At 65.3% G+C, this 98,123-nt stretch carries 99 protein-coding genes; 39 read left to right on the plus strand and 60 right to left on the minus strand.

The annotated features are described in order from the left end of the window. Positions 1-310, plus strand: a 310-nt coding sequence (locus tag ATE71_RS22720; RefSeq protein ID WP_201022948.1) for a ferredoxin, incomplete at its 5' end; no start/stop codon positions are given. A gap of 26 nt (positions 311-336) precedes the next feature. Then, on the plus strand, positions 337-930 hold the full coding sequence (locus ATE71_RS12365) for a DUF2199 domain-containing protein (RefSeq protein ID WP_058803612.1): 594 nt from the start codon (positions 337-339) through the stop codon (positions 928-930). Positions 931-1,181: 251 nt separating this feature from the next. Here ATE71_RS12365 and ATE71_RS22175 read toward each other — a convergent pair whose 3' ends face one another. Next, complete coding sequence (locus ATE71_RS22175) at positions 1,182-1,745, minus strand: hypothetical protein (RefSeq protein WP_152998762.1); 564 nt, start codon at positions 1,743-1,745, stop codon at positions 1,182-1,184. Positions 1,746-1,957: 212 nt separating this feature from the next. On the opposite strand from ATE71_RS22175, the gene ATE71_RS12380 reads away from it, so the two are divergent. The 5 genes from ATE71_RS12380 to ATE71_RS12400 all read left to right on the plus strand — a co-directional run bounded on the left by ATE71_RS12380 (position 1,958) and on the right by ATE71_RS12400 (position 5,136). Continuing rightward, positions 1,958-2,320, plus strand: a complete 363-nt coding sequence (locus ATE71_RS12380; RefSeq protein ID WP_058803615.1) for a hypothetical protein — start codon at positions 1,958-1,960, stop codon at positions 2,318-2,320. A 183-nt stretch (positions 2,321-2,503) separates the two neighbouring features. Continuing rightward, positions 2,504-3,004: a 2'-5' RNA ligase family protein gene (locus tag ATE71_RS12385; RefSeq protein WP_058803616.1), complete on the plus strand. Its 501-nt coding sequence runs from the start codon at positions 2,504-2,506 to the stop codon at positions 3,002-3,004. Positions 3,005-3,084: 80 nt separating this feature from the next. After that, positions 3,085-3,342: a hypothetical protein gene (locus ATE71_RS12390; RefSeq protein ID WP_058803617.1), complete on the plus strand. Its 258-nt coding sequence runs from the start codon at positions 3,085-3,087 to the stop codon at positions 3,340-3,342. A 129-nt stretch (positions 3,343-3,471) separates the two neighbouring features. After that, on the plus strand, positions 3,472-4,164 hold the full coding sequence (locus tag ATE71_RS12395; protein ID WP_058803618.1) for an SDR family NAD(P)-dependent oxidoreductase: 693 nt from the start codon (positions 3,472-3,474) through the stop codon (positions 4,162-4,164). Then, a complete protein-coding gene (locus tag ATE71_RS12400; protein ID WP_058803619.1) occupies positions 4,165-5,136 on the plus strand; it encodes a 50S ribosomal protein L11 methyltransferase in 972 nt (323 codons plus the stop codon). Between the two features lie 3 nt (positions 5,137-5,139). Here ATE71_RS12400 and phhA read toward each other — a convergent pair whose 3' ends face one another. From phhA to ATE71_RS12425, 5 genes are read right to left on the minus strand one after another with little or no spacing between them, the layout of a single operon-like run. Beyond that, positions 5,140-6,009, minus strand: coding sequence for a phenylalanine 4-monooxygenase (phhA, locus tag ATE71_RS12405; RefSeq protein WP_058803620.1), 870 nt, complete (start codon positions 6,007-6,009; stop codon positions 5,140-5,142). A gap of 39 nt (positions 6,010-6,048) precedes the next feature. After that, complete coding sequence (locus ATE71_RS12410; RefSeq protein ID WP_058803692.1) at positions 6,049-6,669, minus strand: molybdenum ABC transporter ATP-binding protein; 621 nt, start codon at positions 6,667-6,669, stop codon at positions 6,049-6,051. Continuing rightward, positions 6,659-7,354: a molybdate ABC transporter permease subunit gene (gene modB / locus ATE71_RS12415; protein ID WP_201022949.1), complete on the minus strand. Its 696-nt coding sequence runs from the start codon at positions 7,352-7,354 to the stop codon at positions 6,659-6,661. The genes ATE71_RS12410 and modB overlap by 11 nt, the downstream gene beginning before the upstream one ends. After that, a complete protein-coding gene (gene modA / locus ATE71_RS12420) occupies positions 7,354-8,118 on the minus strand; it encodes a molybdate ABC transporter substrate-binding protein (RefSeq protein ID WP_058803622.1) in 765 nt (254 codons plus the stop codon). Before modA ends, modB begins: the two co-directional genes overlap by 1 nt. Positions 8,119-8,137: 19 nt before the next feature. Continuing rightward, complete coding sequence (locus ATE71_RS12425; RefSeq protein WP_082665190.1) at positions 8,138-8,788, minus strand: Crp/Fnr family transcriptional regulator; 651 nt, start codon at positions 8,786-8,788, stop codon at positions 8,138-8,140. A gap of 68 nt (positions 8,789-8,856) precedes the next feature. Between ATE71_RS12425 and ATE71_RS12430 the strand changes: the two genes are divergently transcribed. Beyond that, a complete protein-coding gene (locus ATE71_RS12430) occupies positions 8,857-9,735 on the plus strand; it encodes a sterol desaturase family protein (protein ID WP_058803624.1) in 879 nt (292 codons plus the stop codon). On the opposite strand, the gene ATE71_RS12435 is transcribed toward ATE71_RS12430, so the two are convergent. From ATE71_RS12435 to ATE71_RS12480, 10 genes are all read right to left on the minus strand, one after another. Further along, complete coding sequence (locus ATE71_RS12435) at positions 9,732-11,084, minus strand: PepSY-associated TM helix domain-containing protein (RefSeq protein WP_058803625.1); 1,353 nt, start codon at positions 11,082-11,084, stop codon at positions 9,732-9,734. The two genes, ATE71_RS12430 and ATE71_RS12435, sit on opposite strands and share 4 nt — an antisense overlap. 15 nt (positions 11,085-11,099) lie before the next feature. Continuing rightward, complete coding sequence (locus ATE71_RS12440; RefSeq protein ID WP_058803626.1) at positions 11,100-13,124, minus strand: TonB-dependent receptor family protein; 2,025 nt, start codon at positions 13,122-13,124, stop codon at positions 11,100-11,102. A 69-nt stretch (positions 13,125-13,193) separates the two neighbouring features. Next, positions 13,194-13,586 carry a hypothetical protein gene (locus ATE71_RS12445; protein WP_152998763.1) on the minus strand — a complete coding sequence of 131 codons (393 nt, stop codon included), beginning with the start codon at positions 13,584-13,586 and terminating at the stop codon, positions 13,194-13,196. Between the two features lie 64 nt (positions 13,587-13,650). Then, the gene (locus ATE71_RS12450; protein WP_235588002.1) at positions 13,651-14,868 is read right to left on the minus strand and encodes a sterol desaturase family protein; all 1,218 of its coding nucleotides are present in this window, start codon (positions 14,866-14,868) and stop codon (positions 13,651-13,653) included. Between the two features lie 145 nt (positions 14,869-15,013). Next, positions 15,014-17,158: an NAD-dependent DNA ligase LigA gene (gene ligA, locus ATE71_RS12455; RefSeq protein ID WP_058803628.1), complete on the minus strand. Its 2,145-nt coding sequence runs from the start codon at positions 17,156-17,158 to the stop codon at positions 15,014-15,016. Continuing rightward, positions 17,155-17,550: a putative quinol monooxygenase gene (locus tag ATE71_RS12460; protein WP_058803629.1), complete on the minus strand. Its 396-nt coding sequence runs from the start codon at positions 17,548-17,550 to the stop codon at positions 17,155-17,157. The genes ligA and ATE71_RS12460 overlap by 4 nt, the downstream gene beginning before the upstream one ends. Continuing rightward, positions 17,547-18,233: a GNAT family N-acetyltransferase gene (locus tag ATE71_RS12465; RefSeq protein WP_235588003.1), complete on the minus strand. Its 687-nt coding sequence runs from the start codon at positions 18,231-18,233 to the stop codon at positions 17,547-17,549. Before ATE71_RS12465 ends, ATE71_RS12460 begins: the two co-directional genes overlap by 4 nt. Further along, a complete protein-coding gene (gene recN, locus ATE71_RS12470) occupies positions 18,230-19,900 on the minus strand; it encodes a DNA repair protein RecN (protein ID WP_058803631.1) in 1,671 nt (556 codons plus the stop codon). Before recN ends, ATE71_RS12465 begins: the two co-directional genes overlap by 4 nt. Positions 19,901-19,944: 44 nt before the next feature. After that, a complete protein-coding gene (locus ATE71_RS12475) occupies positions 19,945-20,736 on the minus strand; it encodes an outer membrane protein assembly factor BamD (protein ID WP_058803632.1) in 792 nt (263 codons plus the stop codon). Between the two features lie 61 nt (positions 20,737-20,797). Then, positions 20,798-21,550 carry a peptidylprolyl isomerase gene (locus ATE71_RS12480; RefSeq protein WP_235588004.1) on the minus strand — a complete coding sequence of 251 codons (753 nt, stop codon included), beginning with the start codon at positions 21,548-21,550 and terminating at the stop codon, positions 20,798-20,800. An 87-nt stretch (positions 21,551-21,637) separates the two neighbouring features. Between ATE71_RS12480 and ATE71_RS12485 the strand changes: the two genes are divergently transcribed. From ATE71_RS12485 to ATE71_RS12495, 3 genes are read left to right on the plus strand one after another with little or no spacing between them, the layout of a single operon-like run. Then, positions 21,638-22,327: a hypothetical protein gene (locus ATE71_RS12485; protein ID WP_152998764.1), complete on the plus strand. Its 690-nt coding sequence runs from the start codon at positions 21,638-21,640 to the stop codon at positions 22,325-22,327. A gap of 48 nt (positions 22,328-22,375) precedes the next feature. Next, positions 22,376-22,771: an ArsR/SmtB family transcription factor gene (locus ATE71_RS12490; protein WP_058803634.1), complete on the plus strand. Its 396-nt coding sequence runs from the start codon at positions 22,376-22,378 to the stop codon at positions 22,769-22,771. Continuing rightward, positions 22,755-23,288, plus strand: a complete 534-nt coding sequence (locus ATE71_RS12495; RefSeq protein WP_058803695.1) for an SRPBCC family protein — start codon at positions 22,755-22,757, stop codon at positions 23,286-23,288. The genes ATE71_RS12490 and ATE71_RS12495 overlap by 17 nt, the downstream gene beginning before the upstream one ends. Before the next feature lie 238 nt (positions 23,289-23,526). On the opposite strand, the gene pnp is transcribed toward ATE71_RS12495, so the two are convergent. The 7 genes from pnp to ATE71_RS12530 form a co-directional block, all read right to left on the minus strand. Continuing rightward, on the minus strand, positions 23,527-25,827 hold the full coding sequence (pnp, locus tag ATE71_RS12500; RefSeq protein ID WP_058803635.1) for a polyribonucleotide nucleotidyltransferase: 2,301 nt from the start codon (positions 25,825-25,827) through the stop codon (positions 23,527-23,529). Between the two features lie 194 nt (positions 25,828-26,021). Continuing rightward, positions 26,022-26,291, minus strand: coding sequence for a 30S ribosomal protein S15 (gene rpsO / locus ATE71_RS12505; RefSeq protein WP_037554459.1), 270 nt, complete (start codon positions 26,289-26,291; stop codon positions 26,022-26,024). Between the two features lie 25 nt (positions 26,292-26,316). Then, positions 26,317-27,273 (minus strand): tRNA pseudouridine(55) synthase TruB, encoded by a 957-nt coding sequence (truB, locus tag ATE71_RS12510; protein ID WP_058803636.1) that lies wholly within the window; start codon positions 27,271-27,273, stop codon positions 26,317-26,319. A gap of 33 nt (positions 27,274-27,306) precedes the next feature. Next, the gene (locus tag ATE71_RS12515) at positions 27,307-27,708 is read right to left on the minus strand and encodes a DUF6491 family protein (RefSeq protein WP_235588005.1); all 402 of its coding nucleotides are present in this window, start codon (positions 27,706-27,708) and stop codon (positions 27,307-27,309) included. Between the two features lie 70 nt (positions 27,709-27,778). Next, positions 27,779-28,327 carry a GNAT family N-acetyltransferase gene (locus ATE71_RS12520; protein WP_058803637.1) on the minus strand — a complete coding sequence of 183 codons (549 nt, stop codon included), beginning with the start codon at positions 28,325-28,327 and terminating at the stop codon, positions 27,779-27,781. After that, the gene (locus tag ATE71_RS12525; RefSeq protein WP_058803638.1) at positions 28,327-29,604 is read right to left on the minus strand and encodes a M20/M25/M40 family metallo-hydrolase; all 1,278 of its coding nucleotides are present in this window, start codon (positions 29,602-29,604) and stop codon (positions 28,327-28,329) included. The genes ATE71_RS12520 and ATE71_RS12525 overlap by 1 nt, the downstream gene beginning before the upstream one ends. 47 nt (positions 29,605-29,651) lie before the next feature. Next, a complete protein-coding gene (locus ATE71_RS12530) occupies positions 29,652-30,254 on the minus strand; it encodes a thymidine kinase (RefSeq protein WP_058803639.1) in 603 nt (200 codons plus the stop codon). A gap of 124 nt (positions 30,255-30,378) precedes the next feature. Between ATE71_RS12530 and ATE71_RS12535 the strand changes: the two genes are divergently transcribed. Next, positions 30,379-31,803 carry a WS/DGAT/MGAT family O-acyltransferase gene (locus ATE71_RS12535; protein WP_058803640.1) on the plus strand — a complete coding sequence of 475 codons (1,425 nt, stop codon included), beginning with the start codon at positions 30,379-30,381 and terminating at the stop codon, positions 31,801-31,803. Between the two features lie 20 nt (positions 31,804-31,823). Here ATE71_RS12535 and rbfA read toward each other — a convergent pair whose 3' ends face one another. The 6 genes from rbfA to rimP are packed head-to-tail and all read right to left on the minus strand — an operon-like array spanning position 31,824 to position 38,324. Next, positions 31,824-32,231 (minus strand): 30S ribosome-binding factor RbfA, encoded by a 408-nt coding sequence (gene rbfA, locus ATE71_RS12540; RefSeq protein WP_058803641.1) that lies wholly within the window; start codon positions 32,229-32,231, stop codon positions 31,824-31,826. Then, positions 32,228-32,782 carry a DUF1697 domain-containing protein gene (locus ATE71_RS12545; RefSeq protein ID WP_058803642.1) on the minus strand — a complete coding sequence of 185 codons (555 nt, stop codon included), beginning with the start codon at positions 32,780-32,782 and terminating at the stop codon, positions 32,228-32,230. The genes rbfA and ATE71_RS12545 overlap by 4 nt, the downstream gene beginning before the upstream one ends. Positions 32,783-32,817: 35 nt before the next feature. Further along, positions 32,818-35,358, minus strand: a complete 2,541-nt coding sequence (gene infB / locus ATE71_RS12550; protein ID WP_058803643.1) for a translation initiation factor IF-2 — start codon at positions 35,356-35,358, stop codon at positions 32,818-32,820. Between the two features lie 17 nt (positions 35,359-35,375). Further along, a complete protein-coding gene (locus tag ATE71_RS12555) occupies positions 35,376-36,146 on the minus strand; it encodes a DUF448 domain-containing protein (protein WP_082665193.1) in 771 nt (256 codons plus the stop codon). Then, on the minus strand, positions 36,127-37,779 hold the full coding sequence (gene nusA / locus ATE71_RS12560) for a transcription termination factor NusA (protein ID WP_058803644.1): 1,653 nt from the start codon (positions 37,777-37,779) through the stop codon (positions 36,127-36,129). Before nusA ends, ATE71_RS12555 begins: the two co-directional genes overlap by 20 nt. Beyond that, positions 37,779-38,324: a ribosome maturation protein RimP gene (rimP, locus tag ATE71_RS12565; RefSeq protein ID WP_058803698.1), complete on the minus strand. Its 546-nt coding sequence runs from the start codon at positions 38,322-38,324 to the stop codon at positions 37,779-37,781. The genes nusA and rimP overlap by 1 nt, the downstream gene beginning before the upstream one ends. 258 nt (positions 38,325-38,582) lie before the next feature. Here rimP and ATE71_RS12570 point away from each other — a divergent pair, with 258 nt between their 5' ends. Continuing rightward, positions 38,583-39,710: a cell wall hydrolase gene (locus ATE71_RS12570; protein ID WP_058803645.1), complete on the plus strand. Its 1,128-nt coding sequence runs from the start codon at positions 38,583-38,585 to the stop codon at positions 39,708-39,710. A gap of 43 nt (positions 39,711-39,753) precedes the next feature. Then, entirely contained in the window at positions 39,754-40,140 is a 387-nt protein-coding gene (locus ATE71_RS12575; protein WP_058803646.1) for a VOC family protein, read from the plus strand. 58 nt (positions 40,141-40,198) lie between these two features. On the opposite strand, the gene ATE71_RS12580 is transcribed toward ATE71_RS12575, so the two are convergent. The 5 genes from ATE71_RS12580 to ATE71_RS12600 form a co-directional block, all read right to left on the minus strand. Beyond that, on the minus strand, positions 40,199-41,788 hold the full coding sequence (locus ATE71_RS12580; protein ID WP_235588009.1) for an ATP-binding protein: 1,590 nt from the start codon (positions 41,786-41,788) through the stop codon (positions 40,199-40,201). A 193-nt stretch (positions 41,789-41,981) separates the two neighbouring features. Then, a complete protein-coding gene (locus ATE71_RS12585) occupies positions 41,982-42,755 on the minus strand; it encodes a TIGR02186 family protein (protein WP_201022951.1) in 774 nt (257 codons plus the stop codon). Continuing rightward, positions 42,752-43,660: a sulfite exporter TauE/SafE family protein gene (locus ATE71_RS12590; protein WP_058803647.1), complete on the minus strand. Its 909-nt coding sequence runs from the start codon at positions 43,658-43,660 to the stop codon at positions 42,752-42,754. Before ATE71_RS12590 ends, ATE71_RS12585 begins: the two co-directional genes overlap by 4 nt. 103 nt (positions 43,661-43,763) lie before the next feature. After that, positions 43,764-44,933, minus strand: coding sequence for a hypothetical protein (locus ATE71_RS12595; RefSeq protein WP_152998765.1), 1,170 nt, complete (start codon positions 44,931-44,933; stop codon positions 43,764-43,766). Continuing rightward, a complete protein-coding gene (locus ATE71_RS12600) occupies positions 44,930-46,354 on the minus strand; it encodes a glycosyl transferase family protein (protein WP_058803649.1) in 1,425 nt (474 codons plus the stop codon). The genes ATE71_RS12595 and ATE71_RS12600 overlap by 4 nt, the downstream gene beginning before the upstream one ends. Positions 46,355-46,489: 135 nt before the next feature. On the opposite strand from ATE71_RS12600, the gene nhaA reads away from it, so the two are divergent. The 4 genes from nhaA (at position 46,490) to ATE71_RS12620 (ending at position 51,299) form a co-directional block, all read left to right on the plus strand. After that, complete coding sequence (nhaA, locus tag ATE71_RS12605; RefSeq protein ID WP_058803650.1) at positions 46,490-47,785, plus strand: Na+/H+ antiporter NhaA; 1,296 nt, start codon at positions 46,490-46,492, stop codon at positions 47,783-47,785. After that, positions 47,785-49,266, plus strand: coding sequence for a hypothetical protein (locus tag ATE71_RS12610; protein WP_058803651.1), 1,482 nt, complete (start codon positions 47,785-47,787; stop codon positions 49,264-49,266). Before nhaA ends, ATE71_RS12610 begins: the two co-directional genes overlap by 1 nt. Before the next feature lie 141 nt (positions 49,267-49,407). Beyond that, entirely contained in the window at positions 49,408-50,175 is a 768-nt protein-coding gene (locus tag ATE71_RS12615; RefSeq protein ID WP_058803652.1) for a tryptophan 2,3-dioxygenase family protein, read from the plus strand. After that, positions 50,172-51,299, plus strand: coding sequence for an aminotransferase class V-fold PLP-dependent enzyme (locus ATE71_RS12620; protein ID WP_058803653.1), 1,128 nt, complete (start codon positions 50,172-50,174; stop codon positions 51,297-51,299). Before ATE71_RS12615 ends, ATE71_RS12620 begins: the two co-directional genes overlap by 4 nt. A 93-nt stretch (positions 51,300-51,392) precedes the next feature. Here ATE71_RS12620 and ATE71_RS12625 read toward each other — a convergent pair whose 3' ends face one another. Together ATE71_RS12625 and ATE71_RS12630 are read right to left on the minus strand one after the other, a co-directional pair. Then, on the minus strand, positions 51,393-52,400 hold the full coding sequence (locus tag ATE71_RS12625; protein ID WP_058803654.1) for a zinc-dependent alcohol dehydrogenase family protein: 1,008 nt from the start codon (positions 52,398-52,400) through the stop codon (positions 51,393-51,395). Beyond that, positions 52,400-54,139, minus strand: coding sequence for an N-acyl-D-amino-acid deacylase family protein (locus ATE71_RS12630; protein WP_058803655.1), 1,740 nt, complete (start codon positions 54,137-54,139; stop codon positions 52,400-52,402). Before ATE71_RS12630 ends, ATE71_RS12625 begins: the two co-directional genes overlap by 1 nt. Positions 54,140-54,262: 123 nt before the next feature. Here ATE71_RS12630 and ATE71_RS12635 point away from each other — a divergent pair, with 123 nt between their 5' ends. After that, positions 54,263-55,012 carry a class I SAM-dependent methyltransferase gene (locus ATE71_RS12635; RefSeq protein WP_058803656.1) on the plus strand — a complete coding sequence of 250 codons (750 nt, stop codon included), beginning with the start codon at positions 54,263-54,265 and terminating at the stop codon, positions 55,010-55,012. Between the two features lie 83 nt (positions 55,013-55,095). On the opposite strand, the gene ATE71_RS12640 is transcribed toward ATE71_RS12635, so the two are convergent. The 4 genes from ATE71_RS12640 to ATE71_RS12655 are packed head-to-tail and all read right to left on the minus strand — an operon-like array spanning position 55,096 to position 59,763. Then, the gene (locus ATE71_RS12640; RefSeq protein ID WP_058803657.1) at positions 55,096-56,364 is read right to left on the minus strand and encodes an SAM-dependent methyltransferase; all 1,269 of its coding nucleotides are present in this window, start codon (positions 56,362-56,364) and stop codon (positions 55,096-55,098) included. A gap of 40 nt (positions 56,365-56,404) precedes the next feature. Next, positions 56,405-57,184 carry a molybdopterin-binding protein gene (locus ATE71_RS12645; RefSeq protein WP_058803658.1) on the minus strand — a complete coding sequence of 260 codons (780 nt, stop codon included), beginning with the start codon at positions 57,182-57,184 and terminating at the stop codon, positions 56,405-56,407. After that, a complete protein-coding gene (locus ATE71_RS12650; RefSeq protein WP_058803659.1) occupies positions 57,181-58,029 on the minus strand; it encodes a cytochrome b/b6 domain-containing protein in 849 nt (282 codons plus the stop codon). Before ATE71_RS12650 ends, ATE71_RS12645 begins: the two co-directional genes overlap by 4 nt. A 30-nt stretch (positions 58,030-58,059) precedes the next feature. After that, complete coding sequence (locus ATE71_RS12655; protein WP_058803660.1) at positions 58,060-59,763, minus strand: class I adenylate-forming enzyme family protein; 1,704 nt, start codon at positions 59,761-59,763, stop codon at positions 58,060-58,062. 77 nt (positions 59,764-59,840) lie between these two features. Between ATE71_RS12655 and lgt the strand changes: the two genes are divergently transcribed. From lgt to ATE71_RS12685, 6 genes are all read left to right on the plus strand, one after another. Next, positions 59,841-60,716 carry a prolipoprotein diacylglyceryl transferase gene (gene lgt, locus ATE71_RS12660; protein WP_058803661.1) on the plus strand — a complete coding sequence of 292 codons (876 nt, stop codon included), beginning with the start codon at positions 59,841-59,843 and terminating at the stop codon, positions 60,714-60,716. Next, positions 60,709-61,773 (plus strand): class I SAM-dependent methyltransferase, encoded by a 1,065-nt coding sequence (locus tag ATE71_RS12665; RefSeq protein WP_058803662.1) that lies wholly within the window; start codon positions 60,709-60,711, stop codon positions 61,771-61,773. Before lgt ends, ATE71_RS12665 begins: the two co-directional genes overlap by 8 nt. Beyond that, on the plus strand, positions 61,770-62,288 hold the full coding sequence (locus tag ATE71_RS12670) for a GNAT family N-acetyltransferase (RefSeq protein WP_058803663.1): 519 nt from the start codon (positions 61,770-61,772) through the stop codon (positions 62,286-62,288). The genes ATE71_RS12665 and ATE71_RS12670 overlap by 4 nt, the downstream gene beginning before the upstream one ends. Further along, complete coding sequence (gene pgeF / locus ATE71_RS12675; protein WP_058803664.1) at positions 62,285-63,052, plus strand: peptidoglycan editing factor PgeF; 768 nt, start codon at positions 62,285-62,287, stop codon at positions 63,050-63,052. Before ATE71_RS12670 ends, pgeF begins: the two co-directional genes overlap by 4 nt. Before the next feature lie 8 nt (positions 63,053-63,060). Next, the gene (locus tag ATE71_RS12680; protein WP_058803665.1) at positions 63,061-64,467 is read left to right on the plus strand and encodes an SLC13 family permease; all 1,407 of its coding nucleotides are present in this window, start codon (positions 63,061-63,063) and stop codon (positions 64,465-64,467) included. Between the two features lie 69 nt (positions 64,468-64,536). Further along, entirely contained in the window at positions 64,537-65,829 is a 1,293-nt protein-coding gene (locus ATE71_RS12685) for a cystathionine gamma-synthase family protein (protein WP_058803666.1), read from the plus strand. 173 nt (positions 65,830-66,002) lie between these two features. Here the strand turns inward: ATE71_RS12685 and ATE71_RS12690 are convergent, their stop codons facing one another. Further along, positions 66,003-66,722: an HAD family hydrolase gene (locus ATE71_RS12690; protein ID WP_082665191.1), complete on the minus strand. Its 720-nt coding sequence runs from the start codon at positions 66,720-66,722 to the stop codon at positions 66,003-66,005. Positions 66,723-66,825: 103 nt separating this feature from the next. Here ATE71_RS12690 and ATE71_RS12695 point away from each other — a divergent pair, with 103 nt between their 5' ends. From ATE71_RS12695 to ATE71_RS12720, 6 genes are all read left to right on the plus strand, one after another. Beyond that, on the plus strand, positions 66,826-67,932 hold the full coding sequence (locus ATE71_RS12695; RefSeq protein WP_058803667.1) for an ABC transporter permease: 1,107 nt from the start codon (positions 66,826-66,828) through the stop codon (positions 67,930-67,932). Beyond that, entirely contained in the window at positions 67,932-68,798 is an 867-nt protein-coding gene (locus ATE71_RS12700) for an ABC transporter ATP-binding protein (RefSeq protein ID WP_058803668.1), read from the plus strand. The genes ATE71_RS12695 and ATE71_RS12700 overlap by 1 nt, the downstream gene beginning before the upstream one ends. Continuing rightward, entirely contained in the window at positions 68,798-69,739 is a 942-nt protein-coding gene (locus ATE71_RS12705; protein ID WP_058803669.1) for an MlaD family protein, read from the plus strand. Before ATE71_RS12700 ends, ATE71_RS12705 begins: the two co-directional genes overlap by 1 nt. Before the next feature lie 11 nt (positions 69,740-69,750). Further along, positions 69,751-70,350 (plus strand): ABC-type transport auxiliary lipoprotein family protein, encoded by a 600-nt coding sequence (locus ATE71_RS12710; RefSeq protein WP_058803702.1) that lies wholly within the window; start codon positions 69,751-69,753, stop codon positions 70,348-70,350. Between the two features lie 102 nt (positions 70,351-70,452). Next, the gene (locus ATE71_RS12715) at positions 70,453-71,367 is read left to right on the plus strand and encodes an alpha/beta fold hydrolase (protein ID WP_235588007.1); all 915 of its coding nucleotides are present in this window, start codon (positions 70,453-70,455) and stop codon (positions 71,365-71,367) included. A gap of 120 nt (positions 71,368-71,487) precedes the next feature. Beyond that, on the plus strand, positions 71,488-71,808 hold the full coding sequence (locus tag ATE71_RS12720; protein ID WP_058803670.1) for a DMT family transporter: 321 nt from the start codon (positions 71,488-71,490) through the stop codon (positions 71,806-71,808). An 83-nt stretch (positions 71,809-71,891) separates the two neighbouring features. On the opposite strand, the gene ATE71_RS12725 is transcribed toward ATE71_RS12720, so the two are convergent. The 3 genes from ATE71_RS12725 to ATE71_RS12735 are packed head-to-tail and all read right to left on the minus strand — an operon-like array spanning position 71,892 to position 73,521. Then, positions 71,892-72,329, minus strand: coding sequence for a hypothetical protein (locus ATE71_RS12725; protein ID WP_058803704.1), 438 nt, complete (start codon positions 72,327-72,329; stop codon positions 71,892-71,894). A 23-nt stretch (positions 72,330-72,352) separates the two neighbouring features. After that, a complete protein-coding gene (locus ATE71_RS12730) occupies positions 72,353-72,961 on the minus strand; it encodes a TetR/AcrR family transcriptional regulator (protein ID WP_058803671.1) in 609 nt (202 codons plus the stop codon). Positions 72,962-72,966: 5 nt separating this feature from the next. Next, positions 72,967-73,521 carry a DUF4287 domain-containing protein gene (locus ATE71_RS12735; RefSeq protein ID WP_058803672.1) on the minus strand — a complete coding sequence of 185 codons (555 nt, stop codon included), beginning with the start codon at positions 73,519-73,521 and terminating at the stop codon, positions 72,967-72,969. 97 nt (positions 73,522-73,618) lie between these two features. On the opposite strand from ATE71_RS12735, the gene ATE71_RS12740 reads away from it, so the two are divergent. After that, a complete protein-coding gene (locus tag ATE71_RS12740; protein ID WP_058803705.1) occupies positions 73,619-74,305 on the plus strand; it encodes an NRDE family protein in 687 nt (228 codons plus the stop codon). A gap of 106 nt (positions 74,306-74,411) precedes the next feature. Here the strand turns inward: ATE71_RS12740 and infC are convergent, their stop codons facing one another. Beyond that, positions 74,412-74,948, minus strand: coding sequence for a translation initiation factor IF-3 (gene infC, locus ATE71_RS12745; RefSeq protein ID WP_058803673.1), 537 nt, complete (start codon positions 74,946-74,948; stop codon positions 74,412-74,414). 170 nt (positions 74,949-75,118) lie between these two features. Further along, entirely contained in the window at positions 75,119-76,255 is a 1,137-nt protein-coding gene (locus ATE71_RS12750; protein ID WP_152998770.1) for a penicillin-binding protein activator, read from the minus strand. Between the two features lie 61 nt (positions 76,256-76,316). Between ATE71_RS12750 and rsmI the strand changes: the two genes are divergently transcribed. From rsmI to ATE71_RS12775, 5 genes are all read left to right on the plus strand, one after another. Continuing rightward, entirely contained in the window at positions 76,317-77,177 is an 861-nt protein-coding gene (rsmI, locus tag ATE71_RS12755) for a 16S rRNA (cytidine(1402)-2'-O)-methyltransferase (protein WP_058803674.1), read from the plus strand. Next, positions 77,174-77,524: a YraN family protein gene (locus ATE71_RS12760; protein ID WP_058803675.1), complete on the plus strand. Its 351-nt coding sequence runs from the start codon at positions 77,174-77,176 to the stop codon at positions 77,522-77,524. Before rsmI ends, ATE71_RS12760 begins: the two co-directional genes overlap by 4 nt. A gap of 10 nt (positions 77,525-77,534) precedes the next feature. Then, the gene (gshB, locus tag ATE71_RS12765) at positions 77,535-78,485 is read left to right on the plus strand and encodes a glutathione synthase (protein WP_058803676.1); all 951 of its coding nucleotides are present in this window, start codon (positions 77,535-77,537) and stop codon (positions 78,483-78,485) included. Positions 78,486-78,508: 23 nt separating this feature from the next. Further along, positions 78,509-79,117: a DedA family protein gene (locus tag ATE71_RS12770; protein ID WP_058803677.1), complete on the plus strand. Its 609-nt coding sequence runs from the start codon at positions 78,509-78,511 to the stop codon at positions 79,115-79,117. Positions 79,118-79,193: 76 nt separating this feature from the next. Beyond that, positions 79,194-79,583, plus strand: coding sequence for a hypothetical protein (locus tag ATE71_RS12775; protein WP_058803678.1), 390 nt, complete (start codon positions 79,194-79,196; stop codon positions 79,581-79,583). A 47-nt stretch (positions 79,584-79,630) separates the two neighbouring features. Here ATE71_RS12775 and pepN read toward each other — a convergent pair whose 3' ends face one another. Further along, entirely contained in the window at positions 79,631-82,222 is a 2,592-nt protein-coding gene (gene pepN / locus ATE71_RS12780) for an aminopeptidase N (protein ID WP_058803679.1), read from the minus strand. A 46-nt stretch (positions 82,223-82,268) separates the two neighbouring features. Here pepN and ATE71_RS12785 point away from each other — a divergent pair, with 46 nt between their 5' ends. Beyond that, on the plus strand, positions 82,269-83,060 hold the full coding sequence (locus tag ATE71_RS12785; RefSeq protein WP_058803680.1) for an NAD(P)-dependent oxidoreductase: 792 nt from the start codon (positions 82,269-82,271) through the stop codon (positions 83,058-83,060). Here the strand turns inward: ATE71_RS12785 and ATE71_RS12790 are convergent. The 5 genes from ATE71_RS12790 to ATE71_RS12810 all read right to left on the minus strand — a co-directional run bounded on the left by ATE71_RS12790 (position 83,057) and on the right by ATE71_RS12810 (position 89,998). After that, positions 83,057-84,322 carry a DUF445 domain-containing protein gene (locus ATE71_RS12790; RefSeq protein ID WP_058803681.1) on the minus strand — a complete coding sequence of 422 codons (1,266 nt, stop codon included), beginning with the start codon at positions 84,320-84,322 and terminating at the stop codon, positions 83,057-83,059. The genes ATE71_RS12785 and ATE71_RS12790 overlap by 4 nt on opposite strands. A gap of 69 nt (positions 84,323-84,391) precedes the next feature. Then, positions 84,392-87,808 carry an efflux RND transporter permease subunit gene (locus ATE71_RS12795; RefSeq protein WP_058803682.1) on the minus strand — a complete coding sequence of 1,139 codons (3,417 nt, stop codon included), beginning with the start codon at positions 87,806-87,808 and terminating at the stop codon, positions 84,392-84,394. 47 nt (positions 87,809-87,855) lie between these two features. Then, entirely contained in the window at positions 87,856-89,049 is a 1,194-nt protein-coding gene (locus ATE71_RS12800; protein WP_058803683.1) for an efflux RND transporter periplasmic adaptor subunit, read from the minus strand. A gap of 294 nt (positions 89,050-89,343) precedes the next feature. Next, positions 89,344-89,613 (minus strand): GlsB/YeaQ/YmgE family stress response membrane protein, encoded by a 270-nt coding sequence (locus ATE71_RS12805; RefSeq protein ID WP_058803684.1) that lies wholly within the window; start codon positions 89,611-89,613, stop codon positions 89,344-89,346. A gap of 121 nt (positions 89,614-89,734) precedes the next feature. After that, positions 89,735-89,998 carry a GlsB/YeaQ/YmgE family stress response membrane protein gene (locus tag ATE71_RS12810; protein ID WP_063132299.1) on the minus strand — a complete coding sequence of 88 codons (264 nt, stop codon included), beginning with the start codon at positions 89,996-89,998 and terminating at the stop codon, positions 89,735-89,737. Between the two features lie 231 nt (positions 89,999-90,229). On the opposite strand from ATE71_RS12810, the gene ATE71_RS22180 reads away from it, so the two are divergent. Further along, entirely contained in the window at positions 90,230-90,736 is a 507-nt protein-coding gene (locus ATE71_RS22180) for a hypothetical protein (protein ID WP_152998766.1), read from the plus strand. Positions 90,737-90,956: 220 nt separating this feature from the next. Here ATE71_RS22180 and nadA read toward each other — a convergent pair whose 3' ends face one another. From nadA to ATE71_RS12850, 8 genes are all read right to left on the minus strand, one after another. Further along, positions 90,957-91,946, minus strand: a complete 990-nt coding sequence (nadA, locus tag ATE71_RS12815; RefSeq protein ID WP_058803686.1) for a quinolinate synthase NadA — start codon at positions 91,944-91,946, stop codon at positions 90,957-90,959. A gap of 69 nt (positions 91,947-92,015) precedes the next feature. After that, positions 92,016-92,729: a hypothetical protein gene (locus ATE71_RS12820; protein WP_058803687.1), complete on the minus strand. Its 714-nt coding sequence runs from the start codon at positions 92,727-92,729 to the stop codon at positions 92,016-92,018. Positions 92,730-92,792: 63 nt separating this feature from the next. After that, positions 92,793-93,407 (minus strand): DUF4230 domain-containing protein, encoded by a 615-nt coding sequence (locus ATE71_RS12825; protein WP_058803688.1) that lies wholly within the window; start codon positions 93,405-93,407, stop codon positions 92,793-92,795. Further along, positions 93,404-94,324 carry an MBL fold metallo-hydrolase gene (locus tag ATE71_RS12830; RefSeq protein ID WP_058803707.1) on the minus strand — a complete coding sequence of 307 codons (921 nt, stop codon included), beginning with the start codon at positions 94,322-94,324 and terminating at the stop codon, positions 93,404-93,406. The genes ATE71_RS12825 and ATE71_RS12830 overlap by 4 nt, the downstream gene beginning before the upstream one ends. Before the next feature lie 163 nt (positions 94,325-94,487). After that, positions 94,488-96,149 (minus strand): M56 family metallopeptidase, encoded by a 1,662-nt coding sequence (locus ATE71_RS12835; RefSeq protein ID WP_058803689.1) that lies wholly within the window; start codon positions 96,147-96,149, stop codon positions 94,488-94,490. Beyond that, positions 96,146-96,514, minus strand: a complete 369-nt coding sequence (locus ATE71_RS12840; RefSeq protein ID WP_058803690.1) for a BlaI/MecI/CopY family transcriptional regulator — start codon at positions 96,512-96,514, stop codon at positions 96,146-96,148. The genes ATE71_RS12835 and ATE71_RS12840 overlap by 4 nt, the downstream gene beginning before the upstream one ends. 422 nt (positions 96,515-96,936) lie before the next feature. Next, positions 96,937-97,776, minus strand: a complete 840-nt coding sequence (locus ATE71_RS12845) for a hypothetical protein (protein ID WP_058803691.1) — start codon at positions 97,774-97,776, stop codon at positions 96,937-96,939. A gap of 92 nt (positions 97,777-97,868) precedes the next feature. After that, the coding region (locus ATE71_RS12850; RefSeq protein ID WP_152998767.1) for a S8 family serine peptidase at positions 97,869-98,123 on the minus strand (255 nt) is incomplete at its 5' end.

Consider the following 98,123-nt stretch of genomic DNA (forward strand, 5'->3'; position numbering starts at 1 on the left):
CCCACACCCCGCGAATGTCCCCGGCCCCTTCTATGTCGAGGACGGCTGCTGCATCAGTTGCGGCGTCTGGGAAGACGTCGCCCCCGACCTGCTCGCATGGTTGGAGAACGAAGATGTTCCGCATTGCTACGTCCAGCGCCAGCCCGAAACCGACGCGGAGTTCGAACAGATGATGGAAGCGATGCAGGTCGGCGAAGTTGACTGCATCCGCGTCCACGCCTGCAAGCCCGACTGGATCGAGCGCTTGCGCAAAGAGGGTTTGGGTGATCAGATCGATCCCGAAAGCGGGCCGCTGCCAAGGCGGGTGTAATGCGGCGCCATTCGGAGACAGAATAGATGGCCGGACGCGGTCTTTTCGGAAAACTCTTCGGACGGCGCCAGCCGTCCGCGCTTGAAATTCTGCAATCTGCCCAATGGAAATGCGCGAACTGCGATGCCGACCATGAGGGCATGTTCGACATCGGCTCGCGAGCACCCGACCATTGGGGCAAGGCTGAAGAACTCGAACCCAATAGCGCGCTACGCCTCGATGGCGATTTCCTGTCCGAAGATTTCTGCGTGATCGGCGGCGAGCATTTCTTCGTCCGCTGCGTCTTCGACATCCCCGTCCACGGAATGGCCGAAAAATTCGGCTACGGCGTCTGGTCGACCCTCTCGCGCGAGAATTTCGACCGCTACGTCGATGGCTTCGACGATGGCAAATACAGCGACATGGGGCCGTGGTGGGGCTGGTTCGGAAACAGCCTCAAGGGCTTTCCCGAGACGATCAACCAGGGCTGCCGGGTCCATCCGCAATTGGGACGGCAGCGGCCGGTGATCAGCCTTGACGATGGGGATCACGAATTGGCGATCGCCCAGCATGACGGGATCAGCCCGGAGCGTCTTCTCGAACTCTATGCCGAATATGGTCACGCGCCCGGCGGAGGCTGATTACGGGGATCGGGCGTTGTTGCACCTGTCACCGTAACTACACCGTAATCTCGAAAACGACGAGGAAATCGACCAAGAGTTAGCTCTCTTGGTCGTCGCGATTACTCTCTCTCCAAGAACCGATTTGAATGGAAGGCAGCTTGTAATTGGCGCTGTCTTTGGGACAGCGGAGGGCCCAGATCAGGCTCTTCGAGGCAAGAGTCAGAAATGCTAGAGCGAAGATGACTTGGGCGACGTCGTTCATCGCTATCTCAGAAAGGAACATCATCATCGAGATCATCACTGGAGCCCTTGCCACTCCACGACTTCACCCTGTTCCAATTAGGAAGTTGATCTTTGGGAAGTTCGCCTGCTGCAACACCTTTGAACTTATCCCAATTTTCGCGGAGGCGGTCCCGAATTAGCGACGACGGGTTGGTCTCCCACGACCATTCACCAGAACTGTTATATCTGCCTTTCCACACATAGCCGTTCTCTTTGACCAGTTTCCAAATCAGTTGTTCGTCGTGTGCAAGAAGTGCTGGCGCAATCAGGGCGAGCGCCACCAGCCTGTCAGCTTCGTCCACCTCCCAAAGCTCGCTCGACTTCTCGCTTATGGTGACGTGGCGAGAATTATCGAAATCTTCAAATTCGAGCACTTCAGGAAGTTCAACGTTTTTCAGCGCCTCGGCGACCGCCCACTCGACGAAACTGCTCTTCGTGCGACGCTGGGCACGCGAAGCGAGCTCGCACAGATAATTGAGCTTCGGATCGAAGCGCACGGTTACTGTCTCCGTGCGATTGAGTTTTGCGCCGCCAGCCCGTGCCAATGTCACTTCTCCGAATCGCGGGGACTTACCGCCTCTGCATTCTCTATCACCGCACGTGTTGCTTTACAATACACGTGATGCAATCCCACACGGAAATTTTAAGTTGCGATTTCGGTAGCAGTTTGACCCCAAATCCCGCCACATATCACAGGCATTCGGCCTCACCCCCACACCATGCTACACTCCCATCCATGCGCGCCCGGAACCCCCTCTACGTCATGACCAAGCCGCCGCCGGAGGTGCAGGCGCAGATCGCCGCGCTGCCGCGCAACGACCCCGGACGCGGACCCGACCTCCTCCATGTCACGCTCATCTCGCTCTACGACCTCCACTATGCGCCGCCCGAATGGCTGCCCGCGACCATCGCCGCGCTCGATACCTTCGTCGCGGCGCCCTTTCCGCTCCGCTTCGACCGGATCGAGAACCGCAAGGCGGTGACGCTGCGCACGCGCGGGCCGCTCGCCGGGGCGCGGGCGTTCCGGGAGGCGCCCGGACGACGGCGCGGCTTTTCAGCCCTGACCTCCCACCCGCGAAAAAACGCTTTCCTACATTGCTCCGCCATGCTTCAAACTGGCGGATGAGCAGCATCCTTTCCTTCGCGCCGCGCCGACCGCCCCGACCGGCCGGGCAGGGGATCGCCACTGGGCTGACCTTTCCTGACCTTTGGATGCGCAGGGCCGGCGGTCTCGGCCCGCCCCCGGTCGTCATCGCCCCGCCTCCATGCTAGATTCCCGCCCATGCGCGCCCGGAACCCCCTCTACGTTATGGCCAAGCCGCCGCCGGAGGTGCAGGCGCAGATTGCCGCGCTGCCGCGCAACGATCCATCACGCGGCCCCGACCTCCTCCATGTCACGCTCATCTCGCTCTACGACCTGCACCATGTGCCGCCCGAGTGGCTGCCCGCGACGATCGCCGCGCTGGACAGCTTTGCCGCACCGCCCTTTCCGCTCCGCTTCGACCGGATCGAGAACCGCAAGGCGGTGACGCTGCGCACCCGCGAGCCGCTGGCCGAGGCGCGGGCGTTCCAGAAGGCGCTGGTGAACCATCTGCTGCGCGAGAAAGCGCCGATCATGGACGGCACCACCCCCGAACCGCACATCACGATCAATTATCGCGGCGACCGGCTGGGTTCGCAGACATTGAACGCGCCAAAATTGCCGCCGATCGGCTGGACGGTCGATGAGATCATCCTCACCGAAAGCATCGTCGGCAAGACCACGCATGTCGAACATGGCCGCTGGTCGCTGCGCGCGGACGCCGCCTGACCGTCAGCCCCATCCTATTTCGCACACCCCACCCCCAAAACCCCTTTCCTAAAAAAAACCCGTCCGGTTCATCCTGCTGGATGAAGCACGACAAGACCCTCACCGCCCTTCGCGCCCGCGCGCAAAATGCGAACAAGGCGCGCAATCCCGCTCGCATCACCAAGGCGCGCCGGGCCCCGCCCGACGACACGCGCCCGCTCGGCTCGGCGAACGACTTCGTCCCCGGCTCCCCGCGCGAACGCCGCGACGGCTGGACCCCCGAAAAGCAGGTCGAATTCATCGATGCGCTCGGCGAATGCGGCTGCGTGACCGCGTGCGAGCGCGTCGGCCTTTTGTGACCTTCCGGCCCCGGCGGCGCGTGCAGCAGTCGCCCCACCCCCGCACGATGCTCCGCTCGCGCCCATGTGTGCCGCCTCCCCGCCCTCAGCCCGCTTGGCAAGCCCGGCGCCGCTGCCTAAGGCGGGGGCATGAGCACGCATATCCTGATCACCGGCGCCAGCCGCGGCATCGGCGCCGCGATCGCCGCAGCGCTGGCGGGCGGCGGCGCGCGCGTCGTCGCGCTGTCGAGCGCCGACGGCGACCTTGCCGACCCCGCCGCCCCCGACCGGCTGTGGCAATCGAGCCTCGACCGGCTGGACGGGCGCATCGACGTGCTGGTGAACAATGCCGGGGTGTTCGAGGCGAACCCGCTCGATGGCGCCGACGCCGACTGGCTCGCGAGCTGGAACCGCACGATGCAGGTCAATCTGACTGCGAGCGCGCAGCTCTGCCGCCACGCGGTACGCCACTGGCAGGCGCGCGGATCGGGCGGGCGCATCGTCAATATCGCGAGCCGCGCGGCCTATCGCGGCGACAGCCCCGCGCACTGGCATTATGCGGCATCGAAAGCGGGCATGGTCGCGATGACCAAGACGATCGCGCGCGCCTATGCAAAGGACGGCATCCTCGCCTTTGCCATCTGCCCCGGCTTCACGATGACGGGCATGGCCGACGACTATCTGGAAAGCCGCGGCGGCGACAAATTGCTCGCCGACATTCCGCTGGGGCGCGTCGCGATGCCGGACGAGGTCGGCGAAATGGCGCGCTGGTGCGCGATGCAGGCGCCCGCGTCGATGACCGGCGCGGTGCTCGACGTCAACGGCGCGAGCTATGTGCGCTAGATGAGCTGGATCGTCTCGCTCCCCTGCACCCGCGCCGAGGCCGAGGCGCTGTCGGGCGAAATCCCCGAACTCGACGCGCTGCCCGAAGCCCCCGTCGTCGTGACGCGCGAGATCGACGAGGATGCGGGGCGCTGGCAGCTTGACGCCTATCTCGACGATCGGCCCGGCGCGGCGCTCCTCGCGCTCCTCCAGTCGTTCGTGCCGAGCGCCAAAGGGGTGAAACCCACCGTCGAGCGATTGCCCGAGGAGGATTGGGTCACGCTGTCGCAGCAGGGGCTCGAACCCGTGCGCGCGGGGCGCTTTTTCGTCCATACAAGCAGCCACGCCGACCGCGTGCCGGCGGGCACCACCGCCTTCCTGATCGACGCGAGCCAGGCGTTCGGGACCGGCGGCCACGACACCACCGCGGGCTGCCTCGCCATGCTCGACCGGCTGGCGCGGCGGGGCGCCGCCCCGCGCAACATCGCCGACATCGGCACCGGCACCGGGCTGCTCGCCTTTGCCGGACTTGCGCTGTGGCCGCGCGCGCGGATAATCGCGTCGGATATCGACCCCGCGAGCATTTTCGTGACGCGCGATAATGCCGCGATCAACGGCGTGCCGCTGGGCCGAGGCGGCGGGCGGCTGGCGCTCGCGGTCGCGCCGGGCACCGACCATCCCGCGATCCGCCACCGCGCGCCCTATGACCTTGTCATCGCGAATATCCTCGCGGGGCCGCTGATCACGCTCGCGCCCGATATCGCCGCCGTGACCGCCCCGGGCGGCCACGCGATCCTTGCCGGGCTGATCGCGCGCCAGATGGAGCCGGTCCTCGCCGCCTACCGAGCGCAGGGCTTCCGCCTCGCCGCGCGCGGCGGCAGCGCCGAATGGCCGTGCCTGCTGCTCGTCAAGCGCCGTCGTTACGGCTGGCGCCGCAAGGAACGCGCCTTCCACCGCTCGGACCCGGCGGACGCCAGTTTCGGGAGTTGGTAGGGGTCAGGCCTTCGCCGTCGCATAGTCCTGCGTGCCGCGGGTCATCACCGCGTCGCTCGGCAGGATATCGGCGATCGGGATCGGCGGCAGCGCGGCGTTCGCGGCATAGAGCGGCGCGAAGTCGGTGTTCACGGTCACGTCGAGCAGCTGATCGAGGCTGTCGATCACGAAATAATTCTGCTGGAAATCGTCGATCCGGTAGTCGGTCCTCATCACCCGCGCGAGGTCGAAGCCGATGCGGTTCGGACTGTCGCTGTCGAGCGCGAAGACGCTTTCGGCGTAGGAGGACACGATGCCCGCGCCATAGATGCGCAAAGCTCCGTCCTCGCGGATCAGGCCGAATTCAACCGTATACCAATATAGCCGCGCGAGCTGTTTCAGCGCATCGAACTTCAGGCTGCGCAGACCCCCTTCGCCATAAGCGACCATATAATCGGCGAACACCGGGTCGGCGAGCATCGGGACATGGCCGAAGACGTCGTGAAAAACGTCGGGTTCCTGCAGATAGTCAAGCTGGTCGGGCGTGCGGATGAAATTGCCTGCGGGAAAACGCCGGTTCGCAAGATGGTCGAAAAACACGTCGTCGGGCACCAGCCCCGGCACCGCGACGACCTGCCACCCCGTCGCCGCCATCAGCCGCGCGTTGAGTTCGCGGTAATCGGGGATCCCCGGCTTTTCGAGCTTGAGCACGTCGATGCCGCGCAAAAAGGCCTCGGCCGCGCGGCCGGGCAGCATCGCCGACTGGCGGGCGAACAGGCGGTCCCACATCGCATGCTCGTCGGCGGTAAAGGCGTCCCAATTTTGCGGAATCGTCCAGTCGGCCGCGGCGCCCGGCGGCGGCGTTTCGTGGACGTGGGTAAACTGGCTTTCCATGGGCAGGCTTCTATCACAAATATGGTTTCAAGTGAAACTTTATTCGCCGATCGCGACGACCGACGTAGCGAGCCGGTCGACCTCGGCGCGGTCGTGGCTGACATAGAGAATGGGGAGTTTGAGGTCGTCGCGAATCCGCTCGATCACCGCCATGATGTCGCCGCGCCGCGCGGCGTCGAGCGACGCGAGCGGTTCGTCCATCAGCAGGATGTCGGGACCGGCGAGCAGCGCGCGGCCGATCGCGACACGCTGCGCCTCGCCGCCCGACAGGCTCTGCGGCCAGCGGCCCAGCAGATGGTCGATGCCGAGGAAGCCCACCGCCTCATCGAGCGTCATCCAGCGGTTCGCCGTCGGCGCAAGCTCGTGACCATAGGTCAGGTTCGCGCGCACGCGCTTGTGCGGAAACAGCCGCCCGTCCTGGAAGACATAGCCGATGCGCCGCGCCTCGGGCGGCAGGTCGGTCGCGGCGTCGAATAAAGTGCGGTCGCCGATACGGATGTGGCCGCGGTCGGGGCGCAGCAGCCCCGCGACCATGTCCAATATGCTCGTCTTGCCCGCGCCCGACGGGCCGAACAGCGCGGTCAGTCCCGGTCCGGCGGTGAAACGCGCCGCGATCATCCGATCGCCGCGCCGCTTTTCGACGTCGATCTCAATCGTCATGCGCGCGCCGTCCCACATGGCTTCGCCGCACCAGCCATTCGGACGCGAGCAGCGCGCCGAGCGACAAAGCGACCGACAGCAGCGCGAGGCGCGTGACCATCGCCTCGCCGCCCGGCACCTGGAGCGCCGAATAGATGGCGAGCGGCAATGTGCGCGTTTCGCCCGGAATGTTCGAGACGAAGGTGATCGTCGCGCCGAACTCGCCGATCGACCGCGCGAAGCCAAGCACGAGCGCGGCGAGGATGCCGGGAAGCGCAAGCGGCAGGCTGATCGTGCGAAAGGCGTGCCAGCGCCCAGCGCCGAGCGTGCGCGCCGCTCCCTCGAGCCGACGGTCGATCCCCTCGATCGACAGCCGCATCGCGCGCACCATCAGCGGCAGCGCCATGATCGCCGCGGCGAGCGCCGCGCCGGTCCAGCGGAACATCAATGTCACCCCGAACCAGCGTTCGAGCCAGCCGCCGATCGGCCCCAACGGACCAAAAGCGATGAGCAGCAGCCAGCCGGTGACGACGGGCGGCAGTACGAGCGGCAGGTGGACGAGCGCATCGACGAGCATCCGGCCGGGAAAACGATAACGCGCAAGCGCCCATGCGATGACGAAGGCAAGTGGCAGCGTCGCGAGCACCGCCAACCCGCCGACCTTGAGCGACAGCGCGACGATCCCCCATTCCTCCGCTGACAGCATCAGGTCGCCGAAAAGCCGTGGCGCGCAAAGATCGCGCGGCCCTGTTTGGACAAGAGGAAGGCGCGGAAGGCCGCAGCGTCTTTATGCCGCGAGGCCTTCAGCACCGCGACCGGATAGCGAATCGGCGGATGGCTTGCCGAGGGAAAGATGCCGACAATCCGCACCGCCTTCGACGCGCGCGCATCGGTTGCATATACGATGCCAAGCGGCGCAGCGCCGCGTTCGACGAGAGCCAGCGCGGCGCGGACGTTTTCGGCGGGCGCAACCCTTGCCGCAACGCCGCTCCAGACACCAAGATGCGTCAACGCGGCCTTCGCATAGCGGCCCGCGGGCACCGCGTCGGGGTCCGCCATCGCAAGGCGGCCGCCACCCAGTGCTTTGGCGAGCGGAAAGCCCGGCGCCGGAGTCAGCCGAATCCGGCTCCGTAGCGGCGCGATGAGCACGAGGCGGTTGCCGAGCAACCTCGTGCGTGTCCCCGCGCGCAGCAGCCCGGCTTTGGCGACGGTGTCCATCCACGGCTCGTCGGCCGAGAGGAAGAGGTCGGCGGGAGCGCCCGCGATCACCTGCCGCGCGAGCGCCGACGATGCGGCGAAGGATAGCACGGGCCGGGGGTGTCCCTTCGCGGCCCAGATGTTTGCCGCTTCGCTGAGCGATTCCTGGAGGCTTGCGGCGGCGAGCACGACTGGCCCGCGCTCCTGTGCGATGGCGGCGGGCGCCAGCAACCATGCAAGCAACAGCACGAACAGGGAGAGGAAGCGGGCCATCGGCACCGCTATAACGCCCTCATCCACCCGGCGAAAGCGGCGCGCACAGCCGGATGCGCCCGTAGCCACAGGCAAGCGCGCCGCGCGCTTCGAGCGTGCGTAGCGCGGCACCGAGCGTCACGCGCGACACACCGAGCAGGTCGGCGAGCTGCTGCTGCGTCGCGGCGACCGTGCAGCCGTCAGGGGCGTCGACGGCCATCGCGGCGAGCAGGCGCCACAGCCGCTCGGCGGTCGGCAGCCGCCGCTCGGCATCAATGATGTCGAGCGACACAGCGAGCTGGCGCCCGAGGCTGCGTAGCAGCAGCTCGGCCCAGCCGACATCCTCCTGCATCAGCCGGCGGAGCAGCGGCCGGTCGATCGCAATCAGCCGCGCAGGCCCGCTCGCGATTGCATCGACCTGACGCTCCATACCGGTGAAGAAGGCAAGCTCGCCGAAAATGTCGCCGGGCCCGAGCACCGCGAAGGCGGTGAAGGCGCCGTCCTCGGCGTAGCGGCCGACGAGCACATGCCCCTCGATCACCGCCCAGAAGGCGTCGCCGGGGTCGCCCTGATGCTGGATGAACTGGCCGTCGGCAAAGCGGCGCGGGTCGCGCGCCGCGAGCAGGCGGTCGCGATCGGGCCCTGCAAGCCGCGTCCGCTCGGCGAGCGCCAATTGATAAGATCTTTGCATTTCTGTCGCCGCTTTTGCGCCACGATGCGCGCAATAACAAGCGGCAAGGCCGCAACGGGAGATTGAGGATGCACCTGACCACCGCCCAGTCGAGCGCGATCGTCGCGGCGATCTATCTTGGGTTCTGCCTGATCGAGCTGATCCGCACGCGGCTGTTCACCAAGGACGAACAATCACGCCACGACGGGATCATCGAAATCGTCAGCACCTTCATGTTGCTGATCGTCACCCAACCGGCGATCCTGCTGGTCGTCGGCGCACTCGGTCACCGTTTCTTTCCGCACTATGAAGGCGCGCTCGCGAACGCGCCCTTCCTCGCGGCGCTCGTGCTCTTCCTCGTCTTCGAGGATATGATGCAATATTGGTGGCACCGCGCGAGCCACAGCTTTGCCTGGCTCTACAACCTCCACCGCGCGCACCACAACGCCCGCTACATGAGCGTGCGGCTCGTTTACCGGAACAACATCATTTATTATGCGATGATGCCGAGCATCTGGTTCGCGGGCGTGCTGGTTTATCTCGGGCTCGGCTGGTTCTATGCCGGATATCTGGTGGTCAAGATGGCGGTGATCATCGGCGCGCACAGCGATGTCGCGTGGGATGCGCCGCTCTACCGGATCAAGGCGCTGTCGCCGATCATGTGGGTGGTCGAACGGACGATCAGCACCCCCGCGACGCACCACGCGCACCACGGGCGTCACGCCGACGATCCGGCGGTGAACTATAAGGGCAATTTCGGGAATCTGCTGTTCTTCTGGGATGTCTTGTTCGGCACCGCAAAGATCACGCGCCACTATCCGGCAAGCTATGGCGTCGAGAACCTGCCGCCCGCGACGCTGGGACAGCAGCTCCTGTGGCCAATCTTCCCTGAAAACAAGGACATGGGCGCCCGCATCCCCGGCGCCGTGCCGACGGCGTCGGCGCCGGGACCAGCGGCAACGGCCTAGGCCGCGACGCCAAGCCAGCGCGCCGCGCGCGGCAGGCGGGGGAGCAAGAGCCGGTCGACGATCCATAGCAAGATCAGCGACGCCGCCAGCAACGGGAGCAGCGCCGCGAGCAACAGGATGATCGCCGCGACCCCCTTCAGCTTCGCGGGGTCGCGCGGCAGCGGCGGCGCGCCGAGCGCGTCCTCGGGTTTGCGCCGCCGCCACATCAGGAAACCCGACACCGCAAGAGTGATCAGCATCAACGCGGTGAGCACTCCGATCAGCTGGCTGACGATCCCGAACAACGCCCCTTCGTGCCAGGCGATGCCGATCCCGACGATGCGGTCGATGACATGCTTGTCGGCAAAGCCGCTGCGCGACACCTCGATCCCGGTGACGACGTCGTAACTTACCTTGCGCACCAACGGCCGGTTCTGCGTCTGCGTGGTCAGCGTCCAGGTATCGCCATTGGGGGGACCGAACATGTTCGGCGCCCCCGGCGGCTGGATGATCACCGGCGCAGGCAAATTCTCGTTGCGCGCACGCAGGACGATGCGATCGAGCGGCACCCGCGGCGCATCGCCGACCGCGACCGGCGCGGGCATCGCCTTGGCCATCGCAGCATGATCGTGCGCAGCGTGATGGTCGGCATGACCGCCGCTTTTCCAGTCCTGCGCGCCCTGCACCCAGCCCATCTCGGCGCGCACGGCGCGGAAGCCCTGCGCCCAGACGTCGGTCCACGGCAGCGCGGTCAGCAGCAGCACCAGCGCCAGCCCCGACACCCAGAAACCGGTCACCGCGTGCAGGTCGCGCAGCGCGGTACGCCCGCCCTTCCCAAGCCGCGGCCAGACGACCCCCGCCATCCCGCGCCCGCGCGGCCACCACAGGTACAGCCCGGTCAGGATCATCACGATCGCCCAGCTCGCTGCCAGTTCGACGATGATCCCGCCGGGCTTGCCGATCAACAGGCTGCCGTGGATCTTGGCCAGCCACGCCGAAATCCGATCGTCGGGATTGGCGGAACCGATCACCTCGCCCCGCGGCGACACCGCGACATCGCGCATCGTCCCGTTCGTCAGTCCGACATGGACAACCGCCGCGTCGCCGGGCGCCTGCGGCACGCGGTAATAATGAAAGTTCGCGCCCGGAAAGGCGGTCAGCGCTGCCTGTACCTGCGCATCGGGATCGACCCGCTCGGCCGCCGGCAGCCCGCGCCAGACGCGCTCCTGCCACCGGTCGAGCTGCGGCTTGAACAGATAGGCCGCCCCCGTCACCGACAGCATCAGGATGAAGGGGATGACGAACAGCCCGGCGTAGAAATGCCAGCGCCAGATCGTGCGATAGAGCGGAATCCGGTTGATGTCGGTCATCCCCTGTCCTCCTTTTTAGAAGCGCGCGCGAATGCCCGCGGACACCGCGCGGCGCTCGACCGGATAATAGATCGCCGAAGCGGCCGGCGTCACATTCGACGGCGCGGTGACATTGATCGCCGCGCTAATGTCGCCGATCGCTTTCTTGCCGGTGATGTTGCGGACGTCGACAAAAGCGTCGATCCCCTCGGCGATCCGCGCCCCGCCCGTCACGCCCAGCAGCGCATAGCCCGGCGTCTGCACCAGGTTGCGATAATCGGCGTAAGGGCCATCGGGCACCCACTCGACGTTCGGCGCGACATGCAGCGCGTCACTGCCTATCCGCGCTTCGGCGCGATACACATGCTTCGGCACCACCGGCAGGCGGTTGTTCCCGTAGTCGGCGTCATTCCGGAACCGGAAATCGCTGTAGGTATAGACCTGCCGCAGGCGCAGCCAGTCGGTCGGGGCAATTTCCAGCGCCGCCTCGACCCCCTGATGCAGCGTGCGGTCGGCGTTGAAGGTCGCCGCCGGGATGCTGACATTGGTGGTGAACTGCAGCAATTCGCCCTTCAGCGTCGAGCGATAGAGCGCCAGATCCCAGCTCACGATCCCCGTCTTGCCGCGCGTCCCGACCTCGGCCGTCCAAGCGCGCTGCGGGCGGATCGTCGACACCACCTGGCTGACCGGCGGGGTGCCGATGTTCTGGAACACTTCGCCAAAGCCCGGAAATTCGGCCGAGCGGCTGTAATTGGCAAAGAATTGCACCGTCTCGCTCGGTTCGAACAGGACGCCGAACTTGGGCGAAAAGGCGTCGAAATCGATCCGCCCGTCGCGCGAGGTCGAGAGATTGACCCGCCGCTTGCGGAAGCCGTCGGCATAGACGCCGCCCGCGATCAGCGTCAGCTGCTCCACGGGGCGCACCCGCACTTCGCCATAGATATTGGCGGTGCGCGCGGTCTGGTCGGCATCGAACACCAGCGCGCCGCGGCGCCCAGCGATATTCACATATTGCCGCGCATCGGTGCTGCCGCGGCGCAGCTCGCCGCCCAGCGTGACCTCGACCGGCCCGCTCGCATAATCGGCGCGGAAAAAGCCGCCGAGGTCAAGCGAGTCCTGATCGATCACCTGAAAAATCGGGTGATAGAGCGACTTCGCGTTGACGAAGCCACCGACGTCGAGCTTGAACGCGCCCCAGTCGAACGTCGTGCGGTTCTGCAGCCGCAACGACACAATGTCGCGCGCCTGATCGCCCGCCACCGCCGCCGCACTCGACGCGCGCGGGGCGGTCAGCGCCTGACTATAGGTCAGCGCGCCGGGGATTTCCTGCTTGATGTCGTTATAGCTTGCATAAAAGCGCGTCGACACGGTGTCGCTCAGCTTCAGCCCGACATTGCCGTGAAAGCGAAAGCTGCGCCGGTTGACATGGTCGCGGTCGCCGCTCGATGTGTCGGCGCTGACCGCCGCCCACGCATCGACGCGCTCGCCTGCAACCCCCGCCGACACCAGCCCACGATAGCTGTCGAAACTGCCAACGTCGCCGCGCAGGTAGAAGCCCTCGGCGGTGCGCCCGGTCGGCGTCACGCCATTGACCGCGCCGCCCAAGGTCCCCGACCCGAAACGCAAGGCATTGGCGCCGCGATAAACCTCGAGATGGTCGAAGAAGATCGGTTCGAGTTCCTGGAAATCGCCATTGTCGTCGGCAAGATTAATCGGCACGCCGTCCTGCAACAGCGTGAGGCCGCGCATGTGAAAACCGCGCGACAGCCCCGACCCGCGGATCGAAATGCGCACCTCCTGACCGTAGCGCGGCTGGAGATAGACCCCCGGCGAGAAGGCAAGCGTGTCGCGCAAGGACACGATCGATTTGTCGGCATAATCTCGATGGCCGACGACGTCGGTGCCGCCGGCAGTCTTTGCGGCGCGCTCTTCGGCTTCGTTCGTGAGCTGCGGCGCGGTGACGATAATCGTCGAGTCGGCCTCTTCGGCATGGACAGGAGCGGTCGAAAGGCAAGTGACGAGCGCCAGCAAGGGGGCGCTGCGATAGGCGAATTTGATCATTGATATTGCTTCCCTGGAAACAGGCATGGCGCCGCGCCGCGCGGAGCGCGGGCGGCAGTTCAGGCTGGATCAGGCGAAGCGAGGTGGACCGGTACTCGGCGGGAGTGGCGATGCGATCCCGGGCGCGAAGCCGAGCGAAGGCAAGTCGACAAGCGAGGGCTGAACAGGCAGCGGGGCTGCTGCAAGCACGGGCAATTCAGGGACGATCGGCGCGTTGGCCAGCGCACCCCACGGACAATGCTGCTGCACGTCTCCCGCGTCGTGGCTGCCTGCTTTCTCAAGCGGGATCGTCATCGTTCCGCCGGGGTTCGCCGGGTCCGAACAGATTCGGACGGTGATCGACCCGCCCGCGTCGCTCTCGATCATCCAGCCCGGCGCGACGAGCACCCGCGCGGCAAGCGCGAGGAGCAGCGGCAGGAGCAGCAGGATGCCGGGACGGCGAAAGGCGGCGAGGAGACCCACGCGCCGCGCCTTATGGCGCGCGCGGACGTCTGGCAAGCGAACAGATTGCACCGCTCCCCGCAACCTATTCGGCCGGCGTCTCGTCGGTCTTCTTACCCGTGCGCGTCCAGGGATAGAGGAACTGGCCCCAATAGTTTCTGGGCACATCCTCGGGGATGCCGTAATTTTCGGGCCAGCGGTCCTTGGGCAGGTGGAAGGTGCCGAACAATTTGTCGATCCACGGGAAGTGGATCGCGAAATTAACGTCGAACGCTTCGCGCTCGAGCCCGTGGTGCCAATGGTGGAAACGCGGGGTCGCGATCCAGTGGCCGAGCCGGTTGAAATTGCCGCCGATATTGGCATGGAGCAGCGACGACCAGACATAGACGAAGCCGATATAAGCCTGCATCACCGACGGGCTGAACCCCAATGTGAAGAGCGGCAGCGAGGTAATCGCACGCAGCAGGATGATCTCGACGAAATGCATCCGCGAGCCCGCGAGCCAGTCCATCGACTTGGCGCTGTGGTGCACCGCGTGGAAGCCCCAGAGAAAGGGGTAGCGATGGAAGCTGCGGTGGAAGAAATATTGCGCCAGGTCCGACGCGACGAGCACGATTGCGAACTGGACGATCCACGGCAGCGAGGCGACAGCTGCACGAAAAGCCTCCCAATCGTTCGTATTTTCGTTGATGATCGTCGAGGGCGCGAGCGCGAGGAAGCCCAGCACCTGCACGAACATCGTGCTAACCAGATAATAGAAGAGATCTTCGCGCCATTCGGTGCGGAACAATCGCTGCGTGCGACGATGCGGAAAGGCGCGCTCCAATGGCGCGAACATGAAGCCGGTGACGAGCAGGTTTACGACGAAGAAATCGAGCCCGAAGAAAATGCCCCAGTCGCGCGTCTCCTGCGGCTGGACGTTCGCCCCGCCGACGAGAATTGCGGCAAGCCCGATCATCAGCGCTGTCAGCCCGAGCACCTTGCGCGGACGCAGCAGCAGGCTGAGCAAGGAGAGGCCGTAGCTGATCAATAGCGTCGCGTGAACGACGCCGCGAAAGCCGCCCCAATCCTTGACAACCTCAAGCTCGGGGGTCGCAAACCAGTCGGGAAAGCGCAGCGCGATGACCATGAAAAAGCCCGCGATCGCGAAGAGCAGCCCGAAAAATCCCGAAAGCCAGCCGCTACCGAACCGCCGTACCTCGGTATGCGATTCAAGGTCGCGCATCAGATTCTGGAGATAGTCACGCTTTGCCATGTCGTCCCCCCACAGCATTTCGGCCGCGCGGTCTGTGACGGCGCGCACGGTGCTTATAACTCCTCCCTGTGGCGAAGCCATGGGGAGGTGGCAGCGCGAAGCGCTGACGGAGGGGCCGTTGCGCAACGCCGCCGCCCCTCCACCATCCTTCGGATGGTCCCCCTCCCCATCGCTTTGCGACAGGGAGGATCAATCATCCCGCCGCCGCGACAATCTCCGCCCACCCGGCTTCGTCGATCACGCGGATGCCGAGCGCACTGGCCTGCTTGAGCTTGGACCCCGCTCCGGGTCCTGCGACCACCAGGTCGGTCTTGGCGCTGACGCTGCCCGCGGCCTTGGCGCCGAGCGCCTCGGCCTGCGCCTTCGCTTCGTCGCGGCTCATCGTCTCCAACTTGCCCGTGAAGACCACGGTCATGCCCGACACCTCGCTTTCTCGCGTCTCGACGACATAGAGCGACGGCGACACTTCGGACAGGAGGTCATCCCACAGGGCCCGGTTATGCGGTTCGTGGAAGAAATCGGCGAGCGCCTCGCCGACCGCGATGCCGATCCCGTCGGCGCGGACTTCGAGGATCGCCTTGAACGCCTCGACGCGGCGCGCCGTATATTTGCCGTCCGATTCGCTTTCGGCGCGCGGATTTTCGTCCAAATAGGCGTGGATCTCAGCTGCCTTTTCGGGAAGGCGCCGGATGTCGCTCAGCCCCTTGAGCAAATCGCGCGCGGTCACCGCGCCGACGTGGCGGATGCCGAGCCCAAATAGTAAGCGCGCGGCATCGGGTTCACGCTTCGCCTCGATCGCGGCGAAGAGATTGTCGACCGACTTTTCTTTCCACCCCTCGCGCTCGAGCAACTCGGTGCGGTGGCTTTTTAGCCGGAAAATGTCCGCCGGGCCCTTGTCGAGCCAGCCGAGTTCCAGAAACTCCGCGATGCTCTTTTCGCCCAATCCTTCGATATCGAGCGCACTGCGGCTGACGAAGTGCCGCAGGCGCTCGAACTTCTGCGCGTTGCAGATGAGACCGCCCGTGCAGCGCACATCGACCTCGCCCTCCTCGGCGACCGCCTCGCTGCCGCACACGGGGCAATGGTCGGGGAAAACGAACGCAGCGCGATCCTCGTCGCGGGACAAATTCTCGACCACCTGCGGGATGACATCGCCCGCGCGCTGGACGACAACGCGGTCGCCGGGACGCACGCCGAGACGGCCGATCTCGTCGCGGTTGTGAAGCGTGACGTTCGACACGACGACGCCGCCGACGGTGACGGGGGTGAGCCGTCCGACGGGGGTCAGCTTGCCGGTGCGGCCGACCTGAATATCGATCGCTTCCAACGTCGTCTGGGCGCGTTCGGCGGGAAATTTATGGGCGATGGCCCAGCGCGGCGCCTTGGCGACGAAGCCGAGTCGCGCCTGCCAGTCGAGCCGATCGACCTTGTAGACGACGCCGTCGATATCATAATCCATCTCGGCGCGGCGGCGCTCGATTTCGGCATAATGGGCGAGGATGTCGGCGACGCTGTCGTAGCGCTGCAGCAGCGGCGACACCGGAACACCCCAGCCCTCAATGGCTTTCATCACCTCATATTGGGTGTCGGCGGGCAGCGCGCTTACCTCGCCCCAGCCGTGCGCGAGGAAGCGCAGCGGGCGTGACGCGGTGACGCTTGCGTCCTTTTGGCGCAGCGAGCCTGCGGCGGCATTACGCGGATTGGCGAACTGGCGCGCCTTTTCGGGGTCCTCCGCCTCGGCGAGCAGGCGCGCGTTCAATGCGGTGAAATCCGCCTTGGCCATGTAGACCTCGCCGCGGATCTCGAACACGTCGGGGGTGCTGCCCTTCAGCTCCTCGGGGATATCGGCGATGTGGCGGGCGTTGGCGGTGACATCCTCACCGACGCTGCCGTCGCCGCGCGTCGCGGCCTGCACCAGCTTGCCCTTTTCATACCGCAGCGAGCAGGAGAGGCCGTCGATCTTGTCCTCGGCGGTCATCTTGACAACGTCATCGGCGCCGAGGTTGAGGAAGCGCCGGACCCGCGCTGCGAATTCTTCGACATCCTCGGCCGCGAAGGCGTTGTCGAGGCTCATCATGCGCACCGCATGCCTCACCTTCGCGAGCGGAGACGCCTCGACCGCAGCGCCGACGAGGCGGTTCGGGCTGTCGGCGCGGATCAGATGGGGGAAAGCCATCTCGATCGCATTGTTGCGGCGGACGAGCGCGTCGTAATCAGCGTCCGAAATCTCAGGCGAATCCTCGGCGTGATAGAGCTTATTATGGTGGGCGATCTGCTTCGCCAGCCGCATCAATTCATTGGCGGCCTCGGCCTCGGACAGCGATTCGATTTCGGTCATGCACCGGCCTTTGCCACCGGCCTGAATTCGGCGCGAGTACCAAATCCTGCAATAAGCGGGCGCCCCTTGGCGATCGCCGCCTGCACCGCCGGCAGCTTGATCGAGGCCGCGTGCGCCTCCTTGCTGTCCCACAGCTCGACGATCCAGATCGCGTCGGGGTTCGCGCTGTCCTCGCCGATCAAATAGGAGATATTGCCCGGCATCTGCCCGGTGCCTTCGGATAGGATCGCGATCAGTTCGGCGCGCTGTCCCGGCCGCGCCATCATCTGACCGAGCAGGCCATATTGCGAATCCGTTTCTTCCATCCTCGCCTCCAGGGCCCGTAGTTTGGTCGCGGGGAACAGCGCCCCCGCCATCGCTAGCATCGCGACCAGATGCTCGCGCCGGTTCATTTCGCGATCGCCAGCACATGGACTTCGCGCCGGATGCAAAAGCCGAGCGATTCATACAGGCTGATCGCGCCCGCATTGTCGGCATAGCTGTGCAGGAAGGGCGTCTCGCCGCGCGCGACCATTTCGCGCATCACGTGGCCGATCAAGGTACGCGCAAGGCCGCGGCCGCGGCAATCCTCCCATGTCGCGACGCCGCTGACCTCGGCCATGCCGGGAACGAGGATACGCTGCCCCGCCATCGCAAGCAGCCGCCCCTGTTCCCGGATCCCGAAGAAAGGCCCGTAACGATGCGTCTTCGGTCCCCATGGTCCGGGCTTCGCATGATCAGCGAGCACGGCCATTTCGGCGGCGTCCGCTTCGCCGAGTGCAACTATTTCCGGTTCGCCTGCGCGCGGCGCAGGCGGCCGCCGGTCAGCGACCATCTGCACCAGTACTGCGCGCTTCACTTCGCGCGTGCCTCGGGGCAGCGGCCAACACTCGCCCTCGACGATCCAGAGCTCTCCGTTGCCGGGCACCAGCGCGGCCAGCGCCGCCTGCGCTTCGGCGCCGGCATCTACGGCGGCGCCAAAAACGCCGTAATCGCGGTCGATCCGCACCGCGCATGCGTCGCCTTGCGCGAGATGCGCCTGCCGGCCGGTGAGCATGCTCCAGACGGGACGGTCGAGGGGATGAGCAGGCGTCAAGCCGCAACCTCCAGCAACCGTTCGGCCTGCGCGCGTGCTTCGTCGGTGACCTCGGCGCCCGACAACATGCGCGCGATTTCCTCGCGGCGGCCGGCATCATCGAGCGCACGGACGCTGGTCCGCGTTACGGTGCCCTCGCTCGATTTCGCGATGATGAAATGGAAGGCGCCTTTGGCGGCGACTTGCGGGCTGTGCGTCACCGCGAGCAATTGCTTGCCCGCGCCCGCAAGCCGCGCCAGCCGGTCGCCGATCGCGCTCGCCACCGCGCCGCCGACGCCGCGGTCGATTTCGTCGAAGATGATCGTGTCGGCGCCGCCCTCTTCGGCGAGCGCGACCTTCAGCGCGAGGATGAAGCGCGACAATTCCCCTCCCGAGGCGATCTTGGCGAGCGGCGCAAAGGGCGCGCCGGGATTGGTCGAGATGAGGAATTCGACGCGGTCCATGCCCTCCGGCCCCCAGCGATCGGCGGGCAGCCGTTCGACGAGCGTCTGGAAGCGCGCGGCGTCGAGTTTCAGCGGTACAAGCTCGCCCGCGACCGCCGTGTCGAGCCGAGTCGCCGCCTTGCTGCGTTGATCGGAGAGCGCGGTCGCGGCGTGGGTGTAGGCGGCCGCCATTTCGGCCACCGCGGCTTCGAGCTTCGCGAGCCCCGCGCTGCCGCCCTCGATCGCGTCGAGCCGCGCGGCGAGCGTGCCGGTGAGTTCGGCGAGTTCGTCGGGCTGACACCCGTGCTTGCGCGCCATCGCGCGTAGCTCGAACAGCCGCGTCTCGGTCGCCTCGAGCCGTTCGGGGTCATATTCCATTGCGCGCGCGGCTTCATGGAGCTTCGTCTCGGCCTCGTCGGCCTCGATGATCGCGCGGTCGAGCCCCGCGAGCGCCTCGGCGAGCAACGGATGATCGCCCGCGAGCCGGTCGAGCCGCCGCGCCGCGGCGCGAAGTTGCGCCGGTCCGCTGTCGCTGCCGTCGAACGCTTCCATGATCGCGCCCATATCGCCGGCCAGCCGTTCGCCCTTCTGCATCGCGGCGCGCGCTTCGGCGAGTTCGGCTTCCTCACCCGGCTGGGGAGCAAGCGCCTGCAGTTCGGCGACGCAATGTTCGAGCCATTCGCGGTCGCGCTCGGCCTCCGAAATCGCGGCGCGCGCGGCGGCGAGCTTGTCCTCCGCCGCGCGCCACGCCGCATGGGCGGCCGCCACGGCGCCGGTGTCGGCGCGGGCATAGGCGTCGAGAAGCGCGCGGTGCCCCGCGGGCGCGAGCAGGCCGCGGTCGTCGTGCTGGCCGTGTATCTCGACCAGATGGCCGCCGACCTCGCGCAGCAGCGCCGCCGAACAGGGTTGGTCGTTCAGGAAGGCGCGGCTGCCGCCGTCGACCTTGAGCGTCCGGCGGATCAACAGCGGTTCGCCCACCTCCAGCGCAATGTCATTGTCCGCGAGCAGCGCCGCCAGCCGTGTGCCGGACGCCGGCGCGGCGAAACTGGCGGTCACTTGCGCCTTGTCGCTACCCTGACGTACCAGCGCGCTGTCGGCGCGCATGCCGAGCGCGAGCCCCAGCGCGTCGAGCAGGATCGATTTGCCTGCCCCGGTCTCGCCCGTCAGCACCCCCAACCCGGCCTCGAAATCGAGGTCCAGCCGTTCGATCAGGACAATGTTGGCGATGGAAAGCGCCGTCAGCATGCCCTGCCCTTACCGCAGAACAAAGACAGAATCTATGCGCAGTATCAAGCGCTGGGGGCGTACCTCTGCATCAGCTTGTACGCGCGCTCATACCATTCGTTGCCGGGATAGTTGGCGCCGAGCACGGCCGCCGATTTCTTGGCTTCGGCCGGAATACCGAGCGCGAGATAGGATTCGGTCAGGCGATACAGCGCTTCGGGTGCGTGGCTCGTCGTCTGATATTTGTCGACGACTTCACGGAAGCGGATCGACGCGGCGAGCCAGTTCGAGCTGCGCTGGTAAAAGCGGCCGATTTCCATTTCCTTGCCCGCGAGATGGTCGCGCACCAGATCGATCTTCAGCCGCGCGTCGGCAGCATAGCGGCTTTCGGGATAGCGGCGGATCACTTCGCCGAGCGCGTTCGACGCCTGCTGGGTGATTTTCTGGTCGCGGGTGACGTCGCTGATCTGCTCATAATAGCTGAGGCCGATCAGATAATAGGCGTAGGGCGCGTCCTTGTTGCCCGGGTGGATCGCAAGGAAGCGCTGCGCGGCCTCGATCGCCGGCGTATATTCGCGGTCCATATAATAGCTGAACGAGCTCATCAGCTGCGCGCGGCGGGCCCAGGGCGAATAGGGATGCTGGCGCTCGACCTCGTCGAACAGCGCCGCAGCCAGGCCATATTGCTTGCGGTCGAGCCGGTCTTGCGCCGCGCGATACAGCGTGTTGACGTCGCGCGCGACGTACCGCGTATCCTTCTTGACCCCGCCGCCGCCGGCACAGGCCGCCAGGGGCGTGATCATCAGTGCGGCGGCGAGCAGGCGCATGGTCGCGCGCGAAGGGTCAAAGCGAGTCATGCGCGCGGTATAGCCACAGCGCAGATGAACGCAAAATAAATGATGGGGGCTCGGCGCAGCTTTACGGCGTTTTGACGACGCAGCCTTGCAGCACATTCGCCGGCGCCGGCACGCGGCGCGCGGTCTTGATCGTCACTTGCGGCTCGAGCATCTGGCCGGCCATCACGCCTTCGCCCGCGGTGGGCGAAATCGGCGCATTGAAGATCGCCTCGGCGACGTCAGCGCCCGCCACGACTTCGCCGAACACCGCGAAGCCGGCGCCGTCGCCGCCGGGGGCATCGCTGTCGAAACCCTTGATATCCGACAAGAGCAGGAAGAAATCGGTCGTCGCGTCGCCGGGGTTGAGCCGGGCCATCGACAGCGCGCCCTTGCAGTTGGTAAGGCCCGTCGTCTTCGTCGGTTCGTGCGCGATCGGCGGGAAATTCTTGCGCGCATCGCCGCGATTGCCTGCCTGAATCAACTGGTTCGCCGGCCCCCAGCTTTTTGTCGAACGATAGAATTTGAACCCGTCCATCCGTTTCGTATCGACATAGCGCAGGAAATTGGCGCTGGTAACAGGCGCACGCTTGTCCTCGATCCGCAGCGTGATGGTGCCAAGATCGGTGACGAGAGCGACATAAGGCCGCGTATCGGCCTCGACCGCCGGCAGGACGGGAGCGGGCACCGGCGGAACGGGCGGCGGCAATTGCGTGGCCTGCGGCGGCGCGGCGGTGGCCTGCGCAGCAAGGGCAAGCATGGGGGCGAACGCGGAGAAGATCGTCAGCATGGCCGATACATAAACGACAAAGCGCAGCGCTGGCGACTCCGATTCCACCGTATCGGCTGTTTGACGGCAAGCTCAGATTGGAAAATGCGGCGCGTCCCGGTAGGCACGGGCGGGACCGGAAGCGAAGAGGAAAATATGACCGAGACGCCGAACCGCGACACCGCGCCCGACACCGCATCCACGTCCGCCACGTCCCCCGCCGAGGTCGGATCGCGTCTCCTGCGTTATCTGCCGTTGATCACCACCCTGCATTTCCTGATCGGGTTGCCAGCGCTCATCGCCTCGCTCGCGCTGGCATATTTCGCCTTCGTCCAGGCCGATGCGACGCAAAAGATGCAGACCGGAGGGGTCATGCCTTTCGTCACCTTCGGTACGAGCAACGGGGACGAACAGGGCAATCGCGACATTGCGCTGACGCTGACGAACAATGGCGTCGGCCCCGCGATCCTCGGCCCCATCGAAATCCGTTATGAAGGCAAGCCGATAACCACTCCGGTCGACTTGCTGAGGACATGCTGCACGGAAAACGACGCGCGCCCGTTGCGCTTTTCGACGTCGCCTTCGACCGGCATCGCCGTGCGGCCCGGCGAAACCATCGAATTCGTCAGTTTTCCCTATACGCCCGCCTCCGACAAAGTCTGGCAGACGTTCAACAGGGAACGGTGGAAGCTCGAGGTCCGGGCCTGCTACTGTTCGATCTTCAACGACTGCTGGGTGACCAAGGGCATGCAGGGACTGCCCAAGGCCGTGAACACATGCCCCGCCGACTGGACGCTTTACCGAGAGGATGCGGGGAACCGGATTGGCGGGATCGGCGCCCCATAATTCAACCAATCGGTTGACAATAAAAATTGAGACATCATATTTAACTTTATGGTTGAATATGATTCGCACACCCTTGATACGATCTTCCACGCGCTCGGCGATACGACGCGCCGCGCGATGCTCGGCGAACTTGCCAGCGGCGAACGCAGCGTGGGCGAACTCGCCGAACCCTTCGCCATGTCGCTCGCTGCGGCGTCGAAACATATCAAGGTACTCGAAGCCGCCGGGCTCGTCCGCCGCGACATTCGCGGCCGGACGCATATGTGCAGCCTTGATCCCGCGCCACTGATGCGCGCCGACCAGTGGATCGGCATCTATCGCCGCTTCTGGGCCGGTCGCCTCGACCTGCTCGAAAAAATCCTGTGCGCCGAAAAAGCGGCGCCCGCTTCCCCCAGAAACCCCTCCCCGGGAAAGAAGGAGAATGACGATGACGACGATGCTTGATCAGGACCGCTACGGCGTACTCACCGAACCCGCGACGCTGACAATCGCCCGCTTGCTGCCCGGCCCGGTCGAACGGGTGTGGACCTATCTGACCGATGGCGACCTGCGGCGTCAGTGGCTTGCTGCGGGCGCGATGGAAGAAAAGGCCGGCGCGCCGGTCGAACTTGTGTGGCGCAACGACGAACTCACCGACCCGCCGGGCGAGCGGCCTGACGGCTTCGGCAACGAACACCGGATGCTGTGCGAGGTCGTTGCGATCGACGCGCCGCGCCTGTTGTCGATCAGCTGGGGAAGCACCGGCGGGGTGACCTTCACGCTCGACGAACGGGGCGACGAAGTGCTGCTGACGATCGTCCACGAGCGCATCGAGGACCCCGAAGTGCGGCTCAATGTCAGCGCCGGCTGGCACGCACATCTCGACGTCCTCGAAGCGCGGATGTGCGGGACGAACGCAGCGCCGCACTGGGACAATTGGACCCGGTTGCGCACCGAATATGCCGAGCGGCTGTTCGGCTGATTTGCCGGCGACAATGAAAGTAGGGCGCTGTCCTGCGACCGACAGAGATGTGCACCCGGGCGAAAGCTGGGGCCCGGAATTCTCAGATCCACCTTGCGTTTTGCCGCGCTGAGCCCCGGCTTTTGCCGGGTTTCTCGAGATGGCAGCTCATCACCCCAAAGCCGTCATTCCATCGCAGCAAAAAAGGGGCCGCCTTTCGGCGACCCCTTCTCTTTTCCGATAGCGGTAGCGGAAGGACTTAGTCCTTCAGGAAGTCGGGCACATGGCCCTGATCTTCCGGGCCGTCTTCGCTGCGTTCGCGGCGCGGGCCGCGATCGCCGCCGCCATCGCGACGCGGGCCACGATCGCGGCCGCCGCGACCACGGTCGCCGCCGTCACGGCGCGGACCACGATCGCCGCGCGGTTCGCGGGGTTCGCGCGCCGGGCGGGTGTCTTCGAGTTCTTCGCCGGTTTCCTGGTCGACGACGCGCATCGACAGGCGAACCTTGCCGCGCGGGTCAATCTCAAGGACCTTGACCTTGACTTCCTGGCCTTCGCTCAGAACGTCGGCGACCTTTTCGACGCGCTCGTTCTTGATTTCGCTGACGTGGACCAGGCCGTCCTTGCCGCCCATGAAATTCACGAAAGCACCGAAATCGACGAGGTTGACGACCTTGCCGTCATAGATCTTGCCGACTTCGGCCTCCTCGACGATGCCGCTGATCCACTTGCGCGCGGCCTCGATCTGGTCGAGGTCGCTCGACGAAATCTTGATCAGACCTTCGTCGTCGATGTCGACCTTGGCGCCGGTGGTCGCGACGATCTCGCGGATCACCTTGCCGCCGGTGCCGATGACGTCGCGAATCTTCGCCTTGTCGATCTGCATCGTTTCGATGCGAGGCGCGTGCGCCGACAATTCGCTGCGGGTTTCGCCGAGCGCCTTGTTCATCTCGCCAAGGATGTGCGCGCGGCCTTCCTTGGCTTGGTTAAGCGCGGCTTCGAAGATCTCGCGCGTGATGCCCGCAATCTTGATGTCCATCTGCATCGTGGTGATGCCTTCGGACGTGCCCGCAACCTTGAAATCCATGTCGCCGAGGTGATCTTCGTCGCCGAGGATGTCCGACAGGATCGCATAATCCTTGCCTTCGAGGATGAGGCCCATCGCGATGCCCGAGACGGGGCGCTTGATCGGCACGCCGGCGTCCATCATCGCGAGCGACCCGCCGCAGACCGACGCCATCGACGACGAGCCGTTCGACTCGGTGATGTCGCTGGTCAGGCGGATCGTGTAGGGGAATTCGTCCTTGGTCGGCAGCACGGGGTGCAGCGCGCGCCAGGCGAGCTTGCCATGACCGACTTCGCGGCGGCCCGGCGCGCCGAAGCGGCCCACTTCACCGACCGAATAGGGCGGGAAGTTATAGTGCAGCATGAAGTGCTGGTACGACAGGCCGTTGAGGCCGTCGATCATCTGCTCCGCATCCTTGGTGCCGAGCGTCGCCGTGGCGATCGTCTGGGTTTCGCCGCGAGTGAACAGCGCCGAGCCGTGCGCGCGGGGCAGGAAGTGCGTTTCGGCGACGATCGGACGGATCTGCGTCGTCGTGCGACCGTCGATGCGCTTGCCGTCCTTGAGGATGGCGGTGCGGACGATTTCGGCTTCCAGCTTCTTGGTCAGCTTGATGCCGGCCATGACATCCTGCGGCGACAGGCCGTCCTCGGTGAACTGAGCCTTCGCCTTCGCACGCGCTTCATTGAGCGCGTTCGAGCGGGCCGACTTGTCGGTCAGCTTGTAGGCGGCGGCGATATCCTTGCCGATCAGCTTCTTCAGCTTGTCCTTGATCGCGGCATTGTCGTCGCCGGCGGCAACTTCCCACGGATCCTTGGCAGCCTGTTCGGCGAGCTTGACGATCGCCTTGACGACTTCCTTACACGCGTCGTGCGCGAACAGGACGGCGCCGAGCATGACCTCTTCCGACAGCTCGTTCGCTTCGGATTCGACCATCATCACCGCGTCGTAAGTGGCGGCGACGACGAGGTCGAGGTCGCCTTCGGCAACCTGTTCGTCGGTCGGGTTCAGGATATATTCGCCGTTCAGATAACCGACGCGCGCGGCGCCGATCGGACCCATGAAGGGCACGCCCGAAATGGTGAGCGCGGCCGATGCGGCGACCATCGCGAGGATGTCGGGCTCGTTGTGGCCGTCATAGCTCAGCACCTGGGCGATCGCGTTGATTTCGTTATAGAAACCTTCGGGGAACAGCGGACGGATCGGGCGGTCGATCAGGCGGCTGACGAGCGTTTCCTTTTCGGTCGCGCCGCGTTCGCGCTTGAAGAAGCCGCCCGGGATGCGGCCGGCGGCCGAATATTTTTCCTGATAGTGGACGGTGAGCGGAAAGAAGTCCTGCCCGTCCTTCACCGACTTCGCGGCGGTCACGGCGCACAGAACGACCGTTTCGCCCAGCGTCGCCATCACGGCGCCATCGGCCTGGCGGGCAACCTTACCCGTTTCGAGCGTCAGCGTTTCACCGCCCCACTCGATCGATACTTTTTTCACGTCAAACATGTGGTTTCCTTCGCCCGCCGGGCCCTATGCCGGGCGGGGCCTCTGATTCCGGGCAGTCCGGCCCGGGGCGGTGTAGGGCGTCTGTCTGCCCTATGGCGGTCCCGCCGGATGCGGGAACGGCCCTGCGGCCCGGCGCGAGATTGCGCGGGACCAATATGACAGCGGCCCCGGAAGTCCGGGGCCGCCAGAAACTCTTACTTGCGAAGACCCAGCTTCGCGATCAGCGCCGAATAGCGGGCCTCGTCCTTCTTCTTGAGATAGTCGAGGAGGCTGCGGCGCTTGTTGACCATCATAAGCAGGCCGCGGCGGCTGTGGTTGTCCTTGTGGTGCGCCTTGAAATGCTCGGTCAGCGTGTTGATGCGGTCGGTCAGGATCGCAACCTGGACTTCCGGCGAACCGGTATCGCCCTTTTCGCGGGCATTGTCCTTGATGACTTCGGCTTTGCGCTCGGCGGTAATCGACATAGTTCTTTTCCTCGAACATCCTTGTTTACAGATTGAAGCCCCGGACGACCTTCAGCGTTCCCGCCAAAGCCTCGATCAGGGCAACGGGACGCATGTCGCTGTCCCTTCCCCAATAGAGCCCGTCTTCGGTGCACCCCCCGGTCCAGACGCGACCCTGACGGATCGCCCCTGCCGCTTCCGGGGAAAGGTTCAGAGCCGGGATGTCGACCAGCCCTGCCTCAAGCGGCAGAATAATTTCTGATTGGGCGGCCCCTTGGCCGAACGCATTCAATTTGTCCAGCGAAATCGCCTGTAACAGGTCGAACGGCCCGGCTTTGCTGCGGCGCAGCATAGTGACGTGCCCGACAGTGCCGACCGCGCGCGCGATATCGCGCGCGAGGCTGCGGACATAGGTGCCCTTCGAAACGTACGCGGTGAGCGTGATGGATTCCAGTGCCCCCTCGCCCCGATCGTCACCCCGGACTTGATCCGAGGACCATTCGTCATCCGCTGCGGTGGATGCCGGATCAAGTCCGGCGTGACGAAGGGAATGTACCGTCACCGGCCGCGCCTTCATCTCGACCGCCTCGCCCTTGCGCGCGCGGTCGTAAGCGCGCTGTCCGTCGATCTTGATCGCCGAATAGGCCGGCGGCACCTGCTCGATCGGGCCGGTGAAGCGCGGCAGCACTGCCTCGATTTCCGCTAGCGTCGGTCGCATATCGCTCGTCGCAACCACCTCGCCCTCGGCATCGAGCCCGGCGGTTTCGGTTCCGAAGGCGATGGTGAAGTCGTAGGTCTTCGACGCATCGAGCATCCGCCCGCACAGCTTCGTCGCTTCGCCAAGCGCGATCGGCAACACCCCCGACGCCAGCGGATCGAGCGTCCCGCCGTGGCCGACCTTAACCTTGCCCAGCCCCGCCTCGCGGCACACGCGCTTGACCGCGCCGACCGCCTGTGTCGAGCCGAGACCGACGGGCTTGTCCAATATGATCCAGCCGTTCATTGCAGCGCCGCTAGGGCGCCGCCATGCCGTTTGTCAATTTTGCGCGGCCTCTTCGGCTTTGCGCGCGGCGTCGCGCTCTTCTTTCGACGGCGGCGGCGCGGAGGTGACGAACGAGCTCAGCGGACAGCTGTCACCCCGGACGATGATCGACGCCAGACGGTCGAGCCGACCGGCGCCGCGCGTTTCGATGCCGAAAGCCTGCGCGAAGCTGAGGCTGGGGCACGTCCCGATAAAGGTCCCGTAAAACCAGTTACGGCGACGATCCTGAATCCATATCCCGCGGTCGCGGTCCGCCTTCCAACTGCGAATCGTACTATTGCCGGGGAAAACGATCGCCGCCTCGACGCCGAGCGGGCGCTCCTTTGCCGGCTCTTCCGCCAGCGCCGCCGACGGAAGCGCGAACAACGCGAGCGAAAATATCAGTTTCGGCTTCATGCTCCATCCTCGATTTCGACAGCGGCGTGATGCTGGAGCATAGATGAATTCCCTCCCAAAAACATCTCTTTCAGCTCGTCGCCTGCTCGTGCCACTCCCTTGCGAGCAACGACCAGAGCCCCGTGTCGCGAACATGGCCGGTCCAAGTAACGCGCTCGGACCGCAGCACGCCCTCCTTGGTACAGCCGAGCTTGGCAACGGCCGCCTGGCTGCGCTGGTTGCGTTCGTCGATGCGAAATTCGATGCGGCGGATGCCGACGGCGAACGCATGGTCGATCATCAATTTTTTCAATCGCCCGTTGAAGCCCGTTCCGCGCGCGGCGGGATGGATGAAGCTGTTGCCGATCTCGATCGTTTGCGCAGACCAGTCCGGGCGCAGCCATGCCGTCATCCCGACGAGCCCGTCGTCGCCGAAAATGGCATAGGGCATCCGGCTGTCATGACCGATCAGCGACGTGAAGCTCGCGTCGAAATGATCGGGATCGAAGCTCGACGAGTAGATCGGCCATATATCCGCGTCAGCGGCGCAGGCGGCGCGCAACGGCTCGCGGTGCGCTTCCACCAGCTTGACGAGGCGGAGATCGCCGTCGGCCAGTTCGACATAAAGCGCGTCGCGCATCACTGGACCCCCGCGGTCGCAAGCAGGATGCCGAGGCCGACCATCGCGCCGCTCAGGCTCTTCGTCTTTTCGACGTCGATCCATTCGTCAAGCGCGTGCGCCCGCCCGCCCTCGCCGCCCGACCCGATCGTCACCGCCGGAATGCCGAGGCTCATCGGCAGGTTCGAATCGGTCGACGAGAAGGAGGCCTTGGGTTCGAGGCCGTTCGCACGGATGATCGCATCGGCGTTCCGCACGATCGACTGGGTTGCCGCGGTCTCGCCCGCGGGGCGGTCGCCGATCATCTTGATATCGGCGGTGATCGGTCCCTCCTTGATTGACCGCGCCGCATTCTCGCCCTCGACGCTCTTCTGGACGACAGCGAGGAAAGCTTGTTCCAGCTTGGTCAGTTCGGCGGGGTTCACCGAGCGCATGTCGAACTCCATATAGGCCTCGTTCGGGATTGAATTGACCGAGGTGCCGCCCCCCGTCACGCTGGCCGAATAGGTCGTCTTGGGGGTCGCGGGGACCGGGATTTTGTAGAAATCGACCACTGCCTGGCTCATCGCCGCCATCGGATTGACAAGCCCGAACGCGCCATAGCTGTGACCGCCCGGCCCCTTCCAGGTGATGCGATAGCGTTTCGAGCCGACGCCGCCGGTGACGATGCGCGACGGATCGAGCCCGTCCATCGAGAAAAAGGCCTTCACCCGGTCCTTATATTTGCCCTTGGTCAAAAGGTAGCGGACGCCGCGCAGGTCGCCGGGGCCTTCCTCGCCGACATTGCCGACAAAGATGATGTCCCGCTTCACCTTGACGCCGCTCTCCTTCATCGCGCGGGCGTAAGCGAGCAGCACCGCAAGACCGCGCGTATCGTCGCCGACGCCGGGGGCATGAAGGCGCGTGCCTTCGCGGCGGACCTTGACCGGCGTGCCTTCCGGAAAAACGGTATCAAGGTGCGCGGCGATCATCACCGCGGGACCGCCCGCCGGGCCGGTACCGCGATAGACGCCCATCGCATTGCCTTCCGCGTCGATCTCGACATCGGCGAGCCCCGCGTCCGCGAGCATGTTGCGATAGGCGGCGGCGCGCGCCGCTTCCTTGAACGGCGGCGCAGGAATTTCAGTCAGCTTGACGATCTCCTCGACCATCCGGTCGTGATCGCGATCAAGGATCTCGACCGCCGCACGATAGCCCTTGGTCTTGAGCACGGCCTCCGGCTGCGAAGCCGGTGCCGCCTGCACGGGCGAGACAGCAAGCAGCGCGGCGGCGAGGCTCAGCGACACGAAATTACGCATGGTTTTCCTTTCGCGAAAATACAGGGAACGGGACGAGCGCCGCCGGATCAGGCCGGCATCAGCGACGCCGCCGCCTCGCGCCGTTTCGCCATGAAATGCCGCCGGCACATCGCGACGTAACGATCATTGCCGCCGATCTCGGTCTGCGCGCCTTCAACCACCGCGCGGCCCGCCTCATCGACGCGCAGATTCATCGTCGCCTTCCGCCCGCATTCGCACACTGCCTTCAGTTCGACGAGCGCGTCGGCAAGCCCAAGCAATGCTGCCGAGCCGGGAAACAGGTTGGCCGCGAAATCGGTGCGCAAGCCGTAGCAGAGCACCGGAATATCGACTTCGTCGGCGAGCCGCGCGAGCCCGAGCACCTGCTCCCGCGACAGGAATTGCGCCTCATCCACGAGCACACAGGCGAGCGGGCGCTGCCTGTTCTCGTCGTTTGCCGATGCAAACAGGTCACTGTCGGGGTCGAACTTATGCGCCTCGGCCATCAGCCCGATGCGGCTCGTCACCTGGCCGACGCCATAACGATCGTCGAGCGCCGCGGTCCACAGCATGGTTTCCATACCGCGCTCGCGATAGTTGAAATCCGCCTGCAGCAGCGTCGTCGACTTGCCGGCATTCATGCTGGCATAATAGAAATAGAGCTTGGCCATGGAAGTGCGATAACGCGTTCGCCCGCCATCGCCAATCCTCTCGGTGGCGTCGGCTTGACTCGCCCATCGCCGCTGTCATGCTGCGCAGCAAAAGAAGCAGCATAAACAGTGGGGGAGAGCTGCGATGCGCCTGATGCCGGTAACCGACGCGATGTTCCTTTGGGGGGAGAGCCGCGAAATGCCGATGCACATCGGCGGCATCAATCTTTACACGCTGCCCGACGGGGTCGACGAGACTGAATGGCTGAACGAACAGCTCGCGCTGCTCCGCCAGTCGGAGGGCCTTAGGCGGCCGTTCAGCGAGGTGCTGAAGCTGACCCCGCTCGGCCAGTACGGTCCGATCCGCCTTGAACCCGATCGCGACATCGACATGCACTACCATGTCCGCGCCGCCGCCTTGCCGAAGCCGGGGCGTTATCGCGAGATGTTCGAGCTGGCCTCGCGCCTCCATTCGGGACTGCTCGACCGGACGCGGCCTTTGTGGGAAATCACGCTGATATCCGGCTTGCCCAACCGCCAGATCGCGACCTTCAAAAAGGTTCACCACGCGCTGATGGATGGCGCTGCAAGCATCCATTTCTATAATTCGATGCTGTCGGCGGATCCCAAGGAACGCCGCGCCGCGTCGCCGCTCTCGGTCGAGGCCTATGAAGCGTACAAGCGTCTCTTCCCACCCCCCAAAAAGCCTGCGCGCCCGAACCTGACCGACATCAAGGCGATCGGCGACTTCCTGAAGGAGCAATGGGGCAACAGCGTCGGGGTGACCAAGGCGATGAACCAGTATCTCGCCGCGATGTTCGGCATCGGCGGCGACGGACTCGTCACCCCCTTTGCCGGCGTGCCGCGCACCAGTTTCAACCGCAATATCACCGGCGCCCGCCGCTTCGTCGCGCAAAGCTGGTCGCTGGAACGCGTGCGCGCGATGGGCAAGGCCTATGACGGAACGATCAACGATGCGGTGCTCGGCATGTGCGCGGGTGCGATGCGCAAATATCTGCAATCGCTGAACGAACTCCCAGACAAGCCGCTCAAAGCCATGGCGCCCGTATCGATCCGCCCGAAGGACGATATCGATTCGGGCAATTCGGTCGCCTCGGTCACCGCGAACCTTGCGACGCACGTCGACGATCCGGCGACGCGCATGGCGATGATCCAAGAATCGATGAATTCGGCAAAGGCGCAGCTGCGCGCGATGACCGCGGCGCAGATCCAGCTCTATACCGCGATCACCAGCTTCCCGATGATGCTCACGGCGCTGACGCGCACCGCCGACAAATTCCCGGCCTATTCGGTGACGATTTCCAACGTTCCCGGCCCGCGCGAGCAGATGTACTGGAACGGCGCGCGCCTCGACGGCATGTATCCCGCGAGCATCCCCGTCGACGGCATGGCGATGAACATCACGCAGGTCTCGAACTTCAAGAATATCGACTTCGGCATCACCGCCTGCCGTCGCAGCGTTCCGCACGCGCAAAGGATGATCGACTATCTGGAGGAAGCGCTGGTCGAGCTGGAAGCGGCGGCAGGGATCAAGGCGGGAAAGAAATAGGCGCCCGAACGAGTCAGGCGTCAGCTGTCGCTTTCTCCACCACTCTCAAGATCCCGCGCCACCTTCGGGTCGCGCAGCAATTTTTCGATGTGGCTCGCCTCGTCGAAGCTCTCGTCGGCGAGGAATTTCAGTTTCGCGGCATATTTCATCCGCACCTTCGACGCGACGGTCTTCTGCAGATAGGCGGTGTTGGTGCGCAGCGCCTTGAGCACCGCCTCCTCGCCCTTGCCGAGCAGCGGCTTCACGAACACCGTGGCGTGGCGCAGGTCGGGCGACATGCGCACCTCGGTGATGCTGACCGGGTGCGTCGCGAGCACGTCGTCGTGCACGTCGCCGCGCGCGATGATCTCGCTCAAGATATGGCGCACCTGCTCGCCGACGCGCAGCACGCGGACCGAGGGGCCATTGTCCTTTTCGGCTTTCTTCACTTCGCCTTCTTCTCTTCGTCCAGTTTCGCGACGATGCGCGCGATCGAGCGCATATTACGCGCGGTGCCCTTGCAGCCCAAGCGCCTTTCGATGAAGGCGGTGGTGAGCTTGCTGCCGGCGACCCCGTCGCCATAGTCGAGGAACAGCATGCGCTTGCCGAGCGCGAGCTTCTCGCCGCCGCGGCCAAGATGATCGCCGACCAGCTGATCGAACTGCGCCTTGGTCGGCTGGTCGGTCAGATACATGGTGTGGACGAACCTGTCCTCGTTCGTGCCCGCGAAGGGATTGTCCGACACGCCCGCCGCGAGCTCGTCGCGGTCGCGCACCACAACCGCGCTCGTCATGTCGAAACGGTCGTCGACCATCATCGCCAGCTTTTCCTCGAGCCCGCGCGTCGGCCGCGCATCATGGTCGAACAGCACATTGCCGCTCGCCACGACGGTCTCGACATTGCAGAAGCCCTCGGCCTCGAAGGCCGAGCGCAGATCGACCATCTTCAGCCGGTTGCCGCCGACGTTGATGCTGCCGAACAGGGCGACGTAGCGCGCCATGATGCCGCCTCCCTGTTATGCGGAGCGGACGCCCGTCAGAGCGTCCGGTCGCGCAGTTCGACCTCGAAGACTTCGAGATGGTCGCCCGGCTTGATGTCGTTGGTATCCGCCAGCACGACACCGCACTCGAGGCCGGCGCGCACTTCGGCGACGTCGTCCTTGAAGCGGCGGAGCGACGCGATCGTCGTCGCCGACACGATGACGTCGTCGCGCGTGAGGCGGGCGTGGAGCCCCTTGCGGATCGAACCTTCGAGCACGAGCAGACCGGCTGCCTTGTCGCGCTTGCCGGCCGGGAAGACTTCCTTGACCTCGGCGCGGCCGACGACATTTTCGATGCGTTCCGGACCCAGCTCGCCCGCCATCTCCTTCGCCACGTCGGCGGTCAGGTGATAGATGACGTCATAATACATGAAGCGCACTTTTTCGCGGTTCGCGATCTCGCGCGCCTTGGCGTTCGGACGGACGTTGAAGCCGATAATCGGCGCACCGGTGGCAGCCGCCAGCGTCACGTCGCTCTCGGTGATCGCGCCAGCGCCCGATTGGAGCACGCGGACGCGAATCTCGTCGGTCGACAGGCGGTTGAGCGCGTTGACGATCGCTTCGACGCTGCCCTGCACGTCGCCCTTGATGACCACCGGATATTCGATAACCTTGGCCTTGTCGGCGAGCGCCGAGAACATGCCCTCGAGGCTGACCGGCGCCTGCGCCGTCCGCTTCTTGAGCGCCTGTTCCTGGCGATAGGCGGCGACTTCGCGGGCGCGCGCCTCATTCTCGACGACCGTAAGGGTATCCCCCGCCATCGGCACGCCGCCGAGGCCGAGCACCTCGACCGGCATCGACGGTCCGGCGGCCTTGATCTGCTTGCCATGATCGTCGACGAGCGCACGGACGCGGCCGCTTTCGGCGCCGCAGACGAAGATGTCGCCAACGTTGAGCGTGCCGCGGCGCACGAGGATCGTCGCGACCGGGCCGCGGCCCTTGTCGAGCTTCGCCTCAATTACCGTGCCTTCGGCGGCGCGATCTGGATTCGCCTTCAATTCCATGATCTCGGCTTGCAGCGCGATCGCATCGAGCAGCTTGTCGAGACCCGTTTTCTTCAGCGCCGACACTTCAACATTCTGGACGTCGCCGCCCATTTCCTCGACCACCAGCTCGTGTTCAAGCAGGCGTTCGCGGACGCGCTGCGGGTTGGCGCCATCCTTGTCGACCTTGTTGATCGCAACGATGATCGGCACGCCCGCGGCCTTCGCATGGTTGATCGCCTCGATCGACTGCGGCTTCAGCCCGTCGTCGGCGGCCACCACCAGGATCACGATGTCGGTGACGTTGGCGCCGCGCTGGCGCATTTCGGTAAAGGCTTCGTGGCCCGGCGTATCGAGGAAAGTGATGACACTGCCGTCCTTCGCCTTCACCTGATAGGCGCCGATATGCTGGGTGATACCACCGGCTTCGCCCGCGACGACATTGGCGCCGCGCAGTGCGTCGAGCAGGCTCGTCTTGCCGTGATCGACATGCCCCATGATGGTGACTACCGGCGCGCGCGGCTTGAGCTGCGCTGCGTCGTCGACATCCTCGTCGTGGCGGATATCGATATCGGCTTCGCTGACGCGCTTGATCTCGTGCCCGAATTCGGTGACGAGAAGCTCGGCGGTATCCTGGTCGATCGTCTGGTTGACGGTGACCGGCATGCCCATCTTGAACAGCGCTTTCACCAGGTCGGCGCCTTTTTCGGCCATGCGGTTCGCCAGTTCCTGCACCGTAATCGTGTCGGGCACGACGACTTCGCGGACCTGCTTTTCGCGCGGCCCCGACGAGGTCATGTGCGAACGCTTTTCCTTTTCGCGCGCGCGCTTCAGCGCCGCGAGGCTGCGCGCGCGAGCGCCCTCGTCCTCGTTGAGCGCACGCGTGACGGTCAGCTTGCCCGACTGGCGGCGATTGTCGGTGCCGCGGGCAGCCTTCGGTTCGGGGCGCTTGGGTTCGGGACGCTTCGGCGCCTCCACCGGGGTAAAGCGGCGCGGAGCTGGAGCCGCGCTCGCCGCCGGACGCGGCGCAGCGGGAGCGGCTTCGTCACGCGCTTCGGCCGCCGGCGCTTCGGCGACAGGTTCGGCGGCGGCCGCAGCGGGTGCCGGTTCGGCCGCCTTGGCGGCAGCCTGTTCCTGACGCGCTTCAGCGCGCGCCTTTTCTTCCTCGGCGGCCCGGGCACGCGCGGCTTCGTCGCGGCGGCGATTTTCCTCGAGCGCCGCCATGCGCGCTTCCTCCGCCTCGCGGAGCAGTTGCGCCTGGCGTTCCTGACGCGTCATCAGGCTGTCATTCTCGCTCGCCCGCGGCGCGACCGGCTTCGGAGCGGGCGCCGGGGCGGGAGCCGGTGCGGGTGCCGGAGCGGCCTCGACCTCTTCGGCCTCGGGTGCCGGCGCAGCTTCACCCGGACGGCCGATCACGCGGCGACGCTTCACCTCGACCACCACCGTGTTGCGACGGCCATGGCTGAATTGCTGCTGCACCTGTCCGGCCTCGACCGTCCGCTTCAGCCCAAGGGGCTTGCGGGTAAGGGTCGGCTTGTCCTGTTCGTCACTCATCGAAAACCATCATTCCTTCAAAACGCGTCCGAAGCGGCGGTGCCAGCTGGCGCCGTCCCTGTTTTTTCCTCGCCGGCGGGCGGCGAGGCGTGCGGATCGGAATCGCGGTTGGCCGCGTCCCTACTCCATCCTGTGAAAAACTGCCAGCGGCTCAAATGCGCCAGCACCCTGTCCGCCGCGCGGGCGTCGGTAATCGCCAGATGCACCGCATTCTCGCGGCCCAATGCCATAGATAGGGTGCCGCGGTCCACCGGCAAGACCAGTCCCTCGCGTCCCGACCCTTCGGCATCGTCGCCGACGCGCCACGCCTGCGCCAGTTTCTTGCGGCCGTCCTCACCCGCGTCGCTGGCATGGAGAAGCAGGCGGACCTGCCCCTTGCGCGCCGCCGTTTCGATCTTCTCATTGCCGCTGATCAGCGTGCCCGATCGCGATTCCAGCCCGAGCCGGTCGAGCGTCGCACGCTGGAGCTGTGCCTCGATACGCGCGCCGAGATCGTCGGGGATCGCGATATGGCTTTCGTGCAGCGCGCGCGCGAGCCCGCCTTTCAGCTTGCCCTTGGTTTGCGCAGCCTCAAGCTCGGCGCGCGACACGCCGATCCACGCGCCGCGGCCCGGCGCCTTGCCATGCACGTCGGGGGCGATGCTGCCGTCGGGGCCGAGCGCCAGGCGCACAAGCCGCTCCGCCGGCGAAACATCGCCGGTGATTACACAGCGCCGCTCGGGCACATGCTGGCCGCGCCCCTTTGCGCGGTCGGTTTCGGTCAGCTGATCATTGCGCGGGGTCCGCATCGGCGGCCTCCCCGGTTTGCGGCTCTGCCGCGGGCTCGGCTTCGGCAGGCGCAGCCGCTTCGGGCTCATCGTCGAACCAGTGCGCACGCGCCGCCATGATGATCTCGTTGCCCTGCTCTTCGCTGAGGCCATATTCGCCAAGCACGCCGCCCTTGTCCTCGGCACGCTCGCTGCGCGCCGGGCCGCGGCGATTGTCCTGGCGCTTCTTCGCGATCAGCTCGTCAGTCGCCAGGTCGGCGAGGTCGTCGAGCGTCTTGATCCCCGCCTTGCCAAGCACAACGAGCATCGCTTCGGTCAGGTGCGGGATATCGGCGAGCGCATCTTCGACGCCCAGTTCGCGGCGTTCCTGGCGCGACGCTTCCTCGCGGCGCTCGAGCCCTTCGGCGGCGCGGCTCTGCAGTTCCTGCGCCAGCTCCTCGTCGAAGCCTTCGATGCTTGCGAGTTCGTCGATGCCGACATAGGCGACTTCCTCGAGTTCGCCGAAGCCTTCGGCGACGAGCAGCTGTGCGAGCGTTTCGTCGACGTCGAGTTCTTCCTGGAACATCGTCGAGCGTTCGACGAATTCGCGCTGGCGCTTCTCGCTCGCGTCGGCCTCGGTCATGATGTCGATCTGGCTGCCGGTGAGCTGGCTGGCGAGACGGACATTCTGGCCGCGGCGGCCGATGGCGAGGCTCAGCTGGTCGTCGGGAACGACGACTTCGATGCGGCTGTCATCCTCGTCGATCACGACGCGCTGCACCGTTGCCGGCTGGAGCGCGTTGACGACGAAGGTCGCCGTGTCTTCCGACCAGGGAATGATGTCGATCTTTTCGCCCTGCATTTCCTGGACGACCGCTTGCACGCGACTGCCCTTCATGCCGACGCACGCGCCGACGGGGTCGATCGAGCCGTCGTAGCTGATGACGCCGATCTTGGCGCGCGAACCCGGGTCGCGGGCGGCGGCCTTGATCTCGATGATGCCGTCATAGATTTCGGGCACTTCCTGCGCGAACAGCTTTTTCATGAAATCGGGGTGGGCGCGCGACAGGAAAATCTGCGGACCGCGCGTTTCGCTGCGCACCGACAAGATCAGCGCGCGGACGCGGTCGCCGACGCGCATCAGTTCGCGCGGAATCTGCTGGTCGCGGCGGATCACGCCCTCGGCGCGGCCAAGGTTGACGACGATATGACCAAATTCGACCGACTTCACGACGCCAGTGATGATCTCGCCCGCGCGGTCCTTGAATTCGGCATATTGACGCTCGCGATCGGCTTCGCGCACCTTCTGGAAGATCACCTGCTTCGCCGACTGTGCATCGATGCGGCCCAGGTCGACCGCGGGCAGCGGATCGACGATGAAGTCGCCAATTTTGGCGTCCTTCTGCAGCTTCTGACCGGCAGCCAGGTCGACCTGCTTGAAATAATCCTCGACCTGCTCGACGACCTCGACGACGCGCCACAGGCGAAGATCGCCGGTCTGCGGGTCGAGCTTGGCCCGGATGTCGTTCTCGGCGCCGTAGCGCGCGCGCGCGGCGCGCTGGATCGCTTCCTCGATCGCCTCGATGACGATGGCTTTGTCGATCATCTTCTCGCTGGCGACGCTGTTGGCAATCGCGAGCAGCTCGGCCTTGTTAGCGGAAATGGCAGTGGCCATCAGTCCTGTCCTTCTTCTTCCATTTCGTCGGCGCCCTCGATCGAGAGCGGGACGGTTGCGGCAATCAATTTGTCGGTGAGAACGAGCTTGGCCGTGTCGATCGCATCGAACGGCAGCTTGTGCTCCACCCCTTCCTTGTCCGAAATCGTCACGACATCGCCGTCGATACCGACGAGCGTGCCGTTGAAGCGCTGGCGCCCGGCCAGCTTTTCCTTCAGCGCCACTTTCGCCTCATGCCCCGCCCAGTCGGCGAAGTCGGCGCGGCGCGTCAGCGGCCGGTCGATGCCGGGCGACGAGACTTCGAGCCGGTAGGCGATCTCGATCGGGTCCTTGCCCGCCTCTTCGAGTGCGTCGAGCTTCTCCGAAATGCGGCGCGACAGGTCGGCACAATCGTCGATCGTCAGCTGGCGCGTGTCGGGGCGTTCGGCCATCACCTGCAAGGTGGGGTCGCTCTCGCCGCCGAAGAAGGCTACGCGAACGAGCGCCAGGCCCATCGCCTCGGCTTCGGGCGCGATGATTGCGTTAAGGGCGTCGAAATCGACCAATATCATTCCAATCCAGATGACCAGAAAGCATGTGAGTATAGCCGCCGCGGCCCGCGGCCCCGACGTCCCAACTGGCTAACCATGTCAAGAAGTAGGGCCGCATATAGGCGCGTGACGGTGAGTCGGCAAGGGGGAATGGCGTCCGCGGCGGATCCCCCGATACGACTTGAAACATTTTGTTGGCGTTTCGGCGTATAAGGCGGACTGGCCCGCTCTGCGCGAATCGCGCGTGGAGCCCCACCGGAATGTAACGCACATATGAAGCCCGAATTGACTCTGACCGCCCGATCGACATGGCGCGACCCGGTGCCGGAAAAGCCGGTGGGGCCGGGCCGTGCATTCTGGGCCGCGATTATCGCGGTGGTCGCGGTCGCCTGTCTCGCCTTCCTGCTGTCGAGCGGACAGCTTCGCGCACCGGCTGTCTTTGGGCCTTACAGCGTGTCGGTCCCGCTTGATTTCAAGGCTTATGACCCCGAACGCTGGGCGATCATGAACGCCGAGGATTATGAGGCGGCGCTGAAGATCGATCCGACGCTGCCCGATCCGGCAAGCGTGGATTATGGCGATGCGACCGCGATGCCCCCGGACGACCCCGCGCTTCTGCGCGAGGAAGCCTTTGTGGGGCCGCCCGCAAAACCCTATATTTTCCGGGGACTGACTGCGCTCGACCGCGAACGGGCGCATTATTGCCTGACCGCCGCCATCTATTATGAAGCGGCGTCGGAAACCGACGACGGGATGCGCGGCGTCGCGCAGACGGTCATCAATCGCGTCCGCCACCCGAGTTTTCCAAACACCGTATGCGGCGTCGTTTTCCAGGGGTCGCAGCGCGCCGGCGTGTGCCAATTCACCTTCAGCTGCGACGGCGCGATGGCGCGCGCGCCCGAGCGGCGAAACTGGCTGCGCGCAAGCCGCGTTGCCTCGGCGGCGCTTGGCGGCTTTGTCTTTCCGAAGGTCGGGCTTGCCACCCATTATCACACGCAGGCGATCTGGCCGCGCTGGGGCAAGAGCCTGGTGATGACCAACATCGTCGGCGCGCATATCTTTCACCGCTGGCGCGGGCGCTGGGGGATGCCCGACGCGTTTCGCGCGCCCTATCCGGGCCGCGAGCCGGTCCCCGGCCCCTATCTGCCGATAGCGCAACAGCTTGCCATTCTGAAGGGTCAGGGCCTTACCCCCGGCGCCGGCCCGGCCCCGATGCTCGCGGGCCCCGCCGCGCCGCTGCCCGACGCCGGTCCGGCACCACTGCCCGGGGCGATGACGCCTGCCGTAACGCCCACGCCCGCCCCGCCGCCGGTCGCCGCGCCGACCTACACCGACCCGCGGCTCAACCAGTCGGGCCGGATCCGCGAAGAATTCAGCAAGAGCGGGGAGTGGAAAGGCTGAGCCTTTCGGCCTAGGCTCCCCCGCATCTTCAGGGGAGGCCATCATGGGACATGTCAAAGGCATCGGTGGACTGTTTTTCCGGGCGCGCGATCCCGAGGCGCTCGCCGCCTGGTATCGCGAACGGCTGGGCGTCGGCGGCGGGTGCAACGCCGACGACAGCGTGCCGCCGAACGAGTGGGTCTGGAACGTTACCGCTGGACCGCTGGTCTTTTCGCCGTTCAAGGCCGACACCGACTATTTCGCCGCCGACCGTCAGTTCATGATCAACCTGCGCGTCGATGATCTCGACGCCGTGCTGGCCCCGTTTCGCGAGGCCGGCAGCGAAATCATCACCAAGGCCGAATGGGACGATCCGGCGATCGGCCGCTTCGCGCGCGTCCACGACCCCGAAGGCAATCCGATCGAGCTTTGGGAGCCGCCGGAAAGCTGATGCTCTTGTCTGACTAAAGCCAAACGCGGCACCGGCCTTCCGCGGCAGGCAAAGAATATTACCTGCCTTGGCTGCGCCAGCGCTTGACCACGCGCTCCAGGATTTCGACCTCGCCGCCGGTTTCGCGCCACAGCTTCGAAAAGAGCGGATCGCTCGACGCCGGCCGCTTTTCCTCTTCCAGTGTGTCGAGATAGACGCGGATCGGGATCGACACGCCCTCGCCGCAGACGATGCATTCGCGGTTGCGCAGCGCCGGGATCGAATCGATGAAGCCGCGCGCGCCTTCGGGCATCGCCGCCTTCACGAAATGCTGGTCGCGCTCGTTGTTGAGGCGCATCGAGATAATCGTGCCGCACTGCGACAGCACGCCTTCGGCAAGATCCGACGGGCGCTGGGTGATGAGCCCCAGCGAAACGCCATATTTGCGGCCTTCCTTGGCAATCCGCTCGAGGATCTTGCGCACCGCCTGCCCGGTCCCGATGTCCTTCGAGGGGATATAGCGGTGCGCTTCTTCGCAGACGAGCAGGATCGGGCGCTGCGGTTCGCCGCGCGACCAGATCGCATAGTCGAAGGTCAGGCGCGACAGGACCGCGACGACGACCCCCGTGATGTCCGACGGCACACCCGACACATCGATTATCGAAATCGGCCGGCCGTCCGACGGCAGGCGGAAAATCTTGCCGAGGAAATTCGCCATGGTGTCGGCGACAAGCATGCCCGAGAACATGAAATTATAGCGCGGGTCGGCGCGCATTTCCTCGATCTTGCCCTTGATGCGCATGAAGGGCGCCGACGAAGTCGCCTTGTCGAGCTTGCCCATCTCGTTCTGCAGGATGTTGAGCAGGTCGGAGAGCAGATAGGGGATCGGCGAGTCGACCGTGATCTTGCTCATGCCTTCGGCGAGCCGGTTCTTGGTCCGCGCCTGCAGCAGGCAGCGCGCGAGCACGTCGCAGTCGGCCTGTCGATCGCGGCCCTCCGCGGTAATGAAGACCTCGCAATGTTCCTCGAAATTCATCAGCCAATAGGGCATCGCCAGATTGTCGACGTCGAACAGCGCGCCGGTACCCTTGAAGGCAGCCGAATATTCGCCGTGCGGGTCGATCATCACGATATGGCCCTGCGGCGCGAGTTCGCAGATTTTGTGCAGGATCAGCGCGGCGCTGGTCGATTTACCCGTACCGGTCGAACCAAGCAGCGCGAAATGCTTTCCGAGCATCGCATCGACATAGAGCGAACCGCGAATATCCTTGGTCGGATAGACGGTGCCGATTTCGACATGCGCGCGTTCGTCGGCGGCGTATATCTGTTTGAGATCGGCGCTGGTCGCGGCGAAAACCTGGCTACCCGGAATCGGATAGCGGGTCACGCCGCGCCGGAAATTATGGATACGCCCCGTGATCTTTTCCTCTTCGCCTTCGCCGAGGAAATCGATCGTTGCGACGATCAGGCCTTCGCCGCGCTCGTGCAGTTGCTGGTCGCGGATACTTGCGATCAGCCAGACATTGCCGACCCGCACCTTGACCTGCGCGCCGACCTGTCCCGCCATCGCCACGGCGGCGTCGCTGGATGTCGACAATTTGCCGATCGTCTCGGCATCGAGCAAGATACGCGACGCCGATCCCGAAATGTCGATTACTTCGCCGATCATCAGGTCGTCGCGATGATGCGTGGTGACCGGCGCGACCGGCGCCGCGATGCCTCCACCCGCAAGCCGAACATGCTGTACCGCTGTCGAATCCCCGGCGTTCAAGCCGCCGCCCTGCATATCCATCAATTTGCCCCGCCTATCATGGTCCCGGGCGCCGGTATCGCAGCTGAGGGTAAATATAGGCTGAAGGCGGTCAGCGCCGGCGGAATATGGCCGATGCACCATAACCGAGCACGAGCGACAGAAGCACCGCGCTCAGCCCATACAGAAAGCCGTGGCGCTCCGCCGCGAGCGCGACGAAACGCTCGAAGCCGGCCTTGCGGATCTGGACATCGCGCGAGGCGACCGCAAGCACGCGGCCCCGGCTGATCAGATAGGTTTCGGCGCGATAGGTGCCGACAGGAACGCGCGCCGGAACGGGAATGCGCGCGCGATAGAGCACGCCCTCGGTGATTTCGACCGCCGCCGGATTCTCATAGAACAGCCCGATCCGCCGATAGAGGTCGGTCAGCCCCGCCTCGAACCGCTCGAGTTTCTTCGCTTCGGAAAATCCGCTGGGCGACATCGACAGGTTGGCAAGCCCAAGTTCGAAGATCGCGGCGGTGCGCTCATCGACGATCTTGTCGATGGGGCGCGACGAACCGATCGCGTAAAATCCTGGCGAGGTGCGCAGGCGCAAGCTGTTCGCATTGACCCATATTCCTGCGACGCGCCGCTTTTCGCGCAGGATGATCGGCCGCACCGGCCCCTTCAGCACGACCACGATATCGGCGCGGTCGTTGGGAAGCCGCTGCCCGGGATAAAGGATCGCCCCGAACAGCAGCAATTCCTCGCCCGTAAAGCTGTACTGGATGTCGATGGCGCGGCTCGATACGTCGGGGACCAATCGCGGATCGGCCGCGTGCGCCGCGGTCGCCGGCAGCAGCGCCAGCGCGAGCCCGAGGATCAAGGCGCGCACTACGATCACTGGACCGTGTAGATTTCATCGGGACGGATGAAGAGATCGACCGCCATACGCAGCGCGACAAGCAACACGATCACGGCGAGCGCCATGCGCAGATATTCGGGCTTCACCTTTTGCGCAAAGCGGGCGCCGAATTGCGCGCCGGTGACGCTGCCGAGCAGCAGCAGCCCCGCAAGCACGATATCGACTGCGCCCGTCGTCATGGCATGGACCATCGTCGTCGCGATAGTCACGAACAGGATCTGGAACAGCGACGTGCCGACGACCACCTGCGTCCCCATGCCCAGCAGATAGAGCATCGCGGGAACCATGATGAAGCCGCCGCCGACACCCAGCAGCATCGTCAGAACGCCGACCGCCATGCCCAGCAAGAGTGGCGCGAGCGGGGAGATATAGAGCCCCGACCGATAGAAACGCCAGCGCATCGGAAGGTTGGCAACCATCGGATGATGGCGCCGCTTGCGGGCCGGCGCCGGCAAGCCCGCGCGCGCCGCGCGCAACGCTGTCCATGCCTCGCGCGCCATCAGTCCGCCGACGGATCCGAGCAGCGCGACATAGAGGATGTTGATCACGGTATCGATCTGCCCCCAGGCGGCCAGCAGTTCGAACAAGGCGGCGCCGAGCAGCGAACCGAGCAGCCCTCCGGCAACGAGCACCCAGCCCATGCGCAGGTCGACCCCGCCGCGTTCGAGATGCGCGAGCGCGCCCGACACGCTGGCGCCCGTCACCTGAGTCGCGGCCGATGCCGCCGCGACCGTGGGCGGGATACCGTAAAAGATCAGCAGCGGCGTGGTCAGGAAACCGCCGCCGACGCCGAACATGCCCGACAGGAATCCGACGCCGCCGCCAAGCAGCACGATGACCAGCGCGTTGACCGACAAATTGGCGACGGGAAGGTAAAGATCCATGGGCTCCGAACGACCTAGGCGGCGCCGAACGGCCCCGATTCCAAGGACCCTAGACGATTTTGTCGAAGCGGGGAATCGTTGCTGCGGCTATTTTCTTCGCGGGTCAGAAGTCGGTGGCGAGCGTCAGGGCCAGCCCGCTTTCGGGACGCGCGTCGCCCGCGACGCGCTGCCGCCAGTCGAGCGCCACCCGGCTCCCTTCGCCGACGTCGGGAAGGCGAAGCGTCAGCCGGGGCCCTACATCGACGCGCGTCGCGCCGGGCTGCGCGGCGCCCGCCGCCAGCGCGCCGAGCCGCAACGGCGCATTGTCATCGGGTCCAAGGCGGCGGTCGACCACGATCGCGCCATCGACGAAACCGTCGCGCCGCCGCGCGCCGACGACCCCCGCCTGCCCATAGGCATCGAGGCGGAAGCCGCCGGGAAGCGCAACGTCGCCGACCCCGCCGCTGACCATCACGGCGAACGCGCTCCGCCCCTCTTTCCCGGCCGCAATCCTGCGTTCGACAGCCAGGTCGATCGGAAGCCGCGGCAACGGCGCAAAGGCAAGTCCTAGGGTAATTTCGCGCTGTTCGGTCTGGCGCATCGCCATCGTCGCCCTGCCATAGGCCCGCACACGGCCGGTATCGCCAAAGCCATAGGCCAGCCGCAGCCCGGCCTGACTGCCGCCCAGCTGGCTAGCTGCCGCAATGCCGTCGGGTAGCGGCTGGTCGCCGCCATGGACATAGGCCCATCCACCAAGCGACCATCCGGCGAGCTGACGGCGAATCCAGAAGGGTTTGCCCTGCCCCGGTTCGGCGCGCGCAGCGGCCGGAGTGCGCAACCACATGGGCTCGCCGGCCGCGACCGCCGATCGCGCCGCCCGCCCGGATATCGCGGGCAATAGGCGCGCCATCAGCGCAAGGCGAAGGCCGTGCCGGTCCGCACCGAAGCCCCCACCCGTCGCCCCGGACAGCTGCACTTCCGATGCCGCTTGGCCCAAGGCGAAGCGGCTATCGGCTCGCGGCAGCGCCACAACGCCCGCGGTCCCTTCGCTTTGGCGCGCAGGCACCACAGGGGGCGCAAACCCGGCGCCGTTCGCCCGCCCGTTCGCCGGCGGGACCTCACTTGCCGCGAAGGGAAAGGGCATCGACCAGGGGCTCGTCGCCTCAGCGGGCGGCGGGGGCACGGCCGGGCTCCAGGCCATCAGGACACGCAGCGATATCCAGCCGCCCACGCACAGGATCAGGAACCGCAGCGCCCCCGCCTCGCGCTGTATCGCGGACCGGCGCACCATCATCGGGGCGACACCGGCAGGGTGGCGGGCTTCGCGGCCACGTCGCTTTCGATATGATCGGTCTTGTCCCACACCACTTCGCCCGACCGCAAGATGCGCCAATAGATCGCCATCGCACGCCGCGCCGCGAGCATTGCGATGATGTTGGCGACAAAGGCGCGCGGCAACGCCAGCCACGCTTGCCGCCAACCGTACCAGCGCGCGGTGAAATGGGCGCGCATTCCCAATCGCCAAAGCAGCAGAACCGCGTTGAGCGCGAGGAGGAGGCGCAGGCCTTCGCCGACCACCGCCGCCTCCCAGCCGAGCAGTGCCTGGCCCGCCCAGCCGATCGCCATGACGATCAATCCCGCATAAGCCGCCAGCAGCACCAGCGCGGCAAGCGGCGCACGCCGGTCGCGCCAGAGCATCCAGCGCGCAAGCCAATCCTGCCCGGCGGACCGCCCCGCGTCGTCGCGCCGCGATCCGGGCCAGCCGAGATGGTCCCAGCCCGCAAGTGCGATCCCCGCGACCCAGCGCGCCTTCTGCCGCACGGCGGCGTCGACGCTGTCCGGGAATAACCCCCGCGACACGATAGGCGTCCCATTCGCGCCGATGGCCTGCATGAATTGCGAGCCAAGGCCATAGGTCCCGAGCAGCATCCCGACCTCATAATCTTCGGTCAGGCTGTCGCGTCGAAACGGATCGCCCCCACGTTCGATCGCGAGCAAGGCCAATGTATTGCGCGCAAGCGCACAGCCCACGCCGGCCGACGGCAACGGCATTCGCAGGCGCGACCGCACGACCAGTTCCTTGCCATGCGCCTCGGCAAATTCGTCACCATAATGACCGCCGACCCAATATGCTCCGCGCACAAGCCACGGAACCACGGGAATCTGCACCATCGCATTGTCGGCCAGACCGATGCGATACAGCGCGAGTTCGTCGGGATGGACATGATCTTCGGCGTCGTGGAGGACAACCGCGGCAAAGCGCATGTCGCCGTTGCGTTCATCGTCGCAAAGGGCGGCCCACAGCCGGTTGAGATTGTCCCCCTTGGTCGTCGGGCCTTCGGCTTCGTGGATGACGAGGCGCAGCCGCGGGTCGCGCGCGATCAAGGGAGAAACGGCAAAAAGCGTCGCGGCGTCGTTGGGGTAACATCCCACATAGAGGATGAAATCCTCGTCCGCCCAGGCAGCGAGCGTCCGGCGCAGCATCGCCGGCAATACGCGAGCCTCGTCCCACGCGGGGACGAATATCGCCAGTGCGCCGGCGACGGGCGGCGTATCGGGACGATCAGGCGGGCGCGACCTGCCGCTCGCCAGCCAGAAAGCGTCGAACAGCAAATCGTCGAGTCCGATCAACAGGATGCCGACCGATGCAAACAGCATCAGTTCGTGGCCGGCCCCATGCACCAGCCATTCCAGCCATGCAGTCGAAAGCTCCACCTGCTAGCCCCGCCCCCCGCCGTTGCGGCCCAATGCCCCTTGGCAAAGGGGTAATCCGCAAGGCAAATTTGTAAAGCGCGGCGCTTGTCGATAGGAACCCGCCATCCTTCACCACCACAAGGGAATTGGCCGATCGTGAACCGCAGTTTTCCGCCCCGTTCAGCGCTGCGCGACTTTCTGGAGAGCGAAAGCGCGGGAGGCATATTGCTGATTTTTGCAGCCATTTTGGCGATGATTGTCGCCAATTCGTCGCTCGGCGATGCCTATGAACATGTCATCCACGCGGTGACCGGCCCGGTGCTGACCGACAAGCTGGGCCCGATGACGGTCCATCTGTGGATCAACGACGGATTGATGGCGATATTTTTCCTGCTCGTCGGGCTGGAGATCAAGCGCGAGTTCGTCGACGGCCGACTCGCGAGCTGGGACCGGCGACGGCTGCCCTTCATCGCGGCGGCGGCGGGCATGGCGGTGCCGGCCGCGCTCTATATGCTCTTCGCGGGGAAAGAGCCGGGACTCGCGCAAGGTTGGGCGATCCCGGCAGCGACCGACATCGCCTTTGCGATGGGGGTACTCGCGCTGCTCGGAAAGCGCGCGCCAACGTCGCTCAAGCTTTTCCTCGTCACGGTCGCGATCGTCGACGATATGGGCGCGGTCGCGATTATCGCGCTTTTCTACACTGCGAAGATCAACATGGTCGCGCTCGGCGCGGCAGCCGCCATCCTTGCGCTGATGTTCGCGATGAACCGCGCCGGGGTGAAGAGCCTCATCCTTTATCTCCTGATGTTCCTCCTCCTCTGGTATGCGATGCTGCTGTCGGGCGTCCATGCGACGATCGCGGGCGTGCTCGCCGCAATGATGATCCCCTTCGAACACACGCCCGGCGCGCCCGACAGCGCGACTTCGCCGCTGCACCAGCTCGAACATGCGCTGCATCCGTGGGTCGCCTTTGCAATTGTGCCGCTATTCGGCTTCGCCAATGCCGGCGTCGATCTCAGCGGATTGACCGCCGAACAGATTTTTGCACCGCTGCCGCTCGGCATCGCGGCGGGGCTGTTCCTCGGCAAGCAGATCGGCATTTTCGGCAGCGTCTGGCTTTCGGTCAAACTCGGCATCGCGGGCAAGCTGCGCGGCGCGACCTGGCTCCAGATCTACGGCGTCGCCATGCTGTGCGGTATCGGCTTCACGATGAGCCTGTTTATCGGCGGTCTCGCCTTCCCCGGCGATCCGACGCTCGTCGAGGAAGCGAAAATCGGTATCTTGATGGGATCGCTGGCGGCGGCGCTGGCCGGCTTTGCGGTGTTGCGCTTCGCTCCCGTCCATTCGCAGCATGACGCGATCGAAGGCGCGTCCGATGCCGAAATCAACGCCGATGGCGACGTGCGCGACATCTGCGACGGCGAGACGCCCGCGAGCGAGCGGCCAGCCTGATGCGGCGGCGCGCGCGCCTGACCGGGGCGATGCTGGGCGCAAGTCTGGCCCTGTCCGGCTGTTATGCGCTCGACCCCGAAATGAAGCGCACGGTTGCCGAACGCAAGGCGCGCGAGCGTGCGCTAGCGGCAGCTCCCAAGGTCGCGCCGCCGGTATCGCCCCCCGAGGTTCCCGTCGTCGACGTGCGGCGCAGCGACGGACAGGCCGGCTGGCCCGAACCGCGCCCCGCTGTCGACCCGGCAACGGCAAGCCAGGCAGGACAGGCGATCGGTGAGGTCGCCGCCGCCTATGTCACGTTGAGCCTCGAGGCCGGGACGCACGAAAAGGGCTATATCGATGCCTATTATGGTCCGAAACAGCTGTTCGAAGCCGCAACGGCCAAACCGCGCGACAAGGACGCACTGTTGCTGGCAACGCGGCGGCTGGCCGAAAAGATCAGGGTGGCGATGCCCGGTCTCACCGATCCGATCGAACGCCGCCGCGCCGCCTTCCTGACCGCCCAGCTGCGCGCGGCGGAAACGCGGCTCGAAATGATGCAGGGCGCGCGTTTTTCCTTCGCCGAAGAATCCGAACGGCTTTTCGGTGTCCGCCCCGAACTGAAACCGCTCACCGCCTATGACACGCCGCTCGCGACCGTCGCGGCGATGCTGCCCGGCGATAAGCCACTCGCGGAACGGGTCGAAGCCTATCTCGATCGCTTCACCATCCCCCCCGACCGGCTACAGAAGGTGTTCGACGCCGCCATCGCGCGATGCCGCGGTCGAACCGCGACCCATGTCGCAATGCCGCAAGGCGAAAGCTTCGACCTTCAGTTCGTCACCGACAAAAGCTGGAGCGGCTATAATTACTACATGGGCGGCTATCACAGCATCATCCAGGTCAACACCGACCTGCCGATCCGCCTGTCGCGCGCGCTCGATCTTGGTTGCCACGAAGGCTATCCGGGCCACCACCTGCTGAACATGAAGATCGAGGAACAGCTGGTGCGCGGCCGCGGCTGGATCGAGTTTAGCGTCTATCCGCTCTACAGCCCGCAAAGCCTGATCGCCGAAGGCACGGCCAATTATGGTATCGACCTCGCCTTTCCCGACAAGACGCGGCCCGACACCGAACGCGACATCCTGATGCCGCTGGCCGAAATCGCGCCGCCGACAGATGACCGCTACTGGCAGTTGCTCGACGCGATGAAAGCATTGCAGGGCGCGCGGCTGACGATTGCGCAGCAATATCTCGACGGGCAAATCGACCGGGCGGCAGCGGTCGCGCTCACCCAGAAATATCTGCTTGTATCTGCGGCGCGCGCCGAACAGATGACGGCCTTTACAGACCGATATCGCAGCTATGTTATCAACTATGGTCTCGGCGAAGAGATTGTTCGCGATTTCATCGAACGCGGCGCGCCGGACCGCGACGAAATCTGGCGCCGCATGGCGCTGATCCTCGGCGAGCCAACGCTGCCCGCGGACCTGCTGGGGCCATGACCGGCGGCATACCGCTCCTATGGCTCGGCCAGGCAGGATCGCCGCGGCGCCCGCCGGCGGGGGTCGCACCGCGCGGATAAAGGAACCGGCGCATCGTTGCGCCGTCGATTATCCACGCAACCAATTCACGAGGAGCAGATCATGCTCGACAAGACCGAAACCCATCGCCGAATCGAGACGCCCGAGATGAAGGATTATGGCGTCTATCTCGCGGTAGACCGCCTACTCGACTGCCAAAAGCCGCTCGCCGAGCTTTGCACTCCCGACGAATTGCAGTTCCAGATCGTCCACCAGGTCGAGGAACTGTGGATGAAGCTGATAGCCTTCACGCTTGTGGAGATCGACGGCCATATGGTGGCGGGCGAGACGATGCGCGTGCTGACGCTGTTCGACCGCGTGAACCGGATCATGCGGATGATGACCGACCAGCTCGCTCTGCTCGAAACGATGAGTCCCTTCGATTATCAGTCGATCCGCCTCCAGCTCGGCAATGGATCGGGCCAGGAAAGCCCCGGCTTCCAGCTGCTCCTGACGCTGCCGCAGCACCTATGGGTGCGGTATAAGGCCGCCTATCTCGATCCCGCAGGCCGCAGCGTCGCCGACGTTTACGACATCGGCTACAAACATGACGAGGCCTATATGGTGGCTGAGTCGCTGATCGAGTTCGACGAACTGTTCCAGATCTTCCGCGCGCACCACATCTATCTGATTCATCGTTCGATCGGGATGGGGTCGAAGTCGCTGAAGGGTCGCCCGGTCGAATTGCTCAACGCGGGCGCGCGGCACCGCTTCTTCCCCGAGCTTTGGGACATCCGCGCCGACATGACCGACCGCTGGGGCGCCGAATATGGTGTGAAGCGCGACAGCATCAGCGGCTCCTCGCCCGCCGGACACGGCAGCGGGCTGTGACCGGCGCGCTGTTGCCGGAAGCGATCCGCGACCGCTTCCACCTGCCGCCGGGCGTCCCCTATCTCAAGAGCCATAGCGTCGGCTGCCAGCCGCGTGCTGCCGAAGCGCTGCTCCGCGACCGGCTACTAATGCCCTGGCGCGAAACGGGCGAGGCCTGGCCCCACTGGCTCGAGGCGATCGATGCATGGCGCGCAGCGCTGGCCAAGCTGACCGGCGCGGAGGCGCAAGACCTCTGCCCGGCGACCAACGTCACCGCGGCGCTGTCGCGTTATATATCGGCGCTCGGCCCGGCAACCGGCCGGCGGACCATCCTGCTCGCGCCAAGCGCCTTTCCGACGATCGGCTATCTCGCAAGCGGCCTTGCGGCGGCGGGGTGGAAGACGCGCTACCTGCCCGGCGACGCCGAAGTCCGCGACGCGGCGAGCTGGACGGCCGCGCTCGACGGGGACGTCGCGCTCGTGATCGCGATGCACGTCAGCTCGAACAGTGGCGCGCTGGCCGATATCGCCGCCATCGCATCAGCGGCCAAGGCGGCGGGCGCGCGCTGCATCGCCGACTGCGCGCAGTCGGTCGGCGTCGTTCCCGTCACCCCCGATGCATGGGGCGTCGATGCGGTGCTCGGCACCAGCGTCAAATGGCTGTGCGGCGGGCCCGGCGCGGCTTGGCTGTGGGTCGCGCCGCACGACCGCAGCACACTCGATCCGATGGAACGCGGCTGGTGGAGCCACGAAAATCCGTTCGAGATGAATATCCACGATTTCCGTTACGCGCCCGATGCACGGCGCTGGTGGGGCGGCACCCCCGACGTAGCGCCCTTCATCCTCTCGACCGCGGGGATCGAGGCGATCGCTGGCATCGGGGTCGATGCGATCCGCGCGCACAACCGGCGGTTACAGGACATGCTGCGCGATGCGCTGGCGCCGAAAACCCCGCAATGGCGCTGGCCTAAAGGCAACTTCGGTGGAACCTTGTGCATCGACACCGGCGCCGACCAGCCGCGCGTCGCCGACCTGCTCGGTCGCCATCATATCCGCGCCGACTTTCGCGGCACGGTCCTGCGGCTGTCGTTTCACGCCTATAATGGCATCCCCGACGTCGAACGGACGGTGGCAGCGCTCGGCTAGCCAAACCCGTTCGTGTCGAGCGCAGTCGAGACACCGCGAAGGTCCACAAGACCGATGGATATCTCGACTGCGCTCGACACGAACGGGTGGGTTTCAGATATCGACGACAATTTTGCCGAAATGGGCGTTGGCGATCTGAAGCCGAAAGGCGTCGCCCAGCCTTTCGAGTGCGAAATGGTCGCTGATCACGGGGCGAAGGCCGTTCGCCTCGACCCCGGCGATCATGTCGAGCTGTTGCGCCCGGCTGCCGACCGTGAGGCCCTGCACGCGCAGATTCTTGCTCATCAGCAGCGCGGTCTGCACCGGGCCGACGACCCCCGCCAGTACGCCGATCAGCGCGACATGCCCGCCAACGCGCGCCGCGACCATCGACTGGCCGAGCGTCCCGGCCCCGCCGATCTCGACCACCGTGTCGACCCCGCGCCCACCGGTCAGTTCGAGCGCCTTGGCGCCCCATTTGGGTTCTTCCTTATAGTTGATGACTTCGTCGGCGCCGAGCGCCTTCAGCTTTTCGAGCTTCGCGTCGGACGAACTCGTCGCGATTACGCGCGCGCCCGCCGCCTTGGCGAATTGCAGCGCGAACACCGACACGCCGCCGCTGCCCTGGACCAGCACCGTCGACCCTGGCTGCGTCGTGCCGTCAACGAACAGCGCGCGCCACGCGGTCAGCCCAGCGCAGGTCAGCGTCGCCGCCTCGGCCGCCGACCAGCCCGCAGGTGCGCGCGTGAACCAATGCTCCGGCACCACCACGGCTTCGCGCGCATAGCCGTCGATGCCGTCGCCCGGGACTTGGGTGAAGGCGCTCGCGGGCGGCGCGCCGTCATGCCAATCGGGGAAGAAGAGCGACACGGCGAGGTCGCCGACCTGAAAGCCCGTGACGCCCTCGCCCACCGCTTCGACCACGCCCGCGCCGTCGGACATCGGGATGCGGTTCTCGGCGGTCGGGATCATCCCCGCGACGACCGCAAAGTCGTGGAAGTTGAGCGACGACGCACCCAATCGAACGCGAATTGCGCCCGGCCCCGGATCGCCGGGATCGGGCAGGTCGGCGGGCACCAGATTGTCGAGCGACGCGGGTGCTCGCAGCTCGATGGCGCGCATTATTCCGCCGCCATCGCTATTTCGACGCGCTGCGGGCCGCGGATCACGCCGCCGGGGGTCGGCCCCTGCATCGCGCCATCGCGGAAGGTCACTTCGCCCGACTTGATCGTCGCGACATAGCCGTCGGCTTTTTGCAGCAGGCGCTTGCCGCCCGCGGGCAGGTCGAAGGCGAGCCAAGGCTTGCCGAGCTTCAGCGCCTCCATGTCGATCACGTTCAAATCGGCGAGATAGCCCGGCGCGAGCACGCCGCGATCTTCGAGGCCGTAGAGCATCGCGGTATCGCGGCACTGGCGCTTGATCGCATGTTCCAGCGCGATGCGATGGCCTTTGCGGTCGCGCACCCAATGCTGGAGCATGAAGGTCGGGGAGGCCGCGTCGCAGATCGTCCCGCAATGCGCGCCGCCGTCGGAGAGGCTGTTCACCGTGTCGTCGGCGGCTTGCAAATCTTCGAGGAAATTGAGGTTGCCGTCGCGATAGTTGAGGATCGGAAAATAGATGAAGCCCTTGCCATCGTCCTTCATGAGGAGGTCATAGGCATATTCGTCGGGCGAGACGCCCGCCGCGGTGGCGCGCGCCATGATGCTTTCGTCCATCTTGGGTTCGTAATTGAAATCGGGGTCCATTTCGAACTGGACCGGCCAGCCCAGCGCGACGACTTTCAAAAAGTCGATGATGTCGCTTTCGGGCCAGATATTTTCCTCTTCGATCATGCGTTTCTTGAAGGCAGGGTTTTTGAGCTTCGCGAGTTGCTCTGCCCACGGCAGGTCAACGATCTCTTCCCACGCGGGCTTGAAGCGGAACGGGTGGACGGTGCCTTGCCAAGCCATGATCACGCCGTTGCCGCGCAGCGCGATCTGGGCAACGATGTTCGCGCCGCTCGCATTCTGGCGCCGCATCTCCTCGATCTGCTCCTCGAGCGGCAGCTCCTTGGCGATCGACTGGAGCGCGGCGAAAGTCACCGGCAGCCCGGTTTCACGGCTCAAATCGCCCATCCACTCAAATTCGTTCCACTCGCGCTTGAGGTCGCTCGCCATTTCGAACACGCCATAACCGACGCGCCCCATCGCGCGGCCGATCGCGATCAGCTCTTCGGCGGTCGCGGTGGTGCCGGGGACAAGCTCGCCATCGATCGACTTGTGGAGCACGGTGCGGCTGGTCGAGAAACCCAATGCGCCCGCGCGCACGCCTTCCTCGACGATCCGCGACATTTCGGCGATGTCCGCGTCGGTCGGGATCGCACCCGGTTTTTCGCGGTCGCCGAGGACATAGGCGCGCACGGCACCATGCGGGACGTGGCACGCTACATCAACGGTGCGCGGCAGTTTCTCCAGCGCGTCCATATATTCGGGGAAGGTCTCCCAGCCCCACGACATGCCTTCGGCAAGCGCTGTCCCGGGGATGTCCTCGACGCCTTCCATCAGCGAAATCAGCCAGTCGTGGCGGTCGGGCTTGGCGGGCGCGAAACCAACACCGCAATTGCCCATGACGACGGTGGTGACGCCGTGCCAGCTCGACGGCGCCATTTCGGCATCCCACGTCGCCTGCCCGTCATAATGGGTGTGGACGTCGACGAAGCCGGGGGTAACGATCTTGCCGGTGGCGTCGATTTCTTCGCGGCCAGCGCTGAGCTTCTCGCCAACGGCGACGATCCGGTCGCCATCGATCGCGACGTCAGCGACAAAGGGCGCGCCGCCCGAACCATCGACGACGGTGCCGCCGCGAATCACCAGATCATGCATGTCCGTCTCCCGATTTTTAGTTTCACAGAAAAACCTATCATCAAATTCGCGAGATGCAAATAATCGGGCGAAGGCGGCGCGATACTGTTATACTGGCGCGATACACGTCAGGGAGTCGATGCCATGATCCGTCCGCTTACCCTCGCCCTGCTTCTCGCCGTATCGGCGGCTCCGCTCGCTGCCAAAGAAGCCGCCACCTCCGACTATCATGCCGCGCTGGCCGATCCCACGCGCCCCGCCGACGACCGAACACGCGACGCGGCGCGCAAGCCCGGCGAACTGCTCGCCTTCGCGCAAGTCGCGCCGGGGGAGATGGTCGGCGACTATGTCATGGGCGGCGGTTATGTCACCCGCCTGCTCGCCGCCGCGGTCGGCCCCACTGGCAAGGTCTATGGTTTCCAGCCCGCAGAATTCATCGCCTTCAAGAAACAATATGGCGACGACCAGGCCGCGGTGGACGCGGCCTATCCGAATGTCGATGCCGTCGCGGGGCCTTTCGCCGCACCCGCCTTTCCCGAACCGCTCGACACGATCATCACCGTGCAGAATTTCCACGACCTCTATCTGAATCCCTTCCCTGAAGGCACCGGCGCCAAGGCAAGCGCGGCCTTGTTCGCGGCGCTAAAGCCCGGCGGCACGCTGGTCGTCGTCGACCACAGTGCGGCGGACGGCAGCGGCACGGGGCTGTCCGACAGCCTGCACCGCATCGACAAGGCTGCGGTCGTCGCCGCGCTGACCAGCGCGGGTTTCAAACTGGAGGCTGAAAGCGACGTTTACCGCCGCCCCGACGATCCGCGTAGCGCCAATGTCTTCGACAAGGACATCCGCGGCAAGACCGACCAGTTCGCATTGCGCTTCCGCAAACCGGGCTGACCGGTTGCGGTCGATCCGTTGTATTGTCATTCCCTCAAAAGCGGGAATGGCGAATAAGGAAGTAGCAACGGCAGCGCCCACCCCTAAGCGGACACCCGCCCCCCGGCTGGGTCCAGTCGAAGATAGCGCCGCTCGGCCTCTGCCATATAATCGCGGGTCAGAGGCAGCGCGTGGCGGCTCCGCGCGAACTGGATTTGGTAATTGCCCATCCCGCCGCTTTCGAACGCCGCGGTCGCCCCGGCGAGGTAGAAGCACCACATGCGGAAAAAGCGATCGCCCATCCTGGCGACGATTTCCGCCTCATGCGCCAGCGTGCGCGCATACCATTTGCGCAAGGTCAGCGCATAATGAAGGCGCAGCGTCTCGATATCGGTTGCGATCAGCCGGCTTTTCTCGCTCGCGGCCAATGTTTCGCTGAGCGCCGGGATATAGCCGCCGGGGAAGATATATTTGCGCGTGAACGCGTCGGTCGCCCCGGGGCGGCCGAAACGGCCGATCGTGTGGAGCAGCATCACCCCGTCGGCGGCCATCAGATTGGCGGCGGCGCGAAAGAAGGTTTCAAAATTGGTGGCGCCGACATGTTCGAACATGCCGACCGACACGATGCGGTCGAACCGGCCCGCCTCGCGCGCAGCGAGGTCGCGATAGTCGATCAGCTCGAATTGGACGCGGTCGGCCACCCCAGCCGCCTCGGCGCGTTGGCGCGCGAGCGCGAGCTGTTCTTCGGACAGGGTGATCCCGAGCACGTCGACCGCTTCGAGCTGGGCGAGCGTGATCGCCATACCGCCCCAGCCGCAACCGATGTCGAGGATGCGCTGGCCGGGCGCGAGCGCGAGCTTTGCCGCGATGTGCGCTTTCTTCGCGACCTGCGCTTCCTCCAGCGTCATGTCGGGGCGGGGCCAATAGGCGCAGCTATATTGCATGTCCTCGTCGAGGAAGAGGCGGTAGAGATCGTTGCCGATGTCGTAATGATGTTTGACATTGGCGCGCGATTGGCGCCGGCGGTTGATCGAACTGATCCGCGTTTTCACCCATTCGGCGCGCCGTCCCAGCCATGTCTTGTCGCGCAGTTTCGCACCGCGATCCCATGGCGTGTTCATGCGAATGAGGCCGACCAGATCCATGATGTCGCCCTCGACCAGCTCCATCTCGCCGTCCATGAAGGCTTCGGCGGCGCCGAGCCGCGGGTCGAGAATGATGCGGCGCATCCCACGGCGGCGGGTGAAACGGATGGTGACATCGGGAAATCCGGGCGCCGACTGACCATAAACTTCGTGCGCGCCATCGGGCGCGACGACGGTCAGCCGCCCCTGACGAATGACCCGGGAGAGAAACGGACGCAAGATCGACATATTTTATCCACGGAACAATCGCGCCGCGAAATGGTTGCGGTCAAATTCCCGCATACCATTCATAATCGATACGATCTTCCCAATAGCCGCCCTTGCCCGCGCCGATCCGGTCGAGGCTTGCTACCGCCTCGATCGCCTTCACATATTTGGCGTGCTTGTAGCCAAGCTGGCGCTCGATGCGCAGGCGCAGCGGGGCACCATTGGCGATCGGGAGCAGCGCATCGTTGAGCGCCCACGCCATGATCGTCTGCGGGTGCAGCGCATCGACCATATCGCAGCTTTCATAATAGAGCGCGTCGCCGAGCCGGTCGGCGCAGCGGAAGACGATATAGCGCGCGCTGTCCCTTACCCCCGCCGCGGCGAGGATGCGGCCGAGTTGCGGTCCGGTCCATTGGCCGATCGCGCTCCACCCTTCGACACAATCGTGCCGCGTGATCTGCGTCCGCTGCGGCATCGCCCGAATATCGGCCATCGAGAGCGACAGCGGCCGCGCGACCAAGCCGGAAACCTTGACGCTCCAGTCGGCGAAGCCCGACGCCGCATGAGTGGCATAGGCGTCGCCCGGCGGCAGCCTTGTCCCGTTCGAGCGGAAGGTCGGCGACAGATCGGCGCGCGTAAATTCGCGCGCGAGCGCATCGCGATCCATCAGCGCGCGCTGGCTGGCACGGTTCATCTCTTCGCCCATCGACAAGATCTTGCGAACCGCGGGCGCATCGTTGACCGCATCGCAGCCGGCAAGCAGCGGCAGGACCCCCGACGCGGCCACCAAGCCGCCGGCCCGCGCGATCAACTCGCGCCGCGGAAGGATAAGGTCGCTCATGCCTCCTGGTCCTTTTCGGGCGGAAGCCGGAACCAGCCGGTGACCATCGACCGGATTTCGTTCACCGGGCCGGCGAGCAGCACCATCACGAGATGGACGAGGAAGAAGGCGACCAGCGCCCATGCGGCAAGAAAATGGACCGACCGCGCCGACTGGCGCCCGCCAAACAGGTCGAGCAGCCAGGGCGCCGACGCGTTCATGCCGGGCGACATGGTGAGACCGGTTGCGATCATCAGCGGCAGCAGCACAAAGATGACGCCGATGTAGCTTAATTTCTGGAGGATGTGATAGCTGGCGGCAGCCTCGCCCCTTGGGAAGCGGAGGCGCGCGTGATTTTTCACATCCTGCCAGATGTGGCGCGGCGCCCATTCGGCGCGGCGGACGTGCAGGTCCTTTTTCAGATGCCCGCCGATAAGGCTCCACAGTATATAGAGCGTCAGGCTGATCGCGAGCACCCACGCGAACAGCAAATGCCAGCGGCGCCCGTCGGCAAGGCTGTAGCTGGTGGGGATCGTCGCCCAGCCGGGAAAGGCCCAGGTCTGCTGGGCGCCCTCGGCATCGGTCCAGCGTCCGAGCACCCCCGTGGTCTCAATTCGCGTTTCGCCGATGCGCACGAAGCCGGTCTTCGGTGTAGAGCCAACCGCCAGCCAGGCGTAATCGGCGTTCGCGCCATATTGGCCCCAATAGAGGCGCGGGTGCGCGTTGAAGATCATCAGCCCGCTCATCAGGAGAAGGAGCAAAGTCACGGCATTCAACCAATGCCAGATACGCGCGGGCAGCCGGTGGCGATAGACGCGCACCGGCGCCGGTTTCTCGGGAACGACGGGAGTTTCAGCCTCGGCCATGATCCCGGTTCGCTCCTTCCTGCTTTCTGGTTACGCGACGGCCTCCGCCGCATATTCTTCGCGATAGCGAGTGCGCAAGCTGACCTTGTCGATCTTTTCGCTGCCGAGCTTCGGCAGCGCGTCGTTCGACATCCAGATTCGGCACGGCACCTTATAGGGCGCAAGACGGGCGTTGAGGAAGGCAACCAGTTCCTCGGCGGTCACGTTGCTGCCGGGTTTCATCCACACCACCGCGCCGACGCATTCGCCAAGCCGCTCGTCGGGCAGGCCGAACACCGCGCATTCATTGACCTCGGCATGCTCGTAGATCGCCGCCTCGACTTCCTGGCAGCTGATATTCTCACCGCCGCGGATGATGATGTCCTTTTTGCGGTCGACGATGAACAGATAGCCGTCGGCATCAAGATACCCGAGGTCGCCCGAGCGGAAATAGCCATTTTCAAAGAAGGCGGCCTTGGTCGCCGCCTCATTGTTCCAATAGCCTTCGAAATTGCACACCGAACGGATGCAGACTTCGCCGACGCCGCCCTGCTGCACCGGTTCGCCATTATCATCGAGAATCGCGAGGTCGACTAGCGGTTTCGACGCCGGACCCGTCGACAGCGGCTTTTCGACGTAATTTTCATTGATGATGCCGCAGCCGACCGCATTGGTTTCGGTGAGGCCATAGCCGAGGAGCGGCTTCGCCTCGCCCATTTCCGTTGCCAAGCGCCGCACATGCTCGGGCGGGCGCGGCGCGCCGCCGCCGGCGTAGCTCTTGCACGTCGACAGGTCGTAATTCTTGCGGTTCGGGCTTGTGAGGATTTCATAGCTCATCAGCGGCACACCGACGAAATAATTGACCTGCTCATTCTGGATCAGCCGCATCGCCTCGTCGGCATTCCACTTCGGCATCAGCACCAGTTTGCGGCCGAGCGCGAAGCTTTGCAGGAAGACCGGGATTTCGGCGGTGACGTGGAACAAGGGCGTGCAGATCAAGGTTGCGGGCTGGATATCCGACATCTGGCCGTCTTCGGTCAGCAAATGAACGATGCTCGCGGTCTGCGTCACATAGTTGAAGATCGCCTGCACCACTGCCTCGTGCCGCGAATAGGCGCCCTTCGACTGGCCCGTCGATCCCGAGGTAAAGAGGATGGTGGCAAGATCCTGCCCCGTCAGCGTGGGCAGCACGGTCCCCGCGGCGCCCTTCGACGCGATCGGCGCGATCGCTTCGTCGATCGGATGCGCGATATCGAGCGTGACGATTTTCGCGCCATGTTCGATGCCCTCGAGCCGCGCGGCGCGCTGCGGGTCGGCGATCACGAGCTTTGCCTCGCTGTCGATGATCCCCGCGGTGAGTTCGCCGCCCTGCCACCAGCCATTAAGCAAGGTCGCGCAGCCGCCCGCCATCAAGATACCGATATAGGAGACGCACCAGGCGTTGGCGTTGCGCATCGCCAATCCGACGCGGTCACCGCGCTGGACGCCGAAACCATCAACCAACCCCGCCGCGACCTGCCGCGCCGCCAGATAGACCTGCTTGAACGACAGCCGCTCGTCGCCTTCGACAAGAAAGGTCGCGTCGCCATGCTGCGCCGCGAAAAAAGCGACATAATCGGCGAGGTTGGTCGGCGCATTGGTGATGAAGGGAAGCTGTCGGCCGAAGCGTTCGACGGACCCGACCTGGATCGGTCCGCCCGGACCGGTGATCAGATTATAGGCGGCTTCCAGGCGCAAATCGAGCGCTGATGGCATCTTGTATCTCTCCTCTTGGTCTCGCTGGCCTAACCCCTTATGGGGAGGCCTCTCCTGGGGAAGGACCGCGCGACTATATGTTTCTTTTTGCAACCTTAGCCGAAGCAACGCAATATGTGAACTTTCACGATCTGATGGGGGAGAACTCCGAGATCGCGTTCAGCGTCTTCGGCCTGCCGATCCGATGGTATGCGCTCGCTTATCTTGCCGGGATTTTCGTTGGTTACTGGTATCTCTTAAAGCTGATCGCGCAACCCGGCGCCCCGATGGCGCAGCGCCACGCCGACGACATGATCTTCTGGGCGATGCTCGGGATCATCCTCGGTGGGCGCCTCGGCTATGTGCTGTTCTACAACCTCGAGGCCTACATCGACAATCCGGTCACGATCTTCAAATTGTGGGACGGAGGCATGTCGCTCCACGGCGGGGTGATGGGCGTACTAACCGCGATCTGGTATGTTACCCGGAAGGAAAAGCTAAGCTTCCTGCGCTTCTGCGACTATATCGCGTGCGTCGTTCCCTTCGGTCTTTTCTTTGGCCGCCTCGCCAATTTCGTGAACGGCGAACTGTGGGGTCGTGTATCCTATGTCCCTTGGGCGATGGTCTTTCCCGGCAACGCCGGCCCCGAACCGCGCCACCCGAGCCAGCTTTATGAAGCGGGGCTGGAAGGCATCGTGATGTTCGCAATCCTCGCCTTCTGCTTCTGGCGCACCGATGCACGCTACAAGCCGGGCTTCTTGTTCGGCCTCGCAGCGATCATCTATGGCCTCAGCCGCTTTGCGGTCGAGTTCGTGCGCGAACCCGACGCCCAGCTTGGCACGCTGTCGTGGGGCCTGACGATGGGGCAGACGCTGACCGTCCCGATGCTGCTCGCCGGTGTCTGGCTCGTCGCGACCGCGAAGGGACGCCGCCAGCGGATCGAACCGGTGGCCGGAACCGACAGCATTGCGTGACGGCCCGCCGACCCCGGACCAACTGATCGCCCGAATCGCGGCCACCCGACCCGTCACGGTCGCCGACTATATGGCCGCCGCGAACGCGCATTATTATGCGACGCGCGACCCGCTCGGCGCAGCGGGGGATTTTACGACCGCACCGGAAATCAGCCAGATGTTCGGCGAAATGGTCGGCATCTGGATCGCCGACCTGTGGAGCCGCGCGGGCATCCCCGCGTTCCACTATGTCGAGCTTGGCCCCGGCCGCGGCACGCTTGCCGCCGATGCGCTGCGCACGATGGCGCGCTTCGGCTGCGAACCCATTGGCGTCCACCTTGTCGAGACCAGCCCGGCGCTGCGCGCGGCGCAACTTGCGCGCCTGCCCGCGGCCACGCACCATGACGAGGTCGATGCACTGCCCCATGACGCGCCGCTCGTCATCGTAGCGAACGAGTTTTTCGACGCGCTGCCGATCCATCAATATATTCGCACGGCGGACGGCTGGCGCGAGCTTATGGTCGAGCGCGCGGGCGACGCGCGCGTGGCCGTCGCGGGCGACGTTCCGGCCGACGAGGCCATTCCGACGGCGCTGCGCGGCGCGGCCAAAGGCGCAATCGTCGAAACCATGCCCGTCGCCGCGGCGATCATGCAGCGCTGCGCCTTCCGCCTTTCGCGGCAGGGTGGCGCGATGCTGGCGGTTGACTATGGCTATAGCGGGCCCGCCGCGGGCGACACGTTGCAGGCGGTCAAGGCGCACCGCTTTGCCGACCCCTTCGCTGATCCGGGCGAGGTCGACCTGACGGCGCATGTCGATTTCACGACGCTGGCCGATGCCGCGCGTGGCGCGGGCGTAGCCGTGACCCCGCTCGCGACGCAGGGCGAGTGGCTGAGGCGGCTGGGCATCGACGCGCGGCTGCAATCGCTTGCCACCGCTACGCCCGCCCGCGCCGACGAATTGCAGGGCCAGCGCGATCGGCTGGTCGATCCCGGCGCAATGGGCGATCTGTTCAAGGTGTTGGCCTTCACCGCACCCAGCTGGCCCACCCCCGCAGGATTCAAAGGAGACGCCGCATGACCGCCATTCAACTGGCGACGCCCGGAGATGCCGAGGCGATCGCCGCCTTTGCCAACGGGTCATTCACGCACACCTTCGGACATATCTACGACCCCGCCGACCTCGCGAGCTTCCTTGCCGACTGGAACCCGCCTGAGCGCGTGCGCGCACAGATCGCGAGCGACGACCATGACATCGCCCTCGTCCGCGACGCGGCGGGGGCGATCCTCGGCTATATAAAGATGGGGCCGCTCGATTTCGACCTGCCCGAGGGTCAGCCGACCGACAGCGCGGTCGAACTGCACCAGCTCTATGTGGACGAAGCCGCCAAGGGGACGGGCGTTGCGGCGGCGTTGATGGACTGGGGTATCGACTGGGCGCGTGGGCGCGCCGCCATCCTCTACCTCAGCGTCTTCACCGAGAACGACCGCGCGCAGGCCTTTTACCGTCGCTACGGCTTTTACGACGTCGGCCGCAACGCCTTTCGCGTCGGCAATCATATCGACGAAGACCGCTTTTTCAGGCTCGACCTGTGAGCGCGCCTTTCGTTACGGCCCCCACACTGGGCGGCATTGCCCACGGCTTTTTCGGGCGCCGCGGTGGCGTCTCGGCAGGCGATCTTGCCTCGCTCAACTGCGGGCTCGGATCGGGTGACGATCCGGCGCTGATCGCAGAAAATCGCCGGCGCGTCGCCAACGCCATGCTTCCTGGCGCGACGGTGACCGGTCTCTATCAGGTGCATGGCGCTCGCTGCGTCATTGTCGATGCAAACAGCGATCTTGCCGAACGGCCCGAAGCCGATGCGATGGCGACGCGCGTCCCGGATATCCTGCTCGGCATATTGACCGCCGACTGCGTCCCCGTGCTGTTCGCCGATCGCGAAGCCGGGGTCGTCGGCGCGGCGCATGCCGGATGGAAAGGCGCGATCGCGGGGATCACAGACTCGACGCTCGATGCGATGGAAAGCCTCGGCGCGCGGCGCCCCAACATCGCAGCCGCGATCGGCCCATGTATCGGCCGCGCCTCCTATGAGGTCGACGAGGGCTTCGTGCAGCGTTTCCTTGACCACGACCCCGCGAATGAGCGCTTCTTCGCCGCGGCCAAGCCCGACCATGCGATGTTCGACATCGCCGCCTATGTCGCTGCGCGCCTCGCCGCAGCGGGCGTCACGCGAATTGCCATCGGCGGGCAGGACACCTATGCCGAGAGCGAGCATTATTTCAGCTATCGCCGCGCGTGCCATAAAGGAGAAAACACCTATGGCCGCCAATTGTCGGTGATCGGACTGTCGGGAGGATAAGAGGCAAGATGACGCGCACGCGCTGGTTGGGTTTGATCGGCGGCCTCGTCGTCTTTTGCACCATACTCCTCCTCCCTGCCCCCGCCGGCATGGAACTCACCGCCTGGCGCGTGGCGGCCCTCACCGTCTTGATGGCGATCTGGTGGATGACCGAGGCGCTGCCGCTCACCGTCACCGCACTCCTCCCCTTCCTCACCGTCCCAGCCTTCGGGGTGATGGACGCCAATGCCATCGCCAAGGAATATTATTCGCCGATCCTGTTCCTGATCCTCGGCGGCGCCTTCCTCGCGCTCGCAATCGAGCGCGTCGGGCTGCACCGGCGGCTCGCGCTCGCGCTCTTGAAACGCGCCTCGCCGACTGCATCGGGTCTGCTCTTTGCCTTCATGGCGGCGACCGCGCTGCTCAGCATGTTCATCTCGAACACCTCGACGACGCTCATCATGATCCCGATCGCGCTCGCCGTCGTGCGCGCGGGCGGCGTGCAGGAGGGCGAGACGAACGGCTTTGCCGGCGCAGTGATGATGGGCATCGCCTTTGCCGCATCGATCGGCGGGCTCGGTACGCTGGTCGGCAGCCCCACCAACGCGATTGCCGCGGGGCTGATCGAAAAGGCGCTGGGTTTGCGCATCTCCTTTCTCGACTGGATGATCTACGGCATCCCCGTCGTGCTGCTTGCTACCCCTGCCGCGATGGTCGTCGTCGCGCACGTCCAGCGCTTGTCGGCCAATTCCTTCGACGGACAAGGCGCCGCTGCGGCGCTCGGCAATCAGGCGATATGGTCGACCGCCGAACGCCGCGTCGTTCCCGTCTTTCTGCTCGTCCTGATCGCCTGGATCGCGCAGCCGTGGCTCGAACCCTTCCTGCCGGGCGGCGCCTTGACCGACGGCACGATTGCGGTGGCGGGCAGTCTTTTGCTCTTCATCCTGCCCGACGGCACGGGGCGGCCGCTCCTCGTGTGGAAAGAGGCCGACCGCGCGCCGTGGGGCGTCATCATGATGTTCGGCGGCGGTCTCGCCCTCGCCGCGGCGATCACCGCGAGCGGCCTCGCGGCCTGGCTCGGTGCCGTCCTCGCGCCGCTCGGCAGCATCCCGACGATCGCCCTCGCGGCGATCATCGTCGCGCTCACCATCCTGATCACCGAATTTGCGAGCAATGTGGCAACGGCGAGCGGCATCATGCCCGTGCTCGCCGCGCTGATCGCAGCGACCGGTGCCGACCCGATCCTGCTCGCGCTGCCCGTCGCCATGGCCGCCAGCTGGGGCTTCATGCTGCCGTCGGGCACCGGCCCCAACGCGCTCGCCTGGGCGACCGGCCATATCGCGCTGCCGCGCATATTGAAAGCGGGGCTCGCGCTCGACATCATCGGCGTGCCGCTGTTGATCGGCGTCGTCTGGGCTATCGCGATGCTGGGATAGTCCGCGCAATATAGTTTCAAACGAAACTTGGCGCGTTATAAGGGCGGCAACATTCAAGGAGCATCCCCCATGGCCATGCGCGGCAAACCCAAGACCAACAACAAGAAAATCGGCGACAAGGACCTCAGCCCCGCAACGCTGATGATGGGACTCGGCTATGATCCGGTGCTGTCCGAAGGATCGCTGAAGCCGCCGATCTTCCTGACCTCGACCTTCGCCTTCGAAAGCGCGGCAGCGGGCAAGCGCTTTTTCGAGCATATCACTGGCAAGCGCGAAGGGCCCGCCGACGGGCTCGTCTATTCGCGTTTCAACGGTCCCAATCAGGAAATCCTCGAGGATCGCCTCGCCGTGTGGGACGGCGCCGACGACAGCCTTGTTTTTTCGAGCGGCATGTCGGCGATCGCGACCCTGCTCCTCGCGCTCGTCGGCCAGAACGACGTGATCGTCCATTCGGGACCGCTCTATGCCGCGACCGAAACGCTGATTGCGCGTATCCTGTCGCGCTTCGGCGTCAGCTTCGTCGACTTCCCCGCCGGCGCGACGCGCGACGAACTCGACGCGATTCTGGAACGTGCCAAGGCATTGGCGTCCGAAAAGGGCGGAAAGGTCGCGCTCGTCTATCTCGAAAGCCCGGCGAACCCGACCAACGCGCTCGTCGATGTCGAGGCGGTGCGCGCCGCGCGCGATACCGCCTTCCCCGGCGAGGCCAAGCCCGCGATAGCAATCGACAATACGTTTCTTGGACCGCTTTGGCAGAAGCCGCTGAATCAGGGCGCCGAACTCGTCGTCTATAGCCTCACCAAATATGCCGGCGGCCATTCGGACCTCGTCGCGGGCGGGGTGTCGGGCGACCAGGCGCTGATCAACGCGATCCGCCCGATGCGCAACACGATCGGCACCATCTGCGACCCCAACACCGCATGGATGCTGCTCCGCAGTCTCGAAACGCTCGAACTCAGGATGAGCCGCGCGGGCGAAAATGCGCTGAAGGTCTGTACGTACCTCCGGGATCATCCGAAGGTCGAAGGGCTCGGCTACCTCGGCTTCATCAGCGACGCGCGGCAGAAGGATATTTTCGACCGCCACTGCACCGGTGCCGGATCGACCTTTTCGCTGTTCATCAAGGGCGGCGAGGAAGAAAGCTTCCGCTTCCTCGACGCGCTCAAGATCGCCAAGCTCGCGGTCAGCCTTGGCGGCACCGAGACGCTCGCGAGCCATCCCGCCGCGATGACCCACCTGTCGGTGCCGCAGGAACGCAAGACCGCGCTCGGCATCACCGACAACCTCGTGCGCGTGTCGATCGGAATCGAGGATGCCGACGACCTGATCGCCGACTTCGCGCAGGCGCTGGACGCCGTCTGACGGCAGCCATCGCCCTCCTGACCTTAAAGCCACAAAAGCCCCGCATGTGCGGGTTGGAATTGTGTCCTTTGTGGCTTTAAGGTGGCGCGCTACATACCCGCAGAATCGGCCATCGCGGATCGGTGTCGGCGTCATTCCACGACGCTAATCCCCCGCGATTTCGTAGGACAGCGCTATTTGCGGGCGCGCCAGTCGACGACCTGCCATCCCATTTTCGGCGCAAGCTGTTTCAGCCTGCGCGACGGGGTCGTTGCGACCGCCTCGTCGGCGAAACGCAGCATCGGGTGATCGGAGACATGGTCCGAATAAGCACGGACATGCGCCTGTTCGCGCGTGATTTCGTTTGCCGCGAGCCAGTCCGAAATACGCGCGAACTTTGCCTCGCCATAGCAATTGTCGCCAGCGAGGCGCGCGTGGATATGGTCGGCGCCATCGGGCTCGTCGAGCCGGGTCGCGAGGACATCGTCCATCCCGAGCCGCCGCGCGATCGCATCGACATAAAGATGGAAGGACGCCGTCGCGAGAAGCAGCCGATACCCCGCCTCGCGGTCAGCGGCGATCTGTTCGAGCGCCGCAGGGTGCAATCCGCGGGCGATCACCTTGTCGGCATAGCTTTCGGCAAGCGGCGCGATTTCGGTGCGGCGAAAGCGCTTGCCGACAAGCAAGCGGAGATTGATCGCCTTCAGCCGCGAGCGGTCGATCAGTCGCAGCGACCAGGCCACGCCAGCAAGGGCGACAAGCGGGAGAAGCAGCAGCCGCCATTGCTGGCGTTGCCGCGCAACATGCATGAGGAACCCGCTGTAAGTGCCTGAACGCGTTATCGTCCGGTCCATATCGTACATCGCGACACGGTGCGCATAGTCTCGGATCGGCGTGGCGGGCGGGTCATCCATGGCCCACCCCATAGTATCGGGCGGCATGGCGGCCAAGAGCAGACAAGCCACGCCATGGATTCACTTGCCGCCGGGGGGTAAATAATACAATGTCGCCCGCACGATGGTGGCCAGGGCGGATTTCGAACATAGCGACGGCGCCGGGGGCGCCGAGGTTCGCTTCACCGGTCGGCTGACACTGGCGCGCCTGGGGGATGTCCCCGCGCGCCTCGAAGCGCTCGGCCAGATCGCGACGCTCGACCTTTCGGCGCTCGAACGCATCGATACCGTCGGCGCGTGGATCGTGACCCGGACGGTCAACGAACATGGCGCGAAAATCGTCGGCGCCAGCCCCGAAGCCGAGCGGTTGCTCGAAGCGCTCGCCAGCGACAAGAGCGAATATCGCGTCCATCGCGACCGGCGTCCGGCATGGGTCCGCATGCTCGAACAGGTCGGCACCGCCAGCACCGCCGTCTGGCATGAGCTGCTAGGCATCGTGGGCTTTTTCGGCGCGATGATCGTCGCGCTCGGCATCCAGATTCGCGCGCGGCGCCGCCTGCGCTGGAACGCCGTGGTCACGCGATTCCAGACCGTCGGCGTCGATGCGCTGCCGATCATCGGGCTCATGAGCTTCCTGATCGGGATCGTGATCGCGCAGCAGGGGGCGGTGCAGCTCGAACAATTCGGGCTCGAGGTGTTCACGATCAACCTTGTCGGCCGCGCGTCGATCCGCGAGCTTGGCCTGCTGATGACCGCGATCATGGTCGCCGGCCGATCGGGATCGGCCTTTGCCGCACAGATCGGCACGATGAAACTGACCGAAGAGGTCGATGCGATGCGGACGATCGGCGTGTCGCCGATGGAAGCGATCGTGCTACCCCGCGTCGCGGCCTCGACGATCACCATGCCGCTGCTCGGCTTTTACGCCAGCCTCTGCGCGATCGCCGGCGGCGGCGCCTTTGTCTGGATCGGGCTCGACATTCCGCCGCTCACCTATATCCAGCGACTGCGCGAAATCATCCCGATGACCGATTTCTGGATCATGCTGATCAAGGCGCCGGTGTTCGGCATATTGATTGGCGTCACCGGTTGTTACGAAGGCATGCAGGTTCGCCAGAATGCCGAGGAAGTCGGCAAGCGCACGACCTCGGCGGTGGTGGCCGCGATCTTCCTCGTCATTGTGCTCGACGCCCTGTTCGCCGTCTTTTTCTCTTCGCTCGGATGGAATTGATGAGCGACGAAGACCCGAACGATATCAGCGAAGAGCTTGCCGCGGCCGACGCCGTGCGCCCCGAAAAGTTCGAGAATGCGATCTGCATTCGCGGGCTGAGGAACCAGTTCGGCGACGCGGTGATTCACGACGGGCTCGACCTCGACGTCCGATCGGGCGAGATATTGGGCGTCGTCGGCGGATCGGGTACTGGCAAGTCGGTGCTGATGCGTTCGATCATTGGGCTCCAGATCCCCACCGCGGGCGAGATCGAAGTCTATGGCAAGACGCTCGACACGATCGCCGACGAAGAGGAATCGCGCGACCTGCGCCGGCGCTGGGGGGTGATGTTCCAAGGCGGCGCGCTCTTCTCGACACTGAGCGTCGCAGAGAATATCCAGGTCCCCTTGCGCGAATTCTACCCGCGGCTCGACCAGCGGCTGCTCGACGAGATTGCCGCCTACAAGGTCGCGATGGTCGGCCTGCCCCCCGATGCGGGTCCCAAATATCCCGCCGAACTGTCGGGCGGCATGGTCAAGCGCGCGGGCCTCGCGCGCGCGCTCGCGCTCGACCCGGCGCTCTTGTTCCTCGACGAACCGACCGCGGGGCTCGACCCGATCGGCGCCGCCAAATTCGACGAACTGATCCGCGAACTTGCCGACACGATGGGCCTCACCGTCTTTCTCATCACGCACGATCTCGACTCGCTCTATGCAACCTGCGACCGGGTTGCGGTATTGGCAGAAAAGAAGGTGATCGCCGTCGGAACGATCCCCGAACTGCTTGCCACCGAGCATCCGTGGATACAGGATTATTTCAATGGCCCCCGCGGGCGCGCAGCGGCAGGCTGCAACATCGCCACCGAGCGGCAGGATAGGAAAAGCTGATGGAAACACGGTCGAACAATGTGCTCGTCGGCGCTTTCGTCCTCTTCTTCACTGCGGCACTCGCCTTTTTCGTCGTCTGGCTCGCCAACGACAGTGGCGGCGCCAAGCGCGAATATGATATATTTTTCAAACAGTCGGTCGACGGGCTGAACAAGGGCGCACAGGTCCAGTTTTCGGGTGTGCCGTCGGGGCAGGTGCGCGAAATCGCGCTGTGGCCCGACGATCCGCAGTTCGTCCGCGTACGCATCGAGGTAGATGAGGGCGTGCCCGTCCTGCAAGGCACGACCGCCGCGCTGGAAGGCGTCGGCTTTACCGGCGTGTCGCAGATTTCGTTGTCGGGCGCGGTCAAGGGCGCGCCGCCGATCGCCGACAAGGGGCCCGCGGGCAAGCCGGTGATCCCCGCGCGCGTCGGCGGCCTCGGCGAACTGCTCAACACCGCGCCGCAATTGCTCCAGCGCCTGTCGACGCTGACCGAACGCCTCGCCGAACTCGCCGACGACGAAAATCAGGCGAGCCTTCGCGGGATCCTGAACAATGTAGAGGCTTCAACGGCGATCCTCGCGCGCAACGGGCCCGCGATCGAACGCGCGCTCGCCGATACGCGCATCGCGATCCAGCAGACGGGCAACGCCGCCGAGCAGATCGGCAACCTCGCCGCGTCGGCACAGGGAACGATCGACCGCAATGTCGATCCCGCGATGGCCAACCTGCGCGACACGCTGAAATCGGCCAATTCGTCGATGGCGACGCTCGAGGCGGCGATTTCCGACGCGCGCCCGGGGCTCAAGACCTTCAGCGAAACGACGATCCCTGAGGCGAACGCCCTGATCCGCGACCTGCGCCGCACCTCCGCCTCGCTGTCCAGCCTGACCGACAAGCTCGACCAGCAGGGCGCTGGCGCGATCATCGGCGGCAGCAAGCTGCCCGATTACAAGCAATGAGGACCGATATCATGATCCGCCGCCTTCGTGCTCCGCTGCTCGCCGCCGTCGCCACCGTCTCGCTGTCGGCGTGCATCGGCCTCGGCGGCAAGACGCCGCCCTTCCTGTTGACGCTCGATGCCGAGGCGGCACCGGCGGCCGGCGGCGCGCGCACCGCGTCCGAAGCCGCGACATTGACGATCCTGATCCCGACCGCGCCGCAAAAGCTGCGCACCACGCGCATCCCGGTGCAGCAGGACGGGGCCAGCGTGACCTATGTAAAGGACGCGCAATGGGTCGAGGCGCCGTCGCGGCTGTTCCAGCGGCTCGTTTCCGAAACCGTGTCGGCGCGGACGTCGCGCGTCGTGCTCGACGAGGGCCAATATCTGACTGCCCCGGGCGAGCAGTTGGCTGGACAATTGATGGAATTCGGCGTCGATGCCGCCACCAACGAGGTCGTCGTCGTCTATCAGGCAATGCTGGTGGCGGCGGGCGGCAAGACGGTGACCCAGCGGCGGTTCGAGGCACGCGAGGCGATCGGCGGCAAGGTCGAGGCCAAACCAGTCGGCGAGGCGCTCACGCGCGCGGCGAACAAGGTCGCGGGCGAGGTGAGCGATTGGCTGGGCGCATAGGAAGCTTTCCGTCCGCCGTAGCATTTTCGATTACCTGACGGGTAATCGCTTCGGGTCGATGCTCGCCCTATCGTCTCTCCATCGTTTTGACAGGAGAGACAGATGAACCGCCGCCAGATCATGTCGTTCGCGGGCCTCGCCGCGGCGGGCGCGCTTGTGGCGCCGCCGCGCAGTCATGCTGCCCTGCCCGCAGCAAAACGGTCCGCCGAAAGCTTCGTCGCCGCGAAAGACGGAACGTCGCTGTTCGTCCGCGACTGGGGTGCGGGCAAACCCGTTCTGTTCCTCGCGGGATGGGCGCTGCCGTCAGATTTCTGGGGCTATCAGATGTTGGCGGTGGCTCGGAAGGGCTATCGCGCCATTGCCTATGACCGCCGCGGGCATGGCCGTTCGGCCGACCCCGGGCGCGGCTATGACCATGACACGCTCGCCGACGATCTGGCGTCGATCATCGGCGCCCTGGCGCTCGACGGGGTCACTATCGTCGCGCATTCGATGGGCGGGACCGAGGTCGCGCGCTATTTCGCCCGGCACGGCGGACGCGGCGTCGCGCGCGTCATCCTCGTCGGTACGATCACGCCCTGCCTGGTCAAACGTCCCGACAATCCGGACGGCATCGACCCGGCAACGCTCGCCGCCGGTGCCGACCTGCTCGCGCGCGATTTCCCGGCATGGGTCGCAGCAAATACCAAGCCGTTTTTCACCCCCGACACCTCGGGCGCCATGGTGGCGTGGGGCCAGAATATGATGATGTCGACCTCGCTGTTCGGGGCGGTGCAGCTAGCGCAGGCCAATTTCGCCACCGATTTCCGCGCCGACGTGCGACGGATCGGGGTGCCGGCGTTGGTCGTGCATGGCGACCGCGACGCCTCTGCACCGCTGGCGATAACCGCGAGGGCGACCGCAGCGCTGCTGCCCGATGCGATCCTCAGCATTTATGAAGGCGCACCGCACGGCCTGCCGCTGACGCATGTCGAACGCCTCAATGCCGAGATCCTTGCGTTTATGGCAAAGGCGTAAGCACACCGGCGGGTTGCCATTTCGCCTGACCGGCCTTAAGGGCACCCGCCTGCGTAGCCTCTTCCGGGTTTCCGGTTGCGCCCTATCCTTTCGAGCCCGCGCACTTGAAAGGACCGTCCTATGGCGTGGGTCATCCTCGCGATCGCCGTTGTTACTGAAATCATCTGGGCGCTGAGCCTGAAATGGGCCGCGACGATCGGATCGTGGCAGGCGTCGATCGTCCCCATATCGCTGAGTTTCCTCAACATGGCGCTGCTCGCCTTTGCGATGCGCGGCATCTCCGCCGGCACCGCTTATGCCATCTGGACCGGGCTGGGCGCGGTCGGCGTGATCATCGGCGGCATCGTGTGGTTCGGCGAGAAGGTGAACGGTGTCCAGATCGGCTTCATGACGCTGATCGTCATCGGCGTCGTGGGCACCAAACTATTTTCCGCAAATTGAGCGGCGCGCTACCATTCAGCCGTCGTCGAAGATGCCCCCCCTCCCGACGTAAGCCGGGACGGCGCGCTGCCATCACACGGGCTTTAGCGCAAAACGCCCTTTGCCTTCATCGCCCGCGCATAGAAGAACAGCGCCAGCATGATCACCCAGATCGCCGCCGTCACGATGATCGCCACATTCTGGAACAGCGCACGGGTCGTTTCGCCATTCAGCACGTGCTGATATAGGGTCGATCCCGCGAGGCCTGCTATCGACAGGAAATAGGCGGTCACCGCGTGGCGCGAGCGAAAGAGCAGCAGCACCGAGCCGATGAAGGCGCCGAAACCGCCAAGCGCCCAGCAGATGTCGGCCCACAAGGGGGCGCCGAGAATGAAGCTGCGCTGACCGGCCGTCAGCGGCGACAACCAGAACTCATTCTCCAGCTGGGTTAATATGAAATCGACCGCCGGGAAAGCGTTCACCAATATCGCGAGTATCCCCACAACCCACAGGTGCAAGGGCGTTTTAACGGCGTCCGTCATAATCATCTCCCCCTCCAGAAAGATCAGGCGAAACTATCATCCTTTGCGCTCGCCAGCAATATGGTGATATAGTCGCGCAATACAGCAATGTTGCGGTCGAAATAACCGATGTCGCGATAGGTGCGTGCCTGCATCACCGCGCCCTCCATCACCGTCAGCACGAACTCGCCGAGCGCCTTGCGGTCGGTCGTCGGCGGCAGCCTGTCGGCGGCGGCCCCGAAACAATCGGCGATCGCCGCCGACCAGTTGGAAAAATTCGCCGCCATCAGCTCGCGTACGACCGGGTCGGGTTCGTGGATTTCGAGCGCGAGGCTGCCGATCGGACAGCCATAGGTGCAGTCGGTGACGATCAGGTGCGTGCGATAACCGCCAAGCAGCGCGAAGATGCGCTCGATCGGGTCGTCGACACCGTCCCAATTGGGCGCGAGCAGCATCTCGTCGATCCCGTCGCGATAAAGTTCGAGCACGCCTACCAGCACGTCCTGCTTGCCCGGAAAGAAGTGATAGAGGCTGCCCGAATGGACCTGGCTGCGCGAGAGGATGTCGGAGACCGAGGTCGAGAGATAGCCCTTCTCCCAGAACAACTCCATCGCGGTCATCAGGATGCGCTGGCGCGTGTCGGCGGCGTTCATATCCTCTAACCTGCCCGATCATAAGCGGTGCGGAGCCAGCCCGCGACGTCATCGCCCGTATCCTCGCCCGCCGCGATCCGCACGCGGTGCGACACCATCGCGTTCCATCCCCCCGCCAATTCGAGCGTGCCCGCCGGCTCCTCGCCTTTCAGCGCGAGGCCGATGTCGAAACGATCCTTGGTCGAGGGCATCAGCAGCGCAAACTGTTTTTTGCGGCGCAGGCTGACATAGCCCTTCTTCGGCGCGAGTTCGACGTCGTCGCCGAACCCCTGCACCAGCGCCACCAGCCGATCGTAAAGCGGCCGCCAATGCGCCTTCGCGCCGTCGAAAGCCGCCGCGACCAGCGCGTCGTCGTCCTGCGACAGCGACGACGACGCGTTCGCCGCATGGACGATCATATTGGCATAGCCGTGGCCGAGCCCATGTTCGGATTTGAGGTGGTTCACCAGCGCCATATGGCCGGCGATCCCGGTCGCGCGCGCGGCGGCGACCCATTCGTCGAGCCCTTTGCCCGTCTTTGCCCGCAGCGTCTCGCCGATCTTCTCGAATTCGTCGGCCATCGGCGTCCTCCCTCGTCAAGATGAGTTGATTGAGCATTCAACCAAGCATTTTGTCAAGAGGCTTGGCAAGCGCGCGCGGGGATCCGATATGCACGACATGTGTGTCGTCGCCCTTGCCCACCGCGTCCATCCAGACTGGCCGCTCATCCTCATCGGCAACCGCGACGAGTTTCACGCGCGGCCTGCGGCACCGCTTCACGAGTGGGAGGACGGCAGCGGTCTCGTTGCCGGGCGCGACCTGCAGGCGGGCGGCACCTGGCTCGGCGTTCATCGCCCGAGCGGCCGCGCGGTCGTCGTCACCAACGTCCGCGGCGCAATGCCCGACCCCGCGAAGGAATCGCGCGGTGCGCTTGTGTCGGACCTGCTGCGCGGCGCGGGGCGCTTCGCCGATCCGGCGGCGGAGGATTTGCCGCGCTTTAATGCTTTCAACCTGTTCACCGTCGATGGCGGCGGCGCGCGGTTGCTCACCAACCGCCCGGTCCCGCTGATCCTGCCGCTCGAACCCGACGTCCACGCGCTCGCCAACGAGCCCGTCGATGCCCCCTGCCCGCGGGCCGAACGGCTGCGCGCAGCGGTCGCGGCGGGAAGCGACCCCGAAGGCCTGCTCGACACACTGATGACGGAGGACGACCCGGCGCTGTTCTTGCGCGGCGACATTTACGGCACCCGCGCGTCGACACTCGTCGCAATCGCGGCGGACGGCGCGGTACGGATGATCGAGCGCCGATACGAAGCGGGCGGCCGTCCCGCTGGAACGACCGCCCTTGAATTTCGGATGGGTTGAATTGTGATCCTCCCTGTCGCGAAGCGATGGGGAGGAGGCAGCCCGAAGCGCTGACGGAGGGGCTGCAACACGGCCCGTCCACCACCCGCCACGCGGGAGTGCAGGGTTACTTCGGCGCGAGCACCATCAGCATCTGGCGGCCTTCGGTGCGGGGGTGCGCCTCGACCTTCGCGACCTCGGCGGTCATTTCGGCGACGCGCTGGAGCACGTTGAGCCCAAGCTGCGTGTGGCTCATTTCGCGGCCGCGGAAGCGCATGGTCATCTTGACCTTGTCGCCTTCCTCGAGGAAGTCGAAGACCTTCTTCATCTTCACGTCGAAATCATGGTCGTCGATATTCGGACGCATCTTGATTTCTTTGATTTCCTGCGTCTTCTGGCTCTTGCGCGCGAGGTTCGCCTTTTTCTGCGCCTCGTACTTGAACTTGCCGACGTCGAGAAACTTGCACACCGGCGGATCGGCGTTCGGAGATACTTCAACCAGGTCGAGGCCAACCTCGGCCGCCTGCTCGATCGCTTCGGCTGTCAGCATCACGCCCAGATTCTCGCCTTCCTCGTCGATCACGCGGACTTTGGGCGAGGCGATGAATTCATTATAACGCGGACCGTTTTTAGGCGGCAGCGGTGCCATCGAGCGACGGGTCATGGGCGGTGGTATAGCTGTATCTCCTGGGTCGTATAAAAAGGGCGTGCGGAATCGATGCGCCGCGCGCAATGTCCATATAGTGAACGCGCGCGCCGCGTAAAGGCTGCGACGCTGTGCATCGCGGCGCTTTTTCGTCCGACTGTGGCGGCTATGCCACTAATGTTCGGCGGTCACCATTTGGTCGGCGCGGGATCGACGACGCGGAAGCCCCCGGCGCCGATCTCGCTGACCTCGAGCGCGCGGATAGCGATCCCCCGGTTATTGAACCGGAAAATGCCGTCGATCCCGCCGAAACCGTCTGCGGCGAGCAGCCGCGTCGCGGGGAAGCCGGTGCCCGGCTTCCAGTCGCGCGCGATACGCACCGTCAGCAGCACCGAATCGTAACCGAGGCTTGCGAGCCGGTACGGCGCCCGGCCGAAACGGGTGCGATATTTGGTCGCGAGCTGCCCATACAGGCCGTCCGACACGCTGGCGAACCAGGCGCCGCGCATCGCCGCGCTGCTGCCCAACCCGGCATCGGTGTTCCAGAGTTCGGTGCCGAGAATCTGCCGGTCGCCGCCGCCCTTGATCACGGGCACCGCGCGAATGGCGTTGCCGCCGCTGTCGGCGATCAGCACCGCGTCCATCGCGCCGGCGTTGGCGAGCCGCCGCGCGGCGCCGGTCAGCGCGGTCGCGCTGCGGTCGTAGCTTTCGACGGCGACCAGGGTGCCGCCCGCGGCGGATACCGCGGCGCGGAACGCGGCCGCCGACCGGTCGCCGTAGACATTTTTGGGGACGAGCGCACCGAAACGCTGATGCCCCTTCGCACGCGAAAAGGCGACGACGCGCTCGACCGACTGGCCGGGGACGAAGCCCATGATGAAGACGCCATTGCCGGCGACGCTGCTGTCGTTCGAAAAGCTCAACACCGGCACCTTCGCCTCGCGCGCGATCGGCGCAACGGCCGAGACATCTTCGCTGAGGAGCGGGCCCAAGATCAGCTTGTTTCCGTCGGCGACCGCCTGCCGCGCCGCGGCAGCGGCGCCGAGCGCGGTGTCATAGGTGGTGATACGCACGCGCTCGGTCCGCGAATCGAGCAGTGCCAGTGTCGTCGCGTTGGCAATCGCCGTCCCGACATCGGCATTCGGTCCCGTTTGCGGTACGAGCAGCGCGACGCGGTGGCGGTCGGTGTCGGTGGGAAGGCCGGGGCCGACATTGTCGTCGGGGGCAGTCGGCGGCGGCGGGGTCGCAGGACCGTTCGATTTGGGCACCACCTGGCACGCCGCGAGCAGCCCTGCCATCGCCGCCATGCCTAACCCGCGCAGCATCCGGCGGCGCGGCGGCGCATTATTTTGGCGCTCAGCCGCAGTTTCTGCCATTTTCGGCGTCATGCCAGATTCGAACATCTCAGATTCTCCCTTGCCCGGTCTCTATATCGTCGCGACGCCCATCGGCAACCTTGGCGATATCAGCCCGCGCGCGGCCAAAATGCTCGCCTCCGCCGACGTGATCGCCGCGGAGGACACGCGCGTGACCGCGAAGCTTCTCGCCCATCTGGGTTTGCGCGTGCCGATGACCCCCTATCATGATCATAGCGACGAACGCACCCGCGCCGCGCTGGTTGCCCGCATGGACGGCGAAGTTGTCGTTTTGGTGTCGGACGCCGGCACCCCGCTGATTTCGGATCCCGGGTACAAGCTGGTGCGCGACGCGCGGGCGGCGGGGCGCCATGTCGCCACCCTGCCCGGCCCCTGTGCCGCGATCGCCGGCATCACCCTCTCCGGCCTGCCTAGCGACCGCTTCCTCTTCGCGGGCTTCCTGCCCAACAAGGCGAAGGCGCGCGCCGAAACGCTCGCCGAATTCGCCGCGCTGCGCGCAACGCTGGTCTTTTACGAAAGCGGACCCCGGCTGTCGGCTTCGCTTGCCGCAATGGCCGAAGGACTGGGCGACCGCGAGGCGGCGGTCGCGCGCGAGATCAGCAAGCTGTACGAAGAATGCGTGACCGGAACGCTGACCGAACTGGCCGCGCGCTATGCCGACGCGCCGCCCAAGGGCGAAATCGTCGTCGTCGTCGGGCCGCCGGGCGAAGCCGTCGCTGAGCAAGCCGACGAGGCGACGCTCGATGCCGCGCTGCGCGAGGCGATGGCCGCAAAACCCGTCGCGCAGGCGGCCAAGGCGGTCGCCAAACGCTTCGGGCGCGACCGCCACGACGTCTATGCCCGCGCGCTCGCGCTGAAAGAGCGCGCTTGAACCGCGCCGCGGCCGAGGCGCGCGGGCGCAAGGCCGAACGCCGCGCGGCGTGGTGGCTGCGCCTCCACGGATGGCGCATCCTGGGCGAGCGGCTGCGGCTTCCGGTCGGCGAGGTCGATCTCGTCGCGCGGCGCGGGCGCACCATCGCCTTCGTCGAGGTGAAGTGGCGCGACAAGCCCGAAGACCTCGACCTTGCGATCGACCAATATCGTCTGCGCCGCGTCGCCGCGGCCGCCGGAATGCTCGCCCCGCGCTTCGCCGGGCCCCGCGACGACATCAGGATCGACGTGATCCTCCTTGCACCCGGGCGCCTGCCACGCCATCTGGTCCACGTCTGGCAACCCTGAGGATGATCGAATGACCCTGCGCGCCGCGGTACAAATGGACCCGATGGATGGCATCAACATCGGGGGCGACAGCAGTTTCCACCTGATCCTGAAGGCGCTGACCCGCGGATATGAGCTTTATCATTATGATGTTCGCGGGCTGACATGGGAGGCCGGGCGGCTGACGACGAAGGCGAACCGCATCGTCGAGGCGCAGCGCGAGGCCGGAGCGCATTACAAGTTCGGCGACGAAATATTGCTCGACCTCGGCCGCGACGTCGATGTGGTGCTGATGCGGCAGGACCCGCCTTTCGACCTCGGCTATCTCACCGGCACCTGGCTGCTCGAACGCATCCGCCACGAAACGTTGATCGTCAACGATCCGGTTTCGGTCCGCAACGCACCCGAAAAAGTGTTCGTGCTCGACTTTCCCGAGTTCATGCCGCCGACGATGGTCACACGCGAGCTGGATGCGGTGAAGAATTTCCAGGCGCGCTACGGCGCAGTGGTGATCAAGCCGCTGCACGGCAATGGCGGCAAGGCGGTGTTCCGCATCGACGCCGACGGCGGCAACCTTGGCGCGCTCGTCGAACTGTTCGGACAGGTGTGGCCCGAACCCTTCATGGTCCAGCAATTCCTGCCGAGCGTCGCCCAGGGCGACAAGCGCATCGTGCTCGTCGACGGCGAGGTGGCGGGCGCGATCAATCGCAAGCCAGGCGAAGGCGAATTCCGCTCGAACCTCGCGGTCGGCGGCTATGCCGAAGCGGCCGAACTCACGCCGCGCGAGCGGGAGATTTGCGACGTCCTTGGCCCGGCCTTGCGCGAACGCGGGCTGGTCTTCGTCGGGATCGACGTGATCGGCGGCGAATGGCTGACCGAAATCAACGTGACCTCGCCGACCGGGATCGTGGCGATCGACCGGTTCAACGACAGCGACACGGCGGGCATGATCTGGGACGCGATCAAGCGACGCATCGGCTGAGCCAGCGGCGCGTTACCCCCCGCATGACCGATTTCATCCTGAACCTGATCCAGAGCTGGGGTTATGCGGGGATTTTCGTCCTCATGTTCCTCGAAAATGTGTTTCCGCCGATCCCGTCCGAAGTGATCATGGGATTGGGCGGGATCGCCATCGCGCAGGGCCGGTTCGACTTCTGGACGCTCGTCACGGTCGCGGTCGCGGGAACGACCGCGGGCAATTGGGTCTGGTATGCGATCGGGCGCTGGATTGGTTACGGACGGCTTCGACCCTTCATCGACCGCCACGGCCGCTGGCTGACGCTCGACTGGGACGAGGTCGAACGGTTGCACGATCTGTTCCTGAAATATGGGCCAGCGATCGTCTTTGTCGCGCGCTTCATGCCTGTCGCGCGGACGATGGTCTCGCTGCCCGCGGGCATGGTGCAGATGAACCAGCTCAAATTCCTGATCTGGACCGCCGCCGGCTCGACGATCTGGATCGCCGCGCTCGCCGGCGCGGGCAGCTGGTTCGGCAAGCAGTTCGCCAACCTCGACGCCTTCGTCGGCCCGCTCGCGCTCGTAGCGATCGGTTCGCTGATCGCCCTTTATATCTACCGCGTGATCACGTGGAAACCGGCGGCAAAGAACGACTGAGCCGCCATTTTTCTCCGCGGGAGAGTGGCGAGTTTCGAGCGGTTGCAGGCGTTAGGCGTTCTGCTACGCTGCTCCAATGGCACCGCGACGTTTCGCTCCGCTTTTCTTCGTTGCGCTGCTTTCCGCCTGCTCAGCCAATGCGCCTCCCGACGCGATTGCGCGGATAAAAAAGGAATATCGCGTTGAGATTTGCGAGGGTTCGCAAGTGGCAATCATCTATAATATGATGACCCTGATGAACACCGCCACCTATCAAATAGGTTTCCCGAATAGCCAATGCGTCGACAAATTTCTCGAAAGCGTAATTGCTGATTCGACCTATGAGCACCCCTTCGACGACGAATCGAAGTTGCTGGGTTCGAGCGACAAGAAACACATGCTCTTCTCGACCGTCCGGAGCGGAAAGGTTGTGATCTTTCATGTTACCAAGACGGCGGAAATGAACCAGAAGTTCGAGAGGTCGTAGCGCGCCAAAAGTCGATTTGGCTCCGCCCCACACCTCCAAAACCGCTCTTACCCCAGCAGGCTTTTTGACGCCTGTTCGGTCACGTCGCGCGACAGGCCCGGCTGCGCCAGAATGCGTTCGAGTTCAGCGCGCATCAGCCGCTGCCGTCCCTCGTCGAACCGTTTCCAGCGGCCGAGCGGCGGAATCATCCGTGCAGCCGTTTGCGGGTTCTTCGGATCGAGCGCGATGACGAGGTCGGCGATCAGCCGGTATCCCGCACCGTCGGCTTGGTGGAATGCCGCCTGATTGCCCGTCAGCGCGCCATAGAGCGCGCGCACCCGGTTCGGGTTTGCGAGCGTGAAGTCGGGATGCTGTGCCAGTTCCTTGACCGCATGGACCGTATCGGCGCGCAGCGACCACGCCTGCACCTGGAACCATTTGTCGAGCACGAGCGGGTTGTCGCGATAGCGTTGGTAGAAGATGTCGAGCGACGCGACGCGTTCGTCGCTGTCGCCATGCGCCAGCGTCGCCAGCGCCGCCTGCCGTTCGGTCATCCCGTCGGCGTCGGAGAAGATGCGGAACGCGAGCGCGGGCACGTCATCCCTGCCGGTCGCGGCGAGATAGGCGAGCGCGACGCCGCGCAGCCGGCGGCCGCCCTTGGCGGCGCGCGACAGGTCGGTCGCGGGCGGCGCGGCGCCGCTCAGGATCGCGCGCCATTCTCTTTCGAGCGCGGCACCGATCGCCGCCTGCAGCGCCAGCCGTTCGCGGCGGATCGCGTCGGGGTCGACCGTCACCATCTGGTCCCCGATAAACGCCTCGCTCGGCAACAGTACCGCTTCGGCGACGAAGGCGGGGTCGGTCTGACGCCCGGCCAGCGTCCCCGCAACCGCGTCGATCACCACGCTATGATCAGGTGTCCCGCCCGAAACGGCTGCAACAAGCGTGTCGAGCATCAACTGCTGCAACGCTTCATAGCGCGCAAAGGGATCGTCGTCGTTTGCGGCCAGCCATGCGAGTTCGCCGGGCGCGCGGGCGTAATCGACGATCACCGGGGCCGAAAAGCCGCGGTTGATCGACAGCGCCGGACGCGCCGCGAAGGCGCCGAGCGCGACCCGCTGCGTGGCGTCGGTCAGTGTGACCAGCATTTCGGGCATCGCCGCGCCGCTGCCGTCCATGGCAAAGGCCGCGAGTTTCAGCGGCATCATCATCGGTTGTTTGTCGGGCTGGCCCGGGGTCGGCGGCACCGTCTGCTGCACATCGAGCGCCCACTGGCCTCCGTCATCAACCAGCGACAGCGACAGCCGCGGCGTGCCCGCCTGCTCGTACCAGCGGCGGAACTGCGTCAGATCGACCCCCGCGCCGTCCTCGATCGCGCGGACAAAATCCTCGCACGTCGCCGCCTCGCCGTCGTGGCGGTCGAAATAAAGGTCGGTGCCTTTGCGGAAACGCTCCGGCCCCACCATCGTCGCCATCATGCGGATGATTTCGGCGCCCTTGTTATAGACGGTCGCGGTATAGAAGTTCGAGATTTCCTGGTAGCTGTCGGGGCGGATCGGGTGCGCGAGCGGCCCCGCATCCTCCGGGAACTGGGCGGCGCGGAGCAGGCGGACATCCTCGATCCGCTTGACCGCGGGCGATCCCATGTCGGCCGAGAAATTCTGGTCGCGAAAGACGGTAAAGCCTTCTTTCAGGCTCAGCTGGAACCAGTCGCGACAGGTGACGCGATTGCCCGACCAATTGTGGAAATATTCGTGCGCGACGACACCCTCGACGCCGTCATAATCCATATCGGTCGCGGTGTCGGGGTCGGCGAGGATATAGCGCGTGTTGAAGATGTTGAGTCCCTTGTTTTCCATCGCCCCCATGTTGAAGTCGCTGACCGCGACGATGTTGAAGAGGTCGAGGTCATATTCGCGGCCATAAACCTCTTCGTCCCATTTCATGCTGTCCTTCAGCGCTTGCATCGCATGGCCGGTCCGATCGAGATCGCCATCGCGCACCCAGATGCCAAGCGCGACTTTCCGCCCCGACATCGTCGTGAAGCTGTCGCGGTTAACGACGAGGTCGCCGGCGACCAGTGCAAAGAGATAGGAGGGTTTCGGCCAGGGATCTTCCCATAGCGCCCAATGATCGCTCCCCTGCTCGCCCTGTGCGACGCAGTTGCCGTTCGATAGCAGGATCGGGAATTTCGCCTTGTCGCCCTGCATCCGCACCTTGTAGCGGCTGAGCACATCCGGCCGGTCGGGGTGGAAGGTGATGCGGCGAAACCCTTCGGCCTCGCACTGGGTACAAAGCATGCTGTTCGACGCGTAAAGCCCCGACAGCTGGGTGTTGGATGCGGGGTCGACAACGGTATCGACCTCGACCGTCGCCGCCGTCCGGTCGCCCAGATCGACGATCAGGTCGCTGCCGTCCATCCGCCAGCCGTTCCACACCTCGCCATCGACGCGCACCGCCGCCGGGGTCAGCCCGTCGCCGCGCAGCACCAGCGGCACCGGCGCATCGGCGTGGCGCACGACCGACAGCGCGGCGGCAACGCGGGTCGCGTCGATCCCCAGCGCGAAATCGAGTGCGATATCGGGGATCAGCCATTCGGGCGGACGGTAATCGCCGCGATGGATGGTGACGGGCATGGCGGGCGTGGAAGAGGCGTCGGTCATGCGATCGGTCTAGGCATGGCGTCGCCGACGCGCAATAAGGCGCGCGATGGGACAGATGCTGATTTTCGGAATGGGCTATGCGGCGGGCCACCTTGCGGAGCGGCTGCGCGCGCGCGGCTGGGATGTGGCGGGGACGACGCAGGACGGACGCGCGGGCAGCATCGCATTCGGCGACGACGGCGCGGTTCTGGCGGCGCTGCGGAACGCGACGCACATTCTGTCGTCGGTACCGCCTGTCGCGGGCGACGACCCCGTCCTCGCCCGCTATGGCGACGCCATCGCGCTCGCCCCCGCAACCTGGACTGGCTACCTCTCATCGACGGGCGTATACGGCGACGCAGGCGGGGCCTGGGTCGACGAAAGCGCGCCGGTCAAAGGCCGCCGCCCAGACCGCAACGCCGCCGACGCGGCATGGCGCGCGCTGCGCGGCGACGTCCGCGTCTTTCGCCTGCCCGGCATCTATGGCCCGGGACGCTCGATCCTCGAGCGCATCCGGGAAGGCCGCGCGCACCGGATCGATCTGCCCGGACAGATATTCAGCCGTATCCATGTCGACGACATCGCCGGCGGGATCATCGCATCGTTCCGCGGCCCCGCGGGCCTCTACAACCTTGCCGATAACGAACCCTGTCATCAGAACAGGCTGGTCGAATGGGGCTGTGCGATGCTGGGCGCTCCGTTGCCGCCGCTCCAGTCGCTCGACGATGCCGGCTTGTCGCCCGCCGCGCGCGCCTTTTACGCGGAGAACCGCCGCGTCGCGAACGCCAAGGCGAAGCGGCTGCTCGGCTGGAGTCCGCGCTATCCGACGTTTCGCGAGGGATTGGCAGCGAGCGGCTAGATCAACACATCGACGGTGTGGATGAGCACGCCGACTAGCCCGCCGACCAGCGTGCCGTTGATGCGGATATATTGCAGGTCGTCGCCGACGGCATTTTCCAGCCGGTCGGTGATTGTCTTTGCGTCCCAGCTGCGGATCGTGTCGGACACCAGCTTGAGCGCGGTTTCGCCATAGCTGTCGACCATACCGACGACGGCGCGGCGGGCATAGCGGTTGAGCGTGCGCTTGATGTGCGCATCTTCGCCCAGCATCGCGCCGAATTGCGTGACCAGCTCGCCGATCCGCCCCGCCAGCATCGTATCCGGATTGCGCGCCGCCTTCAGCAGCGCGCCGCGCCCCTGTTCCCACAGGCCATCGAGCCAGCGTTTGACCGCCTTGTTTTCGAGCAGTTCGTCGCGCACGCGCGCGACTTTCGCCTGGACCTCGGGGTCGTGCTGCAGGTCAAGCGCCATCTTGGCGAGCCCCTCCTCAACGCGGATGCGCAAGGGGTGCGTTTCGTCGACCGCCATTTCGCTCAGCAATTTCGACAGGCCGGCGACGATGCGGTTCGAGATGCTCTCGTCGAGCCCGGTGAAGCGGACGATCGCGTTCGAATTGTCGTGGACCATCTGGTGGATCAGATGCTCGTTGAGTTCGAGCGTCTTCGATCCCCATTTGACCATCGCGTCGAGAAGCGGCTGGTGGCGCCCTTCGGCGAGCGCAGCCTGCAACGCCTGCCCCAGCAAGGGCGCGACATCGAGCTCGCGCAGGCGGTCGGCAATCGCCGATTTGACCATACCGCCGAGCCGTTGCTGGTCGAGCGCGCCAAGCGCATCGGCCATGATGCGCGAGGCACCAAGGCGCAGGCGCCCGCCCCCCTCGGCGGGTTCGGAGAGGAATTTACCGACCGCACCCGCGACATCGAGCGTCTGCATCTTGCGCGCGATCAGCCGCGGCAGCAGGAAATTGGTGAGCAGGAAACGTGCGAGCGTATCGCCGATGCGGTTCTTGTTGCGCGGCACGATGGCGGTGTGCGGGATGGGCAGGCCCATCGGGTGCCGGAACAGCGCTGTGACCGCGAACCAGTCGGCGAGCCCGCCGACCATCGCCGCTTCGGCAAAGGCGCGGACGAAACCAACCGCAGGATGAACGTCCTGGAAATATTTGGCGCTCACGAAGACGATCGCCATGACGACGAGCATCCCGGTCGCGACGGCGCGGATATTCGACCCTTTTGCCGGAATGGCGACGCCAATCGGGCGGGGAAGCGTGCGGTCGGTCATGCGAACCAAATGGCGAAATCCCGCAAAGGTTGCAACCGGCGCAGTCGCTTACCGCGCCGGTTGATCCCTCTACTCCGCCGGTTCGGGTGTCGGCGCCCCGTGCGGCTTCGTATCGTCGCCCTTGCGGTAGGTGAGCAAGTTGCGCGAGAAGAAGCGGCCGAGGCGCTTTTCAATGCTGTCGGCCAGGCTGAAGCCCGCAGGCACGATCAGCAGCGTCAACAGCGTCGACAGGATCAACCCCCCGATCACCACCACGCCCATCGGCGCGCGCCACGCGCCGTCGCCCGACAGCGACAGCGCGGTGGGCACCATGCCCGCAACCATCGCGACCGTGGTCATGACGATCGGCTGCGCACGCTTGCGCCCGGCATCCATCAGTGCCGCCGATTTTTCGACGCCATGGTCCATCTCCTCGATCGCGAAATCGACGAGCAGGATCGAGTTTTTGGCGACGATCCCAAGCAGCATCAACAGGCCGATAAACACGGGCATCGAGATTTCCATGCCGGTCACCGCAAGGCCGAGCAGCCCGCCGAGCGGCGCGAGCAGCAGCGACGACATGTTGACCAGCGGCGACAGGAAGCGGCGATAGAGCAGCACCAGCGTCGCAAAGACGAGCAGCAGACCCGCCACCACGGCGACAAGAAAGTTGTTCATCATCTCCGCCTGCCACTTGGCATCGCCCTGGATGACCTTGCGGATGCCCTGCGGCATGTTGGTGATCGACGGCAATTTGTCGATCTTGGTCTGCGCTTCGCCGGTCACCAAGCCCGGCGCCAGATCGGCGCCGATGACGATGCGCCGCGTCTGGTTGTAGCGCCGAAGCTCGGTCGGCCCCGCTCCGAAGCCGATCTCGGCGACCGATTTCAGCGGCACGGTACCGCCGCGCGCGGTCGGCACGGGCAGATTCTCGATCGTCGCAAGGCTGCGCCGCGAATCTTCCGACAACAGAACCCGGATCGGAATCTGGCGGTCGGACAGCGAGAATTTCGCCGCATTCTGGTCGATGTCGCCGAGCGTCGCGATGCGGATCGTCTGGCTAAGCGCTGCGGTGGTCACGCCGAGTTCGGCGGCAAGGTCCATGCGCGGATTGACGATGATCTCGGGCCGCGGAATGTCACCCTCGATACGCACCGCGCGCAATTCCTTGAGCCCGCTCATCTCGCGGACGATCTTGCGCGCATGATTTTCGAGCGCCACCGGATCGTCGCCGCCGACGATGAAGGTGATGTCGCGGCCCGAAAAGCCACCCGACTGGCTCTGGAACGACACGCGCGCGTCAGGGATCGCCGCCATCTTCGGCTGCAAGCTGCGCTCCCATTCGACGCTGGTGGTCGGGCGGTCCTTCTTCAGCGTGATATACACGCTGCCGCCGCCGACATTGACGTCGTAAAAAGCGTTGTCGACCACGTCGTTCGACGCGAGAATCGCGTTGATCTGGTTCGCGATCACGTCGCTCTGCGCCAGCGTCGATCCCGGCGGCAGTTCATAGCTGATCTGGCTATAGTCGCTGTTGATTGTCGGCTGGAACTGCTTCGGCAGCACCGCGAACAGGACGATGCTCGACACAAAGGCGAGCACGCCGATCCCGACGATCCACACGCGATGGTCGGACAGGCGGGCGCCAGCGCGCTTGACCATGAAGCGGGCCCAATTGGTGAAGCTAGAGGTCCGCATGCCGACGACATAGGCGATCGCGCCGACGATGATGGAGAACAGCGTTGCCAGAAGAAATGCCACGATCGTTACGGCCGGCGTGGCGAGCATGAAATGCATCGCCGGGTTGGGCGCATCCTGTCCGGCGGGAACGGGCTGATAATATTGGAATATCATCAGCGCCAAGACGGCGGCCGCAACAAGGAACGACAGGGCGAAGAACATCGGGCGCGTCTGCACGACATCGAGAGCCGCACGCTTCGCCCTGTGCTTGCTGCTGTCGAGCGTCCAGCGCAGCACATTTTCATACCGGTCGACCCAGGGGCCCGAAGCATGATCCTGTTCGCCCTGCGCCGACAGGAAGTAGGCGGCGATCATCGGCGTGATCATGCGCGCGACCGCGAGGCTGACGAGCACGGCGAAGACGACGGTCATGCCGAACTGAATGAAGAACTGGCCCGAAACACCGGGCATCAGCGCGACGGGCAGGAACACCGCGACGATCGACATCGTCGTCGCGACGACCGCCAGCCCGATCTCGTCGGCGGCGTCGATCGACGCCTGATAGGCGGTCTTGCCCATGCGCATGTGCCTGACGATATTCTCGATCTCGACGATCGCATCGTCGACGAGCACGCCCGCAACGAGGCTCAGCGCGAGCAGCGACAGCCCGTTGAGCGAGAAGCCCATCAATTCCATGAACCAGAAGGTCGGGATCGCCGAGAGCGGGATCGCGAGCGCCGAAATCAGCGTCGCGCGCCAGTCGCGCAGGAACAGGAAGACGACGACCACCGCGAGCACGGCGCCCTCGATCATCGCGGCCATCGAGCTGCGATATTGTTCCTTGGTATATTCGGTGCGCGTGAACAGGATCTTGAAGTCGACCTTGGGATTGTTCTTCTTGATCTCTTCCAGCTTCTTCATTGTTTCGTCATGGACGGTGACGTCGGACGCGCCTTTCGCTTTCTCGATCGAGAAGCTCAGCACCTGCTTGCCCTCGATCTTCGCGAGATTGCGCTGTTCGGCATAGCCGTCGGTGACCTTGGCGACGTCGCTCAGCCGGATCGTTCGGCCGTTGCCCAGCGATAATTGATAATCCCCGAGCTGATAGGCGCTGCCCGCGTTGCCGAGCACGCGCACAGCCTGTTCGGAGCCCGCGATTTCGGTGCGTCCGCCAGCGGCGTTCACGTTGATCTGGCGCAGCTGCTGGTTGATCTGGCTGGCCGTGATGCCATAGCTCTGCATTCGTGCGGGATCGAGAATGACGCGAATCTCGCGATCGACCCCGCCCGAGCGGCGCACCTGGCTCATGCCCGGAATCGACAGCAGGTCTTTGGCGACGGTGTTGTCGACGAACCACGACAGCTGTTCGAGCGTCATGTCGGTCGCCTCGACCGCAAAATAGGTGATCGGCCCGCCCGCGATATCGACCCGCACGACCTGCGGCTCGAGGATGCCCTCGGGCAGGTCGCTGCGGATCTGCTGCACGGCTTGGTTGACGTCGTTATAGGCGCGGTCGATCGGCGTGCCGATCGCGAATTGCACGAAGGTGCGGCTGTTGCCCTCGCTGACATAGGAGGACATTTCATCGACCCCGCTGACGCCGCGTATGGCGGCCTCAACGCGCTGGGTCACCTGCGTCTCAAGCTCGGTCGGGGCAGCGCCGGGCTGCACGACGACGACCTGCACCGCCGGAAATTCGACGTCGGGATTGTCGTTGACATCCATCCGGTTGAAGCTGACGAGCCCCGCCAGCAGCAACAGGATGAACATGACGATCGGGGGCACCGGATTGCGGATGCACCAGGCGGAAATGTTGCGGAAGCTCATGATCAAACGCCCTTGTGCACTAAATTCCTACGCGCCGTCCGGCCCGGTTATTGCGACGATTTCTGGACGACCGGATTCACCTTGTCGCCGGGGTTGAGGAAGGCGCCCGCAAGTGCCACGACCTTTTCGGTCCCGGTCAGGCCCGATGCGATCGACACACCGCGGTCGGTCACCGTGCCGACCTTCACCGGCACGCGCTTGATCACATTGTTGCCATCGACGACGAGCACGAAATTCCCTTCAACCCCGCTCTGCACCGCGCTTTCGGGAAGCAGCGGCGCCGAAGCCGTGCCCGCGATCAGCCGCGCGTCGGCAAAGCCGCCCGGACGCAGCGCCTCGCTGTACGGAACCGCGATGCGCACCGTGCCCTGACGCGTATCCATGTTGATGACCGGCGACTTCTGCCAGACTTGGCCGGCGATGCTGAGGTCGCTGCCGACGGGTGTCACGGTTGCCCGCGTTCCGACCTTGACGCGAGCCAGGTCGGCTTCGGCCATTTGCGCCAGCATTTCCATTTCACCGCCGCGTGCCATGCGGAACAGCACGCCGCTGCCCGCACCGACAATCTGCCCCGGTTCGACCTGACGCGTCAGCACCAGCCCCGCGGCGGGCGCGACGATGTTGAGCCGGCCGTTGCGCGCGACCGCTTCCTGATATTGCGCCTGTGCGACGCGCACGCGCGCGTTGGCGGCATCGCGGGTGGCGCGCTTGCGATCCATGTCGGCCTTGGAAATGAAGCCGCGGCCGACGAGCGCCTGCGCGCGTTCGAGTTCCGCCTGTGCAAGATCGGCATCGGCCTGTGCGACGCGGATCGACGCGGCGAGGCTTGCCGCCTGCTGCGCCTGGACCGACCGGTCGATGACCGCGAGCGTCTGCCCCGCACCGACCCATTGGCCGGGCTCGACCAGGACACGAACGACCTGCCCGCCTTCGCCCGCGACCCCGACGGGCATTTCGCGGCGCGCAGCGATCGTGCCATTGGCCGCGATCGCTGCCTCGACCGACACGCGCCCCGGGACGACCACGGTGACGTTCGGCACCGCCGCTGCGCCCTGACCGTCGGCGCCGGCCGCGTCGCTGCCGTGGGTGAAGGCATAATAAGCGGCGCCGAGCGCAAGCGCGATCAGCACCAGCGCGACGATCATCCGCGTCCGCTTGCGCCGGCTGCTGTCGGCGTCCTCATAATAGCTTTGCGTGCCCGCCAGGCTGTCCATCACATCCACTTTCCGCTCGTAGTTCACGCCGAAAACCCTCCCTGCCTCGCACGGCATCAAACTGCGGCAAGCGCAACGCGCGACCGCCCCTCCGACCCCGCACGACAGGATCATTCCTCAACGAGGTGTATTACCGAATTAAATCACCACTGGCAAGAGGCGAAACCTCGCCCAGCCGTCCCCGCCTCCGGCGCGCGTTCATACGGAGGTTCCGTCCCGATTTCCAGTGGTTTGCAGGCATGAAAAAGGGTGGCACACCCGGCGGCGGCCACCCTCTTTTCCGGCCGGTCTTGTGGGACCGGCTATCCTACGGGCGGGGCGTCAGCGCAGACGGCCGCGCCGGACGAGGTTGACGATCCCGAGCAGAACCACCGCGCCGATGAAGGCGGTGAGCAGGGTCATCGGATCGAAGGCGTCGCCGCGCAAATGGCCGCCGCCTAGAAACCTGCCGAACAAGAAGCGGCCGAGAATCGAGCCGAGACAGCCGACGATGATGTTCAGGAAAATACCCTGTTGGGCATCGGTGCGCATCACGATGCTGGCGAGCCAGCCAATGATGCCGCCCATGATGATTGCGATAATCCAAGTCATATGATGACCCCCTACGATCGTTTCTGCCGCCTACTCGCGCAGGCATTTCATTGTTAACGCAAATATTTGAGATCGCCTAGCAGAATGGCGGCGCTGCGGTCGCGCGCCGCCGCCATGCCGTTCAGCGGACGCTGCCGCGCCGTATCAGGTTGATGATTCCGAGCAGCACCACCGCCCCGATAAAGGCCCAGAGCAGCCCGATCGGACTGAAGGTGTCGAGGCTTGCGCCCATGCCGAAGAAGCTGCCGAGAAAGTTACCCAGAAATGCGCCGACGATCCCGACGACGACATTGAGGATGATTCCCTGCTGCGCATCGGTGCGCATGACGATGCTCGCCAGCCAGCCGATGATGCCGCCGACGATCAACGTGACGATCAAACCCACCATAATGATATCCCTTCCCTGAACCGGCCGGGGCACCGAGGGGCTCCGGCCTTTGCTGCAACGCTCCGCCGCGGCGGAGCTTCGCCTTGGCGATGCTCGAACAATGCCGAATGGATTGGAAAGGTTCCCGGCCGGACCGCTTGGACCGCGGCCGGGAAAGTGGGATCGGTTCCGGTTCGGGAACGTCTCCGGGTCGCCCGACGGTGATAAGCAGGCGCGCTTGACGGGAATGTGACGAATGTCACAGACGCAAAAATAAAGATTGGGGAGCCGCGGCGCGCCGCTGCGATGCGCGCGCCACCGTGGGACAATATCGCCAGCGCATACGAAATGGGGGCCGGCATCGCTGCCAACCCCCACTATCCGGCTTTGCCCCACGCACTCCACCTCACCTCATCCCGGTCCGCTTTTCTTGCGATCAGCGGCCCGCAAAACGATGCGCTGCGGCGCGCGCCGGAACAATCCGGCGACGGTTTGGTCGGCCCCCTTTCGGGGGCCGGCCGCACCTGGAAAGCCCTTCATCATCTCTTCCTGCGTCTGCCGAAGCAATCGCCGTCCAAGCGATGGACTGCATTTCCTGTACCTGGTCGGGTTCGCCTCAACTCGTGGGAATCGCTGCGTTCCGTGACCTGGCTATCGGTCGCTATCCTCGTCGGTCCGTTCCGTTCTCTTCTGGCTAGTCTTGCAACCACCCTTGATGTCCCGGCGGTCCGACGTCTCTGTCGTCCGATGATTTGAAGCTGACATGAAGCGTTCGGGGCGCCAACAAAAAATGGCCGAAATATCCTCGTCGCCCGCACCCGCTTGTGGATAAGTCCGGCAATAGCAACATGCGGATTCGTTGCAGCATTTTTGTAACAGCGATGCAGCATTTTCGGATTCGCTTGGCGGACCACAGCGGCGCGAATCACGCTCGCGAATCGCTCCCGCGACAGGAATCGATTCGCTGCTTTCCGAATCAGGCGCGGCCGAGGTCGCCCTTGCCCACCGTGCCCGATGCCATTTCGAGCATCCGATCGAGGCTCTTGCGCGCCGCGAGGCGAAGCCCCTCCTCCATCTCGATCTGCGGCTTCAGATCGCGCAGCGCGAGATAGAGCTTTTCCATCGTGTTGAGCGCCATATAGGGGCAGATGTTGCAGTTGCAGTTGCCGTCCGCGCCCGGCGCGCCGATGAAAGTCTTTTCAGGCAGCGCGAGTTCCATCTGGTGGATGATGTGCGGCTCGGTCGCGACGATCAGCGTGTCGCCGGGGAAATTCTTGGCGAATTGCAATATGCCGCTCGTCGAGCCGACATAGTCGGCATGGTCCACGATGTGCGGCGGGCATTCGGGGTGCGCGGCAACGGGGGCATCTGGATGCTGCCCCTTCAGTTTCAGCAATTCGGTCTCGCTGAAAGCCTCGTGCACGATGCAAACGCCCGGCCACAACAGCATGTCGCGCCCGAACTTGCGGTTGAGATAGCCGCCGAGGTGGCGGTCGGGGCCGAAGATGATCTTCTGTTCAGGCGGGATCTGGCTGATGATCGTCTCGGCGCTCGACGAAGTGACGATGATGTCGCTCAAGGCCTTCACCGCCGCCGAGCAGTTGATGTAGGTCAGCGCGATATGATCGGGATGCGCTTCGCGAAAGCGTTTGAACTGTTCGGGCGGGCAGCTGTCCTCGAGGCTGCACCCCGCGTCCATGTCAGGCAGGATAACGGTCTTTTCGGGGCTCAGTATCTTTGCGGTCTCGGCCATGAACTTGACCCCGCAGAATGCGATGACGTCGGCATCGGTGTCCGCCGCCTTGCGCGACAGCTCGAGGCTGTCGCCGACGAAATCGGCCAGATCCTGAATTTCGGGCTTCTGATAATAATGCGCGAGGATGACGGCGTTGCGTTCCTTGCGGAGGCGTTCGATTTCGGCACGCAGGTCAAGGCCCGAGAGATTCTCGCGGATGGGAGCAGTCATGGCATTTCCTTATATGGCTTAGCCTTGGCGCACCCCCTACACCGCGACCAGCGGCAGGGCAACGCAGCGTCAGCCGCCAGCGAGCTTTTCCGCGAGCGCGATGACCGGGGGCATCATCGCCAAGAGGTAGATGGTGACGCGCACCGCGATCACAATCGCGGCAACCGCTTTCGTCGCGGGATGGACACGACCAAGCGTTCGCCGGTCGTAAAGCACGACGATGCCGACGACCGCGAGCTGAATCAGCCCGACCGGGATATCGGACCAGCCGATCATCAGGGGTATCGGGAGCAGCCGCCCCAGCGCCGGTTCGAGAATGACGATCGTCGCCCCGATCATCAGCCGTCGATGCCATGCCGTCCGGTGCCGCCGGCGCACCGCCGCCCAGACGATTGCTCCGAAGGCGAGCGACTCTACGACCGTGAGCGCAAGGAAATAAGGCGGCGAGAAAAAGGGTGGAAAACGGTGCAGCACCAGGGACGCAACGCCGGTGAAGATACCGAGGCAGGTGATGAAGATGGCGAGCGCCGCTCCCGCCCAGCCGAGTTTGCGATGCAGCGCCAGATTGTCCCGCGAGACGAGCATCGGCTGGACGATCAGCAGACCGAGCCAAGCGAGCATCGCGACGCCGTGAAGATGCACCCAGAACGGTGCCGCGACCGGATCGACGAAGCCCCTCAGCGCGAATTGCAGAAAGCCGACGACGATAAAAATCGCGAGGCCGGTCGCCATGCGATGCCAGAAAAGCTCGGCGCGCGTGGCGCCACCCACGGTGCCAACCATGCTATTCCCCTGCCCGACCCGGGCGCGAGAATAACAAAGCCGCGAAAGTGCGGGAAGCGGGATTTAGCCAGTCGGCGAGGCGGCGAAGCGCGCGGTGACCTTCGCGTCGATTCCCGCGGCCTTCAGCGGCATCGCAAAGCTCTGTTCGACCGCGGCGCGTGCGGCGCCCTGCGCGAGGCGCATCGGCGTCATTCCCTTTGCCTGCTTGATCAGTTCGGCCTGCGCCGCCTTGCGGTTCGCGGCGTCGAGCGTGCGCTCGGCGTCGGTCAGCGTCAGCAGGATTTCGCCGTCGCGATATTCGCTGATCGCATCGATATCGATCTCGGGCCCGGCGAGCCGGAGCGGCGGCAGCGTGACGGTCAGCGCATTCGCCGCGGCATCCCAGTCGAGGTCAGACTGCCTGAGTTTACCGAGGTCGAGCTCGTAGCGGACGGTGCCCGGCATGATCAGTGTCTTCTTCGCGCTGAGCCCGAGCCGGCTCTGCGTCGAGGTCACTACGGCGACATAGCGCGCGGTGAAGGGCACCAGCACATTCTGTTCCTGCAACCCCTGCAGGCTCGCGGCGACGACCGTCTCCGGGTCATAGCCCTGCTGCCAGTCTTGCCACGCGCGCCAGCCGAAGAAGAGCGCGAGCGCCAGCATCGCGGCGACCGCGGCGCGGAACAGCCCCTTGCTCATGCCACCAGCCTCCAGTTTTCGGCATCGCGCGCGACACGGCCGCGATTTTCCAGATCGATCAGATGCGCGAGAACCGATCGGCCGGCAGCGCCGGTCAGCCGCGGGTCGAGCCCCTTGTACATATGCTTCACCATGTCGGGAATCACGCGCGGACCCTTTTCGAGTTCCCGCAATATCTGCCGCTCGCGCTGTTTGCGGTGGCCGAGCATCCCGCGAACCAGCTGGCGCGGCTTGGTCACTGCAGGGCCGTGCGCGGGATAATAGACGTGGTCGTCGCGCTCATAGAGCTTTGACAGGCTCGCCATATAGGCCGCCATGTCACCGTCGGGCGGGCTGACCACGCTGGTCGACCAGGCCATGACATGATCGCCGGTGAACAGCGCGCGCGTTTCGACGAGGCCGAAGCACAGGTGGTTCGATGTGTGACCCGGGGTGGCGACCGCCTCGAGCGTCCAGCCGTCGCCCGTAAGCCGTTCGCCGTCGGTCAGGACGCGGTCGGGCGCATAGTCGGCGTCGAAGGCCGAATCGGCGCGCGGGCCGTCGTCGGACAGGGCCAGCGGCGCGCAGCCGATGATCGGGGCGCCCGTCGCCTCCTTGAGCGGCGCCGCGGCGGGCGAATGGTCGCGATGCGTGTGGGTGCAGAGGATCGCAGCGATGCGCTGGCCCGCGGTGGCGCGCAGGATCGCGTCGACATGGCCGATGCCGTTGATGTCGGCAGGATCGCCGATGCTGAGTCCCGATCCGGTCGGGCCGGGATCGATTACCGCGACATCGCCGCCCGCGCCGACGATCCACGTCTGGGTGCCGGTGAACGTATAAGGCGAGGGATTCGGGGCAAGCACGCGGCGCACCAGCGGCTCATGCTGTTCGCACTCGCCGGCGCGGATGCTGTCGGGCCAGGGCTTTTCGTCGTTCATACTGTCCATGTGGCATCGCACGCCACGAAGGAAAAGGGATGGCGCCAAAAATCGGGACGCGAAAAAGGGAGCGACATGGGCCGCCCCCTTCTCCGCCCCTGCCGCCGGCCCCACCGGGGAGCAAAGGCCGGCGTCGAAGCTGTTCGGACCTAGGGCCCTGACCCTAGTGGTCCGATTTCTCCATTTCGGCGATCGCCTTGTCGAGGTCGGCCGTGACCTTGGCGCGCATCGTGTCCGACAGGTGGCTGTCGCTCTCGAGAAAGCTTTCGCGCGCCTTCTTGAGCGCCGACAGGCGCTGCGCCTTCGCCTCGGGGCCATCGGCGCAGGTAATCATGACGTAACGGCTGCGCTTGCCGCCGGTGATTTCTTCGCGATCGACCGTCGGCGCAGTCTGCCCCGAACCGCAGCGGGCCACCGCGAGCGCATGTCCTTGCGCCGGCGCCCAAGCGGCCGGCGGACGGGGCGCCTTGGGCGGCACTGGCGGTCGCGGCGGCATCGGAGCCAGCGCGATGCGGAACCGTTCCTTGCGCTTCGCTTCCAACTTGTCTGCGATGGCGTCGGCCTGCTTGCCGTCGATACCCTGTTCTTTCAGCGTCGCGAGCACGTCGTCGCGCGACAGGCTGCCAAGGGTGCGAATCTCGACCTGCCGGACCTTGGGCGCCTTGCCATCGGCGGGAGCGACCATGACGGTCTTTGCCGCATCGCCTTCGCCGTCGCGGCGGATGACGATCCGGTGCACTTCGCGCCTCTTGCCATCGTCGGACGTGGTTACGCTTTCGGTCACATCTTCGCCGGTCGAGGTGAAAAGCATCGCCCCGGGCGCCGACGGCGTGGCGGCGGGCGGTGGCGGAGCAGGCGGCTCGGGCGCCTCGGCAATTTGAGCGCTCGCCCGCGCGGTGCCGGCGGGCACGAGCGTGGCGGTCGTCGCCAGCACCGCGATCGCCGCGCCGCCGATCAACAGCCGGCCCATCAGGCTGCGCTTTTTCGAAATATCCTGCTGCAACAACATCGTCAGCCTCTCCTGCAGATTGTCGTGGACGGCCATCGGCGCCGCGAGCGAGAGCCGAGACCCAACCGCCGCCTTGGCAATCGCGGTCGCATAGCTGGCGGTGCGCGCGCCGCGCGCATCTTGGTCGGCCATCGTCAGCACGCGCGCGTCGCACGCGGCCTCCTGATCGAAACGAAAGGCGCGGATCGCCCGCCAGGCGAAGGGATTGAACCATTGCGAGGCAAGAAGGACGAGCGCCGCGGCATTGGCCCACAGATCGCCATGCCGATGGTGCGCCAGTTCATGATCGACCGCGAGCGCACGCTCTTCGGCGGCGTAGCGCGCGAAAAAATCATGCGGCACGGCAACGAAGCGGCGCCACAGGCCAAAGGCCACCGGCCCGTCGACCGCATCGGTCATCACCAGCCGGATCGAGCCGATCGGTTCGAGCTCGACCGCCTCCTCCAGCACCGCTGCGCGGAACCGGTGGTGCGAGAGCGTCGCCATGACGAGCACGAGCACCATGCCCACCGCCCACAACAGGACCAGATAGGGCATCACGTCGGCCAGCGACCAGGCCGCCGGCTGCGCGGCGGCATCGACCGGCAGCATCACGGCCGCGCCGGCATCGGAAATCGCGGCGGCGACGGGAGCCGGCTCGGCAAAGGGCAGCGGCGGCAGCACGAGCCGCAGCGCCGGAATCAGCCACAATGTATAAGTGAGCCGCGGCCCGAAATGGCGCGCAAAGGGTTTGCGGATGAGCAGGACCGCAAGGACGAGCAGCGCGGTGACGAGCATGGTGTCGCCCCACAGCTGCATGAGCGTCGCGGCGCTCATGACTTGAGCTTCCTCAAGAGCGCCTCGATCTCGGCGATATCGGTGTCGGTGAGCGCCTCGCGATCGGCGAGATGCGCGATCAGCGGACTGACGCGCCCGCCGAACAGGCGATCGACAAAGCGCTGCGATTCCTCGCCTACGGCATCGGCGCGCTCGATCGCCGGGCTATAGAGATAGCGCCGGCCGTCGGCCTCGGCTGTGACCGCGCCTTTCTGGACCAGCCGGGCAAGCAGGGTTTTCACCGTCGCCTGCGTCCAGCCGTTGATCGTGCCGATGCGCGATGTCAGGTCAGCCGCGGTCTGCGGGGCTTCGTCCCACAGCGCCGCCAGCACCTGCATTTCCGACTCGCTTGCTCGTTCTGCCATGCGGACCCCTCCCATTGGCGTCGTCGACTATGATGCGACTACAAATGTAGTCAATGGGCTGAACGCTTGCTGAACGAGGCTGAACGTCCAACTGTCGGGATTTTTGACAATCGTGCGCGGCGGTAAGAAATTGATAACCAGCGTCTCGCGCCGAAAAAGGGGCAAGCAGCAATCTGGCACGGCATTTGTATGATGTTCCATGTTCCCGAGTGTTCCGCTCAATGGAGCGGTGGGGGACATCGGTCTGGTCCCTGATGTCCCCTGCCCCCACCCGGGAAATCCCCACTTGCCCCCGACGCAGACGGGGGGCGGAGCGGCCGAAAGGCCCCGCCCCCCGGATGCTCTTTGCCATAAAAAGGGACGGGCCGCCGAAGCGACCCGCCCAGATCCGACCGCCGAAGCCGGCGGCCAGCCCATTTCCTCTATTCGGCGTCCTGCTGTTCGGCCGCCTTCTGGAGCTGTCCCTTGGTCATGCCCGTCACGAGGACATCGCCCGACCCGGCAAAGCTCGCCGCCGGAAGTGTCGCGACGCGATTGCCGACCTCGACCGTCACCGCCTGCACGATGCCGCGGCCGGTCTGGCGCAGATCCTGCACATAGCCGATCACCTTGCCGCGAGCGTCGGTGACCGCCATGCCGGGTTCGACGGCGAACATGCCGGTACTGTTCGCCGCACCGCTTCCCGCCGCGGCAAGCTGGCCGAGGCCGCCCTGGAAGCTGCCCGCGACCGAACCGGCGCCGTTGGTGCTGCCTGAGACGTTCGACAGTGCCGAACCCGTCCGGTCGCGGACAGTCCCGACCGCACCGCGCGCGGAGCCCGTTGCGGTCGAAGCCGCGCCCCTTGCGGTGCTGACCGCACTCTGAGCCGTGGCCCCGACGAAATCGGTGCCGACCGCCTGCGCATCGATGCTGCCGCTGCCCGAGGCGCTGCCGGTGCCGCCGGCGCTGCCGCCGAGACTATTGCCGAGAAGGTCGCCGCCGCCGTTCGCCGAGCCTTTGCCATTCGCATCGGCACTGCCCTTGCCGCGCACGCTGCCCGAACGGCGATCGACCTGCGCCTCGCCGTGCCCCGATCCGGCGAGTTCGCCCGCGCCGCCCAGCGTTCCGCCGATCGGTCCGGTCGGATTGCCGAGTGTCCCGCCCAGCGTTCCGCCCAAATTGCCGCCCAGCCCGCCGCTGCCGCCGAGCAGCTGCGCCGATGCCGGTGCCGAAAGGGCGATGGCCGAAGCCGCGAGTGCCGAAATGAAGATATGTTTTGCCATTGTCCTGCTCCTGAATCGGCCCGGAGGGGTGGGCCTTGCAGGGAAAACGACGATGCTTCCGGTCTTCTTCCCGAAAAAATTCGGAATCGCGTTTATCGGCTGCCGCAACGTTCGCAAATCAGGCCGTGGCCATAGATTTTGTCGCGCCCCTTCTTGCCGAGGTCACGCGCCTCGAACACCAATGCGGTCACGGCGGGCGCGATCCGGTTGACCGACGGCGCCGGATAGCGGAGCGCGAGCCGGCCGGCGACCAGCGGCGCGGCGAAGGATGTTCCGCGCAGCCGGTCGGTACTCGCTGCGCCGGTGGCCGCCAGCACCGCATCGCCGGGCGCGGCGAAGTCGACATG

Source organism: Sphingopyxis sp. H115 (assembly GCF_001468465.1).
Taxonomy (GTDB): domain Bacteria; phylum Pseudomonadota; class Alphaproteobacteria; order Sphingomonadales; family Sphingomonadaceae; genus Sphingopyxis.

What these genes read in the sequence shown, in the direction of transcription:
- ATE71_RS12365 (WP_058803612.1), top strand. Translation starts at nt 337, where the DNA reads ATGGCCGGACGCGGTCTTTTCGGAAAACTCTTCGGACGGCGCCAGCCG.
- ATE71_RS12380 (WP_058803615.1), top strand. Translation starts at nt 1,958, where the DNA reads ATGACCAAGCCGCCGCCGGAGGTGCAGGCGCAGATCGCCGCGCTGCCG.
- ATE71_RS12385 (WP_058803616.1), top strand. Translation starts at nt 2,504, where the DNA reads ATGGCCAAGCCGCCGCCGGAGGTGCAGGCGCAGATTGCCGCGCTGCCG.
- ATE71_RS12390 (WP_058803617.1), top strand. Translation starts at nt 3,085, where the DNA reads ATGAAGCACGACAAGACCCTCACCGCCCTTCGCGCCCGCGCGCAAAAT.
- ATE71_RS12395 (WP_058803618.1), top strand. Translation starts at nt 3,472, where the DNA reads ATGAGCACGCATATCCTGATCACCGGCGCCAGCCGCGGCATCGGCGCC.
- ATE71_RS12400 (WP_058803619.1), top strand. Translation starts at nt 4,165, where the DNA reads ATGAGCTGGATCGTCTCGCTCCCCTGCACCCGCGCCGAGGCCGAGGCG.
- phhA (WP_058803620.1), bottom strand. Translation starts at nt 6,009, where the DNA reads ATGGAAAGCCAGTTTACCCACGTCCACGAAACGCCGCCGCCGGGCGCC.
- ATE71_RS12410 (WP_058803692.1), bottom strand. Translation starts at nt 6,669, where the DNA reads ATGACGATTGAGATCGACGTCGAAAAGCGGCGCGGCGATCGGATGATC.
- modB (WP_201022949.1), bottom strand. Translation starts at nt 7,354, where the DNA reads ATGCTGTCAGCGGAGGAATGGGGGATCGTCGCGCTGTCGCTCAAGGTC.
- modA (WP_058803622.1), bottom strand. Translation starts at nt 8,118, where the DNA reads ATGGCCCGCTTCCTCTCCCTGTTCGTGCTGTTGCTTGCATGGTTGCTG.
- ATE71_RS12425 (WP_082665190.1), bottom strand. Translation starts at nt 8,788, where the DNA reads ATGCAAAGATCTTATCAATTGGCGCTCGCCGAGCGGACGCGGCTTGCA.
- ATE71_RS12430 (WP_058803624.1), top strand. Translation starts at nt 8,857, where the DNA reads ATGCACCTGACCACCGCCCAGTCGAGCGCGATCGTCGCGGCGATCTAT.
- ATE71_RS12435 (WP_058803625.1), bottom strand. Translation starts at nt 11,084, where the DNA reads ATGACCGACATCAACCGGATTCCGCTCTATCGCACGATCTGGCGCTGG.
- ATE71_RS12440 (WP_058803626.1), bottom strand. Translation starts at nt 13,124, where the DNA reads ATGATCAAATTCGCCTATCGCAGCGCCCCCTTGCTGGCGCTCGTCACT.
- ligA (WP_058803628.1), bottom strand. Translation starts at nt 17,158, where the DNA reads ATGACCGAAATCGAATCGCTGTCCGAGGCCGAGGCCGCCAATGAATTG.
- ATE71_RS12460 (WP_058803629.1), bottom strand. Translation starts at nt 17,550, where the DNA reads ATGAACCGGCGCGAGCATCTGGTCGCGATGCTAGCGATGGCGGGGGCG.
- recN (WP_058803631.1), bottom strand. Translation starts at nt 19,900, where the DNA reads ATGCTGACGGCGCTTTCCATCGCCAACATTGTCCTGATCGAACGGCTG.
- ATE71_RS12475 (WP_058803632.1), bottom strand. Translation starts at nt 20,736, where the DNA reads ATGACTCGCTTTGACCCTTCGCGCGCGACCATGCGCCTGCTCGCCGCC.
- ATE71_RS12485 (WP_152998764.1), top strand. Translation starts at nt 21,638, where the DNA reads ATGACCGAGACGCCGAACCGCGACACCGCGCCCGACACCGCATCCACG.
- ATE71_RS12490 (WP_058803634.1), top strand. Translation starts at nt 22,376, where the DNA reads ATGGTTGAATATGATTCGCACACCCTTGATACGATCTTCCACGCGCTC.
- ATE71_RS12495 (WP_058803695.1), top strand. Translation starts at nt 22,755, where the DNA reads ATGACGACGATGCTTGATCAGGACCGCTACGGCGTACTCACCGAACCC.
- pnp (WP_058803635.1), bottom strand. Translation starts at nt 25,827, where the DNA reads ATGTTTGACGTGAAAAAAGTATCGATCGAGTGGGGCGGTGAAACGCTG.
- rpsO (WP_037554459.1), bottom strand. Translation starts at nt 26,291, where the DNA reads ATGTCGATTACCGCCGAGCGCAAAGCCGAAGTCATCAAGGACAATGCC.
- truB (WP_058803636.1), bottom strand. Translation starts at nt 27,273, where the DNA reads ATGAACGGCTGGATCATATTGGACAAGCCCGTCGGTCTCGGCTCGACA.
- ATE71_RS12515 (WP_235588005.1), bottom strand. Translation starts at nt 27,708, where the DNA reads ATGAAGCCGAAACTGATATTTTCGCTCGCGTTGTTCGCGCTTCCGTCG.
- ATE71_RS12520 (WP_058803637.1), bottom strand. Translation starts at nt 28,327, where the DNA reads ATGCGCGACGCGCTTTATGTCGAACTGGCCGACGGCGATCTCCGCCTC.
- ATE71_RS12525 (WP_058803638.1), bottom strand. Translation starts at nt 29,604, where the DNA reads ATGCGTAATTTCGTGTCGCTGAGCCTCGCCGCCGCGCTGCTTGCTGTC.
- ATE71_RS12530 (WP_058803639.1), bottom strand. Translation starts at nt 30,254, where the DNA reads ATGGCCAAGCTCTATTTCTATTATGCCAGCATGAATGCCGGCAAGTCG.
- ATE71_RS12535 (WP_058803640.1), top strand. Translation starts at nt 30,379, where the DNA reads ATGCGCCTGATGCCGGTAACCGACGCGATGTTCCTTTGGGGGGAGAGC.
- ATE71_RS12545 (WP_058803642.1), bottom strand. Translation starts at nt 32,782, where the DNA reads ATGGCGCGCTACGTCGCCCTGTTCGGCAGCATCAACGTCGGCGGCAAC.
- infB (WP_058803643.1), bottom strand. Translation starts at nt 35,358, where the DNA reads ATGAGTGACGAACAGGACAAGCCGACCCTTACCCGCAAGCCCCTTGGG.
- ATE71_RS12555 (WP_082665193.1), bottom strand. Translation starts at nt 36,146, where the DNA reads ATGCGGACCCCGCGCAATGATCAGCTGACCGAAACCGACCGCGCAAAG.
- nusA (WP_058803644.1), bottom strand. Translation starts at nt 37,779, where the DNA reads ATGGCCACTGCCATTTCCGCTAACAAGGCCGAGCTGCTCGCGATTGCC.
- ATE71_RS12570 (WP_058803645.1), top strand. Translation starts at nt 38,583, where the DNA reads ATGAAGCCCGAATTGACTCTGACCGCCCGATCGACATGGCGCGACCCG.
- ATE71_RS12575 (WP_058803646.1), top strand. Translation starts at nt 39,754, where the DNA reads ATGGGACATGTCAAAGGCATCGGTGGACTGTTTTTCCGGGCGCGCGAT.
- ATE71_RS12580 (WP_235588009.1), bottom strand. Translation starts at nt 41,788, where the DNA reads ATGATCGGCGAAGTAATCGACATTTCGGGATCGGCGTCGCGTATCTTG.
- ATE71_RS12590 (WP_058803647.1), bottom strand. Translation starts at nt 43,660, where the DNA reads ATGGATCTTTACCTTCCCGTCGCCAATTTGTCGGTCAACGCGCTGGTC.
- ATE71_RS12595 (WP_152998765.1), bottom strand. Translation starts at nt 44,933, where the DNA reads ATGATGGTGCGCCGGTCCGCGATACAGCGCGAGGCGGGGGCGCTGCGG.
- ATE71_RS12610 (WP_058803651.1), top strand. Translation starts at nt 47,785, where the DNA reads ATGCGGCGGCGCGCGCGCCTGACCGGGGCGATGCTGGGCGCAAGTCTG.
- ATE71_RS12615 (WP_058803652.1), top strand. Translation starts at nt 49,408, where the DNA reads ATGCTCGACAAGACCGAAACCCATCGCCGAATCGAGACGCCCGAGATG.
- ATE71_RS12625 (WP_058803654.1), bottom strand. Translation starts at nt 52,400, where the DNA reads ATGCGCGCCATCGAGCTGCGAGCACCCGCGTCGCTCGACAATCTGGTG.
- ATE71_RS12630 (WP_058803655.1), bottom strand. Translation starts at nt 54,139, where the DNA reads ATGCATGATCTGGTGATTCGCGGCGGCACCGTCGTCGATGGTTCGGGC.
- ATE71_RS12635 (WP_058803656.1), top strand. Translation starts at nt 54,263, where the DNA reads ATGATCCGTCCGCTTACCCTCGCCCTGCTTCTCGCCGTATCGGCGGCT.
- ATE71_RS12640 (WP_058803657.1), bottom strand. Translation starts at nt 56,364, where the DNA reads ATGTCGATCTTGCGTCCGTTTCTCTCCCGGGTCATTCGTCAGGGGCGG.
- ATE71_RS12645 (WP_058803658.1), bottom strand. Translation starts at nt 57,184, where the DNA reads ATGAGCGACCTTATCCTTCCGCGGCGCGAGTTGATCGCGCGGGCCGGC.
- ATE71_RS12650 (WP_058803659.1), bottom strand. Translation starts at nt 58,029, where the DNA reads ATGGCCGAGGCTGAAACTCCCGTCGTTCCCGAGAAACCGGCGCCGGTG.
- ATE71_RS12655 (WP_058803660.1), bottom strand. Translation starts at nt 59,763, where the DNA reads ATGCCATCAGCGCTCGATTTGCGCCTGGAAGCCGCCTATAATCTGATC.
- lgt (WP_058803661.1), top strand. Translation starts at nt 59,841, where the DNA reads ATGTTTCTTTTTGCAACCTTAGCCGAAGCAACGCAATATGTGAACTTT.
- ATE71_RS12670 (WP_058803663.1), top strand. Translation starts at nt 61,770, where the DNA reads ATGACCGCCATTCAACTGGCGACGCCCGGAGATGCCGAGGCGATCGCC.
- ATE71_RS12680 (WP_058803665.1), top strand. Translation starts at nt 63,061, where the DNA reads ATGACGCGCACGCGCTGGTTGGGTTTGATCGGCGGCCTCGTCGTCTTT.
- ATE71_RS12685 (WP_058803666.1), top strand. Translation starts at nt 64,537, where the DNA reads ATGGCCATGCGCGGCAAACCCAAGACCAACAACAAGAAAATCGGCGAC.
- ATE71_RS12690 (WP_082665191.1), bottom strand. Translation starts at nt 66,722, where the DNA reads ATGGATGACCCGCCCGCCACGCCGATCCGAGACTATGCGCACCGTGTC.
- ATE71_RS12695 (WP_058803667.1), top strand. Translation starts at nt 66,826, where the DNA reads ATGGTGGCCAGGGCGGATTTCGAACATAGCGACGGCGCCGGGGGCGCC.
- ATE71_RS12700 (WP_058803668.1), top strand. Translation starts at nt 67,932, where the DNA reads ATGAGCGACGAAGACCCGAACGATATCAGCGAAGAGCTTGCCGCGGCC.
- ATE71_RS12705 (WP_058803669.1), top strand. Translation starts at nt 68,798, where the DNA reads ATGGAAACACGGTCGAACAATGTGCTCGTCGGCGCTTTCGTCCTCTTC.
- ATE71_RS12710 (WP_058803702.1), top strand. Translation starts at nt 69,751, where the DNA reads ATGATCCGCCGCCTTCGTGCTCCGCTGCTCGCCGCCGTCGCCACCGTC.
- ATE71_RS12715 (WP_235588007.1), top strand. Translation starts at nt 70,453, where the DNA reads ATGAACCGCCGCCAGATCATGTCGTTCGCGGGCCTCGCCGCGGCGGGC.
- ATE71_RS12720 (WP_058803670.1), top strand. Translation starts at nt 71,488, where the DNA reads ATGGCGTGGGTCATCCTCGCGATCGCCGTTGTTACTGAAATCATCTGG.
- ATE71_RS12725 (WP_058803704.1), bottom strand. Translation starts at nt 72,329, where the DNA reads ATGACGGACGCCGTTAAAACGCCCTTGCACCTGTGGGTTGTGGGGATA.
- ATE71_RS12730 (WP_058803671.1), bottom strand. Translation starts at nt 72,961, where the DNA reads ATGAACGCCGCCGACACGCGCCAGCGCATCCTGATGACCGCGATGGAG.
- ATE71_RS12735 (WP_058803672.1), bottom strand. Translation starts at nt 73,521, where the DNA reads ATGGCCGACGAATTCGAGAAGATCGGCGAGACGCTGCGGGCAAAGACG.
- ATE71_RS12740 (WP_058803705.1), top strand. Translation starts at nt 73,619, where the DNA reads ATGTGTGTCGTCGCCCTTGCCCACCGCGTCCATCCAGACTGGCCGCTC.
- infC (WP_058803673.1), bottom strand. Translation starts at nt 74,948, where the DNA reads ATGACCCGTCGCTCGATGGCACCGCTGCCGCCTAAAAACGGTCCGCGT.
- ATE71_RS12750 (WP_152998770.1), bottom strand. Translation starts at nt 76,255, where the DNA reads ATGCTGCGCGGGTTAGGCATGGCGGCGATGGCAGGGCTGCTCGCGGCG.
- rsmI (WP_058803674.1), top strand. Translation starts at nt 76,317, where the DNA reads ATGCCAGATTCGAACATCTCAGATTCTCCCTTGCCCGGTCTCTATATC.
- gshB (WP_058803676.1), top strand. Translation starts at nt 77,535, where the DNA reads ATGACCCTGCGCGCCGCGGTACAAATGGACCCGATGGATGGCATCAAC.
- ATE71_RS12770 (WP_058803677.1), top strand. Translation starts at nt 78,509, where the DNA reads ATGACCGATTTCATCCTGAACCTGATCCAGAGCTGGGGTTATGCGGGG.
- ATE71_RS12775 (WP_058803678.1), top strand. Translation starts at nt 79,194, where the DNA reads ATGGCACCGCGACGTTTCGCTCCGCTTTTCTTCGTTGCGCTGCTTTCC.
- pepN (WP_058803679.1), bottom strand. Translation starts at nt 82,222, where the DNA reads ATGACCGACGCCTCTTCCACGCCCGCCATGCCCGTCACCATCCATCGC.
- ATE71_RS12785 (WP_058803680.1), top strand. Translation starts at nt 82,269, where the DNA reads ATGGGACAGATGCTGATTTTCGGAATGGGCTATGCGGCGGGCCACCTT.
- ATE71_RS12790 (WP_058803681.1), bottom strand. Translation starts at nt 84,322, where the DNA reads ATGACCGACCGCACGCTTCCCCGCCCGATTGGCGTCGCCATTCCGGCA.
- ATE71_RS12795 (WP_058803682.1), bottom strand. Translation starts at nt 87,808, where the DNA reads ATGAGCTTCCGCAACATTTCCGCCTGGTGCATCCGCAATCCGGTGCCC.
- ATE71_RS12805 (WP_058803684.1), bottom strand. Translation starts at nt 89,613, where the DNA reads ATGACTTGGATTATCGCAATCATCATGGGCGGCATCATTGGCTGGCTC.
- nadA (WP_058803686.1), bottom strand. Translation starts at nt 91,946, where the DNA reads ATGACTGCTCCCATCCGCGAGAATCTCTCGGGCCTTGACCTGCGTGCC.
- ATE71_RS12820 (WP_058803687.1), bottom strand. Translation starts at nt 92,729, where the DNA reads ATGGTTGGCACCGTGGGTGGCGCCACGCGCGCCGAGCTTTTCTGGCAT.
- ATE71_RS12825 (WP_058803688.1), bottom strand. Translation starts at nt 93,407, where the DNA reads ATGAGCAAGGGGCTGTTCCGCGCCGCGGTCGCCGCGATGCTGGCGCTC.
- ATE71_RS12830 (WP_058803707.1), bottom strand. Translation starts at nt 94,324, where the DNA reads ATGAACGACGAAAAGCCCTGGCCCGACAGCATCCGCGCCGGCGAGTGC.
- ATE71_RS12835 (WP_058803689.1), bottom strand. Translation starts at nt 96,149, where the DNA reads ATGAGCGCCGCGACGCTCATGCAGCTGTGGGGCGACACCATGCTCGTC.
- ATE71_RS12840 (WP_058803690.1), bottom strand. Translation starts at nt 96,514, where the DNA reads ATGGCAGAACGAGCAAGCGAGTCGGAAATGCAGGTGCTGGCGGCGCTG.
- ATE71_RS12845 (WP_058803691.1), bottom strand. Translation starts at nt 97,776, where the DNA reads ATGGCAAAACATATCTTCATTTCGGCACTCGCGGCTTCGGCCATCGCC.